Raw genomic sequence first — 108,767 nt, 5'->3', positions numbered from 1 at the left:
TCGCCCGCGCCACGCGGTCGCCGCCGTAGGCGTCGGTGCGGCGGTTGGTGCCCGCCCACAGGAACTGGTCGAGGAGGTAGCCGTGGGCGCCGTGCAGCTCCACGCCGTCGAAGCCGATGCGCTCGGCGGCGGCCGCGGCCTCGGCGAACGCGCCGATGACGGCGTCGATGTCGGCCTGCGTCATGGGCGTGGCGTCCTCGACGCCGGTGACGCGCAGACCGGAGGGGCCGTGCGAGGGGGCGTCCGGGTAGGGGGCGTCGCCCTGGTTGCGGACCGTGCCGATGTGCCACAGCTGCGGAACGATCGTGCCGCCCGCCGCATGCACCGCCTCGGCGACCCTCTGCCATCCCGCGAGCTGGTCCTCGCCGTGGAAGCGGGGGACGCGGTCGCTCTGGCCGGCCGACTCGTGGCCGACGTAGGTGCCCTCGGTGACGATCAGCCCGACGCCCGCGGCGGCCCGGCGGGCGTAGTACGACACGACGTCCTCGCCGGGGATGCCGCCCGGGGAGAACATGCGCGTCATCGGCGCCATGACGATGCGGTTGGGGACGGTGAGGCCGTTGATCGTGGTGGGCCGGGAGAGGATCTCGGCGGCGCGGGAGGTGGCGGGGGCGGTCACGTGGGGTACTCCTCGGGGGCTGAGTTAACCGGTCGGTATGTGCGCACGCATTGTTGCACCACCTTAAGCAATCACCTATGCGCTGCTTCACATTCCCGGACGGCCCGAAGCATCCGCGTGACGCCCGACACACGACGTCGGGCACACGAAAGGGCGGCACCCCCTGCCGGAGCAGGAGGTGCCGCCCTCCGTAAGGACGTTGATCAGCCGGGGCCGGAACCCCGTGGCCGATCAGAAGTCCATGTCACCGCCCGGCATGCCGCCACCGGCGGGCGCGGCGGCCTTCTCCGGCTTGTCGGCGATGACGGCCTCGGTGGTCAGGAAGAGCGCGGCGATGGAGGCGGCGTTCTGCAGGGCAGAGCGGGTCACCTTCGCCGGGTCGATGATGCCTTCCTTGACCAGGTCGACGTACTCGCCGGTCGCGGCGTTCAGGCCGTGGCCCGGGGTCAGGTTGCGCACCTTCTCCACCACGACACCGCCCTCGAGGCCGGCGTTGACGGCGATCTGCTTCAGCGGGGCCTCGAGCGCGATGCGCACGGCGTTGGCGCCGGTCGCCTCGTCACCCTCGAGGTCCAGCTTCTCGAAGACGGTGGACGCCTGGATGAGCGCGACGCCACCACCGGCGACGATGCCCTCCTCGACGGCCGCCTTCGCGTTGCGCACGGCGTCCTCGATGCGGTGCTTGCGCTCCTTGAGCTCCACCTCGGTGGCGGCACCGGCCTTGATGACCGCGACACCGCCGGCGAGCTTCGCCAGGCGCTCCTGCAGCTTCTCGCGGTCGTAGTCCGAGTCGCTGTTCTCGATCTCGGCGCGGATCTGGTTCACGCGGCCCTGCACCTGCTCCGTGGAGCCGGCGCCGTCGACGATGGTGGTCTCGTCCTTGGTGATGACCACCTTGCGGGCGCGGCCCAGCAGGTCGAGGGAGGTGTTCTCGAGCTTGAGACCGACCTCCTCGGAGATGACCTCGCCGCCGGTGAGGATGGCGATGTCGTTCAGCATCGCCTTGCGGCGGTCGCCGAAGCCCGGGGCCTTGACGGCGACGGACTTGAAGGTGCCGCGGATCTTGTTGACGACCAGGGTCGACAGGGCCTCGCCCTCGACGTCCTCGGCGATGATCAGCAGCGGCTTGCCCGACTGCATGACCTTCTCCAGGAGCGGGAGCAGGTCCTTGACGGAGCCGATCTTGGAGTTGGCGATCAGGATGTACGGGTCGTCGAGCGACGCCTCCATCCGCTCCATGTCGGTGGCGAAGTACGCCGAGATGTAGCCCTTGTCGAAGCGCATACCCTCGGTGAGCTCCAGCTCCAGACCGAAGGTCTGGGACTCCTCGACGGTGATGACGCCTTCCTTGCCGACCTTGTCCATCGCCTCGGCGATGAGCTCGCCGATCTGGGTGTCGGCGGCGGAGATGGAGGCCGTCGAAGCGATCTGCTCCTTGGTCTCGACATCCTTGGCCTGCTCGAGCAGGGCACCGGAGACGGCCTCGACGGCCTTCTCGATACCGCGCTTGAGGGCCATCGGGTTGGCGCCGGCGGCTACGTTGCGCAGGCCCTCCTTGACCAGGGCCTGGGCGAGAACGGTCGCCGTGGTCGTACCGTCACCGGCGACGTCGTCCGTCTTCTTGGCGACTTCCTTGACCAGCTCGGCGCCGATCTTCTCGTACGGGTCCTCGAGCTCGATCTCCTTGGCGATGGAGACACCATCGTTGGTGATCGTGGGGGCGCCCCACTTCTTCTCGAGGACGACGTTGCGGCCCTTGGGGCCGAGCGTCACCTTGACGGCGTCCGCGAGCTGGTTCATGCCGCGCTCGAGGCCGCGCCGCGCCTCCTCGTCGAACGCGATGATCTTGGCCATGTGAAGTGGTCCCTCCAGGACTGGGGGTGATTCCTTCGGACCGCGCCCGCGCCCGCGACGGACGGCACGCATGCCTCGTGGTTCCTTGCCCCACCCGGCCTGCGGGCCTCACCGACCCGGTCCTTCTTTGTCACTCTCACCTTCAGAGTGCTAACGCCAATGATTAGCACTCGGCCCATGAGAGTGCAAGCGCCTCCCAGGGTCCGGGCAGGCGCCCCATGGGCCGGCGCGACCTCCGGCCCGACCCGCCCGGGCATGCCGAAGGGTCCGCACCCAGGGTGCGGACCCTTCGATCAAGAACGGAAGAACGTCGCTGCAGTTGATCCGGCGCGTGCTTCAGCTGGTCGCCAGTCGGACCATGTCCGCCTGCGGCCCCTTCTGGCCCTGCGAGATCTCGAAATCGACCCGCTGACCCTCTTCCAGGGTGCGGTAGCCGTCCATCTGAATCGCGCTGTAGTGGACGAAAACATCCGCACCACCGTCGACCGCGATGAAGCCGTACCCCTTCTCCGCGTTGAACCACTTGACGGTGCCCTGAGCCATGCCTAACTCCCCTATTACTGGCCCTTGCACGGATCCGCACTTCGCGAATCCGGGTCAGACCTCACCCCCCACGGTTGGGGGCGTGCGCCGGAACGCGTCGACCGCGGCTGAATGTATCTGTCCAACTGCCGTCTGCAACAGGTCAATCGGACGAGAAATCCGGGCACGACCGGTCGGGAATTTACTGAGAATTCACCAGAATTCAGGGCAAGTCGGGCCCCACAAAAGGAGCATAAGACGCAAAAAACCTGCACACTTTGGCGACTTCTCGTTGCCCGAGAAGTCAGAAGCCATATGCATCCGGCATGCAGATCCGAGCCGGTTCCCCAACTGTACCGTGCTCAACCATGCAGAATTGCCCCCTCCGCTTCTCTCACGGAGGGGGCAATTCGATGAACTCTTCGTAACCGACCTTACCGACGGTAATAATCGGGGCGCTCGACCTGTTCGTCAGCCGCCGGCGACGGCCGGGATGATCGAGACGCCGGCGCCGTCCGGGGTCGCCGTCTCCAGGCCCTGCTCGAAACGCACGTCGTCGTCGTTCACGTACACGTTGACGAAGCGGCGCAGCTTGCCCTGGTCGTCCAGCACACGGGCGGCGATACCCGTGTGGTTCTTCTCCAGGTCGGCGATGACCTCGGCGAGGGTCGCACCCTCGGCGGCGACCTCGGCCTGCCCGCCGGTGTAGGTGCGCAGGATGGTGGGGATACGAACGTTGACGCTCACGTGAAACCTCCGGTCAGCTACAACACCCCGTCAGGGGCGCGGGGAACTGCGCGACCGGCCCCCACCGGCCCGCAGACGAACAACTACCTGCTTACGCCAGCCCAGCCTCACGGAACGACTCAAGGTTGGGACGAATGGTCGCGGTCAGCCCCGTACCGGCAACCGCGTCCAGCGTCTTCAGCCCGTCACCCGTGTTGAGGACGACCGTGGTCAGCGAAGGATCCAGCACACCGTTCTCGATCAGCTTCTTCGTCACGCCGACGGTCACACCGCCCGCCGTCTCCGCGAAGATCCCCTCGGTCCGCGCGAGCAGCTTGATCGCGTCGACGACCTGCTCGTCGTTCACGTCCTCCACCGCGCCGCCGGTACGCCGCGCGATGTCCAGCACGTACGGGCCGTCGGCGGGGTTGCCGATCGCCAGCGACTTGGCGATGGTGTTCGGCTTCTGCGGGCGGACCACGTCGTGCCCGGCCTTGTACGCCGTCGACACCGGCGAGCAGCCCTCGGCCTGAGCGCCGAAGATCTTGTACGGCTTGTCCTCGACGAGCCCGAGCTTGATCAGCTCCTGCAGGCCCTTGTCGATCTTCGTGAGCTGCGAACCGGAGGCGATCGGGATCACCAGCTGGTCCGGCAGCCGCCAGCCGAGCTGCTCGCAGATCTCGTACGCCAGGGTCTTGGAGCCCTCCGCGTAGTACGGCCGCAGGTTGACGTTGACGAAGCCCCAGCCCTCGCCGGCCGGATCGCCGATCAGCTCGGAGCAGAAACGGTTCACGTCGTCGTAGTTGCCCTCGATGCCCACGAGCTCGCCGCCGTAGACCGCGGCCATGACGACCTTGCCCTGCTCCAGGTCGTGCGGGATGAACACGCAGGAGCGGAAGCCGGCGCGGGCCGCCGCGGCGCCCACGGCGCCGGCCAGGTTGCCCGTGGAGGAGCAGGACAGGGTGGTGAAGCCGAAGACGCGCGCCGCCTCCAGGGCCTGCGCGACGACGCGGTCCTTGAAGGAGTGCGTCGGGTTGCCGGAGTCGTCCTTGACGTACAGGCCGCCGGTCACGCCCAGCTCGCGGGCGAGGTTGTCGGCCTTGACGAGCTTGGTCCAGCCGGGGTTGATGTTCGGCTTGTCCGCCACGTCCGCGGGGACCGGCAGCAGCGGCGCGTAGCGCCAGATGTTCGCGGGGCCCGCCTCGATGCGCTTGCGGAGCTCCTCGGCGTCGTAGGCCGAGAAGTCGTACGCGATCTCGAGCGGGCCGAAACACTCCTCGCAGGCGAAGACCGGTCCGAGCGGCACCCGGTGCCCGCACTCGCGGCAGCTCAGGGCGGCGGCGGGGCCGAGGTCGACGGTCGTGGAGTCGGTGGTGCTTGCAGCAGTCTGCGCAGCCATGGAGGCGAGGCCCTTTCTCCTCATCTTCCTCACGACGCATCTCGCCGTGAGACGGATTTGGCACCTTCCCTAGCCGGGGAGCCTCGCGGAACGATCAGCACTGATCTACGAGTACCGGCTGGAGGGTTGCCGGGGCTTCATCGGGCCGTATCCCTCTGCCCCTCTGGATGAGCGGTATGCGGTTGTGAACGGCGGTGACCCCGGACATGCGATGGTCATCGGCGTTGTTCAAGACTGTAACCGACGCCCAGGACAGTTGAGAGAGCCGTCCGTAACGCGAGACAACAGTGAGGAGCCGCCGACCGTGCTGGAAGAAGTCGAGCGCTGGCTGCACACCCGCTCCTGGTCCGTGACCGACCGCCCTCTGCACGCCCTGCTGGCCGCCAAGCAGCGCACGGGCCAGTCGGTCTCCGTCGTCCTGCCCGCGCTCAACGAGGAGGAGACGGTCGGCGACATCGTCGCCGTCATCCGCCACGACCTCATGCAGCAGGTCCCGCTGGTCGACGAGATCGTCGTCGTCGACTCGGGGTCCACCGACCGCACCTCCGAGGTGGCCGCCGCGGCGGGCGCGCGAGTGGTGCACCGGGACGAGATCCTGCCGCGCATCCCGGCCGCGCCCGGCAAGGGCGAGGTCCTGTGGCGCTCCCTGCTCGTCACCACGGGCGACGTCGTCTGCTTCGTCGACGCCGACCTGCGGGAGTTCTCCTCCGACTTCGTCTCCGGGATCGTGGGCCCGCTGCTCACCGATCCGGAGGTCGATCTGGTCAAGGGCATGTACGACCGCCCGCTCGCCGGGGCCGCGGGCCAGGGCGGCCGGGTCACCGAGCTCATGGCGCGCCCCCTGCTGAACATGCACTGGCCGCAGCTGGCCGGCTTCGTGCAGCCGCTCGGCGGCGAGTACGCGGCCCGCCGCAGCCTGCTGGAGCAGCTGCCCTTCCCGGTCGGCTACGGCGTGGAGCTGGGCATGCTCGTCGACGCCCTGCACCTGGTGGGCCTCGACGCGCTCGCCCAGGTCGACGTCGGGGTGCGCAAGCACCGGCACCAGGACGGGCAGGCGCTGGGCCGGATGGCCGCCGCGATCTACCGCACGGCGCAGCTGCGGCTGGCCCGCGGGCATCTCGTCCGGCCGTCGCTGACCCAGTTCGAGCGCGGCGAGGACGGCTTCGAGCCGCGGACCTACTCCGTGGACACCGAGGAACGTCCGCCGATGGCGGAGATCGCCGAGTACGCCGAGCGCCGGGTGGCCTGAGAGCGCCAGGTGGCCTGAGAGCGCCGGTCACACGCCGTATACGGTCCACCCGCGAGGGGCAACCAAACGTTTGAGCGTTTACGGGCCTGGCTAGGTTGAGGCGTATGGCTTCCGTGCACGCCGCTGCTCATCAGGTGCTGGTCGCGTCCAACCGCGGACCGGTCTCGTACGAGGTGCGGGACGACGGCTCGCTGTCCCCCAGGCGGGGCGGCGGCGGGCTCGTCTCCGGCCTGTCGGCGATCGGCCCCGACGCGGGCGCCCTGTGGGTGTGCTCGGCGCTGTCCGACGGCGACCGCGAGGCGGTGCGGCGCGGGGCCGGCGAGGACGGCGTGCGGATGCTGGACATCCCGGCCGACGTGCACGCGGACGCCTACAACGGCATCGCGAACTCGGTGCTCTGGTTCGTCCACCACCTGCTGTACCAGACCCCGCTGGAGCCGGTCTTCGACGCGGAGTTCCGGCGGCAGTGGGCCTCGTACGAGACCTACAACCGGGCCTTCGCCGAGGCACTCGCCGAGGAGGCCGCCGAGGGCGCGGCCGTGCTGGTGCAGGACTACCACCTGTGCCTGGTGCCGGGGATGCTGCGCGAGCTGCGCCCGGACCTCAGGATCGGCCACTTCTCGCACACCCCGTGGGCGCCGGCGGAGTACTTCCGGCTGCTGCCGGACGACATCGCCGGGCAGGTGCTGCGCGGCATGCTGGGCGCGGACCGGCTCGGCTTCCTCACCCGGCGCTGGGCGGACGCGTTCACGGCCTGCTGCACGGAGCTGGTGGGCGGCCTCGGGGGCACCGAGATCGGTGTGCACGGGCTCGGCGCGGACGCGGACTTCCTGCGGCAGCGCGCGCACGAGGCCGACGTGGCCGAGCGGATGCACGCGCTCCGGGCCGAGATCGGGGAGGGGCGCAGGACGGTCGTGCGGGTCGACCGCACCGAGTTGTCGAAGAACATCGTGCGCGGGCTGCTGGCGTTCCGGCAGCTGCTCGACGACCGGCCCGAGTGGCGCGAGCGCGTCGTGCACGTGGCGTTCGCCTACCCCTCGCGCCAGGACCTCGCCGTGTACCGGGACTACACGGCCGAGGTGCAGCGGCTGGCCGAGGAGATCAACTCCCGGTACGGGACGCCCGGCTGGACGCCGGTCGTGCTGCACGTCAAGGACGACTTCGCGCGCTCGCTGGCCGCCTACCGGCTGGCCGACGTCGCCCTCGTCAACCCGATCCGGGACGGCATGAACCTCGTCGCCAAGGAGATGCCGGTGGTCTCCGACGACGGGTGCGCGCTGGTGCTCTCCCGGGAGGCGGGCGCCCACGCGGAGCTGGGCGAGGACGCGATCACCGTGAATCCGTACGACGTCGTGGAGACGGCGAACGCCCTGCACGAGGCGCTGACCATGTCCCCCGGTGAGCGGGCCGAGCGGACCAAGCGGCTGGCGGCAGCGGCGACCGCGCTGCCGCCCGCGCAGTGGTTCCTGGAGCAGCTCAACGCCCTGACGGGTCAGGCGAGCTGAGCCGCCAGACCGCGTAGCAGCCGGACGACCCCCGCGGGCCCGTCCACCACGAGATCCGCACGCTCCCGCAACTCGACCACCTCGTCACTGCCGCTGCACACCAGCAGGCCCGGGACACCATCGGCGCGCAGCCGGTCGACGGCCGAGAAGGCGGGGAGGTCGCCCAGGTCGTCGCCGGCGTAGAGGACCGCCGAGGCGCCGGTCTGGCGGACGTGCTCCAGCAGGGCCACGCCCTTGTCCATGCCCGGCGGGCGCAGTTCCAGGACCAGGCGGCCGGGTTCGACGATCAGGCCGTGGCGCGTGGCGAGGTCGGTGAGGGGGACGCGCAGCGCATCGAAGGCGGCCTGCGGGTCGGCGGCGCGGCGGGTGTGGACCGCGACGGCGCGGCCCTTCTCCTCGATCCAGGTGCCCTGCCAGGCGCCCTCGCGGTCGAGGACCCCGGGCAGTTCGGCCCGGACGGCGGCGACGCCGGGGTGCGGGGCGGGGGCGCTGACCTCGCCGCTGACGGCGTCCCAGCGCTCGGCGCCGTAGTGGCCGAGGACGATCAGGTGCTCCAGGCCGGCGACGCCCGCGAAGCCGCCGTGCCGGACGGCGACGCCGGCCGGGCGGCCGGTGACGACCGCCACGGAGGCGACCTTCGGGGCGAGGGCGGCGAGCGCCGGCACCGCCTCCGGGTGCGCGCGGGCCTGCTCGGGGTCCGCCACGATCGGGGCGAGGGTGCCGTCGAAGTCGAGTCCGACCACCGTCTTGCCGGGATCGGCGAGGATCGCGGCGAGTCCGTCGCGGCCGGCCGGGGTGGCAGGCGTCGGCAGGGGGTCCATGGAGTGCGTCGAGTCCGTGTCCGCGGGGATGCCCATACGGCGACCTTAGCCGGGGGCGCCCCGCTCAGCGTTCCGTCCGTCGTTGTTCCCGCACCCGCCGCAGCCTGTTCACCGTCACCGGGTCGTGGGCGAGCGCCCTCCTGTCGTCCAGGAGGGCGTTCAGCAGCTGGTAGTAGCGCACGGGAGCCAGGCCCAGCTCCTCGCGGATGGCGCGCTCCTTCGCGCCCGGCCCCGAAAAACCCCTGCGCTCCAGGGCGAGGACGGCCCGTTCGCGGTCGTCGAGCTGGTCCTGATCCATGTCCTGAACCGTAGCCCCCGGCACCGACAGCGCCCTGCCGTGCGGCCTACTGCGCGCTCTCCGCCAGTGAGGCCGTGGACTGCAGCTGCGCCAGGGTTGCCTCGGGGCTGCCGCTCGGGGCGACCGCCTTGCCTATGTTCTTCTTCACCGCCGCGGCGACCTGCGCCCACGAGGTGTTGCCGACCGGGTACAGCTCGGACAGCGGCAGCTGGTCGAGGAACGGCTTGAGGTCGGCGTCCCGCTTGTCCGAACTCATGGCCTCGGACGCGGAGGTGGTGACCGGCAGCAGGTCGTACTCGCGGGAGAACGCGAGCACGTTCTTGGTGCTGTAGACGAAGTCGAGGAAGTCACCGACCTGCTCGGCGTGGCCGTTCTTCTTGAAGGCCATCATCCAGTCCGCGACACCCATCGCGTTCTTGCTCGCGCCGTCGGGCCCGGGCATCGGCACCATGCCGAACTTCACGCCCTTCTTCGCGGCGATCTTCATCAGCGAGGGGTGGCCGTTGAGCATGCCGACGTCGCCGTCGGCGAAGGCCGAGAAGGCGGCGGCGCGGTTGAGCTTGCCGGGCGGGACGGGACCGGTCAGGCCCTTGTCGACCAGGTCGTCCTTGAGCCAGTCGAAGGTGTCGACGTTCTGCGCGGAGTCGATGCCGTAGGTGCCGACGGCGTCGGTGTAGCCACCGCCGCCGCTCAGCAGCCACTGCATCGTCTCGGCCTGCGCCTCCTCGGGTCCGAGCGGCAGCGCGTACGGGTACTTCACACCCTGCTGCTTCAGCACCCTCGCGTCGGAGGCGAGCTCGCTCCAGGTCTTCGGCGGGGTGAGGCCGGCGCGCTTGAAGAGGGTCTTGTTGTAGAAGAGCAGCCGGGTGGAGGCCGCGAACGGCATCCCGTACTGCACACCCTTGACCTGGCCCGCGGTGGCGAGCTGGGAGGCGAGGTCGGCCTGCGCGGTGATGGAGAGCAGGTCGTCCGCCGTGTAGAGCAGGTCCTTGTCGGCGTAGTCGGCGTACGCGCCGATCTGCGCCATGTCGGGCTGCTTGCCGGCGTCGACCATCTCCTTGACCTTGCGGTCGACGTCGTTCCAGGAGTAGACGCTGACCTCGACCTTCACGTCGGGGTGCTTGCTCTCGTACTCCTTGACCAGGCCGTCCCAGTACTTCTTGGAGCTGTTGGCGGCGGAGTCGCCGTAGTCCGCGGCGACCAGTCTCAGGGTGACGTCCCCCGATCCGCCGCCGAGGCCGCAGCCACCGAGGACCGCCGTCATGCCCAGAGCGGACACCGCCGCGATCGTTCCTGTCCTACGCCGCTGCACTGCTTGTGACCCCAACCCTGCTGTCTCGCCGTTCAATATGTGGACACGACAGGTCTACACCACGTGAGTGGACTAGACCTCTCGCGGGTCCTGGGGCCACACTGTCCCCCGTGAGACATGTCATCGCCCTCGACGTGGGCGGCACCGGGATGAAGGCCGCACTGGCGGCGGCCGACGGCGAGCTGCTGCACCAGGCCCGCCGGGCGACCGGGCGCGAACGCGGGCCGGAGGCGGTCGTCGAGGGCATCCTCGACTTCGCCGCCGAGCTCAGCGCGTACGGCGCGGGGCGGTTCGGCGAGCCCGCGGCCGCGGCCGGCGTCGCCGTCCCCGGCATCGTCGACTCCGACCGGGGCATCGCCTCCTACTCGGCCAACCTCGGCTGGCGCGACGTCCCGCTGCGCGACCGGCTGTCCGCACTGCTCGGCGTGCCGGTGGCCCTCGGCCACGACGTGCGCACCGGCGGCCTCGCGGAGGGCCGCATCGGCGCGGGCAAGGGCGCCGACCGCTTCCTGTTCGTCCCCCTCGGCACCGGCATCGCGGGCGCCATCGGGATCTCCGGCCGGGTGGAGGCGGGCGCGCACGGCTTCGCCGGCGAGATCGGCCACATCGTCGTACGGCCCGGCGGCAGCCCCTGTCCGTGCGGGCAGACCGGCTGTCTGGAGCGGTACGCCTCCGCGGCGGCCGTCAGCGAGGCGTGGGCGGCGGCCTGCGGGGACCCCGACGCGGACGCCGCGGACTGCGCGAAGGCCGTCGCGTCCGGTGACCCGAACGCCGTCCGGGTCTGGCAGGAGGCGATCGACGCCCTGGCCGACGGCCTGGTCACCGCCCTCACCCTGCTGGACCCGCGCACCCTCATCATCGGTGGCGGCCTCGCGGAGGCGGGGGAAACCTTGTTCACGCCCCTGCGGGACGCCGTCCGCCGGCGGGTCACCTTCCAGAAACTGCCGTCGATCGTCCCCGCGGCGCTGGGGGACGGCGCCGGATGCCTCGGTGCCGGGCTGCTGGCCTGGGATCTCCTCGCAACAACGGACCGTACGGAGGTAACAACCTGATGGCCACTCCCCTAGGGGCGCGGGGAACTGCGCGACCAGCCACACCCGACCCGCAGCCCGCGACCGGCACAGCGCCCCTCGTCCTGTCCGGTGCCGACGTGGTCCTGCCCACCGGGACCGTCAAGGACGGCCGCGTGGCCGTCGACGGCACCCGCATCGCCGCCGGCGTCCCGGAGCACGCCCGGGTCGTCGACGCGACCGGCCACTGGGTGGTGCCCGGCTTCATCGACATCCACAACCACGGCGGCGGCGGAGCCGCGTTCTCCGGGCCGGCCGACGACGTGCTGAAGGCCGTCCGCGCGCACCGCGCCCACGGCACCACCACCCTCGTCACCTCGACCGTCACCGACGACATGGACTTCCTGGTCAAGCAGGCCGGCCTGCTGTCGGAGCTGGCCGAGCAGGGGGAGATCGCCGGGATCCACTTCGAGGGCCCGTTCATCTCGCCGTGCCGCAAGGGCGCGCACTCCGAGGCGCTGCTGCGCGACCCGGACCCGGCGGAGGTGCGCAAGCTGATCGACGCGGCGCGCGGCAGGGCCAGGATGGTCACGCTCGCCACCGAACTGCCGGGCGGCATCGACTCGGTGCGGCTGCTGGCCGAGCACGGCGTGATCGCGGCGGTCGGGCACACGGACGCGACGTACGAGCAGACGGTGGCGGCGATCGAGGCCGGCGCCACGGTCGCCACGCACCTGTTCAACGCGATGCCGCAGATCGGCCACCGGGCACCCGGCCCGATCACGGCCCTCCTGGAGGACGAGCGCGTCACGGTCGAGCTGATCAACGACGGCACGCATCTGCACCCCGCCTCCCTCCAGCTGGCGTTCCATCACGCGGGCGCGCGGCGGGTGGCGTTCATCACCGACGCGATGGACGCGGCCGGTGCGGGCGACGGGCGCTATCTGCTCGGGCCGCTGGAGGTCGAGGTCAGCGAGGGGGTGGCGCGGCTGGTGGAGGGCGGTTCGATCGCGGGCTCGACGCTCACCATGGACCGGGCGTTCAAGCGGGCGGTGACCGTGGACCGGCTGCCGGTCGAGGACGTGGTCGCGGCGGTCTCGGCCAACCCCGCGAAGCTCCTGGGCATGTACGACACCGTCGGCTCGCTGGAGCCCGGGAAGGACGCCGACCTGGTGGTCCTCGACGAGCACTTCGACCTCAAGGGCGTGATGCGCCGGGGCGAATGGGTGGTCGATCCCCAACTGGGGTGATCTGTCCCGCTGTTGAGGGCGGCGGTTGTCCTGGGAGACTGGGACGGCCGCCGTCCGTTTGGCATGATCACCCTGCCGGACGGACAGATCCATCATCGGGGGAGGTCGCACAGGTGATCCTCACGGTCACGCTGAACACCGCTCTCGACATCACGTACCGCGTGCCGGCGCTCAAGCCGCACGCCACCCACCGGGTCACCGAGGTGATCGAACGGCCCGGCGGCAAGGGCGTGAACGTGGCGCGGGTGCTCGCGGCGCTGGGACACGAGGTGACGGTCACCGGCTTCACGGGCGGTGCCACGGGCCGCATGGTCCAGGACGGCCTGACCGCGGTCGCGGGGCTGGTGGACGCGCTCGTGCCGGTCGAGGGCCGGACGCGGCGCACGATCGCGCTGGTGGACGAGCGGACCGGCGACACCACCCAGCTCAACGAACCCGGCCCCACCGTCACGCCCGCCGAGTGGGCCGCCTTCCAGGAGGCCTACGAGGGACTGCTCGCGACGGCGTCCGCGGTGGCGCTGTGCGGCAGTCTGCCGCCGGGGGTGCCGGTGGGTGCGTACGCGGGCCTGGTGCGGGCCGCCAAGGCGGCCGCCGTCCCCGTCCTCCTGGACACCAGCGGCGAGCCGCTGCGCCGGGGTGTCGCGGCGCGCCCCGATCTGATCAAGCCCAACGCCGACGAACTGGCCGAACTCACCGGCTCCCACGATCCGTTGCGCGCCACCCAGGACGCCCGCCGGCGGGGCGCCCGCGCGGTGGTGGCCTCCCTCGGCACGCAGGGCCTGCTGGCGGCGACCCCCGAGGGCCGCTGGCGCGCTGCACCCCCCGCCCGCCTCCACGGCAACCCCACGGGAGCCGGCGACTCGGCGACGGCGGGCCTCCTGTCGGGCCTGGTGGAACACCTCCCCTGGCCCGCCCGCCTCACCCGCGCGGTGGCCCTCTCGGCGGCGACGGTCCTGTCGACGACGGCGGGCGAATTCGACCGCACGACGTACGAGGACCTGACGGACCGGATCGTGGTGACGCACGAGGTCAGCGCGGCCTGATCGCACACGGCCGCAACGACCGGTTTTTGCAACACACGTTCGCAAATCCCCTATATGATCATTCGCGACCACGGATCTCCCTGACCAGAGATCCGGCGCTATTCATGTGGGGGAAGTCATGCACAAGGCAAGGAAGTTCGCCCGTCTCGCCGCCGTCGGCGTGGCCTCGGTGGGCCTCGTCGCGTCCATGAACGCCGTGGCGACGGCGGACGCCGGGACCGTGAAGCCGACGGCCGCCGCGGCCCAGGAGTGGGGCGGCGGCTGGAACAACGACCGGGACGTCAGCATCCGGGAGAAGCCCAGCACCACCGCTCGCAAGGTCGGAACCCTGAAGAAGGGGAAGATCGTCAAGTGCTGGGTGTCCGGCTGCAGCGCGGTGGACGGCGGCAACTACAAGTGCACCAGCAGCTCGCCGACCGAGCACCGCTGGCACGAGGTCCGCTGGAACGGCAAGAAGGCCTACGCCGCGACGAGCTGCCTGGAATGGGGTCGCGTCGAGTGACCTGAGCGGCACCGCTCCATGCGTCGGTGGCCGTCCCTGCGGCCACCGACCCGTGCCACTCCGCCCGGCTAGTCCTTGACCTGCCCGGCCTTGAGCCACAGCTGGTCCAGCAGGACGTTGCACTTGTCGCCGGCCTGGCAGGAGATCGAGATCGTGTTGGTGCCCTTGTTGAGGGTCGGCCACGCGTAGGTCTTCGTCCAGCCCTTCGCGAAGTCACCGTCGGCGGCATGTGCGAAGTTGCCCAGATTCAGCTTGCTGCCGAACGGCTTGCCGTTGACGGTCAGCGTCATCGACTGGTCCTCACCGGCCGCACTGAAGCCCGCGAAGAGGGTGTAGACGCCGTCCTTGGGAATGCCGTTGACGTTCCAGGTGACCGAGGCACCCGTCGCGTTGAAGCCGGTCACGTAGATGCCGCCGTCGGCACTCGCACCCTTGATGTCGGACGCGGTGCTCGTGCCGCCGTCCAGGCGCAGGGCCTTGGCGTCGATCTTCGGCAGGTCCGCCGCCTGCGCACTGCTGCTCGCCGACGAGCTCGGCTGCGAGCTCTGCTGTGACGACGGGGCGCTCGAGTTGTCGCCGCTCGCCTTGTCCTTCTGGTCGTCGCCGCCCATCATCGCGATGCCGATGCCGATCACGACCGCGGCGACCACCGCGATCGCGCCGATCAGCAGGCCCTTGGTGTTGGGGCCGCCGCCGCGGCCGCCGCCCGTGGGCGAGGGCTGCTGCACGGGGGCCGTGGGGGCGCCGCCGCCCGGCAGGGTCTCCGGCGCGGCGTAGTGGGCGTTCGGCGAGCCGTAGGCGGCCTGCTGCTGCGGTATCTGTCCGTAGGCGGCCGTCTGCTGCGCCGGCTGGCCGTACTGCCGCTGGCCGACCGCGCGGACCCGGTTGACGGAGTTCGGGTAGCCGTAACCGCCGGAGGGCGGCTGGGCTCCGTTGGCCTGCCCGTCGGCGTAGAGGTAGCCGAACGGGTCGTCGTCCTCGGGCGTACTGGCGCCGTTGTTGCCGGACGTCATCCCTTGGTACTCCTCAGCAGGTGCGGGTCGCGTGCGATCGATGGGGTCAGAATGGCGAGCCTACCCGCTCCGGGTGACCCAAACGGGTGACTCGGATCGCATCAGCTCGCTGACCTGGTGATCAACCCGCGCGTCTGTGCTGTTTGGGACGAGATCGTTTCTCTACGTACATCCGCTCGTCGGCAGACTTCAACACTTCGTCCGCAGTCATTCCACAGTGCGCCCATCCGATGCCGAAACTGGCACCCACGCGCATGGCCCGCCCGTCGACCCGGATCGGCTGGATGATCTCGTTGCGCAGCCGGACCGCGAGGTCCTGCGCGTCGGCCCGCCCCAGCCCGTCGGCCAGCACCACGAACTCGTCACCGCCGAGCCGCGCCACCGTGTCGCCGTCTCGCACGCCGCGCGACAGCCGCCGGGCGACCTCGATGAGCACCGCGTCACCCGCGTTGTGCCCGAACCGGTCGTTGATCGACTTGAAGCCGTCGAGGTCGCAGAAGAGGACCGCGAGCCCCTTGGTGCCGTCGTCATGGTCGTTCGCCGGCGCGGCGGTGTGCACGTGGTGGTCGAAGCCGTCGAACACCTCGACGCCGCCGCCCGGCCGGAAGTCGAAGCCGTGGCCGTTCGCGTCGAAGGCCGGGTGGCCGTAGGCCGCGTCCAGGGACTCCAGCGCGCCGGGGTGGGTGGGGCGGTGGCACAGGCGCGAGGACAGCCGCGACCGCAGCTCGGCCGAGTTCGGCAGGCCGGTGAGCGAGTCGTGCGAGGCGCGGTGGGCGAGCTGCAGCTCGCGGCGCTTGCGCTCCTCGATGTCCTCGACGTGCGTGAGCAGGAAACGGGGGCCGTCCGCGGCGTCGGCGACGACGCTGTTGCGCAGCGACACCCACACGTACGTGCCGTCGCGGCGCCCGAGCCGGAGCTCCGCCCGTCCTCCCTCGGCGGACGTCCGCAGCAGCGTGCCGATGTCCTCGGGGTGGACCAGGTCGGAGAAGGAGTAGCGGCGCATCGCGGAGGCGGGGCGGCCGAGCAGCCGGCACAGCGCGTCGTTGGTGCGCAGGATCCGGCCGTGCTGGTCGCCGCCCATCTCGGCGATGGCCATGCCGGAAGGGGCGTACTCGAACGCCTGGCGGAAGCTCTCCTCGCTGGCGCGCAGCGCCTGCTGCTCGCGCTCGAGCCTGACCAGCGCGCGCTGCATGTTGGCGCGCAGGCGGGCGTTGCTGATCGCGATGGCCGCCTGGAACGCGTACATCTGGAGCGCTTCGCGGCCCCATGCGCCCGGCTTGCGGCCGTTGCGCGGCCGGTCCACGGACAGGACGCCGATCAGCTCGCCGCAGGAGCCGCCCGGACCACCGGGCGTGTACATGGGCGCGAACAGCCGGTCGGAGGGGTGCCACTCGTCCTCGAAGCGGGGCGCGGGCCCGTCGGTGTACCACTGCGGGACGTCGTCGTCGTCGAGGACCCAGCCCTCGGTGTGCGGTATGAAGACCAGGTCGCCCCAGTGCTCGCCCATGCCCAGCCGGCGCTCCCAGGACTCGCGGGAGCCGACACGGCCCGTGATGAGAGCCTCCGCCGCCGCGTTGCCCGCGAAGGCGGCGACCACGAGGTCGCTGTCGGGGCGGACGAGGTTGACGCACGCCAGCTCGTAGCCGAGGCCTTTGACCACGCCTTCCGCGACCGTCTGCAGGGTGTCCGCCAGGCTTCGGGCCGTGTTCATGTCAGCCATGACCTGGTGCAGTTGTCGCAGGGTCGCAAGACGGACGTAGGGCTCCGACTCGGTCTCCATGCTCGCCCTCCCCCCGAGACCTCGCAGTGAATCAAGGGTTCTCATCGGCGTATCGTTCCTGGCAGCTTCCCAGCCACTGAATCACAGCGCGCTGCCCACTCGGTACACAGGGTCAACAATTAGTGGCCCTTGTGACTCAAGTCACAGCCAAAGATGAACAATTGAGTGGTGTTTCTGCGTTTTCCCTGTGCGTTTACCGAACGCAAACTTTGTGACTATGTAGGGATGACGCACAAGAGTACGCGCTCCGTCACAACTCCTTCCCGGACTCGGTCGGTGGACCTAGGTCCGTTCTGGGACCGGGGCCCGATGCGGCCCGCGCAGAGCGGAGATTAGCGTTTTCCGCGTGCCGAACACTCCCCTTGCCGCATTCCCGATCACTGCTCAGTCCGCCTCCGGGCATGCTGAGGGGGTGAGCAACGACGAGTTCCGCGCGGCGATGTCCCGCCTGGCCGCGGGCGTGGTCCTGGTGACCGCACAGGAGCCGCCGCTGGACCCCGACGACCCGTCGGCGCCGGGCGGCGAGGACGTCGGCATGACGGCGACGGCCTTCATGTCGGTCTCCCTGGACCCGCCCCTGGTGATGGTCAGCCTGCGCACGGGCGCCCGCATGGACGACCTGCTCGACGAACAGCCCCTGTGGGCGGTCTCGGTGCTCTCCGAGAGCCAGCGCCACATCGCCGGCCGCTTCGCCATGAAGGGCCGCATCAGCGACCGCCTGCTCTTCGAGGACATCCCCTACGCCCGCGGCGAGGTGACCGGCGCGCCCCTGGTGCGCGGCGCCCTGGCCACCCTGGAGTGCCGGACCGAGCAGCGGGTCGTGGCCGGCGACCACACCCTGGTGATCGGCCGCGTCCTGACGGCGTCCGTACCGAGCGCGGACGGCGGCCCGCTGGCCTACTTCCGCGGCCGCTACCGGCAGTTGGGCTGACCGGGACTCCGCCGGCCCCGGCCTGCGACTTCCGCCGGCCTGCGCCCCCCGCCGGCCCGCCACTTCCACCGGCCCGCGACATCCACCGGCCCGCGACATCCGCTGACCTGCGGCCCCCCGCCGGCCTGCCACCTCCGCCCGCCTGCGACCCCACCGCCCCGTAACTCCCGCCGACCTGCGACCCCTGCCGGCCTGCCACCTCCGCCCGCCCGCGACCCCGGCCCGCCTGCCACTCCCACCGACCTGCCACTCCAACCGCCTGCGACCCCGCCGGCCAGCCACTCCGCCCGCCTGCGACCCCGCCGCCCCGTAACTCCCGCTGACCTGCGAATTCCGTGGCACGCGTGCGTGGCGGCCGCCTAGGGTGCGGTCATGACGACGACCGGGCCCCGCCTCGAAGAGATCACGCCGCGCAATCTCGAGGCCGCACTGGGCATCCGCATCCGTCCCGATCAGGAGCACGCGGTGGAGCCGGTGGCGCACTCTCTCGCCGAGGCGTACGTCCGCCCGCCGGGGGTCGCCTGGCCCCGCCTGATCGTCGACGGCGACCGCCCGGTCGGCTTCCTGATGGCCTTCCTCGACATCGACTGGCACGGCGACGGCACCGTCCACCGCTCCGGCCTGTGGCGGCTCAACATCGCCGCCGCCGAACAGGGGCGCGGCTACGGCCGGTACGCCGTCGAGTCCGTCGCCGCCGAGATCCGCCGGCGCGGCGGCAGGCAGTGCCACGTCACCTGGCACCCCGGTCCGGACGGCCCCGAGGGCTTCTACCTGGGACTGGGCTTCCGGGTCACCGGAGAGCAGAGCGGCGGCCAGAGGGTCGGCGTCCTGGAGCTGGCGTAGCGCGGCCCCGCTAGACGAGCTCGATGTCCAGCGCGGCGACCCGCTCGGGGTCCGTCACGATCTCGATCACGGCGATCCGGTCCCGTACGAAGGTGAAGGCGAGGGCCCGGTCGAGACGGTCCTCCAGGAAGATCGCGAGTCCGGTGGCGCCGCCCACCAGCGCGGGACGCGCCACGTACGCGAAGTGGGCGAAGCTCGACGCGCCCCTGGCCACGCCCTGCGCCCCCGAGGTGACGCCGACGTCGGTACGCGCGACGACGTCCGGGTCGAGCAGCTCGACCAGCGCCTCGAAGTCGCCCTCCCGCGCCGCCGCCAGGAACGCGTTCACGACCTCCCGCTGGCGCACCAGGTCCCGGTCGGGCAGGTCGGCGCCCTGCACCCGGCGCCGCGCCCGGCTGGCCAGCTGCCGCGCCGCCACCGGGCTGCGCCCCACGATGTCCCCGACCTCCTCGTAGGGCACCGCGAACAGGTCGTGCAGGACGAACGCCAGCCGCTCGGCGGGCGACAGCGTCTCCAGCACGACGAGCAGCGCGACGCCCACGGAGTCGGCGAGCAGCGCGTCCTGCTCGGGACCGGCCACGGACGCGTCCGCCACCGGCGCCGTGGTCTCCAGCGGCTCCTCCGCGCGGGACTTGCGGGAGCGAAGCATGTCCAGGCAGACCCGGCCGACCACCGTGGTCAGCCAGCCACCGAGGTTCTCGACCTGCCGGGTGTCGGAACGGCTCAGCCGGAACCAGGCCTCCTGCACCGCGTCGTCGGCCTCCGCGCCCGAGCCGAGCATGCGGTAGGCGACGGCGCGCAAATGAGATCGGTGCGATTCGAAACGCCGCGCAAGGAATTCGTCGTCCGCCGGAAATACGTTCTCGTTCATCGCCACAGCTCCTCGCAGCCGGCCCCTTGTCGACGACTTGACGAACGGGACGCCGCGGATGTGACAAAGGACGTTCTACGACGACGTATTGAGCGTTTGCTTTCTCAGCCCCAGTCCCGCCCCGACCGCCCACGCTTCGTGTCGGAGCGCTGCTTCTTCTCGCGCAGCCGGCGCTCATTGATCCCGCGGGGAATCCGGGTCGCCCGGCGCGGCTTGGGCGGCGGTGCCGTCGCCTCGGCCAGGAGCGCCGCGAGGCGGACCGCGGCGGTCTCGCGGTTACGCCACTGCGAACGGTGCTCGGAGGCGCGCACGGAGACGACGCCGTCGACGAGCCGGCCGGACAGCCGCTCCAGCGCCCGCCGCTTCCACATCTCGGGCAGCGCCTGCGTGGCCGCCAGGTCGAAGCGCAGCTCCACCTGCGAGTCGCTGGTGTTGACGTGCTGCCCGCCGGGCCCCGACGACCGCGAGAAACGCCACATGAGCTCGGCCTCGGGGAGCGAGACCGAGCCGCGGATGACATAGGGACCGGACATGCCCCCATCGTCGCGCGGCTGACCGGCACACGTCACGCGAATATCGTTCACCGCAAGTTCGGTAAAGAAAGTAAAGAGACGCGGAACCTTCCGTACCCCTGCTGGCGTTCATACAGGTAGCTGTAGCTTCGTGCCGTACTGCCCGTGCGGCACGCACTGCCGTACACATACGAGGGAAAGGACTCCCAACCATGGCTGTAAGCCTGTCCAAGGGTGGCAACGTCTCGCTCACCAAGGAGGCTCCGGGCCTGACCGCCGTCACCGTGGGCCTCGGCTGGGACGTCCGCACCACCACCGGCACGGACTTCGACCTCGACGCGTCCGCCATCGCGGTCAACACGCAGGGCAAGGTCTTCTCGGACGCGCACTTCGTGTTCTTCAACAACAAGCAGACCCCGGACAACACCATCGTCCACACCGGCGACAACCGCACCGGTGAGGGCGAGGGCGACGACGAGGCGATCAACGTCAACCTGGCGGGCCTCCCGGCCGACATCGACAAGATCGTCTTCCCGGTCTCGATCTACGACGCGGAGAACCGCTCGCAGAACTTCGGCCAGGTGCGCAACGCCTACATCCGCATCATCAACCAGGCCGGCGGCACCGAGATCGCCCGCTACGACCTCTCGGAGGACGCGGCGACGGAGACGGCCATGGTCTTCGGCGAGCTCTACCGCAACGGCGCGGAGTGGAAGTTCCGCGCAGTCGGCCAGGGCTACGCCTCGGGCCTGGTGGGCATCGCCCAGGACTTCGGCGTGAACGTCTGACGTACCCAGCACCGAGCGGGAGCCCCCGGCCGTGTGGCCGGGGGCTCCGGCGTTTCGGTCCGGGCCGCATCCGGCCTCCCACCGGCTCCCGGAATTCCGCGCTCCGGTGCCGCGGACGGCTCACCGACATCCACCCCACGCCCCATGGTCCCCGGTATGCCACCCGCAAGGACTTCGTCCACGGCGAGGACGTCACCATCGCCGTCTGGACGATCTCCACGGCCGACCTGCCGCGCTATCCGGAGTAAGTGAGCTCGCGATCGTCCCCCGGGCGTATACGGTCCCGCCATGTTCCTCGAACGGCTCGCGCCGGCAGACGGCGCCCTCCCCGGTGAACTGCTCACCGAGCTGACCGCCCTGTACGCCTCCAACCGCGAGTTCCACGCGCTGAGCGGGGACTTCCCCGACCCGGACGACATCCGGCCCGAGCAGGTCGCGACCGCGCTGGCCGACGAGTTCGTGAACCCGGACGTCGAGGTGCTGCTCGCCCGCAGCGAGGGGCAGCTCGTCGGGATCGCGATCACCCTCGCCCATCACCCCGACCCGTCCGACCCGGACCCGTGGATCGGCCTGCTGATGGTGGACGCGGGGCTGCACGGCCAGGGCCACGGCCGCCGTCTGGCCGCACTCGTCGAGGACCGCTTCCGCGAGACGGGCCGCGACGCCGTCCGCCTGGCCGTACTCGACAACAACCCCAAGGCCCTCGCCTTCTGGACCACCCTCGGCTACCACCCGATCGACCGCCGCACGGACCTCCAACTGGGCCGCCCCTGCACAGTGCTACGCAAGGAACTGACGACCCCGGCCGAGTGAGCCGCACCGGCGCCGGTGCAGTATGCGGGCGTGGAGTGGACGACTTTGGCCGCAACGGGTCTCGGCGCACTGATCGGCGTGGGCTCGACCCTGCTCGCCGACCGCGCTCGCCGGCGACGCGACGCGGCCGCACGCGACCACCAGGAGCGCAAGGACATCTACGTCACCTGCCTGACGAAGTACCGCCTGGCCTACGAGTCCATGTACCCGGCGGCCGGTGCCCACAGCGGCCGGGACACGCTGAACGCGGCCGTGCGGGAGGCGTTCCGGGCATCAGGCTGCGACGAGGTTCGCGAGTCGGCACTGATCTGCGCGCCCCAGGAACTGTCCGACGTGCTGGAGGACGTCTACGCCACCCTCCGCGAGCTGCAGGACATACTCGCCGCCGCGGAACCTCCCCTGGACTCACCGGAGTTCCACGAGCACCGGCTCCGCCACGGACAGGCGGTCTGGGCGGCGCGGGCCGCGATGCGACGGGACCTCGACCGCCAGGTGTGACGTTGCACGCCCCAACTCCGCTTACAGAACATGGAGTTGACCCGGCCCGCACCGTCCGTATAGCGGATCGTCGGTAACGACTTTCGGACACGATCACGTAAAGTTTTTTGATGGTGACCTGCCAAAGAGGCCGGTCCGGGTGTCACCCTCTCCTCGCTCGCCGCAACTCTGTGCCCCACCTGTGCCCCAACCATGAGGCCAGCCCTAAGGAGACCGAGTGAGTCAGCATCGCCACGCCCTGCGCACCGCCGCCCTGATCGGCTCGGCGGCCATGGTCGTGCTCGCCCTGCAGAACGGCGCCACCGCGGCCCCCGCCCACCCGAGCGGCGCCACCGCAGTCCCCCTCACAGCTTCCGCCCGCGCAGCGGCGCTCAAGTCGGCCCAGGAGAGCTCCGGTTCCACGGCGCGTGAACTCGGGCTCGGCGCCCAGGAGAAGCTCATCGCCCAGGACGTCGTCAAGGACGCCGACGGCACCGTCCACACCCGTTACGAGCGCACGTACGCCGGCCTGCCCGTCCTCGGCGGCGACCTGGTCACCCACGTGACGAAGTCCGGCGCCCTCAAGGGCGTCAGCAAGGCGACGAAGGCCCGGATATCCGTGGCTTCCACCGACGCCACCGTCTCCACCGCGAGCGCGAAGAAGACCGCGCTGAAGACCGCCGCGGGTTCCACCAAGGCGACCTCCGCCACCGCCCGCAAGGTCGTCTGGGCCGCCGGCGCCAAGCCCGTCCTCGCCTACGAGTCCGTCGTCAAGGGCCTCCAGGACGACGGCACCCCGAGCGAACTGCACGTCGTCACGGACGCCCGCACCGGCAAGAAGATCTACTCCTACGAGGCCGTCGACACCGGCACGGGCACCAGCGAGTACAGCGGCACGGTGACCATCGGCACCACCGCCTCCGCCTCCGGCGGCTACGACCTCGTCGACGCCGGCCGCGGCGGCCACAAGACGTACGACCTGAACGGCGGCACGAACGGCACCGGCACCCTCTTCCACGACGCCGACGACAAGTGGGGCGACGGCACCCCCGCCAACCGCCAGACCGCCGCCGTCGACGCCGCCTACGGCGCCGCCGTCACCTGGGACTTCTACAAGTCCGCCTTCAACCGCAACGGCATCGCGGGCGACGGCAAGGCCGCCTACTCCCGCGTCCACTACGGCAACGCGTACGTCAACGCCTTCTGGGACGACAACTGCTTCTGCATGACGTACGGCGACGGCTCGGGCAACAACCACCCGCTCACCGCGCTGGACGTGGCCGGACACGAGATGAGCCACGGCCTGACCGCCGCGACGGCCGGCCTGAAGTACAGCCGTGAGTCGGGCGGCCTGAACGAGGCCACCTCCGACATCTTCGGCACCTCGGTGGAGTTCTTCGCCAACAACTCCTCCGACCCCGGTGACTACCTCATCGGCGAGAAGATCGACATCAACGGCGACGGCACCCCGCTGCGCTACATGGACAAGCCCAGCAAGGACGGCGGCTCGGCCGACTACTGGTCGCGCAACGTCGGCCGCCTCGACGTCCACTACTCCTCCGGCGTCGCGAACCACTTCTTCTACCTGCTGAGCGAGGGCAGCGGCGCGAAGACCGTCAACGGGGTCTCGTACAACTCCCCGACCTACGACGGCTCGACGGTCACCGGCATCGGCCGCGACAAGGCCGACCAGATCTGGTACCGGGCGCTGAGCACGTACTTCACCTCGTCGACGAACTACGCGGGCGCCCGCACCGGCACCCTGCAGGCCGCGAGCGACCTGTACGGCGCGGGCAGCGCCGAGTACAACGCGGTGGCCGCCGCCTGGAAGGCGGTCAACGTCAACTGACCTGACGAGAAAGGGCGGTACGGCCGGACCGTTCGTCGCGACGGCCTCCTCACGGACGGTCCGGCTTCCCCTCCCCGTACAGCCAGGTCTTCCAGATCGGGCCGAAGTCCTTGTCGGGCGCCATCTTCTCCACGTACGCCGTGAAGTCCGCCGTGCCGGCGTTGCCGTGGCGGTGGGCGGCGGCCCAGCCCTGGATGATGTCGTAGAAGGTGTCGTCGCCGACCGTCTGCCGGATCTTGTGCAGGACCATCGCGCCGCGGGCGTAGACCGGGTCGTCGGAGATGTGGCCGGCGCCGCTCGGCCTGCCGGGCGGGAAGGCCCAGATGTCCGGGTAGTCGTCCTCGCCGTGGGCGTAGAGCTCGTCGAAGGTCTTCTGCGCGCTGTCGCCGCCGTGGTCCTCGTCCCACAGCCACTCCGCGTAGGTCGCGAAGCCCTCGTTGAGCCACATGTCCCGCCAGGTCTTCGGCGTGACGGAGTCGCCGTACCACTGGTGGGCGAGCTCGTGGACGAGCGTCTCGGTGTCGGGGGCGCCGGGGAAGACGGGCCGGGTCTGGGTCTCCAGGGCGTACTCGGCGTCCTGCGGGCGGTCGACGATCGCGCCGGTGGAGGAGAAGGGGTACGGCCCGAAGTTGTACTCCTCCCACCGCACGATCTCGGGGATCTTCGCGAGCACCTTCCGGCTCGCCTTCGCCTGGGACGGATCGACCGCGACGTACGCCGGCAGCCGGTCCTTGCCGATGGTGTACCGGCTGATGTCGTAGTGGCCGACGGCGACCGTGGCCACGTAGCTCGCCATCGGCTCGGCGGTGTGCCACCTGAAGGTCGTGCCTCCCGTGCCGTTCGTCTCGCCCGTCAACTCCCCGTTGGACACGGCCTGGAGGCCCTTCGGCACGGTGACCGCGATGTCGTACGCCGCCTTGTCGGAGGGGTGGTGGTTGCCGGGGAACCAGGTCATGGAGCCGACCGGCTCGCCGAGCGCGAGCGCGCCGTCGGCCGTGCGCAGCCAGCCCTCGTGGGAGCCGTCGGCGTCGGTGAGGGTCTGCGGGGTACCGGAGTAGCGCACGGTGACGCGGAAGGTCTCGTGGTCGGCGAGGTCGTCGTGGGGGCGGACGGTGAGCTCCTGCCCGGCGCGGTTCCAGCGGGCGGGCCGGCCCTCGACGGTGACGTCGTCGACGTGCAGCCCCTCCAGGTCGAGATCGAAGGCGGAGAGGTCCTTCGTGGCGCGGGCGGTGAGGGTCGCGGTGCCGGTGAGGCGGTGGCCGGAGGGGTCGTAGGCGAGTCTCAGGTCGTAGTGGCCGACGTCGTACCCGCCGTTGCCGGCCTTCGGAAAGTACGGATCGTGCACACCGGAGCCGCCCGGGGTGCCGTGCACACCGCCGTCGCACGCGGTGAGGGCGAGGGCGAGCAGGACGGCGGCCGGGACAACCGGTACGGATCGGGACACGGCTGCGATCCTAGGACGGCTCGTACGCCGCTTCGACCGCGCGGGGCCGGGCCGGCTTCACCCCTCCGGCCCGCATGACACCATCTCGTACGTGCTCGACATCGGCTACGCCCTCTCCAACCGCTTCCCGGACCCCCCGCAGACCGACTACCGCCGCGCTGACGTCCACGCGCTGCGGCACGACCTGTTCTGCGGCGACGTCTATCTCGCCGACGTCAAGGCGGACCGGGAACTGTCCACAGCCTGGGGATGGGTGCCGGTGCTCGACTTCGCGTGGGCGCTGTGCGACATCGTGGAACGGCTGGACCGGGACCCGGCGGGGTCGCGCGCCGCACGCCCCCAGCACGCCGAGATCGACTTCACCGAGTCGACCGACCGGATGCTCTTCGAGCGCCGCTTCGGATGGGTGGACGTGGAGGCGGACTGGATGCCGGGCGACGAACCGCCCCTCACCTTCTCGCATGCAGAACTCCGCCGCGAGGCGCGGGACTTCCTGCACGACCTGATCGCCGACCTGGTGGACATGCACGACGACCTCGGCGAGAACCCGGCGATCTGGACACTGCAGGCCCGCTTCCCCCGGGTCGGGTGACGTCCACGGGCGCAGGCACAGTCCGCCCACCGGCGCCTGCAAAGTCAGCCCACCGGCGTCGCCCCCCTCAGGCGCCGGCGCAGTTCACACCGGCACCGGCACGTTCCGCCTCCGGCGCCCGCGCCGGCACAGTCCGCCACCGGCGCCCGCACCCCCGCCGCTGACCCCCCTCAGCCCTCCACCCTGATCCCCATCTCCCCCGCCAGCACCAGCGCCAGATCCATCAGCTGCGCCGGGCTGATCACCGCCCCCGCCAGCCGGTCCACGCCCCGCGCGATCCCCAGCTCCACCACGCCCCGCAGATCCACGTCCTTGAGCACCGCCGCGGTGAGGTCCGCCTCCTTCAGGACGCAGTCCACGAACTCAACGCGCTCCAGCACGGCACCGCCGAGATCGGGCTCGACCAGGACGCAGCTCTCGAAGACGACGTCCTTCAGCCGGGCCGTACGCAGGTTCAGGTAGTCGATCTTGCCGCCGCGGACGACGACGCGCTCCAGCACGGCGCCGTGCAGCTGCACACCGCCGAGACGGGCGTCGACCAGCTCGACGTCGCGCAGGGTGGCCTCGGCGAGGTCCGTGCCGACGCCTCTCAGCCCCGTCAGGGACGAGTCGAGGATGCGGGCCTTGTGCAGCCTCGTCTCGTCCACCGCGCACCCCGTCAGCGCGCAGTCCATGAACCGGGCGCCCCCGCCGTCCTGCCCGGCGAGATCCACCTCACGGAACTCCAGCCCGTCGTAGTCCCCGTCGGGCTCCAGCTCCCCGCCCCCGAACGGCTCCAGCGGAGGCAGCCGCACCTCGGGCCGCCGCGCCCCCTTCACCGGCCCGCGGGAACCTCCCCCACCGCTCGCCGCACCCGGACCGCCCGCCGCTCTCCTCGCCATGGCCCCATCCTGCACCCCGCCTCTGACAATCCCTCTGACCAGGCAGAACACGGCCGTTGTCACATTCCGGGTGCCGGAAACCGTCGTATCAACGAAAAGCGAAGGTCCGACACCGAGGGGGAGCCCACCCATGCACCGCATCACCGTCATCGGCGGCGGTTTCGCCGGACTCACCGCGGCCGTCACCGCTGCCGAGGCGGGCGCCAAAGTGACCGTGTACGAGGCCCATCACACACTCGGCGGACGAGCCCGCACGGCCGAGGGCCCGTACCGGACGAACGACGGACCGCACGCCCTCTACAGCGGCGGCCCGCACTGGACCTGGCTCAGACAGCGCGACCTGCTCGGCACGCTCGCCCCGCTCCCGCCCCTGGAGGCGGCCCGGCTACGGCTGCGCCACCACGGCGTGCTGCGCCGCACCCCGCCCTTCGCGATGCTCAAACTGCTGCGCCATGGACTCCAGCAGGCGCCCGTAGACGCCGACTTCATGAGCTGGGCCACCCGGATCGCGGGCGAGGAGGGCGCCCGTGCCGCCGCCCACTACTCCGCCGTCGCCCTCTTCCACCACGACCCGGGCGCCCTGTCCGCCGCCTTCGTGCAGGAGCGGCTGCGCCGCGCCACCAAGCTGCCGCCCGAGGCGCACTATCCGCGCGGCGGCTGGGCGAGCGTCATCGACCGGATGGCCGCGCGGGCCTGGAACCTCGGCGTACGGATGGAGACGCTGTCCCGCGTCGACACCCTGCCGGACGACGGTCCCGTGATCGTCGCCACCTCCCTCGACGCGGCCCGGCGGCTGCTCCGCGACGACTCCCTGACCTGGACCGGCGGCCGTACGACACTCGTCGATCTCGCCGTGCGGACCCGGCGCGGGGACGCCTTCGCGGTGTCCGACCTCGACGCCCCGGGCTGGCTGGAGCGGTTCACCGCGCAGGACCGTTCCCTCGCACCGGCCGGCGAGCAGCTGATCCAGGGGCAGATCCCCATCGCCCCGCACGAGTCGAAGGCCGACGGCACGGCCCGCGCCGAGCAGCTTCTCGACCTCGGCTTCGAGGGCTGGCGCGAGCGCGTCACCTGGCGGCGCGACTCCGTCGCGAACGGCCGGACCGGCGCCGTCGACCTGCCCGGCACCAGCTGGCGCGACCGGCCCGCCATCGACCGCGGGGGCGGCGTCTACCTCGCCGGCGACCAGGTCGCGGCCCCGGGTGTCCTGTCGGAGGTCTCCTTCAACAGCGCCCTCACCGCGGTCTCCCTGGCCCTCGGCCGCCACTCCCTTGACCTCAAGCAAGCTTGAGGTTGAAGAGTGGGGCTCTCACGAACAGTTGGGGGATTCACCATGCACGCCATCCGCCTGCACGCCTTCGGTCCGGCCGAGAACCTCCGGCTCGAGGAGGTCGCCGACCCCGTGCCCGGCCCCGGCCAGATCCGCGTCGCCGTCGAGGCCGCGGGGGTGCACCTGCTCGACACCGCCCTCCGCGAGGGCCTGCGGGGGCCGCTGCCCGAGCCGCCCCGGCTGCCCACCGTCCCGGGCCGCGAGGTCGCCGGCGTCGTCGACTCGCTCGGCGAGGGCGTCGCCGAACTCTGGCTCGGCAGGCGCGTCGTGGCCCATCTCGGATTCGCGCCCGGCGGCTACGCAGAGCTGGCCGTCGTCGACGTCGACCGGGCGCACGAGATCCCCGCGAACCTGGACGCCGCCGAGGCGGTCGCCATGATCGGAACGGGCCGTACGGCGATGGGCATCGTGCAGTTCGCCGAGCTGGGCCCGGGCTCCGTGGCCGTGATCCCGGCGGCCGCGGGCGGCATCGGCACCCTGCTCGTGCAGTACGCGAAGAACACCGGCGCGGTGGTCGTCGGTCTCGCGGGCGGCTCCGGGAAGGTCGCGCGCGTGCAGGCCAACGGCGCCGACATCGCCGCCGACTACACCGACCCCGCCTGGCCCGAAAAGGTCCGCGCCCATCTCGGCGGCCGGCCCGCCACCGTGGTCCTCGACGGCGTCGGCGGCGAGGTCGCCCGCCACGCCACCGGCCTCCTCGGCCCCGGCGGCAGGCATCTCGTCTTCGGCTGGTCGGCCGAGGGCATCCGCGACGGGGAGCCCTACCTCGTCGACGGCGTCTCCGAACAGGTCCTCGGCCCCGTGATGATGCGCAGGGCCGGCGGCCCCGACCCCCTGCAGACCCTGGAGCTGCGCGCGCTGGCCGAGGCCGCCGCGGGGCGACTGCGCCCCGCCGTGCAGCGCTTCCCGCTCGCCGACGCGGCCGCCGCACACAGGGCACTCGAAACGCGCGCAACGACAGGAAAGGTGGTACTGGAGCCATGACCAGGCACGAAGCCTCCGCGGATGCGATACGTACCGATCCATGGTCTTCTGACCGGATGAGTGACACCCGGACAGGTGAAGCTCCCGCGGACACCGACCCCCGCCGCTGGTGGGGTCTGGTGATCATCGCCCTCGCACAGCTCATGGTCGTGCTCGACGCGACGATCGTGAACATCGCCCTCCCCTCCGCACAGCGCGACCTCGGCATGTCCGACGGCAACCGGCAGTGGGTCATCACCGCGTACACCCTGGCCTTCGGCGGACTGCTCCTGCTCGGCGGGCGCATCGCCGACCTGGTGGGCCGCAAGCGGACGTTCGTCATCGGCCTGATCGGCTTCGCCGGCGCCTCCGCGCTCGGCGGTGCCGCCACCTCCTCGGGCATGCTCTTCGGCGCCCGCGCCCTCCAGGGCGCCTTCGCCGCCGTCCTGGCCCCCTCCGCCCTGTCGCTGCTGACGACGACGTTCACCGACCCCAAGGAGCGCGGCAAGGCGTTCGGCATCTACGGCGCCCTGGCCGGCAGCGGATCGGCGATCGGCTTCATCGTCGGCGGCCTGCTGACGGAGTACCTGAACTGGCGCTGGTGCCTCTACGTCAACATCCCCATCGCGATCGTCGCCGTCTTCGGCGCCTTCGCCCTCCTGCACGACCGCCCCGGCCACGCGGGTTCCCGCCTCGACGTCCCCGGCGCCGTGCTGGGCTGCGGCGGACTGGTCGCGATCGTCTACGGCGTCAGCGAGGCCGAGTCGCGGGGCTGGACGGACGGTCTCGTGCTCGGCCTGTTCGCGGCAGGCGTCGTACTCCTCGCGACCTTCGTGTGGTGGCAGACCCGGGCCCCCATGCCCCTGCTCCCGCTGCACATCGTCAAGGACCGCAACCGCGCCGGCTGCTTCCTGACCATGGCGCTCGCCACCATCGGCATGTTCGGCCTGTTCCTGTTCATGACCTACTACCTCCAGGTCGTCCTCGCGTACTCGCCGGTGAAGACGGGCCTGGCCTTCCTGCCGCTGACCGTCGCGATCATCATCGGCTCGACCCAGATCTCCGCCCGGCTGCTGAACCGTGTGGCGCCGCGGATGCTGATGGTCCCGGGCATGATCCTCGCGGCGGGCGGCATGGCCCTGTTCACGCGGATGACGGTCCACTCGTCGTACGCCACCGAGATCCTGCCCGCGCTGCTCCTGATGGGCCTGGGCATGGGCCTGACCTTCATGCCGGTCTTCGCCACCGCCACCGCGGGCGTCGCCCCGCAGGACTCCGGCGTGACCTCTGCGACCGTCAACACCTCGCAGCAGGTGGGCGGTTCGATCGGTACGGCGCTGCTCAACACGATCGCCACCAGCAGCAGCGCGGCCTACATCACCGCCCATCTCCACAACCCCGCCCAGAAGGCGCTGATCCTCAAGGAGGGCGTCGTCCACGGCTACACGGTCGCCATCTGGTGGGCCGCCGGCATCATGCTCCTGGCCGCCCTGGTGGCGGGGCTGATGGTCACGGCGAAGGCCCCCCGGCACGGTGCCCCTGCGGAGGACCCGGTGCCCGAGCCGGCGCTCTGACCGGCACCACCACCGGCCGGGGAGGGGCCCACCGGACCGCGGACCCCTCCCCTTCCACCGCACATTCTCAGTGCCGCACGGTCTCAGTGCCGCCCGGCCACCCGGTCCGCGAATCGCGCCAGCTTCGACGACTCTGCGCTGTGCGTGCGCCGCTCGCGCTGGTCCGCCGCCCGGTAGGTGGCGTACATGCCGTGCACGCCGAGCCAGCGCAGCGGCTCCGGCTCCCACTTGCGCACCTTGTGCCCGACCCACGGCAGCGCGGTCAGGTCGGTGCGCCCGCCCTGCCCCGAGTCGAGCTGCACCAGGTCGGTGAGCGTGCGCGCGGCGAGATTCGTCGTGGCCACGCCCGAGCCGACATAGCCGCCGGCCCAGCCGAGGCCGGTCGTCCGGTCCAGCGTCACCGTCGCGCACCAGTCCCGGGGCACCCCGAGCACACCGGACCAGGCGTGCGCGATCCCCACGCCGGCCAGCGACGGGAAGAGGCGCACCAGGATCTCCCGCAGCGCCTCGACGGTCGCCTCCTGCGTGCGCCCGTCGTTGTCGGTCCGCGACCCGAAGCGGTACGGCGCCCCGCGCCCGCCGAGCGCGATCCGCCCGTCGGCGGTGCGCTGCGCGTACATATAGGCGTGCGCCATGTCGCCCAGCGTCTCGCGGCCCTCCCAGCCGACCGACTCCCACTGCTCGTCGGTGAGCGGCTCGGTGGCGATCATCGAGGAGTTCATCGGCAGCCAGGTGCGCCGGAGCCCCTTGAGACCGGCGGTGAACCCCTCGGTGCAGCGCAGCACATAGGGCGCCCGCACCGTCCCGTACGGCGTCACCGCGTGCTTCGGCCGGATCTCCGTCACCGGCGTCGACTCGTGGATGGTCACCCCGAGGGCCTCGACGGCGGCCGCCAGCCCCTTCACCAGCTTCACCGGGTGCAGCCGCGCCCCGTGCGGGGTCCAGCTCGCGCCGACCGCGTCCGCGACCCGGATCCGCTCGGCCGCCTCCCCCGCGCCGTAGAGCTCACGGTCCTTCTCGCCGTACGAGAGCTCGTGCTCGTGGAAGGCCTTCAGCCGGGCCAACTGGGCGGGTGTGGTGGCGACTTCGAGCACCCCGCCCTTGTGGACGTCCGCCTCGATGCCCTCCTCGGCGGCGATCCGGACGACCTCGTCGACGGTGTCGTTCATGGCCTGCTGCAGCCGTACGGCGGCCTCGTGGCCGTGCAGCTTGGCGTACCGGTCGCGCCCCGCGATCCCGTTGTACAGCCAGCCCCCGTTGCGCCCCGAGGCGCCGTATCCGCAGAACTTCTGCTCGAGGACGGTGATCCTGAGGAAGGGCGTGGCCTTCTTCAGGTAGTACGCGGTCCACAGGCCCGTGTACCCGCCGCCCACGATCACGACGTCCGCGGCGGCGTCACCGGCGAGCGGCTGCCGCACCGCCGGGAGCCCGTCGTCCGCGTACCAGAAGGAGATCCCGCCGTTCACGACACTCTTCGCCGAGCTGCTCATGGCCGGAAAGCTAACCCTTCAGGGCAGCCCATGTCTCCTTCGGATTCCATGCTTCTCCGCGCCCTCTGACCAGCGGATAGCAGGCGAGTCCGATCACCACGGAGAGGAAGTGCCCGAAGTCGGTGAAAGTGGGCGACGAGGCGAGCGGCCCCCCGTACACGACGAGCACGACCGCGAGATACGGATACCGCCAGGGCAGGGCGATCCGGTACGTCAGCACCGCCACCACCCCCGCGAGCGCGTAACTCACCCCGATGTCCAGGGTGTTGACCGCCGAGTACGGCGCCATCCCGTCCCGCACGGCCTTCAGCAGCGCCCCCTCGCTGATCAGCGTGGCGAGCACGTGCGCGGCCACGCACACCATCAGCCACCTCAGCGTCCCCAGCCAGCGCTCGGCCTGTGCGTGGAAGACGGTGTAGAGGACGGCGTACGGCACCCAGTCGCCGCCGTCGATCCACATCGCGCTCTGCACCAGCACCCGGGTGGGATCGTTCGACAGCTCATGGATGTTGGTGGACCGCTGCCGCAGGAAGTCCTGCTCGAACTCCGGCGACATGTGGTGCAGCGCGACCGTGGTGACGAACAGGATCGCCAGCCAGATGTACGTGCCGGGGGCGCTGCGGACGTACGCCCACACCTTCTCTCCGAGCCCCCGGTCACAGCGCATGAGGCGATTCACCCACGTCGGTATCGTCGCCCGTGTGATCGACATCCCGAGCGGGCTGGCGGCCGCACTGGAGAGGTACAACGGTGAGGCGGGCCGCGCCTTCGTCGCCGGTCTGCCCGCCCTCGCGGCGGAGTTCCTGCGGCGCTGGGACCTGCGGCCGGACGGCCGCCCCCTGCACGGCATGACCGCCCTCGTCCTGCCGGTGGTCCGCGCCGACGGCACCCCGGCGGCGCTGAAGCTTCAGCTGCGGGACGAGGAAAGCGCGGGCGAGCCCGTCGCCCTGCGCCGGTGGGACGGCGACTGCGCGGTCCGCCTGCTCGACCACGACAGCACGACCCACACCATGCTCCTGGAACGACTCGACCACACCCGCATGCTCTCGCAGCTCCCCGGCACGCGCGAGGCGGTGCTGGTCATCGCGGGCCTGCTCGCCCGCCTCACCGCTGCCGCGGCCCCGCCGGGGATGCGGCGCCTCGGCGACATCGCGCGCACCATGCTGGAACGGACCCCGCGGGCGCTGGAGAGCATCCCGGACACCGCGACCCGGCGCCTGGTCGCGGACTGCGCCGCCGCCGTACGCGAGGTCGCGGACGAGCCCGGCGACCGCCTGCTGCACTGGGACCTGCACGACGAGAACGTCCTCTCCTCCGGCCGCGCCCCCTGGCTCGCCATCGACCCCAAGCCGCTGGCCGGCGACCCGGGCTTCGAGCTGTGGCCGGCGCTCCGCAACCGCTTCGAGGCGGGCGAGGTCCGCTGGCGCTTCGACGCCATGACGGACGTCCTCGGCCTGGACCGCGCCCGCGCGTACGCCTGGACCCTCGGCCGCCTCCTCCAGAACACCCTCTGGGACATCGAGGACGGCCGCACCCCGGACTCCCGCCAACTCGAGATCGCCCGCCGCCTGCGCGGCCACGCCAGCTAGCCTCGGCGGCATGATCCGCACAGCGACCCCCGCCGACATCCCCGTCATCCACGCCCTGATCCGCGAACTGGCCGAGTACGAGAAGCTCCCGCACGAGGCGAGGGCCACCGAGGCCCAGCTCCACGAGGCGCTGTTCGGTGAACGCCCCGCCGCCTTCGCGCACATCGCGGCCGACGACACCACCGGCGACCCGGTCGGCTTCGCGCTGTGGTTCCTGAACTTCTCCACCTGGCGCGGCGTCCACGGCATCTACCTCGAGGACCTCTACGTCCGCCCCACCGCCCGCGGCGCCGGCCACGGCAAGGCCCTCCTCACCGAACTGGCCCGCATCTGCGTCACCCGCGGCTACGAACGCCTCGAATGGTCCGTCCTGGACTGGAACGCCCCGAGCATCGCCTTCTACGAGTCCCTCGGCGCCCGCCCGCAGGACGAGTGGACGGTGTACCGCCTGACGGACGACGCGCTCGCGGCGCTCGGCGAGGGCGTGCGAAAGCCCAGGCAGGATTGCTCCTGACCTGGGCATTTGCACCCCCTTGCGGGGGAGCCGGGGAGGGTCGTGCGGAGAAGCAGCTGAGGCGGCCGCTCAGAGGGCCTTGCTGTTGCAGCCCATGTCGGAGCCGAGGTGGTGGTCCTGCGCACCCGGGTTGCCCTCGCCGTTGAGCGCGTTGCCCAGCACGCCGTTCAGGGCGCCGACGCTGCCGAGAACGTCGATGTTCATGTCGTGCGAGCGGCACTCGATGCCCTGGGAGATGTCGAAGCCGCCGTCGTGCGCCCCCGCCTCACCATGAGCGAAGGCGGGACCGGCACCGAGGGAACCGAGGCTGCCGAGGACGGCGGCCCCCACGAGAGCCGCCTTCTGAAGCTTGCGCATTTCTTCTCCATTGATCGAGCGGAAGTGATCTGCAGCAGATCGAGTGGAACGGTGAAAACCTGCGGGAAGCCGTCAGCCGAGACGCGGCAGACCCAGCTGGCCCACCGGCGGCGCGGCGACCTGGCCGAGTCCGAGCCCGGGCACCTGCGGCGCGCTGGCCGGCGAGATCAGCGGGTTGATGAGCGGGTTCACCTCGGGGTTCACCTGCGGGTTCACCTGGGGCGCGACGTGCGGCGCCGGCTCGGGGTTGAAGACCTGCGGCATCTCGACCTGGGGGGCGACCTTCGGCACGACCTGCGGCGAGGTCTGCGGGGCGACCTGCGGCACGACCTGCGGCGCCTGCTGCTGGGGAGCGGCCTGCTGCGGCGCGGGCTGCGGGGCGGCCTGCTGCGGCGCGCTGTACGACGGCTGACCGGCCTGCGCGGCACCGCCGGACGAGGCGAACGCGGAGGCCTGGCCCACCTGCGGCGGGGCCGGCGGGGCGTACTGCATCGACGCCGGCTGCGCGTACTGCGGACCGGCCTGCGCGCTGCCGGCGGCGGACGTCGCGGCCGTGGCCTGCGGGGCACTCTGCTGGGGAGCCGGGTAGTACTGCGGAGCCGGCGCCTGCGGCGCGTAGTACTGCGGAGGCGGCGCCTGGTACTGGGGCGCCTGCGGCGCGTAGTACTGGGGAGCGGGCGCCGGGGCGGCCTGGGGTGCCGGATAGTAGGGAGCCGGCGCAGGGGCGGAACCGGGGTAGTACCCGCCCATAGTGTCGGCCTGGCTGACGCCGGCGCCGATGGCGGACAGACCGCCGGCCGCCGCTACGACGAGTGCGGCCTTGTGAAGCTTTCGCATGGAACCCTCGGCCCTTCAATACCAGTGCAGGGAAATCCGTTGTATTAAGTGCAGTCGCGCCGGAGCCGACAGCGGAACCGATGTCCCTCTCCGGTAGACGCCCAACTGCCCTCTCCCCGCTGGCAACGACCTTTCCGCCGACCCGGTCACGGGGTCGAAAACCCCGTCACCCGTTTGGCATTGATCGGATTACCGGACCGACAATTCACCGTCCTCGGCAAATGGGTGACCACTCCCCGACTCCCGTGACGGAGGCCGGAGTTATGTCGTTGCCACAGGACCAGAGCAATGGTCCATCCAGCATTTCCGCACGTTCCATGCACAGGTCAATGAAGGGCCGAGGGTTCCATGCGCAAGTTCCAGCACGTCGCGCTCGTCGCAGCAGCCGCCGGGGGCCTGTCCGCCATCGGCGTCGCCCCCAGCTTCGCCGACGCCCCCGCCGGGTACACCGCTCCGCCGCCCGCCCCGCAGCAGGGCAGTCAGGCCGCGTCGTGGACCAGTTCGCAGGCCACCGCGCACACCACCGGTTCGCCCGCGCCGCAACGCCTGGCCGCCCCGACGGGTGGCGCCGACGTCAGCCCGCAGCTCAACCCGCAGGTGAACCCGAAGCTCAGCCCCCAGCTCACCCCGCAGCCGGCGGCCCAGGCTCCGGCCGGCCCGGTGGAGCAGAACAACCTCTTCCGCCCCTACCAGGAGTGCAGCCCGCAGAACCTGCTCAACGCGAACCTCCCCGTCGCGCTGCTCGCCGCCGCCGAGACCAAGGGCGTCAGCTGCGGTCAGGGCAACAGCCAGGCGAACGCCCTCGCCAAGTCCCACTAGCTCCGCCGCGCCCCGGCGGTGCTTCAACGGCAAGATCACAAAACACGGCGCGTCGTTGCCCGGTTTGCTCATATTTCCTATTAATCTCCGTGACTGTACGAAGTCGATCCACCACGGATCGCATTCACTTCACTCCACCGGAGATGACATGCACAAGCTTCGCAAGGCTGCCGTCCTGGTCGCCGCCATCAGCACCGTCGGGCTCGTCGGCGCCGGCACCGCCCAGGCCGGAGAGGGTGGCCACGGCGGCCAGGGCGGCGACCAGCGCACCAGCGTCCTGCAGAGCTCCAACTGCAAGTCGCACGACCTGAACCTGGACGTCCTCGGCCAGGTCGGCCTGCTCAACGGCCTGCTGGGCAACGCGCTCAACGGCGAGGGCAACCCGGGCGCGCAGGACACGCACATCGGCTCGACCATGGGCTGCAACAACAGCGCCTTCTAATTCACGTGGGCGGCCGCACGCGGCCGTGAACGGGAATCAGGTCCCGGCACCGAGGTCGACTCGGAGCCGGGACCCCTTGTTTGCACGCCGGTTGCCCGCCGCCATCGACCAAGGCGGTGAGCCTTCCTTCCATTCGGCGCGCCGCACGGTTTTGCCCGGATATTTCGTATTAGCCTCCGTAACTGCACGAAGTCGATCTGTCACGGATCGCAACCACTTCACTCCATCGGAGATGACATGCACAAGCTTCGCAAGGCTGCCGTCCTGGTCGCTGCCATCAGCAGCGTCGGACTCCTGGGTGCCGGCGCCGCCCACGCCGATCAGGGCGGCTGGGGTTCGGGCGAAGACGGGCACCGCGGCTCTTCCAGCTTCAGCGTCCTGCAGAGCACCACCTGCCGGTCGCACGACGCCAACGTCGACGTCCTCGGCCAGGTCGGCATCCTCAACGGCCTGGGCGGCAACCTGCTCAACGGCGAGGGCAACGCCGGAGCGCAGCAGACCTCGCTGGGCTCGAGCATGGGCTGCAACAACAGCGTCGGCAAGTAAGGCCGACAACCTTCCTCGGTGCCCCGGCCGTTCGGCCGGGGCACCGAGGCTTTGCCGTCTCCAGGACACCGAAATGCCGGATCGGGAATCGTCCCCGATCCGGCATTGTCGACGGTGCGTCAGAACTCGATGTGCGGACGCACGATGTGCGGGCGGTCGACGTGGACGCGCTTGAGACCCTTGGGCAGGGGCGCGGTGTTGGAGCAGTCCACCTTCGGGCCGACCTCCGTGGTCCCCGCGCTCATCGTCTCCTCGTCGGGCAGCACCAGCCGCGGCCTGGCCGCGGTGGAGCATGCCTGGTCCTGCTTGACGATGAACGTGCCGTGCTTGCCCTTGCGGACGACCTCGCTCTTGTGCACGCAGGTCGTCTCCCCCTCGGCGCTGGTCCTGCAGTCGCCGGGCGGCTGGTCGGCATGCGCCTGCGCGCCGCCGACGTAGATCACGGCGAGGCTTCCCAGGAGCCCCGAGACGGTGGCGATGGTCCTTCGACTGAGCATGGTGTCTTCCTTTGCAATCGCCGCAGCCCGGCCGCGCTCCCCGAGGGGATTTTGCGCGTCCGGGCTGCCGGTGGTGTGTGAGGGTGTGCGGCGCTGCCTTACTGACCGCCGTACGGGGCCGCGTAGCCGTAGCCGGCCTGCGGTGCCGCCTGCGGGGCCATCTGCGGGGCGGCCTGCGGGGCCACCTGGGGAGCCGCCTGCGGGGCCACCTGCGGAGCGGCGAAGTAGCCCATCTGCGGCGCGTAGTTGAAACCGTTGGTCGGCGCGAAGTACGGAGCGGCCTGCGGAGCGGCCTGCGGGGCGGCCTGCGAGCCGTACGGGGCACCGCTGGTGGCCACGGCGTTGGCCTGCGAGGAGGCCACCGCGGTGACCCCGCCGAAGCCGTCGGCGAAGCTGGCGCCGGCGCCGAGGGCGGACAGCCCCGCGACCGCTGCGACTACGACCGCGGCCCGCTGAAACTTGCGCATAGTGAGACCCTTCCCTGACTGGGCGTGAAGCCCTGGTTTGACTACTTAATGTGAGCATATACAGACGAAACGTAGTCATTTGGGATCTTTGGGGCCTTCGCTATGCCGTGTCGGTTTATGGCGATAAACATTTTTTTCATTTATCACCATGCAGAACGGCCGGTCCGGGTCACCCCGAATACCGGCCGTCCGTCACACGAAAAGGGGATCAGCCCAGCAGGCCACCGGGCAATTCGAAACCGTCGTCACTCTTGTCGTTCGTGGCGGGCGCCGGAACATTGTCCGGAATACAGGTCACCTCGGGACCGATCCGCGTGGACCCGTTGTTCACCAGGGGAATGACCGGCAGCTTCATCGGCTGGATCGGCTCGCACGTCGTCGACCTGGGGATGGCGAACCGCTCCCCCTCGGCCATCTGACCGGTGATCTTCTGCACGCAGGTGACGTTGCCCTGGAGGTCGACACTGCAGGTACCCGGACCCGCGGCGGCATGCGCCTGGGTGACGCCGAGACCGGTCACAGCGAGGCCGCAGATGAGCCCCGAGACGGCCGCGATCTTCTTCCTACTGAACATGTGATCCGTTTCCTTTGTGAGGGACGCCCGTTGGGGGCCGATTCGCTGGCGAAGTGAAGGGCTGACCTGGGGTTGAGCGGCCTCGCACGCCGGGCCGCCACACACGGGCGGGCCCCTTCGGGGGGTGACCCCGAGGGGCCCGCGGAAAGCGTCGCGCAGGACCTGGCGGTCGTCGTCAGCCGGTGAAGGCGTTGTTGAACTGGCCGCAGGTGGTGTCGAAGGTCTCGGACAGACCCAGCACGCTGATCGGAAGGTCGCCCTCGGCCGCCGTCTGCGGGCTGCACTCCTGGTAGGGGCGGTAGTGCTCGGCCGCAGCCTTCGGCGCGTCGTCGTAGCCGTAGCCGTGGGCGGAGGCCGTACCGGCGCCGGCACCGATTGCGGACAGCCCGCCGGCCGCCACTGCCGCTGCGATCATGGCCTTCTGAAGCTTGCGCATGGAACCCTCGGTCCTTGATTGCCTGTAAGTCGAGGCTGATTGCCTACTGTGACTGGACGAACACTATCAGTTACAAAAGGCTATTCCCGCACCGCCGAAATGCCCGTGTCCGAACGAGGGCCGGGGATATGCGCCTTGATTGGCGCCGCGGGATGCCCGGCAGACCGATTGGCTCACAACCGCCGATCACTCAATCCACTCAAAAGTGGGAACACATCATGTTCCGGGCATCTCCTTTCACGGTCGCGGCATTCCCTTGATCGGGTCCGCCCCATTCGGGCTCCAACTGCGAACGGAGACGCCCGTGCGAATGACCGACATCCAGCGTTGCGAGGTCCGGCCCGGACGGCTCGTCGAGTGGGCGCTCAGTCCGGCGACAGTCGCCGCGGCGGCGGACCTTCCGGCCGACCCCCGGCCGCCGGCGTACGTCCAGGAGGGACACATCAGGACCGCGCGGTCCGTGCGCGAGGACGGCCTGTTCGTGCCGACCTGGCTCGGCACCGCCTTCGACATCCCGGGCCGGGTCGACCTCGACGCGCTCGAGGAGGCGCTGCGCGGCTGGACGCTGCGGCACGAGACGCTGCGCAGCGGCTTCCGCTGGGAGGGCGACGAGATGCACCGCTTCACCCTCGACCGCGAAGCCGTCTCGCTGCACCGCGAGGAGGTCGGCGACTTCACCGACGCGGACCGTCTCGTCCAGCACCTCCAGGACCGCTTCGACGACGGCGCCAATGCGCTGAGCTGGCCCAACTTCCTCTACGCGGCGGTGATCAGGGACGACTGCACCAGCGTGTACATTGGCTTCGACCACAGCAATGTCGACGCCTACTCCATCCAGCGCATCCCCGCCGAGATCCACGAGCTCTACGCGGCCGCCCTGGAGGGCCGCCCCGTCGAGGGGGCGGCGCCGGTCGGCAGCTACGTCGACTTCTGCGAGATCGAGCGCGCGGACGCGGACCGCATCGACGGCACCCACGTGATCGTCAGCCGCTGGCGGGAGTTCATCCAGCGGTGCGACGGCAAACTCCCCAACTTCCCCGTGGACCTGGGACTTGAGCCCGGCGGCACGCTGCCCACGCAGAAGCTCATGCGGGAGATGCTCGTCGACGCGGACGCCGCCGCGGCCTTCGAGGCGTACTGCCGGCCCTTCGGCGGCAGCCTCGTCGGCATCCTGGCCGCCACGAGCCTCATCGTCCACGAGATCGGCGGCCAGCCCGTCTACCGCGCCGTCGTGCCGTTCCACACGCGGGTGAAGTCCAAGTGGAGCAACTCCGTGGGCTGGTACGTCGGCGGAGCGCCCATCGAGGTCGCCGTCGACGAGGCGCCCGACTTCCTCACCGCCCTCAAGACGGTGCGCACCGAGCTGCAGTCCAACCGGTCGCTGGCGCGCATGCCGCTGGCCCGGGTGCTGCGCCTGCTCGGCGCGGACTTCCGCCCGACCTCGCCCGACCTGTACTCGATCGTGTCGTACGTCGACGCCCGGGGCATCCCCGGTTCGGAGCGCTGGGCCGAGCTGACGGCCTACGGGCTGGTCCGGGTGTCGTACGGCGACCAGGTGTGCGTCTGGCTGAACCGGCTCCACGAAGGTCTCTGGTTCACCTGCCGCTACCCCGACACCGACGCCGCGTACAAGAACATGCGGCTGTACGTCGAGCGGCTGCGGGACGTCATCGTCACCGTGGCCCGCGAGCAGCGGGCCGGCGAGCTGGCGCCGCAGGATCTCGCGGGATGACCGCGACGCACGGCAGGCTCGCTCCCGTGCGGGGGCGAGCCTGCCGTCTGCCGAGCCCCCTGTCGGATTCGAACCGACGACCTTCGCTTTACAAGAGCGGCGCTCTGACCAGCTGAGCTAAGGAGGCCTGCACGTCCGCTCCGCGTACGTGCCCGTGCAGTGTACCCAGGTCCCACAGGCCCCCTGTCGAAAATTTCCGCGAAGTTCACTGCCCCGCAGGTACTGACAGATCAGGCGAACGCCAGGTACCGTCCTGTGCCAGTTCACCCTCGTGGACTACACCACCACCTTCCTACAACGGATCGTCCGGCACGTTCCTGCCGGTAGAAGGGGGCCCATTCACCATGGCCACTGTTTCGTTCGACAAGGCGACCCGGATCTACCCGGGCACCGAGAAGCCCGCCGTAGACGGTCTGGAGATCGAGGTCGGGGACGGCGAGTTCCTCGTCCTCGTCGGTCCGTCCGGCTGTGGCAAGTCCACCTCGCTCCGGATGCTCGCGGGGCTCGAGGACGTCAACGCCGGCGCCATCCGCATCGGTGACCGCGACGTCACCCACCTGCCGCCGAAGGACCGGGACATCGCCATGGTGTTCCAGAACTACGCGCTGTACCCGCACATGACCGTCGCCGACAACATGGGCTTCGCGCTCAAGATCGCCGGCGTCAACAAGGCGGACATCCGCAAGAAGGTCGAAGAGGCCGCGAAGATCCTCGACCTGACCGAGTACCTGGACCGCAAGCCGAAGGCCCTGTCCGGTGGTCAGCGCCAGCGTGTCGCGATGGGCCGCGCCATCGTGCGTGAGCCGCAGGTCTTCCTCATGGACGAGCCGCTGTCCAACCTGGACGCCAAGCTCCGCGTCTCCACCCGTACGCAGATCGCCTCGCTGCAGCGCCGTCTCGGCATCACCACCGTCTACGTCACCCACGACCAGGTCGAGGCCATGACGATGGGCGACCGCGTGGCCGTGCTCAAGGACGGTCTGCTCCAGCAGGTCGACTCGCCGCGCAACATGTACGACCGCCCGGCCAACCTCTTCGTCGCCGGCTTCATCGGCTCCCCCGCCATGAACCTGGTCGAGGTGCCGATCACCGACGGCGGCGTGAAGTTCGGCAACAGCGTCGTCCCGGTCAACCGCGACGCCCTGAAGGCCGCCGCCGACAAGGGCGACCGCACGGTCACCGTCGGCGTCCGCCCCGAGCACTTCGACATCGTCGAGGAGAACGGCGCCGCCGCCTCCCTGTCGAAGGACACCGAGGACGCCCCGGCCGGTCTCGCGGTCTCCGTCAACGTCGTCGAGGAGCTCGGCGCCGACGGCTACGTGTACGGCGCCGCCCAGGTCGGTGGCGAGAGCAAGGACCTCGTCGTCCGCGTCGAGGGCCGCCGGGTGCCGGAGAAGGGCGCCACGCTGCACGTCGTGCCGCGTCCGGGCGAGACCCACGTGTTCTCGACCTCCACCGGCGAGCGCCTCTCCGACTGAGGCGGCGGGGCGGGACGGCAACCGCCGAACCGCCCATCCCGGAAAATTCACCCAGGTTGACGAAGAGGGCCCCGCAAACGCCTGCGGGGCCCTCTTTCTTGTCGACAAATACCCCGGCAGACCGGTCATTTCGAGCAGCGTGCGTCAACCCCGTACCCCGTGCGGGGCGGTTCTTCATCCCCCGAAACGGTGACTAAATGTCGCCAAATCATCACCTGGCGCTACTCTCACTCGCGTGAAGCACTCCACTAACCGACAGACGCGATGCGGCCGGGGCCCCGCCCGCCGTATCGGCCGCACGCTCGCCCTCGTCCTGCCCGTCGTCCTGGTGCTTTCCGGGACCCTCGCGGTCACCCGAGTCAACTGGACGGGAAGCCAGTCCACCTCGGTCCTCACCGCCTCGGACGCGACCGACATCACCAAGGACGCCAAGGCGGCCCACCGCGCCCCCCAGGACGTGCTGCGCGACAAGCTCCTGGCCGAGCTCCAGGACGACGATCCGGGCGTGGTGCTCACGCACCTCCAGCAGGCCGTGGCGGAGCGCCCGTCGCTCGCCCGGCACTGCGCGTCCATCGCCCGCGCCGTGGGCCGCGCCGCGGTCCGCGTCTACGGCCCCGCCCGCGCCCAGTCCTACGCCCGCCCCGTCTGCGACACCTCGTTCGCCTCCGGCGTCGCGGCCGCGCACCTGTGAACCCGGCCCTCCTCCCCCGCGGCCGGTTCGGAGGAGGGTAACGGCTGATTAAGGAAGGGCTTCCGGCTCCGGACCCGGGCGGGACGCGCCGTACAGTTCGGTCATGACCGATCCGAACGCCGCCTCCCGCCCCGTTCAAGCCGTCGTCCTGGCCGGTGGCCAGGGCTCCCGGCTGCGCCCCTACACCGACGACCGGCCCAAGCCGATGGTCGAGATACCCGGCACCGGGACTCCGATCATCGGCCATCAGCTTGCCTGGCTGGCCGACGAGGGCGTGACCGACGTGGTGATCAGCTGCGGCCATCTCGCCGAGGTGCTGCAGGACTGGCTGGACGCCACCGACCTGCCGGTGAGGGTGACGACGGTCGTGGAGAAGGAGCCCCTCGGGCGCGGTGGCGGCCTGAAGTACGCCGCCGCCCACCTTCCGCACCCGGACCGGCCCTGGTACGCCACCAACGGCGACATCTGGACCCGCTTCTCGCTGCGCGACATGGCGGACTTCCACACCGAGCGCGACGCGGTCGCCACGCTCGCCCTGGCCCGCCCGCGCCTGCCCTGGGGAGCCGTGCAGACGGACGGCTTCGGGCACATCACCGACTTCATCGAGGCACCGCCGTCGACGTTCGAGATCAACGCCGGTGTCTACGTCTTCTCCCCCGAGTTCTCCGGGCTGCTCCCGGAGCGGGGCGATCACGAGCGGACGACCTTCCCGCATCTGGCGCGCGAGCTCCGGCTGGCCGGCTTCCCGATCCCGCAGGGCGCGTACTGGCGGGCCATCGACACGGCGAAGGATCTGACGGAGGCGGCGAAGGAGCTTGCCGCTCTGGGGCGGTGACGTCGCGCCGTCGGGGGGCGGTCGTTCTTCGGCCGCGGGTCGTGTGCGGCTGGTCGTGCAGTTCCCCGCGCCCCTGAGGGGGCGCTCGAAAGGGGCCCCGCACTTCGTGTGCGGGGCCCCTTCGTATGGACCCGGTGAGTCAGCCGGTGGGGGTGCCCAGGATGCCGCCCACCGGCTCGGCTACCCCAACAGGCCGCCCACCAGGCCCGGCTCGCCGGAGGAGGAGCCTCCGGAGCCGGTGCCGCCGGTCGAGCCGTTGCCGCCCGCACCGCCGCCGGAGGTGGGTCCGGCGCTGGTGCTGGGAGCGCCGCCGCTCGGCGAGGACTGCTGCGGCGGGGCCTGGCCGGCCGTGCTCTGGCTCTGGCTGGGCCTGCCGCCGGTCGCCGTGGCGCCCGGCGTGGCCGCCGCGCCCGACGGGGTGGAGCCGGCCGTGGCGCCCTGGGTGGGCGAGTTCGAGGCCGACGGCGAGTGGCTGTGCCGCGCACCCGGCGTGTGCGGGAGCGGGGAGCCCGGCAGCTCGTTGCGCGGGGCCTCGCCGGGTCCCGGGACGGTCACACGGTCGGCGTCGCGGACCGCGCCGCCGAGGAGCGAGCCGACGAGCAGCGTGATGCCGGTCACGACCGCCGTGACGAGGGCGCCGCGGCGCAGGACGTAGCGGCGCAGCTCCCAGATGTCGGAGCCCGGGCCGAGGCGCCGCCAGGCGTTGCCCGCGAGGCGGCCGTCGATGGAGTAGACCGGGGCGCCGGCGATGATCAGCGGGGACCAGGCGGCGAGGTAGATGATGTCGGGGGCGTCGTAGGCGGGGACGGTCTTCCAGCTGACCGTGACGATCAGCGCGGCGGAGAGCAGGGCGCCGAAGACGGCGGCCACGCGCTGCCAGCAGCCCAGGACCGTCAGGACGCCGACGACGACCTGCGCGAAGGCGATGACCAGGCCCGAGCCCACGGGGTGGTGCAGGGCGAACTGGCGCAGCGGCTCGGCGACTTCCCACGGATGCAGGGTGTTGAGCCACTTGACCATGGAGCCGCGCTTGCCGCCGTCGAAGTAGACGGGGTCGCACAGCTTTCCCATGCCGGCGTAGATGGAGATGAAGCCGAGGAAGATGCGCAGCGGGAGCAGGACGACGCCGAGGTTCATCCGGCGGCCGGGGTAGTAGGCGTGCCGGGCCGGGTCGTCGCCGTGGCGTCTGGCCGGCTGGTCGGTGCCGTCGGCCTCGCCGGAGTCGTCGAAGTCCTCGGCGCGGTAGGCCTGTTCCTCGTCGTAGGCGCTGCCGACGGTGCGCATCGCGGGCAGCAGGCGGGTGCCGCTGGGGTCGTCGTCCCGGTGCCTGCGCTGGGCGCCGACGACCGGCGTCTCCACCGTGGCGTCGAGCTCGTCGTAGACCTCGTCGTAGCCGCCGGCGCCGACGCGCGGGATGACCTGGGTGGCGCCCGCGTCGGCGGACGGCTCCTCGCCGTGCCGGACGCTGCCGCCGCGTACGGCCTGGAGCAGGCGGTGCGCGCCGGTGTCGTCGGGGGCGGACCTGCCGCTCCACACGACGGGCCGGCGCCGGGCGCCCGCGGCGGCCCCCGCTCTGCCCACCGAGGTGCCGACGACCGGCTGGCGGGCGCCTTGCTGGGTGGCGCTCAAGTGCCGTGCGATACGCGGCGACTGGGCGCGCGTCGAGGCGCCCAGCATCACGCGGAAGCTCGCATGGTTGACGATCACCTGCGCCGGATCGCTCGGCACCTTCACCATTGTCAGCGCGGGAGCGTCATCGAATCCCGACGGGCCGTCCCCCGAGGGCGTGCGGGGTGTTCTGGTGTCCACACTCATCTAACCGAGTGACGGTCGTTTAGGACACTGCTTTGACTCGTGCCGGATGTGTCCGGACCGCGTCAATCTTGTGCCCTGACGCCCAGATCGACCCGCACGGGTGAGGGTGCGGACGCGTGTTCAGTCGCGCCGGCGTGCTGCTTCGTACAGGACGATGCCCGCGGCCACACCGGCGTTGAGCGATTCCGCGCCGCCCGGCATCGGGATGCGGACGCGGAAGTCGCAGGTCTCGCCGACGAGACGGGACAGGCCCTTGCCCTCGCTGCCGACGACGATGACGACCGGACCGCCCAGCGCTTCCAGGTCGCCGATCTCGGCCTCCCCGTCGGCGGCGAGGCCGACGACCACGATGCCCTGCTTCTTGTACGCCTCCAGCGCGCGCGTCAGGTTGGTGGCGCGGGCGACGGGCGTACGGGCGGCGGTGCCGGCGGACGTCTTCCAGGCGCCGGCGGTCATGCCGGCCGCGCGCCGCTCGGGCACGACCACGCCGTGGCCGCCGAAGGCGGAGACGGAGCGGACGACGGCGCCGAGATTGCGCGGGTCGGTCACGCCGTCGAGGGCGACGATCAGCGGGTCGGCGCCCTCGTCGTAGGCCGCGTTCGCCAGGTCCTCGGGGTGGGCGTACTCGTACGGCGGGACCTGGAGCACGAGCCCCTGGTGGTTGAGGCCGTTGGTCATGCGGTCGAGCTCGGGGCGGGGCGCCTCCATGAGGTTGATGCCGCCGCGGTCCGCCGCGAGCTGCAGCGCCTCGCGCACCCGCTCGTCGTTGTCGATGAACTGCTGGACGTAGAGCGTCGAGGCGGGCACGCCCTCGCGCAGCGCCTCGACGACCGGGTTGCGGCCGACGACCAGTTCGGAGGAGGACCGGCCGCCGCGGCCGCGCGGTGCGGGACGCCGGGCGGTCTGCTTCGCCTTGGCGTTGGCGACGCGGTTCTTCTTGTGGCCCTTGCGCATCTCGGCGGGCGGGGTCGGGCCCTTGCCCTCCAGGCCCTTGCGCCGCTGGCCGCCACTGCCGACCTGCGCGCCCTTCTTGCCGGACATGCGGCGGTTGTTGGTGGCCATGACCTACCTGTCTGTCGTGAAGCGGGTGTGCGTACGTCTATGAAGTGTGCCGCCCGGAAGGCCGGGCGGCACAATCGATCTTCTGCTCGGCGGCCGGGGCTCAGCGCGGGCCGAGGCTCCAGCGCGGACCCTGCGGGCTGTCCTCGATGGTGAGACCCGACTGGTTGAGCTGGTCGCGGATGGCGTCCGCGGTCGCCCAGTCCTTGCGGCCGCGGGCCGCCTCGCGCTGGTCCAGGACCAGGCGTACGAGGCTGTCGACGACGCCGTGCAGATCCTCGCCGCGGTCGGCCTCGCCGGCCCAGTGCGGGTCCAGCGGGTCGAGTCCGAGGACGCCGAGCATGGCGCGCACCTCGGCGAGGCGGGCCACGGCGGCTTCCTTGTCGTCGGCCGCGAGGGCGGAGTTGCCCTGCCGGACCGTGCCGTGCACGATCGCGAGGGCCTGGGGCACGCCCAGGTCGTCGTCCATCGCCTCGGCGAAGGCGAGCGGCACCTCGGGGGACGGCTCGACGACGCCGGCCTTCTCCACCACGCGCTGCACGAAGCCCTCGATGCGCGCGAACGCCGACTCGGCCTCGCGCAGCGACTCCTCGCTGTACTCGATCATCGAGCGGTAGTGCGGGGTGCCGAGGTAGTAGCGCAGCACGATCGGGCGCCACTGCTTGACCATCTCGCTGACCAGGACGCTGTTGCCCAGCGACTTGGACATCTTGTCGCCGGCCATGGTGACCCAGGCGTTGTGCACCCAGTACTTGGCGAACTCGTCGCCGTAGGCCTTGGCCTGGGCGATCTCGTTCTCGTGGTGCGGGAAGATCAGGTCCAGGCCGCCGCCGTGGATGTCGAAGGCGGTGCCGAGGTACTTGTGCGCCATCGCCGAGCACTCCAGGTGCCAGCCCGGACGGCCGCGGCCCCACGGGGTCGCCCAGGTCGGCTCGCCGGGCTTGGCGGCCTTCCACATGGCGAAGTCGCGCGGGTCGCGCTTGCCGGACTCGCCGGCGCCGGCCGGCTGCTGGAGGTTGTCGAGCTCCTGGCGCGACAGCTCCAGGTAGCCCGGGAAGGAGCGCACGTCGAAGTAGACGTTGCCCTCCGCCTCGTAGGCGTGGCCGCGCTCGATCAGGCCCTGCATCATCTCGACCATCTCGGTCACGTGGCCGGTGGCCCGCGGCTCGTACGTCGGCGGGAGGCAGCCGAGCGCGGTGTAGCCCTCGTCGAAGGCGCGCTCGTTGTCGTAACCGATCGACCACCAGGGGCGGTTCTGCTCGGCCGCCTTGGCGATGATCTTGTCGTCGATGTCCGTGACGTTCCTGATGAACGTCACGTCGTAGCCGCGGTAGGCGAACCAGCGGCGCATGATGTCGAAGTTGAGCCCGGAGCGGACGTGTCCGATGTGCGGGGCCGCCTGCACGGTGGCACCACACAGGTAGATCGAGACGCAACCCGGCTTGAGCGGGGTGAAGTCACGGATCTGCCGGGCGCTGGTGTCGTACAGGCGAATAGTCACGTGTCCAAGGGTAGTGGGCGCGGGGTAGTGCGTTGCGCCTTCCGCCGGTTTGGCCGTTGTCAGGTACGGGCACGGCGGGCCGGTCGCTCAGCCCACGCGCACGACCAGCGCCGTGGCCACCGCCATCAGGCCTTCCTCCCGGCCGGGGAACCCCAGCCCGTCCGTCGTGGCGCCGGAGACGGAGACCGGCGCCCCGGCCGCCTCGGACAGCAGCTTCTGCGCCTCGTCCCGGCGCTTGCCGATCTTCGGGCGCGGGCCTACGACCTGCACGGCGACGTTGCCGATCCGGAAGCCGGCCTCGCGCACGATCCGGGCGGCCTCGGTGAGCAGCGTGACGCCGGAGGCGCCGGACCACTCGGGGCGCCCGGTGCCGAAGTGCTGCCCCAGGTCGCCGAGCCCGGCGGCCGAGAACAGCGCGTTGCACGCGGCGTGCGCGACGACGTCCGCGTCGGAGTGGCCGGCCAGCCCCGTCCCCTCGCCCTCCCACTTCAGGCCAGCGCACCACAGCTCGCGGCCCTCCTCGAAGGCGTGGATGTCGGTGCCGATGCCGACCTGGGGCAGCGGCACGTCCGCCGGTGGCCGGGAACCGGGCGCTTCAGAACCCATCGTTCAGCCTCCTGCGGGCCAGGACCGCCTCGGCCAGGACCAGGTCCAGCGGGCGCGTGACCTTGAAGGCCTCCTCGTGCCCGGGTACGAGCAGGACCGTGCTGCCGAGCCTCTCGACCATGCTCGCGTCGTCGGTGACGTCCTCGGTGACCTCGTCATGGGCGCGGACCAGCGTGGCCCGGTCGAAGCCCTGGGGCGTCTGCACGGCACGCAGCCGGGCCCGCACCGGGGTGGCCACCACCGGCTCGGGGGCGCCCGGGACCGCCGTCGGCTCGACCTCCTTCACCGTGTCGGCGAGCGGCAGCGCGGGCACGACGGCCGGCGCTCCCGCCCGGACCGCCTCGATCACGCCGTCGACCGTGTCCACCGGCACCAGGGGCCGCGCGGCGTCGTGCACCAGCACGATGTCGTAGTCGGGCGGCAGCGCGTCGAGGCCGAGCTTCACGGATTCCTGGCGGCTCTCGCCGCCGGGGACGACGAGGAAGTCGGTCCGGTCGGGCAGCGCGTGTGCGTCGAGGAGCGACTTGACCTCGGCGGCTCCCTCGGGCGGCGCCACGACGACGACCAGGGAGACGGCGCGGGACGCGGCCATCGCGCGCACCGCGTGAATGAGCATGGGGGTGCCGCCCAGCGCGCGGAGCGCCTTGGGGGCGCCCGGGCCGAGGCGTACGCCTCGTCCGGCGGCCGGAATCACGGCTGCCGTGCGGGCTCCCGCGGGCGAAGGGCGCGAATCGTCAGACATCGGTTCCTGTCAGGTTTGTGTGCCGTCCAGGCGTGGGTATGGCCTGGGAAGTGCCGGGCGCGACGCCTTGACCGGACCCTTCCGTGACCCTGGTCAGCCTGCAGCCCGGGCCCGGCACGCCAGTAAAGGGCACCGCCCTGTTCCGAACGTAGCTGTAGGCACGGCGTCCGAGTGCGAACATGCCGCAGCGCCCGGCGACAAAAATACGTCATCGGGCACCGCGGCATTTCGATGTACTGAGTGCTGAAGCGGGCTTGCGCCTGCATCAGGTTCAGGACGCGAGAACCTCGTCGAGCAGGGCCTCGGCCTTGTCCTCGTTCGTGTTCTCCGCGAGGGCGAGTTCGCTCACCAGGATCTGGCGGGCCTTGGCGAGCATCCGCTTCTCACCGGCGGACAGTCCGCGCTCGCGCTCACGACGCCACAGGTCACGCACCACTTCCGCGACCTTGATGACATCGCCCGAGGCGAGCTTCTCCAGGTTTGCCTTGTATCGACGCGACCAGTTCGTGGGCTCCTCGGCGTACGGCGCGCGCAGCACCTCGAAGACCCGGTCCAGCCCGTCCTGACCGACCACATCACGTACGCCGACGAACTCCGCATTGTCCGCTGGCACACGTACCGTCAGGTCACCCTGGGCGACCTTCAGCACCAAGTAGGTCTTGTCCACGCCTTTGATCTGGCGAGTTTCGATGGCCTCGATCAGCGCGGCCCCGTGATGGGGATAGACCACGGTGTCGCCAACCTTGAACGTCATGTGACAGGTACCCCTTCCGTGGCTATCCAGGGTAACACGGAAACGGCGGGTTCTGAATGGCGTTTTCGCAGGTCAGGGCATATCTCGGGGCTTGACAACAGCAACAGGAACGTGCTTCGCGGGGTCGGCGGAAGAAGGTATTCGCAGGTCGGAGGTGCTCTCCGGGGGAGGAGAAACGCGTACGTTACACACATCCGGAGGCCCTTCCAAGGGGACGAACGTCCGCATATGTCTGGTTCCAGATGTGCGACTTCCGCTACTCCGTTCGGTGCCGGGAGTCGCTTCCGCGCCGATTCCGGAATTGATCACGGGACCCCGTCGACGTCACCTGTTGTTCCCGGCGTGATCAATTCCGGGATGATCGCGCATTCCCGCGGAGAAATTTCGCGCCCCCGGCGTGCGCGGTATGCCGAAGCGGCTTATGTGAATGGCGGACGGGTGAGTGCGCCGCGCCCGCGTGAGCGATCCCGGCGCCCCGAGGGAGGGTCGGGTGCGGTGAGCCGGGAACGGCTCGGTAGCCTAAGGGCCACTGACAGACACTTGGGGCGGCTTCACCGGTCGCCACGCTCGAGTCAAGGAGTTGCCGCCGCCGTGAGCAGCAGCCTTCGACGCGGCGCTCTCGCCGCCGCCGCCATCGCGTTCTCGATCGCCTCGCTCGCCGCGTGCGGTGCCGGCAGTGACGCCCAGACCCTGGAGGTCAAGCCGGACAACGCGGCCGTGAAGGTCGGTGACATCAAGGTGCAGAACGCGCTGATCGTCACCCAGCCCGACATCAACGCGACCGGCCCGGCCGTGGTCTCGGCGACCCTCTTCAACAACGGCGACACCGCGCAGACCGTGGACTCGATCGCCCTGCCGAACGTCAACGCGACCGCCCAGGTCAAGCCGGCCAAGGGCGGCGGCAAGCTCGTCGTCCCGGCGCACGGCTCCGTGGTGATCGGCGGCAAGGGCAACGCCAGCGCCGTCCTGCCCAACGGGCGCGAGGCGGTCCAGGACGGCAGCGTCCGCAAGGTCACCTTCACGTTCAGCAAGACCGGCGACGTGAGCCTGCAGGCCTTCGTGGTGCCGGCCAAGAGCTACTTCGAGAAGTGGGGACCGAGCGAGATCCCGTCGGCTCCCGCCACCCCCACCGCCAAGCCGGGCAAGACCGCGACGGGCTCCCCCACCCCGACCGGCACGGCGGGCTCCGCCGCGAACACCCCGAACTCCTCGGCCACCCCGACGGACGCGGCCTCCGCGAGCGCGACGCCCTCCGGCCAGTAGCGCATCGCGGGGCGGCCGTGTCGTCGTAGGACGATGCGGCGGGCGCCGTAGCCGAAGAAGGGCGGGACCTCCTGGGAGGTCCCGCCCTTCGGCGTTCGTGCGGGGCGCGCGGGGCGCCCGGGGTGGTCTACGGCTCGAACTTGTAGCCGAGGCCGCGGACCGTGACCAGGTAGCGCGGGGCGCCCGGGTCCGGCTCGATCTTGGCGCGCAGGCGCTTGACGTGGACGTCGAGGGTCTTGGTGTCGCCCACGTAGTCGGCACCCCAGACGCGGTCGATGAGCTGCATACGGGTCAGTACCCGGCCCGCGTTGCGCAGGAGCATCTCCAGCAGGTCGAACTCCTTGAGGGGCAGGTCGACCTTGGAGCCGGAGACCGTGACCACATGGCGGTCCACGTCCATGCGGACCGGGCCGGCCTCCAGCGCCGCCGGGGTGACCTCCTCGGGCTCGCCGCGACGGCGCAGGACGGCCCGGATACGGGCGACCAGCTCGCGCGAGGAGAACGGCTTGGTGACATAGTCATCGGCTCCTATTTCCAGGCCGACGACCTTGTCGATCTCGCTGTCCTTGGCCGTCACCATGATGACGGGGACGTTGGAGCGGCCGCGCAGCTGGCGGCACACCTCCGTGCCGGGCAGCCCCGGCAGCATCAGGTCGAGGAGGACGAGGTCGGCGCCGTTGCGCTCGAACTCGTCGAGTCCGTCGGGGCCCGTGGTCGCCACGGCGACCTCGAAGCCCTCCTTGCGGAGCATGTACGACAGGGCGTCGGAGAAGGACTCCTCGTCCTCGACGACAAGCACTCGGGTCACGGAAGGACCTCCGGGGCGGGAAGCGGTTCGTACGGGGATGACTGGGGGGTGGTGCGGCCGGCCTCGTCGTCGAGATCGTCCAGGTCGGGATGTTGGTGCGCGCGGTCGCGGGCAACCCCCGCCTCCGGCAGCCTCAGGGTGAACGTGGAGCCCTGACCCTCCGAGCTCCACACCGTGACCTCCCCGCCGTGCGAGGCGGCCACGTGCTTGACGATCGCCAGCCCCAGTCCCGTACCGCCGGTGGCACGGGAGCGAGCGGGGTCGACGCGGTAGAAGCGCTCGAAGATGCGCTCCTTGTCCTTCTCCGAGATGCCGATCCCCTGATCGGTCACGGCCACCTCGATGTGCTCGCCGCCGGGCGCGGTCACCCGGCGGGCGGCTATGCCCACGCGGGTGCGGGCCGGGCTGTAGTTCACGGCGTTCTCGACCAGGTTGCCGAGGGCGGCGGCCAGCTGGCCCCGGTTGCCCCAGACGTGCAGGTCGGCCGTGCCTCCGGCGGCCATGGTGATCTGCTTGGCGCCGGCCTGGTGGCGGCAGCGGTCGATCGCCTCGGCGACCAGCTCGTCCACGCGGACGGGCTCGGCGTCCTCCAGCGGGTCGTCGTTCTGCACGCGGGAGAGGTCGATCAGCTCCTGCACCAGGTTGGTCAGGCGCGTGGCCTCGATCTGCATACGGCCGGCGAAGCGCTCGACCGCCTCCGGGTCGTCGGAGGCGTCCATGACGGCCTCGGACAGCAGGGAGAGGGCTCCGACCGGTGTCTTCAGCTCATGGCTCACGTTCGCGACGAAGTCCCGCCGCACCGCCTCGATGCGGCGGGCCTCCGTGAGGTCCTCGACCAGCAGGAGCACCAGCCGGGAGCCGAGGGGGGCGACGCGGGCGGAGACGGCGAGAGCCTCGCCCCGCCCGGTCCCCCGCCGGGGCAGGTCCAGCTCGACCTGGCGTATCTCCCCGTCCCGCCGGGTGTCCCGGGCCATCTGCAGCATCGGCTCGACCGAGAGCCGGCCGCCGCGGACCAGGCCCAGGGCGTACGCCGCGGAGCTGGCCTTCACGACGGCGTCGGCCTCGTCCAGGACGACGGCCGACGACCGGAGCACGGACAGGACGGTGTCCACACCCGGTGGCAGCACCGGGTCGGTGTGGAGGGAGGTACGCGTGGGGCGCTTCTGCTCCCGCTCGCTCCAGCGGAACGCCAGCATGGCGATCACGCCGGTGAGAACCCCGGCGATCGCTGCCGCTGCGGCGACCGCCGCGTTCACGTCCATGCCACCAGGTTAGGCATGCTGTCCGACATCCCCACAGCCGTCCGGGTGCGACCTCGAACACTCGTCGCCCAGAGTTCACCTTGGCGCCAGTATTGGTTCATTTGGGATGGCGGAAAACGACGCGTACAAGCCGGAACGTGGGAGCGTGGGGTGCGAAGCGCCGGTCGGACGACGGTCACGGGCCCCCGCCCCTGCCCCGGCAGCCCCGAAGAACACGTAAGAGAGGGATCCCTGATGCGGGACGCGTACCACGAGGAACTTGACTCGATCGGCGACGGTCTGGTGGACATGGCCCGGCTCGTCGGGTCGGCGATCGGACGCGCCACGACCGCCATCCTCGACTCCGACCTCAAGCTCGCCGAGAGCGTCATCGAGGGCGACAAGAAGGTCGACGAGCTCCAGCACGACCTGGAGGCGCGTGCGATAGCCCTGCTCGCCCGGCAGCAGCCGGTCGCCACCGACCTGCGCATCGTCGTCACCTCCCTGCGTATGTCCGCCGACCTGGAGCGCTCCGGCGACCTGGCCCAGCACGTCGCGAAGCTCGCCCGCCTCCGCTTCCCGGAGCGCGCGATCCCGCACGACCTGCACGCCACCATCCTGGAGATGGGCCAGCTCGCGCAGCGCCTGATGGCGAAGGCGGCCGAGGTGATCGTCACCAAGGACGTCGACCTGGCGATGCAGCTGGAGCAGGACGACGACGAGATGGACCTGCTGCACCGCACCCTCTTCCAGCACCTGCTGGACGACCGCTGGAAGCACGGCATCGAGACGGCGGTGGACGTCACCCTCCTCGGCCGCTACTACGAGCGGTACGCCGACCACGCGGTGGCCGTCGCCAAGCGCGTGGTGTTCCTGGTGACCGGTGAGCACGCGGACGACCTCCAGGGCGACATCCAGCCGGAGATCCAGCCGGTGGCGGGCGCCGAGGGGGCGTAGGGCGGAGGGGCAGGGCGTGCGGGCGCCACAGTGCGCCGTTGATGCGCCCGGTGAAGCGGGCATGCAATGGGCAGAGGCATCAGCCTCTAGGTCTCCAGGAGGACGCATGGCCGAAGCCCCCACCCCGCCCGACCCGACGCAGGAGCGCGAGACGGAACAGCCCGCCGAGATCAAGAGCCTCCCGCTCTTCGGCGCGTGCGGCTGCGGCTCGGGCTGCGGCTGCGGGTGCCAGTCGGGCAATCCCTGTCAGTGCGGTTGACCGCCTGACGACTCCGTACGCCGACGAAGGGCCCCGGTGCGTGCCGGGGCCCTTTTTCGTGGGGTGCGGCCGGTGCGCGCAGGTGATGAGCGGTCGCGCATGAATTCGACCGTGCACCCCCGTGTGACAAGGGCTTTCCAAGATCGTCCGGCTGCTAGCTTCCGCTCGTGACGCATTCGGAAACCACCGCGGAATCGCACGTACGGTCCTGCCCTGAGCCGGTCCACGACACACGGAACGCTTTCAGGCCAGTCCTGCTCGACCCCTCGGACAAGGACGGCCAGGCGGCGCTGACGGCGCTGCGGGAGTCGGGGGCGGTACGGGAGGTCCACGACCGCATCGACGACCAGCTGGAGGAACTGGTCCGCTGCCTGTGGCCGGGAGCGTCGCTGGAGGGGCCCGCCCTCACGGCCGCCGTCACCGCTGTGTGCGCCGGGGTTCCCCGCCGCCGCTACGGCACCTGGGTCTGGTATCCGTGGTCGGGACGGCTGGTGCACGTACTGCCGGCCGAGGAGTTCCGGCTGGTGCGCACCGACCGTAACCGCGACAAGATCACGCGCGCGGAACAGCAGGCGCTGCTCGGCCGCAGGATCGGCGTCCTGGGCCTGTCCGTCGGCAACAGCGCGGCGCTCACCTGTGTGATGGAGGGCGTGGGCGGATCGTTCCGTCTCGCGGACTTCGACCGGCTGGGCCTGTCCAACCTCAACCGGCTGCGCGCCGGTGTCCACGACCTCGGCGTGGAGAAGACGGTCCTGTGCGCGCGCCAGATGTACGAGATCGACCCGTACCTCGACGTCGAGATCCACCCTCGGGGCGTCACGGAGGAGACGATCGGCGACTTCTTCGGTACGGCCCCCGGTTCCGGGCTCGACCTGCTCGTCGAGGAGTGCGACACCCTGTGGGCGAAGGTCGCGGCCCGGGAGTACGCCCGCGCCCGGCGGATCCCGGTCCTGATGGACGCGAACGACCGCGGCCTGCTCGACGTGGAACGCTTCGACGAGGAGCCCGGCCGTCCCCTCTTCCACGGCCGCGCGGACGGCATCACGGCACGCGACGTCCACGATCTCGACCGCGCCGGTGCGCTCGAGGTGCTGCTGCGGATCGTCGACGAGAGCCGTCTCAGCCCCGCCATGACGGACGCCCTCGGGCGGATCGGCGACACGCTGTCGAGCTGGCCGCAGCTGGCCAGCGGGGTGATGCTCGGCGGAGCCCTGGTCACCGACACCGCGCGCCGCATCCTGCTGGGCGCCCCGGTCCCCTCCGGCCGCTACTACGTGGACCTCGAGGCCCTCGTCGCCGCCGAGCGCGCCGTACCCGCCGGGACCGCGCCATGAACCACGTCCCCGAACTGCACGGCGACCACCTGTGGTTGCGCGAACTGCGCGCCACCGACCTGGCGCCCTTCGAACGCATCCACACCCACCGCGTCCTGACCCGCTATCTCGGGATCGACCGCATGGACGCGCGCCAGGCGCAGGACGCCTTCGCGCAGTGCCTCGCCCAGCCGTACACCCATCCCCGGCGTAGGCACACCCTCGCCATCTGCGCGCCGGGCGACGACACCATGATCGGCACCATGGGCCTGCTGGTCGAGGACTACGGGCGCAACGCCATGCTCACCGGGCTGGTCCTGCTGCCCGACGCCTCCGTACGCGGCCACGGCCACGAGGCCGGACGCCTGCTGATGGCCTACGGCTTCGGCCGGCTGGGCCTGCACCGCATCTGGGCCGGCCACCGGGCCGACCACACCCGCATGCACGAGGTCATGCTCGCCGCCGGCCTGCACCCCGAGGCCACCCTGCGCGAGCTGTTCCACACCCAGGGCCGCTGGCACGACGTCACCACGTACGCCGCCCGCGCCCCGGAATGGCGCCGCACCGCCACCCGAACAGAACAGACGATCCTCGGGGGCTTGCCCCACCTCCGGCAACCGGCCTCGGGCCGCTGAGGGCCCAGGGCGCGCCCTGGTCGTGCAAAGCCCCCGATCCGCGCCGTAAGAGCGCAGGTCGGGGGCTCGATGACAAGAACTACTTCTTCTTGCCCTGGTTCTTGACCGCCTCGATTGCCGCTGCCGCCGCCTCGGGGTCGAGGTACCTGCCGCCCGGGGTGAGGGGCTTGAAGTCGGCGTCGAGTTCGTAGACGAGGGGGATGCCCGTCGGGATGTTCAGGCCCGCGATGTCCGCGTCCGAGATGCCGTCCAGGTGCTTGACCAGGGCGCGCAGGCTGTTGCCGTGGGCCGCGACCAGGACCGTGCGGCCCGTCAGCAGGTCCGGGACGATGCCGTCGTACCAGTACGGGAGCATCCGGCCGACTACGTCCTTGAGGCACTCCGTGCGCGGGCGCAGCTCCGGCGGGATGGAGGCGTAGCGCGGGTCGTCCGACTGGGAGAACTCGGTGCCGTCCTCGAGCGGGGGCGGCGGGGTGTCGTAGGAGCGGCGCCACAGCATGAACTGCTCCTCGCCGAACTCCGCGAGGGTCTGCGCCTTGTCCTTGCCCTGGAGGGCGCCGTAGTGGCGCTCGTTCAGGCGCCAGCTGCGGTGGACCGGGATCCAGTGGCGGTCCGCGGATTCGAGGGCCAGCTGGGCCGTGCGGATCGCGCGCTTCTGGAGGGACGTGTGGACCACGTCGGGGAGAAGGTCGGCGTCCTTCAGGAGCTCGCCACCGCGGACTGCCTCCTTCTCGCCCTTCTCGTTCAGGTTCACGTCCACCCAGCCGGTGAACAGGTTCTTCGCGTTCCACTCGCTCTCGCCGTGGCGGAGGAGGATCAGCTTGTACGGTGCGTCGGCCATGCCCCAGAGCGTAATCCACGCATTCGGGCCCCAGCAGGCCCGCCCATCAGCCGGACAGTTGACGGGATCCGTTAATTGACTGGCCGGTGCGGACGGCGGCTCAGTAAGTTGTGCCTGCCCCTTGGGGCACTTACACATCTTCTTGCCGTGCCGTGGGGGATCCTGATGTCCGTCGCCAGTCTGAGACGTGCCGCCCGGGAGAGCGTCTCGGGGCTCCCCCGGGAGTTCTGGTGGCTGTGGACGAGCACCCTCGTCAACCGCCTCGGGGCGTTCGTCGCCACCTTCATGGCGCTGTACCTGACGATCGACCGCGGCTACTCCGCCTCCTACGCCGGCCTCGTCGCCTCCCTGCACGGGCTCGGCGGGGTCGTCTCCTCGCTCGGTGCCGGCGTGATGACCGACCGGCTCGGCCGCCGCCCCACCCTGCTGATCGCCCAGTCCGCCACCGCCGGCTCCGTCGCCCTGCTCGGCTTCATGCACGACCCGGTCGCCATCGCCTCGGTCGCGTTCCTGGTGGGCATGGCGTCGAACGCCTCCCGGCCCGCCGTCCAGGCGATGATGGCCGACATCGTCCGGCCCGAGGACCGCGTCCGCGCGTTCTCCCTCAACTACTGGGCCATCAACCTCGGCTTCGCCGTCTCCTCCATGTCCGCCGGATTCATCGCCGAGTTCAGCTATCTCGCCGGGTTCCTGATCGAGGCCGGGATGACGGCCGTCTGCGCGGTCCTGGTCTTCCTGAAGCTGCCCGAATCCCGGCCGCAGCGGACGGCGGCCGGGAAGGCCGCGGAGGAGGTCGGGCTCGGGACCGTGCTGCGCGACGGGCGCTACATGGGCGTCGTCGGCCTGTCCTTCCTCGTCGCCGTCGTCTTCCAGCAGGGCTCGATCGGCCTGCCGGTCGCGATGGGCCAGGCCGGGTTCACACCCGCCGACTACGGCATGGCGATCGCGCTCAACGGCGTCATCATCGTCGCGCTCCAGATCCCCGTCACGCGGTTCATCGAACGCCGGGACCCGCGCCGGCTGCTCGTGATCTCGTCGCTGCTCGCCGGCTACGGCTTCGGGCTCACCGCCTTCGCCGGCTCCGTCGGCGTCTTCGCGCTCACCGTCTGCGTGTGGACCCTCGCCGAGATCGTCAACGCGCCGACGCAGACCAGCCTGGTCGTCCGGCTCTCACCGGTGCACGGCCGCGGCCGCTACCAGGGCATGTACACCCTGTCCTGGTCCCTCGCCGCGCTCGTTGCCCCGCTGATGTCCGGCCTGGTCATCGACCGGTTCGGGGCCGAGTGGCTGTGGGGGCTGTGCGCCGTCGTCGGCATGGTGGCGGCCGTCGGGTACGGGGCCCTGATGCGGCGCCTTCCGGCGGCGGGGACGGCGGCGGCGGTACCGGCCGCCGCCACCGGCGCGGCGGAGGTCCCCGCGAGCTGAGGCCCGCGGCGCTCACGTCAGCGGCCCCGGCCTCACGGATGCATCCGCGCTCGCGTCGGCGCCCTCGCCTCGCGGGTGCATCCGCGCTCACTTCTCACCTCTCACCGCCCGCGCCTCACGGATGCATCCGCGCACCCTTGATCACCTTGTCCACCGCGTTCTTCGGTCCGTAGACCGCGAGGCCCACCAGGTCCAGCCCGTCCGTGCCCACGGCCCGCACCGCCGCCCGGTTGTCGCGGTCGTTGCCGGTGCTGAACAGGTCGGAGGTGAAGACCGAGCGCGGCAGCGCGCGGGAGAGGGCCTTCGCGTGGGCCGACCGCAGCGTCTCCTTCGCGCCCTCGAAGACCAGGACCGGCTGGCGGAACATGGGGAGGTAACGGACGCCGTCCGCGTCCTCGTAGGGCTCGCCGATCACCTCGGGGACCTGGCTGCCCAGGCCGCTGACCAGGAACGCGGTGACGTTCAGACGCTGCCAGGGCTCCAGGTCCTCGCGCAGCAGGACGGCGATCTTGGTGTCGAAACGGATGGGTGCGTCGTCGCTCATACTCCGAGACTGCCGACCGGCCCGCGGCCTCGTCTTGTACGTTCTTTGCATGGCCCCGCAGCCGGAAGTGTCCGCCTGGCGGCCCCGTGTACCCGGCGTCGTCGAGGTCTTCCACGCCCACTTCACCGAGTACGCGTATCCGATGCACGTCCACGAGGCGTGGACGCTGCTCATCGTGGACGACGGTGCCGTGCGCTACGACCTGGAGCGGAACGAGCACGGCACGCCGCACGACACGGTCACCCTGCTGCCGCCGCACGTCCCGCACAACGGCTCCCCCGCAACGCCCTACGGCTTCCGCAAGCGGGTCCTGTATCTCGACGCCACGCGCCTGCCCGACGAGCTCATCGGGGCCGCGGTCGACCAGCCCGACCTGCGCGATCCCGTGCTGCGCACCCGGGTCGGGCAGCTGCACGCGGCCCTAGCGCACGCCGGGGACGAGCTGGAGGCCGAGAGCAGGCTGACGCTCATCGGCGAGCGGCTGCGCGGCCATCTGCGGCCGCGAGAGGTCGCCGACGGGTCCCGGTCCGACCCCGCGCTCGCGCGCCGGCTGCGCGAACTCCTCGACGAGCACGTCGTCGACGGGCTCACCCTCGACGAGGCCGCGGCGCTCGTCCACGCCCATCCGACGCATCTGGTACGGGCGTTCAGCACGGCCTACGGCATCGCCCCGCACCAGTACCTGAACTCGCGGCGGGTGGACCGGGCGCGCCGGCTGCTGCTCGACGGGCGCCCGGCGGGCGAGGTCGCGTCCGCCACGGGGTTCTTCGACCAGTCCCATCTCACCCGGCACTTCCGGAAGTTGGTGGGGGTCACGCCCGGGCGGTACGCGCGGACGGTACGCGGCTGACGCCGCCCGGTCCCGGCCACCGTCTACAACTCCCGTTGCGCCTCGTACAGGTTGCGCGGGCGCACCGCGTCCGTCGAGGGATACAGCTCCAGCCGGGAGTGCAGGTCGCCCGTGAAGTCCGGGACGTCGATCTGGTCGAACTCCGTCACCTCGTCGACGCCCACCGTCGCGGAGTACGGCGCCAGTCGGTCGATCTTCACCAGGCCCGCCCTGCCGTTGGTGACGCGGACGTTCCAGTGGGTGAAGCGGGCCCCGAAGAGCGGGCCGGCGCTGGCGTCGCCGCCGTGGCGGCCGTTGTTGTCGACCGTGATGTCGGTGCGGACGTTGGCGAAGGGCAGGCCGCGGTGGCTGTCGAAGGTGCCCATCCGCATGTCGCCGCGGGACCAGACGTTGTAGGAGGACAGGCCCTCGACGTTGATGCCGTGGAGCTGGGTGTTGGCCGGGGCGGGCACCGTGCGCTCCTCGATGGTGAAGTCCTCGACCAGGTTGTCGTGCGAGCCCTCGCGGCAGAAGTAGGGGTGGTGCTCGCCGCGGCCGCCCACCCGGGTGCGGCGCAGGGTGCAGGAGGAGGCGGCGACCAGGCCGAAGCCGTTGTCCACGTCGCGCACAGTGACGTCGTCCACCCAGCAGTCGTACGTGCACTGCAGCACGACCCCGTTGTAGCCCTTGTCCAGCAGGTGCTCGGACTGCGGCGTCGGGATCATCCGCAGGGTCAGGCCCTCGACGCCCGCACCCGTCAACTCCCGTACGTGGGTGGTGAACTGGGGCGTCCACTCGGGGCGCAGGTCCAGCGGGAGCGGGCGCTCCAGCGTGACGGTGCGGCCGCGGACGCGGGCGATGCGGACGGGCCATTCGTAGGGGACGTAGCTGAGGAGCTTGGTCTTGTCCTCCCAGTAGTACGCCGCCGGGCCGGGGCCGCCGCCCGCCATGTGCTGGAGGAGGGTGTGGGCCGGGTCGTCGGCGAGGCGGAGCAGGACCAGGGCGCCGGGGCGCAGGCGGGCGGGGTCGGCCACCCGCACGGTCCAGGAGCCCTGCCGCGCGGGCTCGATCGGCGTCAGGGCCCGCCACTCGTCCCGCTTGTTGCCGGTCCAGCCCTCGAAGGGCCACGCCTGCTCCTCGATGGCGGCGACAAGGGAGTCCCAACGGGCCTTCGGCGCCATCCAGATGAGGCCGCCCGCCCAGGACCACGACGACTTGGTGCCGCCGTAGCGGGAGCCGTAGACGCCGATCAGTTCGGTGAGGCTCCGGGTGGCGTACAGCGTCGTACGGCCGCTTCCGGCGCCGCGCAGCACCACGTTGTCGTGACCGATCCGGATCAGGTCGTCGATGCGGAAGGTGCCGGGCGGGATGGTGACCGTGCCACCGCCGGCCCGTCCGGCGGCGGCGATGGCACGGTTGATCGCGGGGGCGGAGTCGGTGGTGCCGTCCGCCACGGCTCCGTAGTCGCGTACGTCGGCGACGACGGGGCGGCGGGGGAAGCGCGCCGCCCCGCCGCCGTAGCCGGCCCGGCCGACGTACGGGATCTGCGGATGGGTGAAGGGGGTGCGGGTGAACTCCCGCCAGAGGGTCGGCACTTGGCCGCCGCGCGCCGGAGCGGCGAGGGCGGGTGTGCCGGTCGCCGCGGCGGCGGCCACCGCAGTGGCGGTGACGAGAACGCTGCGTCTGGTCATGCCGTGGTGCGCCGTGCTCATTCCGTACGTCCTTCCCATGCGACGTTTTCATGGTTGTGAACGACGTTCATATCTGCGTTGGGCGTGAGCATGGCATGGCGTACGGGGAGCGGGAAAGGGTCCTGCAGGGGTCAATCAGCTGCGGGGGTTCATTCAGTCGGCGGGGCGCTGGGTCAGGTGCGTGAATGCGTCCAGGTTGCGCGTCGACTCGCCGCGCGACACCCGCCACGCGTACTCCTTGCGGATCGCGGTGGCGAAGCCCAGTTCCAGGAGGGTGTTGAAGCTGTCGTCCGCCGCCTCCAGCACCTGGCCGAGGAGGCGGTCGATCTCGTCCGGGGTGACCGAGGAGAGCGGGAGGCGGGCGGTGACGTAGATGTCGCCGAGGCGGTCGACCGCGTAACTCACGCCGTACAGCTTGAGGTTGCGCTCCAGGAGCCAGCGGTGGACACCCGGCTCGTTCTCGTCGGGGTGGCGGATGACGAAGGCGTTCAGCGAGAGGGAGTGGCGGCCCACCAGGAGCGAGACGGTCGTCTTCAGCTTGCGGGTGCCGGGGAGCTGCACGACGTAGTTGCCGGCTTCCGGGCTCTCCCATTCGAGCTCGGCGTCCTTCAGGACGTCCTCGATCACCTGGGCCGCGTTCTGTGCATCAGCCATGGTGGGAGCGTACGCGACGGCGGTGCGCCTGCATCGCGGCCGTGTAGACGTCCGCCGTCGCGGCGGCCGCGGTGTCCCAGCCGAACGACTGCGCGTGCCGGGCCGCTTCCGCCCCCATACGGGTGGGCAGGGCCGGGTCGTCGGCGAAGTCACTCAGGACGCGCGCGTAGTCGGCGGGGTTGTGGCCCCGCACGAGGAAGCCGGTCTCTCCGTCGCGGACGGCGACCGGGAGGCCGCCGACGGACGCGGCGAGCACGGGGGTGCCGGCCGCCTGCGCCTCTATGGCGACCAGGCCGAACGACTCGCTGTAGGACGGCATCACGAGCACGGAGGCCGCCCGGAACCAGTCCGCGAGCTGCTCCTGGCCGACCGGCGGGCGGAAGCGTACGACGTCGGCGATGCCGAGGCGGGCGGCGAGCTTCTGCAGGCCCTCGGGCTTGGCGAGGCCGCTGCCGCTGGGGCCGCCGACGACGGGGACCAGGATGCGTGAGCGCAGCTCGGGGCGGCGGTCGAGGAGGGCGGCGACCGCGCGCAGCAGGATGTCCGGGGCCTTGAGGGGCTGGATGCGGCCCGCGAAGAGCGGGATCAGGGCGTCCTGCGGGAGGTCGAGGCGGGCGCGGGCTGCCGCGCGGCCGTCGGCGGGGCGGAAGCGGTCGAGGTTCACGCCGGGGTGGACGACCGCGACCTTGGCGGGGTCGGCGCAGTAGTGGCGTACGAGTTCGTCGGCCTCTTCGGAGGTGTTGGCGATGAGGCGGTCGGCGGCGGAGACGATCTGGGTCTCGCCGATGACGCGGGCGGCGGGCTCGGGGGTGTCGCCGTCGGCGAGGTTGGCGTTCTTGACCTTGGCCATGGTGTGCATGGCGTGGACGAGCGGGACGCCCCAGCGCTGGGCCGCGAGCCAGCCGACGTGGCCGGAGAGCCAGTAGTGGGAGTGGACCAGGTCGTAGTGGCCGGGGCGATGGCCGGCCCAGGCCTGCATCACGCCGTGGGTGAAGGCGCAGAGCTGGGCGGGGAGCTCCTCCTTGGCCAGGCCCTCGTAGGGGCCGGCGTCGACGTGGCGGACGAGGACGCCGGGGGCGAGTTCCACGGTCGGGGGGAGGGCGGCGGCGGTGGCGCGCGTGAAGATCTCCACCTCGATGTTGATCGCGGCGAGGCGCTGCGCAAGCTCGACGATGTAGACGTTCATGCCGCCCGCGTCGCCCGTGCCGGGCTGGTGCAGGGGGGAGGTGTGTACGGAGAGCATGGCCACGCGGCGGGGGCGGCGGTGGAGCCGGAGCCGCGGGGGCGTTGCCTGCGAGCGACGCCCGAGCCTGCTGACGTACTGGCTCACGTGGCGTTCCTCCTTGTGCGGGCATGCCTGGAGGAGGGTGTGGGGCTCCCTCCAAGGTGGGCAACAGCGGAGGGGTGTGTTCCCATTCCGGGCGGCGTTAATTTTGCCTAGGCATTACCGGGTGTCGCTCAACTGTTCGGGGGTGTGGTGCGTAGGGGTGCGGGCAGGATGCCCGCGACGCCCTCTGGCACGTTCGGGGGTGCGCGTTGCGCACGTCGCGTTGGTGGGGGTCGGGGGCTCGTCGCTGCGGCGCATACCCTCGTACGTATGACTTCCCGCGCCGTCCGCCGTCCCGTGGGCACGGTGACGCGCGGGACCACCAATCCCAATCGGCTGCGGCGGATGGATCGGTGGATCGCCGCCGCGCATGGGGCCGCCCTGCGGCGGGTCGACGATCCTGTTGCTGTTGATCTCGGGTATGGGGCCGCGCCCTGGACCGCTGTGGAGTTGCTCGTGCGCCTTCGGGCGGTTGCCCCGCGTGTGCGGGTGGTGGGGGTGGAGATCGAGCCCGAGCGGGTGGCTGCGGCCAAGTCCTGTGAGCGGGACGGGCTTGTCTTTGTGCACGGGGGATTTGAGATTCCTGTTGCCGGGCGGCCGATGCTCGTGCGTGCCGCCAATGTGCTGCGGCAGTACGAGGAAGCGGACGTTGCGGGGGTGTGGGAGCGGCTGTGCGGACGGCTTGCACCCGGAGGGCTGCTGGTCGAGGGGACGTGTGACGAGATCGGGCGGCGGCATGTGTGGGTCGCGCTCGGGCCGGAGGGGCCTCGGACGGTCACCTTCGCCGCCCGGCTGGGGTCTCTTGAACGGCCGTCCGATCTCGCGGAGCGGCTGCCCAAGGCGCTCATTCACCGCAATGTGCCCGGGGAAGCCGTGCACGCGTTTCTGCGTGACTTCGACCGGGCCTGGGCGGCGGCCGCTCCTTACGCCTCCTACGGCGCCCGGCAGCGGTGGGTGCGGGCCGTGGGGGATCTTGCGGGTGACTGGCCGCTGGCCGACGGGCCCGTGCGGTGGCGGCAAGGTGAAGTGACGGTGGAGTGGAGCGCGTTGACCCCTCGCGGGTGACCGCCGGAGGCGGGTTGACCTGCGGGGAACGATCACGTTGAGCCGTTCGTCCCAAAGGCGGGGAGCGACGCGGTCTGTCGTTTTGCGCGTCGCCGTGGCACGATCCCCCAGGCATCCGTAAGTTACTGACGGTAAATCAGTTTGGGGTGGCGGTATGGGTACGGGCACGCGCGGCCTGATCGCGACGGCCGTGACCGTGGTCTGCGCGGTCACCGTGCTGGCCGTGCCGGGTACGGCGTTCGCCGTCCCTGAGCCGACCGCGTCTCCGTCTGCCCCCTCTACCCCCGCTGCCGACAAGGACCTTGAGGCCGTTCGGGCGAAACTGGACAAGCTGTACCACGACGCCGCCGTGGCCACGGACTCGTACAACGCCGCCCAGGAGAAGGCCGACAAGCAGTCCGCCGCGATCGTCGAGCTGGCCAGGAAGATCGTCAAGGGACAGCAGAAGCTGGACCGGCTGAAGGAGCGGGCGGGTGCCGCGGCCGCCGCCCAGTACCGCACCGGCGGCCTGCCCGACGAGGCCCGACTGCTGCTCAGCGACGACCCGCAGGAGTTCCTCGACGGCGCGGACCGGACCATGCAGGGCGAGCGCGCCGCCAAGGGCCTGATCGGGGAACTGACCCGGACGCAGCAGGACTTGGCGCAGTACGCCAAGGACGCCTCCGCCCAGTGGAAGGAGCTGGAGGCCAACCGCAAGGCGAAGGACGCCGCCCGCAAGAAGATCAAGAAGCAGATCTCGGAGGCCGAGAAGCTCGAGGCCCGGCTGGCGAAGAAGGAGAAGGAGCGCCTCGCCAAGCTGGAGGAGGACGCCGCCCTCAAGGCCCAGACCGCCTGGCTCGACTCCGGCGTCCTCGACGAGATCAAGGGCAAGGCGTCCGCCGAGGGCAAGAAGGCCGTCGCGTACGCCACCGCCCAGATCGGCAAGCCGTACGAGTGGGGCGCCGAGGGGCCGGACACCTACGACTGCTCGGGGCTCACCTCACAGGCGTGGGCCGACGCCGGCCACGCCATTCCGCGCACCTCGCAGGAGCAGTGGAAGCAGCTGAAGCACATCGACGTGAAGGACATGCGACCGGGCGACCTGGTCATCTACTTCCACGACGCCACCCATGTCGGGATGTACATCGGTGACGGTGCCATCGTCCACGCCCCACGGCCCGGGCGGACGGTGACGATCACGGGCGCGGGCTCGATGCCGATCCTCGGGGTGGTCAGGCCCGACGCCTGAGAGGCAGGTCACGTGACCCAGGGCACGCCGAACACCCCTGTAAACGCATGGCGGACGTGACGTTCGTCATTCCGGTCCGCCGGCTCTCCTGTCCAACTGCGGTACGGATCGCGGCATATGACGCTGGCGCCTCGCCAAGCGGCGTGTCTCACACCATTCCTTTACGGCACCACCACCCGCTATGGTCCCCGTCGGTGGATCGAGATCTCTCGCCCACCACGCCCTCGGGGGGAGGGAAGGAACTCAAGACGATGCCCGTACCCATACCGCGGCAGAGAGCGATCCCGGCCGCGGAGAGTGGTCAGGCTCCGGCCGCACAACCAGGCGGCACCTCCAAGGACGAGATTTCGCGCAAGGAAGCAACGGTCGACAACAACGCCGCCACCACGAACCTGACGCTGCTGCTGATCGAGGACGATCCCGGCGGCTCAGCGGTCGTGCCCGAACTGCAGGACGCGGCCGGCCGGCCGATCCGCGTCCGCACGGCCCGCAACCTCACCGAGGCCGAGCGGCTGCTGACCGACGACGTGCACTGCATTCTGCTGGACCTCGCACTGCCGGCCCCGGGCCGCGGTGCCGACGAGGACGAGCTGGCCGTGCTCCGGCACGTGCTGGAGCTCGCGCCCCGGCACGCCGTCCTCGCCCTCACCGCGTCCGGCGACGCCGAGCGCGGCGCGGAGGCGGTGCGGGTCGGCGCCCAGGACTACCTCTTCCGCGACGAACTCGACACCCAGCTGCTGAGCCGCGCCATCCGCTACGCCGTGGAGAGGAAACGTTCCGACACGGCCGAGCGGCGCCTGGCCGAGGGCCGGGTGCGCGCCCAGGAGAACCGCCGCCTGGAGCGCGGGCTGCTGCCGACGCCGCTGCTGGAGGGCTCCTCCCTGCGGTTCGCCGCCCGCTACCGCCCGGGACGCTCGCGCGCCCTGCTCGGCGGTGACTTCTACGACGTCGTACGCACCCCGGACGGGACCGTGCACGCCATGATCGGCGACGTCTGCGGGCACGGCCCGGACGAGGCCGCGCTCGGCGTGGAGCTGCGCATCGCCTGGCGCGCGCTGACCCTGGCGGGTCTGTGCGGCGACCAGTTGCTGGGGACCCTGCAGCAGGTGCTGGAGCACGAGCGCGCCGACGAGGAGATCTTCGCGACGCTGTGCACGGTGGACATCTCGCCGGACGGCCGCAGCGCCGGGCTGTGCCTGGCCGGGCACCCGTCCCCGCTGATCGCCCGCCCGGGCCGGCCGGCCCGGCTGCTGCCGTACGACAACAACGGCCCCGCCCTCGGCATGCTGCCGGGCGCGCGGTGGCCGCGGATGCAGGTGGATCTCGGCCGTGAGTGGAGCCTGATGCTCTACACCGACGGTCTGATCGAGGGCCGGATCGGCGTGGGCCGGGAACGGCTCGGCCAGGACGGCATGGTGGAGATGGTGCGCCGCCAGCTCGCCGACGGCCTGCGCGGCGAGGAGCTGCTGCGGGCGGCGGTGAACGAGGTGCGCGAGCTCAACGGCGGCGAGCTGACCGACGACGTCGCCGTGCTGCTGCTGGACCGGGAAGCCTGACGGCCCGGACTGCGGGGGGCCGGCCCTGCTCGGCCGCCATGGGGCGGCTGACTCAGCGGCCGCCGTTGTACGGGCCGTACGGGCCGTCGCTGCTCGAACCCCGGCGGCCGTTGCGGCCGCCGCCCGGCAGGCCGCGCAGGGCCGGGCGCACGTCGACCATGTACACGATGGTCGCGATGAGGCCGATCACCGGCAGGAACGACAGGATGTTGAAGATCAGGTTCACCACGAAGGCGATCGCCAGGATGATCAGCCAGAACGGCTTGCTCTGCTTGCTGGCCGCGCGATAGGCGTCCTCGCGGCGCGTGGCGGCGTCGATCAGCGCGAAGCCGCTGAACACGATCAGGGCCATGCTCAGCAGCCACATGAAGCCTGCGAACCCCTGCATCAGCACTACGTCCACCACCAGACTCGGCTTGTTCCTGTGCGGTCACCGTACCCGTTCGCACACTGCCGCTGTACGGGGAACGGGTCGGGCACTCCAGGAGTGCCCGACCCGTTACCGATCACCCGTCCGTGTCACTTCGCGGGCGGCGTGGTCTTCTTCGCGGTGGTCTTGCGGGCCGCCGGCGCCTTCTTGGGGGCGACCGGCTTCTTCGCGGCGGCGGGCTCGGCCTTCGCCTCGGCGGGCTTGGCGGCACCCTTCACCTCGACCGGCTCGGCCTTGGGCTCGACGGCGACGGCGAGGTCCTCGACCTCCTCGGCGACCGTCTCGATGCCCTCGGCGGCCTCGCCGCGCCAGGTGCGCACGGCCTGCTCGCCGTGCTCGGCGACCTTCTCGTAGGTCTCACGGGCCTTGACGGCGTACTCGGCGGCGACGCCGACACCGCGCAGCGCGATGTCCTGGGCGGACTCGCCCCACTTCTTCAGGTCGGCGTCGATGGTGGAGCCGAGCTTCTTCAGGTCGCCGTCGAGGGTCGCGATGAACTCGCTGACCTTGGTCTGCAGGGACTCCTGCGTCTCCTTGACCCGCGCCTGCGTCTCCTTGACGCGGGCCTGGGCCTTCTCCTGGACGGCCTTGGTGTCGGTGTTGCGGACGGCCTCGAACCGGGCCGGGGCCTCGGTGCGCAGCTGCTCCACCAGGCCGGGCACCTTCTTGGCCTGCTGGAAGGCCAGGTCGGCGGTGCCGGCGGCGAAGTACAGCGGCGTCGGGTCGCTGAGGGTCTTGCGCAGATCGTCGGTGATGGCCATGGCGATGGACCTCCCGGTCACTTTCAGCTGAGGGTTTTGGTCCCGCGGGCAACCTGGGCCGGTGGTCAGCCGGCGGGCCGCTGCGGGTCGTGCGGTTCGGCGTCACTGCCGTCGGACGTGCGGGTGCGGCGCGTGGCGGACTTCCGTCCGCCGGCCGCAGGGGTCTTGCGGGTGCGGCCTATGGCGGTGTCGTCCTCCGCGTCCGGGACCGCCGCCGGGCCCGGCCCGGGCTCGGTGGTCAGGACCACCTCGCCGTCCGCCGGGGCCTGATCGGTCTCCTTGTCGTCCGCGCCGCTCCCGAATCCGTTCTCCTTGCGGAAGGACTCGTAGATCTGGAGCAGCACCTGTTTCTGCCGCTCGTTCAGCGTGGGATCGGCGAGGATGACGGCGCGCGTCTCCACCTCGTCCCGGTCCCGCTCGGCGTCGAGGATGCCGGCGCGCACGTACAGCGTCTCGGCGGAGATCCGCAGCGCCTTGGCGACCTGCTGCAGCACCTCCGCACTCGGCTTGCGCAGCCCGCGCTCGATCTGGCTCAGATACGGATTCGACACCCCGGCGGCGTCGGCGAGCTGCCTGAGCGACAGCTGCGCGGAGCGCCGCTGTTCGCGCAGGTACTCGCCGAGATTGCCGACGTTGAGCGATGCCATGCCTCTACCTTGCACCACCCTCGCTAACTATTGCAAGCACGTGCTTGCAAAAGTGCGCCACGCCACGTCCGGTCTCCTACCTCGCGAGCTCCGTCGGCTCGTCGAGGCGCGTCAGCTTGCGCGGGTTGGCGACCGCGTGGATGCGGGTGACCTTGCCGTTCTCCACCACGAGGCTCACCGCGGCCACCCGGCCGTCGATCTCCACCCGGCCGGCGGGCTCACCGTTGAGCCAGACGACCGAGACCGACCGGTCCGGGCGGGCGAGCAGCTTCGCCACGAGTTCGGCGCCGTGCACCGGTTCCGCGGCGGCCGCCGCCAGTCCCCCGCCGTCGGCGATCATGACCACGTCCGGAGCCATCACGTCCAGCAGGTCCTGGAGCCGGCCGGTGCGCAGTGCGGCCAGGAACCGTTCGACCACGGCCTCCTGCTCCGACCTGCTCACCCGCACCCGCGGCCGGCGGGCCGCCACGTGCTCGCGGGCCCGCCGCCCGATCTGCCGCACCGCCGCCGGCGTCTTCCCGACGGCCTCGGCGATCTCCCCGTACGGCATCTCGAAGACCTCGCGCAGGACGAACACCGCCCGTTCCGTGGGCCCGAGCGTTTCGAGCACGGTCAGCATCGCGATCGACACGCTCTCCGCGAGCTCCACGTCCTCGGCCACGTCGGGGCTGGTCAGCAGCGGTTCGGGCAACCACTCGCCGACGTACTCCTCACGGCTGCGCGCCATCGTGCGCAGCCGGTTGAGCGCCTGGCGGGTGACCGTACGGACGAGGTAGGCCCGCGGGTCGCGCACCTGCGCACGGTCGACGCCGGACCACCGCAGCCACGACTCCTGCAGCACGTCCTCCGCGTCGGCGGCGGAGCCGAGCATTTCGTAGGCGACGGTGAAGAGGAGGTTGCGGTGGGTGAGGAAGGGGTCGTGGGGCATGACGGGCGGGTCCTCGGTCATGACGGGCGGGTCCTCGGTCATGCCGTCGACGCGGCGCCGGTGGCGGCGGGGCGCGCGGCGAGCGGGATCTCGCAGGCGTCGGAGTAGCCCTGGGAGGTGATCCCGTGGGCGGTGTTGCACCTGGCCGCCATGTTGGCGTAGCCGATGTAGGCGTTGAGCTCGACCAGCGCCGGTGCGCCGAGCTGCTCCAGCAGGCTCGCGGCCAGTTCGTCCGTGACGGTCGTCGGGGTGTTCGTCATGGCCTCGGCGTACTCCAGCACCTCCCGCTCCAGCGGCGTGAACACGTCCGCGTCGCGCCAGCGCGGCACCTGGCTCGCCTTGGCCGGGTCCAGCCGCTGGTCGAGCGCGAGGAAGTAGTTGATGTCGAGGCACCAGCTGCAGCCGATCTGGGCGGCCACGGCCATGTGCGCGAAGCTCTTGAGGCTCGCGTCGACCGCGTCCCACCGGGCCACCTGCGCGGAGTGGTACTGGCTGGCCTCGGCGAGCTTCGGGTTGTTCCACAGCACTTCCACGGGCTCGGGCACGGTGCCGAGCTGCTCGGTCAGGGCGGTGCGGAGTTCGGCGGGAAGCTCGGCCTTCGGGACTCGTAGCGTCATGGTTCTCTCCCGGTACGTCTGCGTCTGCGTCGTCCGCAGACGGGCGTTCGTGCCTTGTCGGCATGAAGACACCGCCTGCCGCGGGGATGTGACATCCGGGGTGGCCGGTGGGTCACCGCCCGGCCCGACGCGCGCCGAGCCACTCCTCCACCACGGCGAAGTCCCGCTCGGTGAGCCCGTACCGGTGGTCGACCTGATGCAGCAGCGCGGGCGCCGGATGATGTACGGCGACCCAGTCGCGGTCGGCGGCGGTGATCTCGTCGTCGACCCAGACGAAGGCGCGGCCGTCCGCCCAGTCCACCAGCGGCCGGGTCTTCCAGTGCAGCGGCGCCGGCAGCTCGTCCTCGTCCGGCCAGTCCACCAGCGGCAGCGGCGGCAGACCGAGCCAGGGCGCGAGGCAGACGTTCGCGTCGTCCATCCAGGTCGTCGCCCACACCAGCTCGCAGTCCAGCGCGGTCAGCCGCGCGCCGAGCGCGGGATCGACCCGGCCGAGCAGCGGATGCTCCACGGCCTCGGCGGGCACGTCGAAGCGCGCCTCGTACGACGGGTACGCGCACGCCGACCCGAAGGGGAGCAGCGTGCCGTCGACATCGAGGAAGAGAAGCATCACCGACAGGATCGGCGAAGGGCGCCCGGCGCGAAACCCGATCGGTGCGCGCAGCTCTACGAGCCCTCGAACCCCTGCTCCGCCAGGATCTTGTCGATACGCGCCCGGTGCGCCGCCTCCCACGCGTCCAGCGACTCGCCCGCCTCCTTCGCGAGCCGGGCCCGGGCCGCCGCGAGCACCTCGTCCCGCCGGCCGCCGGGCACGACGACCACGCCCTCCTCGTCCGCCATGACCACGTCCCCGGCCGTCACCCGTACGCCACCGCAGGTCACGGGCTCGCCCAGCGGTCGTACGGCCGACTTGGCACCCGGGATCGGGATGACACCCCGGGCGAACACCGGGAAGCGCATCTCCCGCACCTCGGTCAGGTCGCGGATCAGCCCGTCGAGGACGAAGCCCGCGATGCCGCGGCGCTGGGCGACCGCGCAGACGTTGCCGCCCGCGAGCGCCCAGTCCAGGTCCCCGGACTCCACCACGACGACCGTTCCGGGCCCGGCGCGATGGATCGCCGCGTGCAGCATCAGGTTGTCCCCGGGCGGGCAGCTGACGGTGAAGGCGGGCCCGGCCAGCCGCGCGCCCGGCCCCCACAACGGACGGATGCCGATGTCCATGACCTGCGCGCGGCCGAGGAGGTCGGCGAGGGTGGTGGTGGGCACGGCCTGGAAGTCGGTGGCGTCAGTCATGTCCCGGACGCTACCGTCCCTTTCCATGACTGCCGGGTCGGCCATGTGCCGCGAGCGAGTTGGGTGCCCGGCCTCTGAGTGAGGCCAGGGCGGGCCAGGAGCCCGCCCTTTTCTCTGCGTTGCCTTCGGGTTCGAGATCGAGATCGACATCGACGGAAGACACCAGCGACAGAGAAAGAAGAGAATGCCCAACGACTTCAACCAGAAGATCGTCGACGAGTTCCGGGCCAACAAGGGCCGCCTGACCGGCTACTTCGCGGAAGCCCGCCTGCTCCTGCTCACCACCACCGGCGCCCGCACCGGCACCCGGCACACCACCCCCGTCGGCTACCTCCCCGACGGCGGCGACCGCGTCCTGGTCATCGCCTCGGCGGGCGGCTCCCCCAAGCACCCCGACTGGTACCGCAATCTCCTCGCCCATCCCCAAGTCACCGTGGAAAGCGGCTCGTTCACGTACGAGGCGCAGGCCGACGTCCTCACGGGCGACGAGCGGGACCGGGCCTGGGCCCGGGCGGTGGAGACGGACCCGGGCTGGGCGGCGTACCAGGACAAGACCACACGTCTCATCCCGGTGGTCGCCCTGTCCGCGATCGCCCAGGGCGGCCCGCCGCGCGTCAACGCGTCCTCGCTCGCCGAGGGAATCAAGGTCGTACACGACGCCTTTCGCCGCGAACTCGCCCTGATACGAGAGGAGATGGCGAAGGTCCTCGACAACGGAAATGACGGTGGCGGTGGCGGTGGCGGTGGCGGTGGCGGTGGCGGTGGCGGTGGCGGTGGCGGTGGCGGTGGCGGTGGCAACGTCTCCCTTGGCGCCCAGCTCCGCATCAACTGCCTGACCTTCTGCCAGGGCCTGCACAACCACCACACCGGCGAGGACACGATGCTGTTCCCGCACATCGGCACCCAGCACCCGTCGGCGGAACCGACGCTGAAGCGCCTGCGCGAGGAGCACGAGCGGATCGCCGAGCTGGTGGCGGAGTTGCGGCGGGCCGTGGGCGCGGACGCCACGGATCCGGCGGAGGCGCGCGCGGAGGTGGAACGTCTGACGCTCGACCTGGAAGCGCATCTCACGTACGAGGAGCAGGAGTTGCTGCCACTCCTCGGCGCGTGACCTAGCGGGAACGGGCGGCCGGGGCCTTCTGGAGCGCGTCCTAGAAGGGCAACGGCCGCCCGTGCACCACCTCCAGCCGCGACACGGCCCGGGTCAGCACGACGTACAGCCGGTGCAGCCCGCGCGCCTCCGCCTCGGCGATGGCGGCGGGCTCCACGGCGACGACGTTGTCGTACTCAAGCCCTTTGACCAGCGAGGCCGGCACGACGGACACCCGGGCCCGGAGATCATCGGGCCCGGAGGTGACAATCCCAGCAGCGGCGAGTACTTCGTCGATATCTCCCACTTGCCCGTCGGCGGCGACGACCCCGACCGACCCCTCACGCTCGAGCGCATGCCGTACGGCGTCCACGACGGCACCGGTCACGTCGCCCACCGGGACCTCGCGCACCCTCAACTCCCCATCCCTCCGCAGGGATCGACCGGCGGGAACGTCCACATCGAGACGCGCCAACAGCCGATTGGCGAGCGAGACGACGGCCTCCGGAACCCGGAATCCGATGGTCAGCGGCACGACGGCGGCGTCCGGCTTGCCCAGGTGCCGCAGGACCGTGTCCCACGACCGTGCCGCCCAGGGCGTGGTCGCCTGCGCCAGATCACCCAGGACGGTGAGCGAACCGAAGGACGCCCGGCGGGCGATGGCCCGGCACTCCATCGGGGAGAGGTCCTGCGCCTCGTCGACGACGACATGGCCGTAGCCCTCCGGATGCTCGATGAGCCCGGCGACCTCGTCGAGCAGGACGAGATCGGCGGCCGACCAACGGGCCGACTTCCACGACCGGGGCGGCTTGGCCCAGAGCAGCGCCTTCTGCTCGTCGGCGTCCAGCAACCCGTCGGCGGCGGCAGCCAACGCATCGCTGTCGGTGAGGAGGTCGGCCAGGACCTCCTCGGGACGAACGCGCGGCCAAACCGCATCCACGTACTCCTTGACGGCCCGGGCCCTCGACACCTTCTGCACCCAGGCCGCGCTCTGCGCCCCGGCCCGCCGTTCGGCCTGCAGTTGCAGGCACCGCACCACCCGCCCGCGCACCCTCTCCCGGCCGATGCCGTACGGCGGCCGCTCGGCCAGCACGTCCTGGACGATGCGCACGAGCTCGCCTGCCCGCACGCGCCACCAGTACGAACCGTCCTTGACGGCAAGGGAGTCGACGTTCCGGGTGGACACGCGGGCGTAGAGCGCCCGGCGCAACACCTCGGCCATCCGGGCGTCATGCTTGACGACGGCGGTCCCCTCGCCGTCCGTCCCCCGGACCGGGCACCGGGCGATCTCCTCCTGAAGCGTCGACTGCCGCACACCGGTCTCCCCGAGCGCGGGCAGCACCTCGGAGATGTACGACAGGAACGTCCGGTTGGGCCCGAGGATGAGCAGACCGCCGCGGCGGATGCGCTGGGGGTGGGTGTAGAGGAGATAGGCGGCGCGATGCAGCCCGACGGCGGTCTTGCCGGTGCCGGGAGCGCCCTGGACACACACGGACAGGCCGAGATCCCCTCGTACGAGATCGTCCTGCTCGGGCTGGATGGTGGCGGCGATGTCCCGCATGGGCCCGACGCGGGGCCGCTCGATCTCCCGGGCGACGATACCGCTGACCTGCGGCCGTCCACTCCTGGGTTGATCTGCGAGTGGCTCATCCTCGAGCCCGGTGAGATCGGCGGAGTCACCGCGGCTCCCGGGGGCCCACCCGAACCGCCGCCGCACGGCGACGCCCTGCGGATCGCCGGCGCCGGCCTGATAGAAGGCGCGGGAGACGGGGGCACGCCAGTCGACGACGAGGGGCGGAACGGTGGGCTCCTCACTGATCCGCAGCCGCCCGACGTGATAGCTCTCCCCGGCGTGCGGTCCCGTGCCGTCGGCGAAGTCCAACCGCCCGAAGAACAAAGGCCCTTGAGGCAACTCCCCCATCGCCTTGGCCCGGCTGCGCAGCTCGTACCCGAGCACCTCGGCGTCGGCCCCGGAGGCGGAGACGTCCTGGCCGGTGAAGACGTGCTCCCGAGCGCCGTCGACCATGGCGGCGAGGGCGGTGCGGCAGCGGTCGTGGTGGGCGCGTTCGCGACGGAGGGCGTCTTGGAGGGCAGGGTCGGGTGACGTCATTCCACTGAGCCTACTGGAATAACGTAACCGAGTTAAATTTTTTACCAGGTATCACCTAGGTGAGATCAGGCAACCCGGCCGCTAGCTGCGCGAACGCCCGCTCGGCGGCGGCAACGGCATCGGGCTTCACACCCGCCACGGACTCGCCGGCTGAGATCCGCCGCCAGTTCTCCATGGCAAGAATCCGCTGCACGGCAACGATCTGCCCGGCGGCGAGGCGGCCGTCCAGCCCACCCCCGAGAGCACCGGCGAGGGCGACCTCGGACCGCTCGAGATGGGCGTGCGCCCGTGCGACGAGGGAGGGAGACCCGTAGAGCAGCCGATGAAAGGCGAGCACCTGGGGATGGTCACTCAGCCCGGTGACGGGATCCCCCTTCTCCAGCCCCTCAAGAAAATGCCGGCGCAAGGCGTCGATGGGATGCGCCTGACCAGCAACGACACGCGCAGCCTCGTCCTCATGATCGACAATCCGATAGAGAACCAGGTCCTCCTTGGCCGGGAAATACCGAAAGAGGGTCGGCTTGGAGATCTCAGCAGCCGCAGCGACCTCGGCAACGGAGACAGCGTCGAACCCCTTCTCCAGGAAGAGCGCGATAGCAACCTCGGAGACGTGCTCGTACATCCGCTGCTTCTTACGTTCACGCAGGCCGGGCTGGGTCATGGGGTGAGCCTACGCGTGGTGCGGCGGCAGGGATTCAGGCCGCCGTCTGACGCCGCCACTGCGGCGCCGGCGCCAGGTCCCACAGGTCGTCGAAGTGCTTGTTCCACGTGGCTACGGCTGCTTCCGCGGCGGCGGTGCCTTCCTGGGACCACACATTGAGTTCGGTCCTGTAGCCCTTGGGGTCGAAGTACTCGTTGCCCATGTAGTGCATCCGCGCGGACAGGTCGTACAAGCCGTGGAGGACCCGCTTGCGGTTGAAGATGCAGATCTTGTCGCGCGGGATGCCGGGGTAGAGACGGTATTCGCAGTGAACGACCACCCGGCCGGCAGCGGTGAGCCGTGCGGCCAGATCCGAGAGCATGTCGTCGTACTCGCTGCACCGCTGCTCTATCCGCCTGCGCAAGGCTCCGTTGTCCTCCGGCCGATCATTGGCGTCGACCTTGGAGGGCACAAGCATCGGTAGTCCGAAGTCCGGTACAAGCATGCGTATCGAGACTCGTCGGGTTGAGCCTTGGTTGTCGAAAAGGTTCTCAAGACGGTGGTACAGGGCGTTGTACAACGTCTCACCGGTATAGCCGAGGAAGCTGATCTCAACTTTCCGGGCCTCAAACGCCTCGCTGACGAAGCTACCGAGCTCACTGGAGTTCACCAGGGCGCGACCTGGCGCTTTCACCGACGAACTCAGCTCCTTCACCTGGTCGTACAGCATGTATCCGACCAGGCTGAGTAGCGCGCCGCCGAGATACACCTTGCCCGACAGAGCAGCACCGATCGGTTTGACGAACTGTGCAATCAAGCCGGTGGCGAACATCCCCAGCAGCAAGATGCGCGTCACCACAGGCTTGAGCCGCTCCTGGTAGCGCTTCAATTGCTGCGCCATGCCAGGCTCACCCCGCCCATTCCCCCGTTCAGCCATGCCCCCGCCCCTCCCGTCGGCATGTCCGATCAGCGTCACATGTACCTGTACATGCCCGCCTATGGTGCAGTCATGGTGCCCCTAGGCCAAGGCCCGGGCAAGGTAGGGGTTTGCCGTTGGACGAACGCGTAGGCCTAGGGAAGCTGTGGCTGCTGCCAAAGTCATGGCGTAGGAGTCAACGGCTCGCCGCACGTTAGGAGCGTCCAGGCTCTCGCCTGTCACAAGGCGATCCAAGTCCACGTAGGCAGACCGTACGATCTCGATCCACCGGTAAACACTCCAGTCCTGCTGCCAATTCGCGGTGTGCCGGTCTGGTAGCAACCGAGCCCAACGGCGGAACATCCGGTCGCGGATCTCCGGCCGGGTAGGCGTCAGGTGCATGTGCCGGACCAGGTCGTAGAGCGGATCACCGACGATCGCCATCTCCCAGTCGATGATGGTCAGTGCCAAACGGTCGTCGCGGCGAACGAGATTCCATGGGTTGAGGTCGCCGTGCAGCAAGCTCGGTTCACGATGACTTACCTCGTGCCTGGAAAGGATCTGCTCCAGACGTTCAGCATCTGGCAGACCCAGGAGTTTGGCCAACTGCTTGGAATCTTCAGGCAACTCAGCGACGATGGAGACGAGTTGAGCTCTCAGCCATGGGAAGAAGCCCCCCTCGCCAGCCGCAGGATCGACTCGCTTGTAATCGACCCGCGTCAGGGCGCACAGCTGATCCACGAGACCGTCTGCTTCATGCGGCAGTAGACCGTGCACCGGATGGTTGGGAGGACGGGCGATGTCACGCGATCCGACGTAGGTGTGGATGGCGAAGCTGTCTTTCGGATAGCTCTCACCGAGCGCCAGCACCTTCGGAGCAGCAACCTCGCCGGCCGCTTCTTCAATAGCCTGGAGCACGGCGTGCTCACTGAGAAAGCTGCGCTCTCTGCGGCACAGCTCGGGAAGTCTTCGACGCACGACCACCGGGAAGTCCACGCTTGGCACCCACACGACCGAATTAAGGTGTGCGGTCCCTTTGAACACCTGGCCCGCTTGAGCGGCGCCTTCCGCCAGCAATGCCTCCCGCACGGCGGAGTCCCGAAACTCTGAACGCTCCGGAACACGTCGGTCGGGTTCCCAGTCGAAAGCTCGCGCGATCCAATCCCGACCACTGATGTCACCGTTACTGCGCGATGCCAGCCAGCGAAAGAGTGCCCGCTCGATCTCACGCTCACTCGGTACGTTCGCAAGGCGGAGTGGCGCTGCAGCCGCCTCCAACGCCCTGCGGACCACAGCCGTCGCCTCGTTCAGCCTCTTCTGGGTGAGCGACTCCTCCAACGACCGCGCAGCCCTCATGATGTCGGGGTAGACGGATTGAGCTCGCTCGAAGTCCACGTAGCGGTGCAAGTCCTTACCCAAGCCGTTGACGGCGGCAGGTCGGATCTCCTGCATGGCGTGCGCCCACGCATCGATGACCTCGGCCCACTGATAGGTCGGATACTGCATGCGCACCAGGTGTGTCGCGAGATCATGAAGGGGGTCGCCGTACGTCGCCAGTTCCCAATCGACGCAGATCAGCGGAGGGTCGGCTACTCCGTACGACATGATCACGTTGTCACGGTGCAGGTCTGCATGCAGCAGGCTGAACGGCCTGCGGGCCATGGCGGACACTCTCTCGGCCATCCCGACCAGAGCGTTCTCGGGAATGCCCAATGCCGCGAACAGCCCACCGAAGGCGCGCCAATTGGGCTGCCGAATCTGTTTGTCAGCGAGGTGGGCGAGTGTCTTCAGGAACCCTTGACTGTCCGTCAGGTTGGCCGGCCATGTGTGGGGCAGCGCCGGGAGTGCCGCACGGCGAACCTGCGCCATCTGCGCGAGTAACCCCGTCAGCCCCTTGATCAGCAGCGTGTCGACAGGTTTACCGTTCCCGCAGACGCTCGAGAGCGGCACTCCCTCGACGTAGCTGTGGATGGCGAACCCATCCCCCTTGACGAGGCACTCTGGTACGTGCGGCAGGACGCCGCGGATCGTATGGAGGATCTCAGCCTCGTCCTGCCAGGTTCTGATCACCACGGGTAGCGCGTCAGATCGGCGGATCCGCACGGTCACGCGCGTACCAGGCTCACGCTCCAGCAGACGGGCCATATCCTCCGACAGCCGCACCGTGTAGTTCCGGTTGTGGTGACCGCTGGCAGGTTTTCCTTCTTCAGCGGCTTTCACGAAGGACCGGTAGGCGCTGCTGCGCATGTCGCTGGCGGCATGTCCCATCAGAAGGCGCGGGGGAACAGGAGGTGCACCCACGGGCCGCTCCGAGAAGAGATGGGACATAAAAAGGGGACGAACGATGTATGTCACGACACGCCAGAGGCAGGCTTGAGCGAGAGGTTTGCCACTCGTCTGCAGCACTCTGTAAGAGACGGTTGACGACTCGGCGTGTTCGTCATCTCATACGCGCGAAAGCCCGCAACCGTTCATTGCGGGGTTTAATCCATGCTCGGTGCGGGGATCCTACAGGATTAGGGCTTGGGCGCCACTGAGGACTGGTAACGTCCGTGTAACCACTGTGTGTGCTCATTTCCTGCTATTCGGACAACAGGTTCCAGACCGAGTCGAACCACTTCTGCATGCTTTCAACGAAGACCGTCCCCGGTGCGTTGGGGTCGGAGACGTCCTTGACGTGATGAGTCAGCGTGGCACCAAGCCCGAGGACGTCGAGAGCCGAGACGACATCGCCGGCCTCCAGCTCCATCTGGCGCTGAATCACCTCGTACATGCCGTGCAAGGCTTCGGTCTTGTTGAGCAGATAGAGCTTGAAGGTTGGGATCAGCGGTGCATGCCGGATCTGCAGGTCGGCGTCCTCAACAAGCCTCTCCGTCCTCAAGTCGTTCAGCAAGCCGCGCAGAGAGTCCGTGTGCCGCGTTGTGATGGCATGCAGGCGCCGCCAGGGGCGAGGGTCATCCTTGTCGTCACTGAGTCGCGGATAGGGAAGAGCCAACGACTCGTCAGGCAGCAGCATGCGCAGTGCAATCCGCTGGGGAGTGATCACACCCCCGTGGATGCGCTCCGCCTGCAGACGGATGTGCGCGTCCAGCGACTCGGACGTCAACGTGTAGACGTCCAGGGTGACTTCAGGCTGCTCGAAGGCCTCGCTTATGAGCGGACCGAGCGTCATGCCGCGGGGCGTCCTGCTGGCCTTGGGTGTCGATGACTGGATGCGCTGCGTCTTGATGACGCGGGACCCACTGCCCTGCCTCGACTCGATCCAGCCTTCGCTGACCAGTTCCCGCATCGCTCGCTGCACCGTATCGCGGGACACGTCGAACTCCTCGGCGAGATCTCGCTGCGAAGGGAGGAAGGAGCCACGCACATACGTGCCATCGGTCATCCGGGCTCGCAACTCGTCGGAGACCCGCTGGAACTCCCTGCCACCGCTGTCGGCACTTTGGTGTCCGTCCACGCCTTGAAACTACCTCCGCCAGTCCACTGCCACACCACTTCCAGTCAAGTGAACGACACAGATTGGACGGGCTAGTTAAGGGATCAAACGGACCGGGCAGACCAACCTCAGGCCATGCAGTCCAATTGGAAGGCTAGTTGATCGGTCGGCCGTAAGTGGAAGGGGTGGTGGGGGACATGCTCCTGATCCAGGTGTGCTGGGGGCTCGCCCAATTGGTGGTGGGGTTACAGGCTCAGGCGCGGCTAGGCATCGTCGGTGTACTGCTCCTGGTGGTGATCGGCGCAGGCGTCCGGGCTCGACAAGTGGGGTTGGCCATCGCAGGCGCAGTCCTCTTCGCGCTGCTGATGACTCAAGCCTGATCCTTGAGCAGTCGCAGGACCTGTTCGAGCGAGGACACGATGGCCGTGGCGCCGGCGTCGCGCAACCGTTTCTCCTTGTCCTCGTTACGCGCGTAGCCCAGAAACGCGACATGGGCGTTCTGCGCGGCCTCGTAGTCCGAGGGGGTGTCGCCGATCATCAGGGCGGCCGACGGGGACGCGCCCATGGCGTTCAGGGCGCGGTTGAGGCAGTACGGGTCCGGCTTGAGGCGGTGGAGGTCCTGGGTGCGGCCGTAGATGTGGGGGGTGAAGCAGGACATGAGGTCGCGGTTGGCCAGGTAAGTGCGCACCACCCGCGGGGAGTTGTTGGTGGTGATCGCGAGGCGCGAGCCCACTGCCGTCCAGGTGCGGATCAGGGGATCGGCGTAGGCCGTGGGCAACGCCGTTGCCGTTGCCCGGAGTTCCTCCTGGGTGAGGCGTTCCTCCAGTTCCGCCACCAGGTCGCTGCGGGGGTGCCGGCGGTCCACCGCGCGCAGCACGACGTGCGGGTCCAGTGTCTTCAGTTCGGACTTCGTCAGCAGGCCGTGGAGGCCGCGGCTCTCGAGCCAGCCCGCGAGGTCGGCAGCCACCGTCTCCGCCGAATGACCGGCGAACAGGCGGCAGATGGGGCCGTCGAAGTCCCACAGCACGACGCGCGCGCGTGTGATCAGTTCTCGAAGCTTCTCCGTGTCGTTCTCTGTCTCTTCTGTCACCGGCTCAGTCTGCGTCGTTTCAGAAGTCACTAGGAGAGTGTCAGGTCCGTCGTGATGGTTTCCCAGAGGGCGTTGAACCACTTCTCGGATTCCTCCACAAACGCCTCGTCGCGCTGGCTCGCCCGCTTCTCGAACGAGAACAGGAGCGATTCGGTGCCCAGGACGTCGTACATGTCCATCGTGCCGGAGTCCGTGGGCTCCTCGCGGCGCGTGATCATGTAGTACGCGACCAAGGCCTCCGCGCCGTTGAGCAGGTACAGCTTCACGGGCGGGGTGAAGGGCAGCGCGCGGAAGGTGACGTTCACGTCGATGTTGTGGGAGAAGCGCAGGGAGCGCAGGTTGTGGCGCAGTACGTGACCCTGTGAGTTGCGCTGCGCCAGCCACCGTTCGTGGACCGGATCGTCGTCGGACCGCCCTTGGACCGGGACGGGAAAGGCGAGGGAGATGTCGCGTGAGGGGAGGAGGATGCGGACGTCGATCGACTTCGGGCGGATACGGCCCTCGTGGATCAAGCGAATCGGTTCTCCCAGGGCCAGCATCAGGGTCTCGGCGGTGAGGCACGCGGCGTCGATCCGCACGTGCTCGGCAGCGAACGCCTCCGTCAGCCGCGGTGCCAACCCCACCATCGTCGGCTGAGGTTCCTCCGCCGACCGTGCCGGGGGCTCCGCGATGCGTGGCGGGCTGCCCTTGCTCACGTTGCTCAGCAAGCCGTCTTCCTGGAGGGCGCGGAGGGCTTGGCGGACGGTGCCTCGTTCCACTCCGAACTCGTCGGCGAGTTCGGCCTGGGTGGGCAGGCGGTCTCCTGCCTTGAGGTCGCCGGTGCGGATGCGTTCCCGCAGGATGTCGGCGATCTCCTGGGGGGAGAGCCTTCTGCTGCCGTTCACTGCCACGTTCTCCTGGGTCACAACCAAACGCTACAACTTCGATCCATCTACAGGGAGTTGTTTGAAGCTTGGTTTATGAGTGGGTGCCAAGTGGGGACAACTACATCAGAGTTGGCTGCCAACTTCCAGGAGTTGGCGGAAGGTTTGCTTCCTGTCTGAGTCCGCCTCTGCTCCCCTCGCACAACCCCCCACCGCCCGTCCCGCCCACGCAGCCTGAAGGGGGAACCACCGTGCCTGCTCTCGCCCTCCTCTCCGCCGTGTTCGTCGTCGGCATCGAGCAGATGATCAGCTGGCGATACGGCGCCACCGGCATCATCGGCCTGCTCCTGCTCACCATCGGCATCAAGGCCAAGAACCCCGCCGTCAGCTCGATGGGAGCCGTCGTGCTCGCCCTGCTGGTCGCGGGGCCCGCTCTATGAGCGTGAACCCGGCCTGGTCAGACACCGTGGGAGACATCAGCTCGTGAGCACAAGCTCCGAACTGATCGTCTCCCACAGTGCGTTGAACCACAGGTGGGACTGCTCGACGAAGGTGGTGTCGCGCAGGCCGGCGCCCTGCGCGAAGGCGAAGAGCATCGACTGGGTGCCCTCGGCGTCGTACATCTCCAGGTGTTCGTGGTCGACCTCCTCCTCGCGCCGCGTGAGGGTGTAGTAGGCGAACAGCGCCTCCATGCCGTTGAGCAGGTACAACTTCACGGGCGGGGTGAAGGGCAGCGCGCGGAAGGTGACGTTGACGTCGATGCCGTGCGTGGCGCGCAGCGCCTGCAGGTTGTGCCGCAGCACCTGGCCCTGGGCGTTGCGCTGGGCCAGCCAGCGGCGCTGCAGCCTGCCGTCGGCCGACGGGTCGACCGGCGTCGGAAAGGCGAGCTCGATGTCGCGGCTGGGCAGCAGCACGCGGACGTCGACCTTGGCCGGTTTCAGTCGCCCCTCGTGGATGCGGCGCAGCGGCTCGCCGATGGCGAGCGTCAGGGAGACCGAGGTCAGGCAGAGGGCATCTATCTCGACGTGCGGGGCCGCGAAGGCGTCCGCTATGCGCGGGGCGAGGGCCACCATCGTCGGCTGCGGCGGCGCCCCGGGACCGCTCAGCGCCCTGCCCAGGCCCAGGTCAGCGGCCACGGTCGCCGGGCTTCCCTTGGATACGTTGGTCAGCAGGTGCTCCGACTGCAGAATGCGCAGGGCCTGCCGTACGGCGCCGCGCTCGACGCCGAACTCGTCCGCCAAAGTGGCCTGCGTCGGCATGCGTTGACCCGCTCGCAGCTGTCCCGACCTGATGCGGGCGCGCAGTTCGTCGGCCACATCGTGATGAGACGTCGGTGACGTCTGTGACCGCTGTGACCTCTTCCGCCCATTGACGGCGGCATGTTTCGGGTCCACGACCAAACCCTACAACTTCCCGCCATCTTTGGGCAGTTCCCGAGGAGGTGGTTATAAGACGTCTCCAAGCGGAGATAACTACTCTGAAGTTGGTCACCAACTTCAGGAACATGGTCAAACTTCAGGAGGGTTGGCCGCACCCACACGGTCCGCCTCACGTCCCGAAGGAGGGACCGTCATGCCGCTCATCGCCCTTGCCGCCGCCGCCCTCGCCATTGGATTCGAGCAGCTCATCCAGTGGAAGTACGGACCCCTCGGCATCATCGCGTTCGTCGCACTGTCCGTGGGCCTCAAGGCCAAGAACACGGCGATCAGCGGTCTCGGTGCGGTCATCCTCGTGATGCTGCTCGCCCAGTCCGGCTGAACCGGCCGGTTCGCCGGCCCCAGGATCCGGCTGGCCGGGCTCCCTTCCGGAGGGGAGCCGGGAGCCTGGTCAGCTGTACCAGCACAGCCACAACCGAACAGCGACAACTGAAGAGCTCCACCGGCACAGCCACAACTCAAGAGCACCGTCACAACTGAACAGCACCACTGAACAGCACCACTGAACGGCCACAACTGAACAGCTACGGATGAGTCAACCGTCGTCCACGGAAAGGGGGTTCAGAACATGTCCGGGCACCACGGGCGCCTGGACGTACGCAGCAGGGCGTCGCCCACCAGGGCGGCGCCCGCTCGTTCTTCCTGGACCCGGCCGAGCGCCACCAGCCGCGTGACCGACTCGTCGCCCAGCCACAGCCGCGCCAGATCGCCCACGTCCAGGGTGAGTTCGGCGGACTCGGTGGTCGGCGTGCAGGACGCACCCTGCGCCGACGCCTCCAGCCGGTAGCGGCCGCCCGTCAGACCGGCGCGGTCGGCGACCTCCAGCACCAGGGAGCCCGCACCCTCGTACGTCCGCGACTCCAGCGCCCGTACGACATCCAGGATCCGCACCCACAGCCAGTCCCCGACCGAGGTGATGCGGGCGGCCCGCGCGTCCGGCAGGAAGAGTGGGAGAAGGTCGTCAGGGGCTCGCGGGCCGCTCTTGACGTAGGTGACCCAGTCGATGGAGCAGAGGTAGTGCCACAGGGCGCGCTGGGCGGCCGGCGTCGCCGCGATCAGCTCCCGTACGGTCGCCGTGTCCTGGGGCTGCATGGCGTCGCCCCACTTGTCGTCGACCACGTACGCGGCAAGGCCCTCGACCTCGCCGTTCGCCGCGCGGTACACGGCGTAGAACGGCTCCGTCCACTTCGGGTCCAGGCCCAGGACGCCGGTGTTGAGCCGCCACCACCAGTCGCTGCGGCTGACCACGCCGGGGGTGGCGGCGCGGACGCGGTCGTGCAGTTCGGGGCCGATCTTGCGGACCTCTTCGCCGCTGACCAGGTCGATGCGGCCGCCGTCCTCCGGGCCGGACCAGCGGGCGTCGAGGCCCGCGCGCGGGACGTCGACGGTCCACTCGGCGACCGAGGTGGCCGGGCCGAAGCCGTAGCGGCCGTAGATCGGGTACTCGGCGGCGATCAGGGTGGCCACGCAGTCGCCGCGCTCCTTGGCGGCCGCGAGGTCCTGGCTCATCATCCGGGTCAGCAGGCCGCGGCGGCGGTGGGTGGCGGTGACCGTGACGCCGGAGATGGCGTCGGCGGTCACCGGGTTGCCGCCGACCGCCGTGACCTCCTGCTCGAACGAACGGAACGTCGCCACGCAGCGGCCGCCGTCGAACGCGCCGAGGTAGCGGCTCTCCTCGAAGCGCTCGCGGCGGGCCTCGAGTTCCTTGTCGGAGACGGTCGGCGTCTGCAGGAACCCCGTCTTCACTGCGCGGAGCCACTCCGGCAGTTCGGCCTCGGTGATCGGACGGACGTCTATGTCGGAGTGCGCGCGGGTCATGGGATCACCGTAGATCTACGGCGGTGGGGTGTCGCCCGGATTTCCCCACCGCCCGCCGTCACCCCCGCGTCACTCCCCCCTCGCCCCACCGCGTCCCCCTGAAGCGCCGGCCGGCCGGGCGTCACGTCAGCAGGTCGTCGACCTGTGCCTCCCCTTCCCGGTACCGGCGCGCGATCTCCGCGCTGCAGTCGTCCGCCGTCCGCTGGAGGCGGTGTCGCCGCTGGGACACCTGCTGCTCGTAGCGGACCAGACGGGCCATCGCCGTGGTCAGTTCGAGGTCGGTCCGGGCGGTCAGGTCCGAGAGTTCGACCTCGGCGAGCATGTCGGCGGCCAGCCGCCGGTACTCCTCGTTGTGCGGCGTGCCCAGTGTGACGTGGCGGGCGGAGGAACGCTGGCGGGCCGGGGCGTCCGTGAGGATCTCCGGGAGGCGGTCGACCACGCTGCCCGCGCCCGCCGGCGACCGCCGCGCCTGCTCCGCGCGCAGGATGTCGATACGGCCCTGCAGCAGCCGCCGTACGTAGCTGAGGTCGGCCTCGTCGCGCTGGGCGTCGCGGCGCAGGGTGCGCAGCTCGGTCAGGCTCAGCGTGGTGAGGTCGCGCTCCGGCGGGCCGGCGGGCAGGTGCGGGCCCGGGCTGTCGGTGCGCTGCACGGGCGGCCGCAGGGCCACCCGCTCGCCCGTTCTGATCAACGAGACAGCTCCAGGCGGCTGCCCCGTACTCGATGTGCTCATGTGCCTCTACCGTCCCCTCGACCGGCGTGTGGAAGCATCGTGCCACCCCAAGTGGCCGCTATGTGACCGAGTGCCCCCGATCGGCCCCAGATGGGGGGGTAAGCGTCAAAAAGAATGCCGGTGCAGTCTCCTGCGAACGGCCCGGCATGATGGTCGTATGCGTGCAGTGGTGCAGAGAGTGGACGGCGCGGACGTCGTCGTGGACGGCGAGACCGTGGGCGAGATCACCGGTGAGGGGCTGTGTGTCCTGGTCGGGGTGACGCATGAGGACACCAAGGAGAAGGCGGCCCAACTCGCCCGCAAGCTCTGGTCGATCCGCATGCTCCAGGACGAGAGGTCGTGCAGCGACATCGACGCCCCGCTGCTCGTCATCAGCCAGTTCACGCTGTACGGGGACGCCCGCAAGGGGCGCCGACCCACCTGGAACGCGGCGGCCCCGGGCGATGTCGCCGAGCCCCTCGTCGAGGAGGTCGTGGCGCAGCTGCGCGCGCTCGGCGCGACGGTGGCGACGGGCCGCTTCGGCGCGAAGATGCGTGTCTCGCTCACGAACGACGGCCCGTTCACCGTGCTCCTGGAAATGTGAGCTCCCGGAACTCCCGGAACTCCCGCGACTCCCGTCGCTTCTGGCACTCCCGGCGCCGCTACGGCTCGACGACCACTTCCTGCGCCGCCGCCGTCTCTCCGGCCAGGAGCCGCGCGTCCACCGGCACGTTCCGCTTCACCAGGGCGAGGGCGACCGGGCCCAGCTCGTGGTGGCGTACGGACGTCGTGACGGTGCCGATCTTGCGGCCGTCGGGCTCGTCGTCGGCGAGGCGGATCTCCGTGCCGGGGGCGGGCAGATGCACGTCGCTGCCGTCCAGGTGCAGGAAGACCAGGCGGCGCGGGGGCTTGCCCAGGTTCTGGACGCGGGCGACGGTCTCCTGGCCGCGGTAGCAGCCCTTCTGCAGATGTACCGCGCTGCCGATCCAGCCCAGCTCGTGCGGGATGGTGCGGTGGTCGGTCTCGAAGCCGAGGCGCGGGCGGTGCTGCTCGACGCGGAGCGCCTCGTAGGCCAGGATGCCGACGGGCGGGCCCGCCTTCTCGGCGTAGGACTCCAGGTCCGCGCGCGGCAGGAAGAGGTCGCGGCCGTACGGCGTCTCGCGTACGACGACGCCCTCCGGGACCTCGGCGATCGAACCGGCCGGCAGGTGCACCACGGCGAACTCGGCCGTGCGGTCGGCGACTTCGACCTGGTAGAAGAACTTCATCGACTCCAGGTACGCGATGAGCGCGTCCTGCGAGCCGGGCTCGACGTGGATCCAGACCGTCCCGCCGTCGTCGACCAGGTAGAGCGCGTGCTCGATGTGGCCGTGCGCGGAGAGGATCAGCGCCTCGGTGGCCAGGCCCGGCGGGAGGTCGCTGACGTGCTGGGTGAGCAGCAGGTGCAGCCAGCTCAGCCGGTCAGGGCCGGTGACGGTGACGACACCGCGGTGCGAGAGGTCGACGAAGCCGGACCCGTCGGCGAGGGCACGCTGCTCGCGGAACAGGTCGCCGTAATGGGCGGCTACGCCTTCGTCCGCACCCTCGGCGGGGACGGCGCCGGGCAGGGACAGCAGGGGGCTCTTCATGGGCACAAGCCTACGACTCGGTAGTTGAAACCTGCAGGGAACAGTCGCGGCATCTGCCGAAGATCGCGAAGTGCTTCATGTCCGTCTCGAAGCCGAACTCCCGGCGCAGCTTCGCGGTGAACTCCGCGGCCACCGACACATCGGCCTCGATCACGTTCTGGCAGTCCCGGCAGACCAGGTGGATGTGGTGGTGGCGGTCCGCGAGGTGGTACGTCGGCGCACCGTGCCCCAGGTGGGCGTGGCTGACCAGGCCGAGCTCCTCTAGGAGCTCCAGGGTGCGGTAGACGGTGGAAATGTTGACCCCCGACGCCGTCTTCCTCACTTCCACGAGGATGGCGTCGGGGGTCGCGTGCTCAAGGGTGTCCACGGCTTCGAGGACAAGCTGCCGCTGCGGCGTCAGCCGGTAGCCGCGCTGCCTGAGGTCGCTCTTCCAGTCGGTGCTCACCACACCGACGAGTCTAGAGCTACTTGAAGAAGGCGATCCCGTCGTCGGGCATGTCGTCGGGAAGGGCCTTGGCCCAGCGCTCGACGTCCTCGGGGGTGACGACCTTCTTCAGGTGCGCCGACATGTAGGGGCGCAGCTCGACCTCGGGGGTCTGCTTCTCGCCGACCCACATCAGGTCGCTCTTCACGTAGCCGTACAGGCGCTTGCCGCCGGAGTACGGGGCGGAGGCGGCCGTGCGGGCCACGGCGTCGGTGACCAGGTCGATCTGCGGCTTCTGGGAGGCGAGCTCGCCGTACCAGATCTCGATGACGCCGTCGTCGCGGGTCATCGTGACCTCGACCTTGCGGTCGGCGTCGATGCGCCAGAAGCCGGACTCGGACTCCAGCGGCCGGACCTTGTTCCCGTCGTTGTCCAGGACCCAGGTGTGGGAGTGGTACTCCAGGAAGTCGCGGCCGTCGTGGGTGAAGGTGACCTCCTGCCCGAAGTTGCACTTCTCGGCGCCGGGGAAGTCGTGCACGCCCGCGCCGGCCCAGTTGCCGAGCAGGAAGGCGAGCGGGACGAGGTCCTTGTGGAGGTCGGACGGGATCTCGATCATGGGGTCGGCAGTTCCTTGATGGGGGTCAGCGCTGGCCCTGGTACAGCTTCTTCACGGTCAGACCGGCGAAGACGAGGACGCCGACGCAGACCAGGACCAGCAGGGCTTCGAAGAATGCCTCAAGCACGGGGTGCTCCTTGGTTGAGGGACGAGCGGTACAAAGGCGGCCCCCAGCTTACGCGGCCGGGGGCGGCCTCTCCGTGCGAGGTACGCCGATGCGGGAGTCAGCCGAGCAGCTCGCTCTGCAGGGCCACCGTCTGCCGGAACGGTACGGCCTTCGCCGCGCCCTTCCTCGACTGCACGATCACGGCGAGGACGTCGCCGGCGGACAGGTAGCCCTGCCGGACCTGTTCGGCGCCGTAGGGCTTGGACTCCACGTACACGGAGTACGGGATGTTGTAGTCGTGGGCCTGGGTCGGGAAGTCGTCGTCGAAGGCGGAGGTGCCGGCGCCGCGCAGCTGCTCGCTCGGGCCGGAGACCGGGGCCATGTCCTTCTGGAACAGCTCGTCCACGACGGCCGCGGTGCCGAACTGCAGCAGGTAGACCCGGGTGCGGGTGCCGTCCGGGGTACGCCAGCCGCGCGCCGCGACGTGCCGCAGGCCGTCGTCGACGAACTTCTGGGCGAGTTCGTCCCGGGCGTCCTTCTCCGCGTACTCGGCCAGGAAGTCCTTCGTCGCCAGCCAGCCGTCCTTGCCGCGCAGCTTCTTGTCCTCCACCGCGCCCGCGGGCGCGGGCAGGACGAGTGCGCGCAGGTCGGCGTAGTGGGCGCCGGCCAGGTTGCGCTCGTCGAAGGGGGCCGGGCTGCCGGAGGGCAGGGGCGGCTTGACGAGCGTGGGGTAGTCCCAGCGCCCGTCGGACTGCGTCGCAAGGCCCGGTACGTCGGTGCGGTCCATGCCCGTGATGCCGTACGCCGTCCCGGCACCGACCGCCGCGAACACGACGACGGCGGCGGTCCAGCGCAGGGCGGCCCGCAGGACGCGCCGGTCCTTCTTCACGGGGGCGGGGTCCGGGAGCGGCGGCGCGGACTCCGCCGGCTCGGCCGGCATGCTGGGCTCGGTCCGGACGGTGGGCTCGGTCTGCTCGGTCATACGGCCTCTCCCGGCTCGGCGATGCGGTCGAGCTGGCTCTTGAGGAGCTCCGCGACCCCCTTGGCGTCGAACGGCTTGACCCCGTCCGAGGTGACGGTGACCAGGACGTCTCCCCGGTAGGCCGAGCAGAGCATCGAGTCGAGCTTCTCGTGGGAGTCCGAGGTCTTGGGCGGCAGGAAGCACGCGGCGTCCTTGTAGCCCTTGATCTTCGGACCCTTGCGGAAGAGGCTGATACCGCCGAGGAACTCGTTCTGGGACGTCGAGATGTTGCGTACGGCGGCCCGGTTCTGCATCTGGGACAGCTCGATGGTCACGGCGGCGGCGGTGTCCGTGAAGAAGGAGCTGCCGGCCTCCCTGACGTAGCTGCGCATGGCCATGCCCTGGATGTGCTGCTTGTCGATCAGCTTCTCCAACTGCCTGCGCTGGGTGCGCGGCAGGTTCCGCAGCGCCTCCTTGCGCAGGGCGGTGGCCTGGGCACCGCTGAGCTGGGCGTCCGCGGAGAACTCGCCGAGGTCGGGGCCGCGCTTCCAGCCGTCGGCGTACTTCACGAGCATCCCGGCGAGCCCGCGCGCGGGCGGCTCCTTCTCGTCACCGGCGCTCTTCGCCTCCGGGAACTTCCAGACGGCCGCACCGGCGTCGCGGTCGGCACCGTTCACGGTGACGACGGTGTACCCGACCCCGGCGACGACGGCAGCGGCGAGCAGGGCGGACCCGGCGACGGCGACGATACGGCGAACGGAGCGACGCTTCGGGGCCGGCTGGGGAAGCGGCTCACCGGCGACCTCGGACACCGGCCCGACGACGAACTCGGGGAGGGGCCCGGCGGTGGGCTCCGCGGCGGACTCGGGCGTGGGTCCAGCCGCCGGCGCGGGCCCGGGGGCGGGCGCGGGCCCGGCCGTGGGCGTGGGCGCGGAATCAGCCGTCGGCGCGGTGGTGGGCTCGGGTGTGGGGCCGGTCGGTTCCGGGGTTGTCTCGGTCACAGCCGCTCCATCTGCCGCTTGGCCAGGTCCATGACCCGGGCCTTGGTGATCGGCTTGGTGTCGTAGATCCAGATCTCCATGGCGACGTCACCGCGGTAGGCGTGCGCCTCCGCGCTGTACATCGGCAGGTAGCCCGCCTTGGTGTCCGGCCGGTGGTGCACGTACGCCGTGCCGGTGCCCGTGCCCGGGATGGACCAGCTGTCGCTGTCGGGCTTGCGGTCCGCCCAGTACTGGTTGTTGTCGCTGGAGTCGGCGGCCTCGAGGGACTCGTCCTGGCGGAACTGGACCAGCCGGATCTCCACCGTCTGGTTGCCGCCGGCCTGCCAGCCCGTGACGGCCGCGCGGCGGAACTCGTCGGTGATCAGGCTGTCGAACATGGTGCCGGACTTCTCGTAGGTGTCGGCGAAGTCGGCCAGGTTCATCCAGCCGTCGCCGGGGATCCAGTCCGCCGTCTTCGTGCCGGCCGGCTTCTTCAGCAGCAGCTTGCGCAGGTCGCCGTCGGCCCGCACCTGGCGGTCCTGGGCGGCGGACAGCGGCTCGGGTGCCTTGCCCTTGGCCTGCGCCAGCTTCGGCTGGGACAGCGGCGGCAGCTTCGTCGGCCCGCGGTCGGCCTGGATCAGGTAACCGGTGCAGGTGCCGGCGACGACGCCGAGGAGTGCGGCGCCGGCGACGAGCAGGGTGGTGCGGCCGCGGCGTGCGGCCGGGGCGGGCATATCCGGCGCTATCTGCGCAACCGGTGCGTCGACCACCTCTTCGGGTTCTTCCAACACGTCCCCCCACAAACATGAGGCACGCATTCCGTATGCGCGCTCACAGGAGACTCATGGCCGGAGGCCGTAGTTGTAGATGCGTTGATTACGATTCGGCCATGGCCAAGAACCTGGTGATCAAGGTGACGGCGGGCGCCGACGCGCCCGAGCGGTGCTCGCAGGCGTTCACGGTGGCGGCGGTGGCCGTGGCCAGCGGGGTCGACGTCTCCCTGTGGCTGACCGGCGAGTCCGCGTGGTTCGCGCTGCCGGGGCGCGCGGCCGAGTTCGAGCTGCCGCACGCCGCTCCGCTGCCGGACCTGCTGGACTCGCTGCTCGCGGGCGGGCGCGTCACCCTGTGCACGCAGTGCGCCGCGCGGCGGGACATCACGGAGAAGGACGTCCTCGAGGGCGTACGGATCGCGGGTGCGCAGGTCTTCGTGCAGGAGGCTCTCGGCGACGAGACGCAGGCGCTCGTCTACTGAGGGCGTTTCTTGCCGTCCAGCTCGTCCCACCACTCGTCGGACTTCGGGTCGCCGGACGGGTCGTCCCACCAACGGTCCTCGGGACCGCGGCGGTTGGCGACCATGGCGGCGACGGGCGGAATCAGCATCGCCACGACACACATGCCCACGGCCGCCGGGATCGACCAGATGCGTACGACCCCCCACGCCAGGACGAACAACCCGATGCAGGTGCCCATCATGGCGAAGTACATGCGCCGTCGCCGTGCGTACATGACTCCAGGGTAGGCCCGAGGGCGCGTACACGTCGTGGCGCCGGGCGGCCGATCATCGCCGCAACCCCGGGACCACTGCCGCAGGCCGGCGGACGGAGTCCGACGCAGCGGCCCGCAGCCTGCGAAGCAGCGCAAGGGGCGCGTCAGGGAGAGGTCATGCGCCGTCGCCGTGCGTACAGGGTTCCAAGGTAGGCCCGAGGGCGCGTACACGTCGTGGGCACCACGAGGGGCGGACGGCGAAGGGCCGCACCCTGAGGGGGTGCGGCCCTTTTTGTGCTCAGGGGCGGTTCAGACCGCGATCGCGACCTCCGCCAGGCCGCCCTGCTGGGCGACGACCGTGCGGTCCGCGGTGCCGCCGGGGACCAGGGCGCGGAGCGTCCAGGTGCCCTCGGCCGCGTAGAAGCGGAACTGTCCGGTGGCGGAGGTGGGGACCTCCGCGGTGAACTCGCCGGTCGAGTCCAGGAGACGGACGTAGCCCGTCACCGGCTCGCCGTCGCGGGTCACCTGGCCCTGGATCGTGGTCTCACCGGGCTTGATCGTCGAGGCGTCCGGGCCGCCGGCCTTCGCTCCACACATGTCTTTCTCCAAGAGGGGTCTGACCGGAGGGAAGGCCGGTCGGTTTACGGGCTGGTCGGGTGACGTGCTGGTCGGGTTACTTGTTGGCGCCGAGCTCGATCGGAACGCCGACGAGGCTGCCGTACTCGGTCCAGGAGCCGTCGTAGTTCTTGACGTTCTCGACACCGAGCAGCTCGTGCAGCACGAACCAGGTCAGCGCGGAGCGCTCACCGATGCGGCAGTAGGCGATGGTGTCCTTGGCGAGGTCGACCTGCTCGTCGGCGTAGAGCTCCTTGAGCTCCTCGTCCGACTTGAAGGTGCCGTCGTCGTTGGCGTTCTTCGACCAGGGGATGTTGCGGGCGGTGGGGACGTGGCCCGGGCGCTGGGACTGCTCCTGCGGCAGGTGCGCCGGGGCGAGCAGCTTGCCCGAGAACTCGTCGGGCGACCGGACGTCGACCAGGTTCTGCGAGCCGATCGCGGCGACGACGTCGTCGCGGAAGGCACGGATCGAGGTGTTCTGCGCCTTGGCCTTGTAGTCGGTGGCGGCCCGCTCCGGGACCTCCTCGACCAGCTCGCGGGCGTCCAGCTCCCACTTCTTGCGGCCACCGTCGAGCAGCTTGACGTTCTCGTGGCCGTAGAGCTTGAAGTACCAGTAGGCGTAGGACGCGAACCAGTTGTTGTTGCCGCCGTAGAGGATCACCAGCGTGTCGTTGGCGATGCCCTTCGCCGACAGGAGCTTCTCGAAGCCCTCCTGGTCGATGAAGTCGCGGCGGACCGGGTCCTGCAGGTCCTTGGTCCAGTCGATGCGGATCGCGTTCTTGATGTGGTTCTTCTCGTAGGCGGACGTGTCTTCGTCCACCTCCACGATCGCGATGTTCGGGGAGTCCAGGTTCTCCTGGACCCAGTCGGCGTCGACGAGGACGTCGCTGCGGCTCATCTTCTTCTCTCCTCCGGGGCAGTTGCGGCGGGGCGTGCGAGTGCGAGATTGCGCGCGCGCAGGCGGCGGCGCGCAGAAGTGCCCTGGTCAGGGCGGCGGGGATACGGAAGTCGAGCTTCCGCTCAGAAGGTGCGACAGAGCATGGCGGCGACGCGGCACAGGTCGACTGCCCGCCGCTTCGTGAGATCCGCCTGTCGCTTCATGCCGTCGATCGTAGGGACGGACAGGCTGGCATGTCACCGGTGTGTCGTATGGTGAGACGCGATCGTCCGGGATGTGGGAAACGATCTCGGCCCGCGCCGCCGCCGCACGGCTCACGGGCGGATGTATCGGTCATCACCGCTACGGCGCGGACGGCGACGTCTCGCGTTTCGGACACCCGGCGGTCACTCCGGCGCCGCCCGGCGTCCTACCCCGCGAGCTTGACGTTCGAACCCCTCACCGTGATCTCCACACCGTTCTGCGCGGCCTGCACACTGTCCAGCTTCACGTCACCGGGCAGCTGGTCGATGGTCTGCTTGAAGTCGGTGATCGCGCGGACGCGGGAGTCGGCGAGGTCGACGACCAGCTTGGGCAGGTTGTCGGCGTGCACCTGCACGTCGTCGCCGTGGACGGCCACCGTGCTGAGCACGGGGTAGGTCCGGGTGCCGAGCGGGGTCCGGAACTTGACGTCGACCCGGATCTTGCCGTTGCCGCCGTCGGAGAGGCCGACGACCTGGGCGGTGACCCCGCTGATGATCGGCGTCGGCTGCGACTTGGCCGCCTTGAGCAGCTCGCCGTAGGCGATGGTCGCGGTGCCCGTGGCGGTCGAGGCGGTGGCGGAGCTGTAGTCGCCGGAGAAGGAGACGCCCTTCATGTGCGCCTTGAGGTCGTCGATACGGATCGTCGCCGGTCCGCCCTTGCCGCCGTTGCCGGTGTCGGCCTCGTAGTTCTTGATGCCGACCTCGACGTCGTCCAGCTTCCCGGAGGCGACCTGGGTGAGGAAGGGGAAGCCGTTGATGGACACGTCCGGGGTGGAGGCGAGGTTCTCGGTGGTCTTCAGTTTGGAGGCCGCCTCGTCCTCGGCGAAGTACACCGCGACCCGGTCCGCCACCACGAACAGGCCGCCGAGGATCACGACGACGATCAGAAGTATTCGCAGCGCGCGCATGCGATGTTCCCCCACCTGGCCGGACGTTCACGAGTGGTCCCGACGACCGGGTGGCCGCCCAGCGCGAGCGTAACCCTGGGGCGGGCGACCGCCCGGGAATTGTCGATCACCTGTGACAGGAGCCGCCGCGGCACGGCCGGTCCTATCCGAGGGCCCGCCCCAGCACGTACACCACCGGTGCCGCGGCCGTCAGCGGCAGGGCGACGCCCGCCGTGAAGTGCACGAACCTCGACGGGTAGTCGTAGCTCGCCACCCGGTGGCCGATCAGCGCGCACACCGCGGCGCCCGCACCGAGCAGCGCGCCCTTCGTGCCGAAGCCGGTCATCGAGCCGACCGCGATGCCCGCGCCCGCGGCGGCGAGCAGCGCGACGACGACCGACGCCGAGGTGGGCAGCGGCAGGGCGCGGGCCAGCACGGCCACGGCCACCGCGGCCGCGCCGACGGTCACCGCGGCCGCGCCGACGGTCGCCGCGTCGGCCGAGGCCGCGAGGTACCCGGCCGCGACGATGGACAGCGCCGCCGAGGCGACGCCCGCCATCAGGCCGTACATCCGCTCGTCCGGGTCCGCGTGCGAGCGCAGCTGGAGGACGAGGGAGAGCAGGACCCAGACGCCGAGGGTGCCGAGGATCGCCGCCGGGCCGTTGCCCCGGCCCGCCACCAGCAGCGCGACGTCCGCGACCAGTGCGCCGAGGAACGCCAGCGCGATGCCCTGCCGGGCCGGCCACATGCCGTTGAGCCGGAACCAGCCCGCGGCGGTGACCGCCTGGAGCACGACGAGCGGGACGAGCAGCGCGTACGGGCCGACCGCCGCCGTGCCCGCGAGCAGCAGCCCGAGCAGGGCCGTCAGCCCGGCCGGCTGCATGCCCGGCTCGATGATCGGGGAACGCCCTTCGAGGCGGGCCCGCTGGGCGTCGGTGACGCGGGCGTTGCCGGCGAGGGTGGCGGGGCCGTAGCCCGCGTCCGGGGACGCGGCGGCGCCGGGGGCGGCGGGTGCGGGCGCGGGGGCGGCCGGCGCGGGTGTCTGCGGCGGCTGCTGCCACTGCTGCTGCGGGGCCGGCTGATGCGCCTGGTGCGGCTGGGGCGGCTGCGCCGGCATGTACGCGGTCTCCGCCGCGGACATCGCCGAGGGCGGCGGCTGGGCGTCCCACGTCTGCCCCTGCCACTGCTGCGTGTACTGCTGGGCGGCGTACGGGTCGTCGTACCCCTCGTAGCCCTCGTAGCCCTGCTGCGGCTGCTGCTGCCCGGGCCAGGCCTGCTGCTGCGGCTGCTGGTACGGGTCGTACGGCTGATCGGTCATCCTCACCCTCCTGCGAACGGCGGGAGCACCTCGACCGTGCCGCCGTCGGCCAGCCGTACCGTCTCATGTCCGCGGGTGCCCACGGGGTCACCGTCGACGAGGAACGAGCATCGCTGCAGGACGCGCGTCAGTTCACCGGGGTGTCGCTCGCGCACGGCGTCGAGGGCCTCGGCGAGGGTGGCCGCGGCGTACGGCTCCTCGGCGACCCCGGCCGCGGCCTTCGCGGCGGCCCAGAAGCGCACCGTGACCTTTGGCATCCGGTTCCTCAACTAACGGTCAATGGGCAGCCGGTCGGCTGTGTACCCCGTCAGGCTAGCCCGCCCGTGCGACGGCCCAGTCCCCGATCCGGTCCAGCAGGTCGTCCGTGGCCGCGTGCTCGGCGTGCCCCATGCCGCCCTCGATCCACAGTTCGCCGTGGTCACCGGCCGCGGCCGCGAGCGTGCGGGGGTGGTCGAGCGGGAAGTATCCGTCGCGGTCGCCGTGCACGACCAGCAGCGGCGTGGGAGCGATCCGCGGGACGGCCTCCACCGGCGACAGCGGCACCGGGTCCCACTCGCGGTGGTGGATGCGCGTACCGAATCCGTAGCGGCCCACCAGCCGGCCCTCGGGACGCGTTACCAGCCAGTGGAGCTTCCGCATAGGGGCGGTGCCGCGGTAGTACCAGCGGGCCGGTGCACTCACCGAAACCACCGCGTCCGTGGACGCTTCCGTGCGCCCCTCGCGCCCCGGCCCGTACAGCGCCGCGTGCCGCAGCACCACCGAGCCGCCCATGGAGAAGCCGACGGTCACCACGCGCGCGTGCCCGAGCCCGCGGGCCCAGCGCACCGCGGCCGCCAGGTCGAGCACCTCCCGGTCGCCGACCGTGGAGCGCCCGCCGGACGCGCCGTGGCCCCGGAAGGAGAAGGAGACGACCGCCCCGTACTGCGCGAACGCCTCGACCACGCGGCGCACGTGCGGCTTGTCCGCGTCGCCCGTGAAGCCGTGCGCGATCACGAACACGAGGCCAAGGGCGGGTGTCGCGGGAGCATCGGATGCAATCGCCGGCGGATCGTATACGGCATCGATCGGCACACCGTCGTCCGTGGTCAGAAACGTCCGCAAAGGCGTGCGAGTGCCCGTCTCGGGATGCGGACGAACGGTGGAACGCGCCACACGACCTGCCGGAGTGATGCTCATGTGGGCTATTCTGCTGGGCAGAGGACTCGGGCAGCGTAGCCCCCGGGTCCTTTTGTGCTTTCGGAAGCGTTGTATACGAAGCGGGAATCGCCGGGAAATTCCAGGTGACCGCAGGTGTACGGGCCCCGGGATCGCAGCACGCAGGTGACGCACCGCACACGTCCTCGCAGGGACCGAGGAGGAACCAGACGTATGAGTTCTCTGCTGCTCCTGACCAACGCCCTCCAGCCGTCGACGGAGGTGCTTCCCGCCCTCGGCCTCCTGCTGCACAACGTGCGCGTGGCCCCGGCCGAGGGGCCCGCCCTGGTCGACACCCCCGGCGCCGACGTCATCCTCGTCGACGGCCGCCGCGATCTGCCCCAGGTGCGCAGCCTGTGCCAGCTGCTGCGCTCCACCGGGCCCGGCTGTCCGCTCGTCCTGGTCGTGACCGAGGGCGGCCTCGCCGCCGTCACCGCCGACTGGGGCATCGACGACGTACTGCTGGACACCGCCGGCCCCGCGGAGGTGGAGGCGCGACTGCGGCTGGCCATGGGGCGGCAGCAGATCGTCAACGACGACTCCCCGATGGAGATCCGCAACGGCGATCTGTCGGTGGACGAGGCGACGTACTCCGCCAAGCTCAAGGGCCGGGTCCTCGACCTCACCTTCAAGGAGTTCGAGCTCCTGAAGTACCTCGCGCAGCACCCGGGCCGCGTCTTCACCCGCGCCCAGCTGCTCCAGGAGGTCTGGGGCTACGACTACTTCGGCGGCACCCGCACGGTCGACGTCCACGTACGGCGGCTGCGCGCCAAGCTCGGACCCGAGCACGAGTCGCTGATCGGGACCGTCCGGAACGTCGGTTATCGATTCGTTACGCCCGAGAAGGGCGATCGCTCCTCCGAGGACGCCAAGGCCAAGACGGAACGGGCAAAGGCGGACAGTGCGGACGAGGCCGCCGACCGCGACGGTGCCGAGGTGGCGGCGGAGGCATGACGGACCTCTGACGGGGGCATCGGTTCCGCACAGGCGGTCCCGAGGGATGCTTCTCCCGCCCTGCCCGGAGCGGGTATATCCGCGTAGACTCCGCGCGTGGCCAAGGTGACTCGGGATGATGTGGCACGGCTGGCGGGGACCTCCACCGCCGTCGTCAGCTATGTCATCAACAACGGACCCCGGCCGGTCGCCCCGGCCACGCGCGAGCGTGTCCTCGCCGCCATCAAGGAGCTGGGGTACCGGCCCGACCGCGTCGCCCAGGCGATGGCGTCGCGGCGCACGGATCTCATAGGCCTGATCATCCCGGACGCCCGCCAGCCCTTCTTCGGGGAGATGGCGCACGCGGTCGAACAGGCCGCCTCCGAGCGCGGGAAGATGGTGCTCGTCGGCAACACCGACTACGTGGCCGAGCGCGAGGTCCACTACCTGCGGGCCTTCCTCGGCATGCGGGTGTCCGGACTGATCCTCGTCAGCCACGCCCTCAACGACCTGGCGGCCGCCGAGATAGAGGCCTGGGACGCCCGTGTGGTGCTGCTGCACGAGCGGCCCGAGGCCATCGACGACGTCGCCGTGGTGATCGACGACCTCGACGGCGCCCAGCAGGCCGTCCGCCATCTGCTCGGACACGGCTACGACTACGTCGCCTGCATGGGCGGCACCGCCGAGACCCCCGTCGTCGGAGACCCGGTCTCCGACCACGTCGAGGGCTGGCGGCGCGCGATGGAGGAGGCCGGCATCCCGACCGAGGGCCGGCTCTTCGAGGCGCCGTACAACCGCTACGACGCCTACAAGGTGGCCCTGGAGATCTTCGCCGGGCCGCGGCGCCCGCCCGCGATCTTCTGCTCCACCGACGACCAGGCGATCGGCGTGCTGCGGGCGGCGCGCGAGCTGCGCATCGACGTGCCGGGCGAGCTGGCGGTGGCCGGCTTCGACGACATCAAGGAGGCGGGTCTCGCCGACCCGCCCCTGACCACGGTCGCCTCGGACCGCTCCGCTATGGCCAGGGCGGCCGTGGACCTCGTGCTCGACGACGGGCTGCGGGTGGCGGGCTCACGGCGGGAGCGGCTCAAGCAGTTCCCGTCCAGCCTGGTGGTACGGCGGTCCTGCGGCTGCGAGGGCTGAGCAGCACCGCCGTACACCGTCGGGCCGGGTGGTTCAGAACAGCAGGTTGTACTGGGTGAACCCGGTCCCCAGCTTCACGCGCGAGCCGAACAGGCTGCTCGACGCCTTGCCCGTGCCGGGGTACAGCCACAGCGTGCCGCCCGAGTCGCGGGTCATTACGTCGGCGACGCCGTCACCGGTCACGTCGCCGTTCGCCACGTAGGACGTGAAGTTCCAGCCGGTGCGGGCCTGGATGCGGGACGACCACGGGGTGTGCTCCTGCTGGGTGCCGCGGTACAGGTAGAGCACGCCCGAGCCGTTGCGGACCAGCAGGTCGGCCTTGCCGTCGCCGGACAGGTCGCCGTGGCCGAAGATCTTCACGCCCTTCCAGGCCCTGTCGACGACCTTGACGCGGCCGTAGAACTCGCCGGTGCCCTTGCCCGGGTAGAGGTAGACCGAGCCGTCCTTGTCCACCGCGACCAGATCGGGGCGGGCGTCGCCGGTGAGGTCGCCGGGGATGGCGTACGAGGCGTAGCCGCCCCACACCGAGGTGATCCGCATCCAGGTGAACTCGCCCGTGGCGTGGTCGAAGTAGCTGCGGTGCAGCGTGCCGTCGGCCTTGTCGCGGACGATCAGGTCCTGGTAGAAGTCCCGGTCCAGGTCGGCCTGCAGGCCCCAGCTGATGCCCTCCCAGCCGTTGCCGGTGTAGGCCCGCTGCGCGAGGGACGTGCCCTTGCTGTCCTGCTCGAAGAGGTTGCCCGACGGGGTGCGGGCGAGCAGGTCGGCCCGGCCGTCGTAGGACAGGTCGGTGTCGTCGATGCGCGGCTGGGCGGCCCAGGTGTACGCCTTCACCTTGGTGAAGACGGGGTAGGCGCCCTGCGCGGTGCAGCCCTGGACGCCCCAGGACACGATACCGATGATCTTGCCGCCGGAGACCAGCGGGCCGCCGGAGTCGCCGTTGCAGGGCGTGGTGGTGCCGGCGTCGCCGCCGGTGGCCGGGGTGCCGGCGCACAGCATCGAGCCCTCGGCGAAGTCGTCCTCGCCCAGGACGCTCTGCATGGCGCTGTTGCAGGTCGAGTCGGCGACCAGGGACAGCGGCGCGGTCTTCAGCTTGGCCGACAGGTCCGCGCCGTCGGCGCCGGAGGTCAGGCCCCAGCCGTAGACCGCGGCGTCACGGCCCGCGGTGTAGAGCGCGTCGTCGTTCGAGGCGGCCAGCCGCAGCGTCGGCATGTCCAGCGGGCGGTCCAGGGTGAGGACCGCGACGTCGTTCTGGATGGTCGAGGCGCTGTACTTCGGGTGGTTCCACTGGCGCCACACACCCGCCACGGTGCCGCTCGTGGAGTCGTACAGGTCGGTCGTCCCGGCGAGGACGGCGCCGTTCTTCACCCAGTCCAGGCCGGCCACGCAGTGGGCGGCGGTGAGGACCTTGTTCGGGGCGACCAGGGTGCCGCCGCAGAAGTAGCCGTCGCCGGTGGTGTCGTCGTAGTAGGCGAGCTGGACCATCCACGGCGCACTGGAGATCGTCGTCTCGCTGCCGCCGATGATGAACGGGCTCGCCTTGGCCGTCCTCGGGGTGGCCGTCTTCTCCGCGGCCTTGAGCACTCGGGAGTGCAGCTCCTGGTCGGGCGCGGTGGGCCGCGGGGCGGACTGCTGCTGGGCCTTCACCCCAGGGTCGGGCAGTCCGTCCGACGCGTTCGCCGGCTGGGCGGCGAGGACGCCGGCACAGCTGAGGGCGAGCGCGAGGGCGGCCGCGGGAAACGCCGTGGCGGGACGTCTGAGGCGGCCGCGCAGGGCACGTATCACCTAGGTCTCCTGTGATGGTTGACGAGTAAAAGAGTGTGTACCGACCAAGATTGCGCCCCACCGGTCACGCTTTACACAGGGCTTACACAAACCCGAGAAGTATTCGCCCGCGGCCCGCCGTGATCTCATGTCACGGCCACTCCCCGTTTCCCTTCGGCCCCGGCGGTGCCGCGTCTTTATATCGGGCAAACGAGGTTCTGCCGGGCTTCTCAGCCGGCACTCAGGAAGCTCTCATGGTCACGGGACAGGCTTGGTTCCATGACCGAGAGCTTCCGCCGCAGCGGCGAGTACGAGAGTGATGAGAACCCGTACCAGGGCGCTCAGCAGCATGCCTCCTCCCCGGTGAACCCCGAGTGGCCGCCCCCGCCGGCGCAGCCGCCGGTGCAGCCCGCACAGCCGGTCACGGTCGAGGGTGCCGGTTACGGCGGCTACGGCGGTGACGGCAGCGGCGGCGGTACGGCTCTCCTGGCGGAGCCCGTGTCCGCCCCGGCGCCGAAGAAGCGGACCCGGGGCCCCGTCGCCCTGCTGGCCGCCGTGGCGATCGTCGCCGCGGCCGTCGGCGGCGGTACCGCGTACGCCTTCCAGCAGCTGACCGGCAGCGACACCGTCGCCTCCAGCAGCACCAGCACCAGCGTGGTGCCCTCCAGCAAGAAGGGCGACGTCGCCACCATCGCCGCGGCCGTGAGTCCCAGCGTGGTCGAGATCAAAGCCACCTCGAACGCCGGCCAGTCCACCGGCTCGGGCGTGATCATCACCAGTGACGGCGAGATCGTCACCAACAACCACGTCGTCTCCGGCGCCTCCTCGATCAAGGTGACGACCAACAGCGGCAAGAGCTACACCGCGAAGGTCGTGGGCACCGACAGCAAGAAGGACCTCGCCCTGATCAAGCTGGAGAACGCCTCCGGCCTCAAGGCCGCGAGCCTCGGCAACTCCAGCGGCGTGCTGGTCGGCGACACCGTCGTGGCGATCGGCTCCCCCGAGGGCCTGAGCGGCACCGTCACCAGCGGCATCGTCTCCGCGCTCGACCGCGACGTCACCGTCTCGACCGACGAGAACCAGGGACAGGGCCAGAACCAGGGCGGCGGCAACGGCCAGTGGCCGTTCTCCTTCGGCGGCCAGCAGTTCAACGGCGACACCGGCTCCTCCACGACGACGTACAAGGCGATCCAGACCGACGCCTCGCTCAACCCGGGCAACTCCGGCGGCGCGCTGATCGACGCGGCGGGCAACGTCATCGGCATCAACTCCGCGATGTACAGCGCCAGTTCGCAGTCGTCCTCGGGCTCCTCCGACGCCGGCAGCGTCGGCCTCGGCTTCGCCATCCCGATCAACACCGTCAAGGCCGACCTGGCAAGCCTCCGGGCGGGCGGCAGCGACAACTGATCCCCCACGCACCCACAGGGAGCACGTCATGATCAAGCAGGTGTCCCACCCGGTCTCCGGCCTCGACCCCGCCGGCCTCGCCCTGGCCCTGGAGGTGGCGTACGAACTGCACGCCCCCGTGGGCCGGGCGCCCGAGGTGGCGGCCGTTCCCCAGCTGATGGGCCTGCGCACCTCCGCGGCCCGCCCGCACCGGCGCAAGGTGCCGCTCAACCACCTGACGGCGCTGCGCGGCTGACCGCGCACCCCCGCTCCGTACGCGGCCACGGGGAACCGTGCGAGGCTGAAGGCGTTCAGCAGGTTCAAGCAGATACAGGTACTTTCAGCCCCTTGCCGTCCCACGCACCCGAGGAACCCGAAACCCATGAGCCCCGCCGCCGATGGCGACCGTGACCCCCAGCGCATCCTGATCGTCGACGACGAGCCGGCGGTGCGCGAAGCACTCCAGCGCAGCCTCGCCTTCGAGGGGTACGACACCGAGGTCGCCGTGGACGGTGCGGACGCCCTGGAGAAGACCACCGCCTACCAGCCCGACCTGGTCGTCCTCGACATCCAGATGCCGCGCATGGACGGCCTGACCGCCGCGCGCCGGATGCGCGGGGCCGGTACGACGACGCCGATCCTGATGCTCACGGCGCGGGACACCGTCGGGGACCGGGTGACCGGGCTGGACGCCGGTGCGGACGACTACCTGGTCAAGCCGTTCGAGCTGGACGAGCTCTTCGCCCGCGTCCGCGCGCTGCTGCGGCGCAGCTCCTACGCCGCGGCGGCGCTCGCCGGCACGGACCAGGAGGACGAGGCACTGGCCTTCGCGGACCTGCGGATGGATCTGGCGACGCGGGAGGTGACGCGGGGTGGGCGGCCGGTGGAGCTGACGCGCACCGAGTTCACGCTGCTGGAGATGTTCATGGCCCACCCGCGGCAGGTGCTCACGCGTGAGCAGATCCTGAAGGCCGTGTGGGGCTTCGACTTCGAGCCGTCCTCCAACTCGCTCGACGTCTACGTCATGTACCTGCGCCGCAAGACCGAGGCGGGCGGCGAGCCGCGCCTGGTGCACACGGTGCGCGGGGTGGGGTACGTGCTGCGCCAGGGCGGCGCGGAGTGAGGAAGGTCCTGCGACGCTTCCAGACGCTGCCGATCCGGTCGCGACTGGCGATGCTCGTCGCTGCCGCGGTGGCTTTCGCGGTGGCGGCGGTGTCGGTGACGTGCTGGTTCATCGTGCAGGGGAAGTTGTACGACCAGGTCGACGGCGACCTCAAGGACATGGCCCGGCGACCCGGTACGGTCCAGGCGCTGCTGGCGAGGTGCACGCAGACCCCGGGGGAGAACACCCAGCCGTTCCACGGCCGGAACGACTACGTGCAGGCGATCAAGGAGCAGGGCCGTCCCTGCGTCGACCCGACGTCCCCCGGCACGGTCAAGGTCACCGGCGCCGACAAGAAGGTCATCAGGGACGCCAAGCCCAACGCGGGCTTGTTCCGTGACGGCACCGACGAGGACGGCAACGCGGTGCGCGTGCTGACCCTGTACCTGGGCGTCGACACGAACGACTCGAAGGGTGTCGCCGTGCTCCTCGCGACCCCCCTCAACAGCACCCGGTCCACCCTCAACGAACTCGCCCTCATCCTGCTCCTCGTCTCCGGGGTCGGAGTTCTCGGCGCCGGTGCGGCCGGGCTTGCCGTGGCGCGGGCCGGGCTGCGACCCGTGGACAAGCTCACCGAGGCCGTGGAGACCGTGGCCCGGACCGAGGACCTCAGCGTGCGGATCCCCGTGGAGGACGACGCCGAGGACGAAGTCGCGCGGCTGTCGCGGTCGTTCAACTCCATGACGTCCGCCCTGGCCAGCTCCCGCGACCTGCAGCAGCAGCTCATCGCGGACGCCGGGCACGAGCTGCGCACCCCGCTCACCTCGCTGCGCACGAACATCGAGCTGCTCAGCCGCAGCGAGGAGACCGGCCGCCCCCTGCCGGAGGCGGACCGCAAGGCGCTGCTCGCGTCCGTGAAGGCGCAGATGACCGAACTGGCCGCGCTGATCGGCGACCTCCAGGAGCTGTCGCGCTCCGAGGGCCAGCGGGGCGAGCGCGTACAGGTCGTGTCGCTGGAGGACACCGTGGAGGCCGCGCTGCGCCGCGCCCGGCTGCGCGGCCCTGAGCTGACGATCACCGCGGACCTGCAGCCCTGGTACGTCCGGGCGGAGCCCGCCGCGCTGGAGCGGGCCATCGTCAACATCCTCGACAACGCGGTGAAGTTCAGCCCGGAGCACGGCACGATCGAGGTGGAGCTCGGGAGCGGCGTCCTCACCGTCCGCGACCACGGCCCCGGCATCGACGCCGACGAACTCCCGCACGTCTTCGACCGCTTCTGGCGCTCCCCCAGCGCCCGCGCCCTGCCCGGTTCGGGCCTCGGCCTGTCCATCGTGGCCCGCACCGTCCAGCAGGCCGGCGGCGAGGTCGCCCTGGAACGGGCCGAGGGCGGCGGCACCGCGGTGACGGTACGGCTGCCGGGGGCGCCGACGCCTCCGCCGGAGACGCCGGAAACGCCGTAACGGATCCTGCGGACCGCCACCGCGAGGGGTATCCCCCAGCTCAAGCGCACCCGTCTGCCAGTCCCGGCACAGCCCTTCGTCCCACCGTGTTCGGATGGCGCGGAAGACAACGGACGGCCGCACGGCCGTCGAGCTGGCCGGGGTGTCCGGGGTGTCCGGGGACCCGCCCGACTTCGTCCTCATGGACGTCACCATGCCCGGCCTCGACGGGCTGGCGGCGACGCGGCGGATCCGGGCCTCCGGGTCCACCGCGCCGATCCTGATGATCACCGGCCGGGACGCGGTGGGCGCCCGTATCGTCGCCCTCGACAACGGCGCCGACGGCTACCTGATGAAGCCGTTCGCCGCCGAGGAACTCCTCGCGCGCGTACGGGCGCTGCTGCGGCGCGTGCCGCGGCAGGCCATCGCGGCGGCACGGGCCGCCGACGGCCTCGCCTTCCAGGACCTCACGCTCGACCCGCGCACCCGCGCCGTCACCCGCGGCGGCCGCCGGCTGGAGCTGACCAGGACCGAGTACCTGCTGCTGGAGTACCTGATGCGCCACCCCGGCAGGGTGCTCGCCCGGCGGCAGATCCTCGAGGACGTCTGGGGCTTCGACTACGAGCCCGCCTCCAACACCCTCGACGTCTACGTCATGTACCTGCGCCCCAAGCTGGCGAGCCGCGGCGAACGGCGGATCGTCCGGACCGTGCGGGGCCTCGGCCACACCCTGCGGGCTACCACCTGAGGATCATCGTCTCGTCGTGCGCCGGCGGTGCGTCGGCCACGGCGTCCGGCAGGGGCTCGGCGAGCCGGGCGTACGCGCCCCGCCGCGCGAGGAGTTCCCGGTGGGTGCCCGCCTCCACCAGGCGTCCGCGGTCGACGACCAGGATCCGGTCCGCGTCCGGCGCGAGGCTCAGATCGTGCGTGATCATGATCGTCGTACGGCCCGCCGCCAGCCGGCGCAGCGGCTGCACCACCTGCCGTGCGGCGACCGCGTCCAGGCCCGCCGTCGGCTCGTCCAGGACGAGGACCGGGGCGGAGCGCAGCATCGCGCGGGCGATGGCGATGCGCTGGAGCTGGCCGCCGGACAGGGCGGCCGTGCCGGGCGCGAGGGGGGTGTCGTAGCCCTCGCGCAGGGCCTCGATGAAGTGGTGCGCCGCCGCGTCCCGGGCCGCCCGCTCGATCTCCGCGTCGCTCGCGCCGGGCCGGCCGCAGGCGATGTTCTCGCGGATCGTGCCGCTGAGGACGAGGGTCTCCTGGGGCAGCAGGGCCACGTTCTCGCGCAGGAACTCCAGGGGCAGGTCCGTGAGCGGGACGCCGTCGAGGGTGATCGTTCCCTGCGCGGGGTCGTAGAAGCGGGTGAGCAGCTTGGACAGGGTCGACTTGCCGGCGCCGCTGGCACCGGTGACCAGGACCAGCTCGCCGGGGCCCGCGGTGAAGGTCACGTCGCGCAGGGAGGCCCGGGGCGAGCCGGGGTAGCGGAAGGACACGTCGTGGAAGGCGACCCAGCCGCGCACCGGCCACGCGGCGACCGGCTCGGCGGGGTCGGTGACGGACGGCCGCGCGTCCAGGATCTCGTTCAGGCGCTGGGCCCCCGCGGTCGCGGCGGTGAGGGTGAGGCCGAGCCGGCCGAGGCTGCGCACCGGCGGGTAGAGATAGCCGATGAAGGCGGCGAAGGCCAGCAGCTGGCCGAGGGTCATCCGGCCGGCCGAGATCTCCCAGACGCCGAGGCCGATCACCGCGAGGACGCACAGCGTCTCGACGACCTCGACGAACTGCTCGTACATCTCGCCGAGCCGGGCGCCGCGCACGCTCGCCCGCATCCAGGCGCGGGCCTCGCGGTCCAGCCGCTGCTCCTCGTCCCGGCCGCGGTTGTAGGCCTGGGTGAGGACGATGTTGCCGAGCGACTCCTCGACCACGGAGGTGATCGCGCCGTCGGCGACCCGCTCGTCCTGGGAGGCGGTCCTGATGCGGCCGGAGAAGCGGCGGGCGGCGAGCAGGAACAGGGGTGCGAGGACGAAGGTGGCCAGGGCCAGGTCCCAGCGCAGGTAGAGGGCGGCCGCCGCGTAGAAGACGGCCGAGAAGGCGGCGGAGACCGTGCCGACGACGCCGGAGACGACCATCTGCTCGATGGCCTCGACGTCCCCGGTCAGCCGCTCCACCAGGTCGCCGTGGCGGTGGCGCTGGAAGAAGTGCGGCGGGAGCCGCTGGACGTGCCGGAACACGCCCGCCCGCAGCCGCAGCACGAATCTCTCGGCGGTCCAGGTGGCGAGCGAGTTGCCGAGGTAGCCGACGAGCGCGCCGAGCACGGCGACCCCCAGCCAGGCGCCGGCCGGCCCCCAGAAGGCGGCGAGCGAACCGGCCTTCAGGGCATGGTCCGTGAGCTCGGCGAACAGCAGGATCGAGGCGGTCTCGGCGAGCGCGGACACCACCACGCATCCGACGATCACCGCGAGCCACCGGCGGTCGCCGCGGGTCAGCGGCCAGAAGCGGCTGAAGGCCGCCCGGATCTCGCTCATGGTCAACTCCTCTCGGGCACGGGGCGGGGCGCGGCGCACCGGACCCCGGACATGGCCGAGGCGGGGCCACCGGCGCGAGCACACGCTCGCCGCGCCCCGTTGTCCCTCCCCCCCAGGGAAACCCGCGCCCGTGGCCCACGGGGCACTTCTAGGTGCGC

The 108,767-nt window shown here is 70.7% G+C and carries 116 protein-coding genes, 1 tRNA gene, 1 pseudogene and 1 riboswitch (1 of these 119 only partly in view); of the genes and pseudogenes, 49 read left to right on the top strand and 69 right to left on the bottom strand.

Annotation, left to right across the window (positions count from 1 at the left end; translation table 11 throughout):
- From ACFU97_RS06065 to thrC, 5 genes are all read right to left on the bottom strand, one after another.
- Window positions 1-619, bottom strand: partial view of an NADH:flavin oxidoreductase gene (locus ACFU97_RS06065; protein WP_384251505.1) — the 5' portion only. It extends 500 nt beyond the left edge of the window; only the first 619 of its 1,119 coding nucleotides appear in the window; it begins with the start codon at window positions 617-619; its stop codon lies off the left edge, out of view.
- Between the two features lie 231 nt (window positions 620-850).
- On the bottom strand, window positions 851-2,473 hold the full coding sequence (gene groL / locus ACFU97_RS06060) for a chaperonin GroEL (protein WP_384251502.1): 1,623 nt from the start codon (window positions 2,471-2,473) through the stop codon (window positions 851-853).
- A 336-nt stretch (window positions 2,474-2,809) separates the two neighbouring features.
- Complete coding sequence (locus ACFU97_RS06055) at window positions 2,810-3,016, bottom strand: cold-shock protein (RefSeq protein WP_019057200.1); 207 nt, start codon at window positions 3,014-3,016, stop codon at window positions 2,810-2,812.
- A gap of 450 nt (window positions 3,017-3,466) precedes the next feature.
- Window positions 3,467-3,742 carry a MoaD/ThiS family protein gene (locus ACFU97_RS06050; protein WP_119103018.1) on the bottom strand — a complete coding sequence of 92 codons (276 nt, stop codon included), beginning with the start codon at window positions 3,740-3,742 and terminating at the stop codon, window positions 3,467-3,469.
- Window positions 3,743-3,833: 91 nt separating this feature from the next.
- A complete protein-coding gene (gene thrC / locus ACFU97_RS06045) occupies window positions 3,834-5,120 on the bottom strand; it encodes a threonine synthase (protein ID WP_384251498.1) in 1,287 nt (428 codons plus the stop codon).
- A 17-nt stretch (window positions 5,121-5,137) separates the two neighbouring features.
- A riboswitch (SAM riboswitch) is annotated at window positions 5,138-5,294 on the bottom strand.
- A gap of 130 nt (window positions 5,295-5,424) precedes the next feature.
- Between thrC and ACFU97_RS06040 the strand changes: the two genes are divergently transcribed.
- Entirely contained in the window at window positions 5,425-6,369 is a 945-nt protein-coding gene (locus ACFU97_RS06040; RefSeq protein WP_384251496.1) for a glucosyl-3-phosphoglycerate synthase, read from the top strand.
- A gap of 104 nt (window positions 6,370-6,473) precedes the next feature.
- A complete protein-coding gene (locus ACFU97_RS06035) occupies window positions 6,474-7,874 on the top strand; it encodes a trehalose-6-phosphate synthase (RefSeq protein WP_384251494.1) in 1,401 nt (466 codons plus the stop codon).
- Here the strand turns inward: ACFU97_RS06035 and otsB are convergent.
- Genes otsB through ACFU97_RS06020 form a run of 3 tightly spaced genes read right to left on the bottom strand, consistent with a single transcriptional unit; the run spans window position 7,862 to window position 10,257 of the window.
- Window positions 7,862-8,731, bottom strand: a complete 870-nt coding sequence (gene otsB, locus ACFU97_RS06030) for a trehalose-phosphatase (RefSeq protein WP_384251492.1) — start codon at window positions 8,729-8,731, stop codon at window positions 7,862-7,864. The two genes, ACFU97_RS06035 and otsB, sit on opposite strands and share 13 nt — an antisense overlap.
- 28 nt (window positions 8,732-8,759) lie before the next feature.
- A complete protein-coding gene (locus tag ACFU97_RS06025) occupies window positions 8,760-8,993 on the bottom strand; it encodes a DUF3263 domain-containing protein (protein WP_384251489.1) in 234 nt (77 codons plus the stop codon).
- 46 nt (window positions 8,994-9,039) lie between these two features.
- Window positions 9,040-10,257: an extracellular solute-binding protein gene (locus tag ACFU97_RS06020; RefSeq protein WP_384251992.1), complete on the bottom strand. Its 1,218-nt coding sequence runs from the start codon at window positions 10,255-10,257 to the stop codon at window positions 9,040-9,042.
- A 158-nt stretch (window positions 10,258-10,415) separates the two neighbouring features.
- On the opposite strand from ACFU97_RS06020, the gene ACFU97_RS06015 reads away from it, so the two are divergent.
- The 4 genes from ACFU97_RS06015 (at window position 10,416) to ACFU97_RS06000 (ending at window position 14,110) form a co-directional block, all read left to right on the top strand.
- The gene (locus tag ACFU97_RS06015; RefSeq protein ID WP_384251487.1) at window positions 10,416-11,357 is read left to right on the top strand and encodes an ROK family protein; all 942 of its coding nucleotides are present in this window, start codon (window positions 10,416-10,418) and stop codon (window positions 11,355-11,357) included.
- Complete coding sequence (gene nagA / locus ACFU97_RS06010) at window positions 11,357-12,565, top strand: N-acetylglucosamine-6-phosphate deacetylase (protein ID WP_384251485.1); 1,209 nt, start codon at window positions 11,357-11,359, stop codon at window positions 12,563-12,565. The genes ACFU97_RS06015 and nagA overlap by 1 nt, the downstream gene beginning before the upstream one ends.
- A 113-nt stretch (window positions 12,566-12,678) precedes the next feature.
- Window positions 12,679-13,608: a 1-phosphofructokinase family hexose kinase gene (locus ACFU97_RS06005; protein WP_384251483.1), complete on the top strand. Its 930-nt coding sequence runs from the start codon at window positions 12,679-12,681 to the stop codon at window positions 13,606-13,608.
- A gap of 118 nt (window positions 13,609-13,726) precedes the next feature.
- Window positions 13,727-14,110, top strand: a complete 384-nt coding sequence (locus tag ACFU97_RS06000; RefSeq protein WP_384251480.1) for a hypothetical protein — start codon at window positions 13,727-13,729, stop codon at window positions 14,108-14,110.
- A gap of 68 nt (window positions 14,111-14,178) precedes the next feature.
- Here ACFU97_RS06000 and ACFU97_RS05995 read toward each other — a convergent pair whose 3' ends face one another.
- Window positions 14,179-15,123, bottom strand: coding sequence for a carbohydrate-binding protein (locus tag ACFU97_RS05995; RefSeq protein WP_384251478.1), 945 nt, complete (start codon window positions 15,121-15,123; stop codon window positions 14,179-14,181).
- 121 nt (window positions 15,124-15,244) lie between these two features.
- Entirely contained in the window at window positions 15,245-16,903 is a 1,659-nt protein-coding gene (cdgB, locus tag ACFU97_RS05990; protein WP_384251475.1) for a diguanylate cyclase CdgB, read from the bottom strand.
- A 346-nt stretch (window positions 16,904-17,249) separates the two neighbouring features.
- On the opposite strand from cdgB, the gene ACFU97_RS05985 reads away from it, so the two are divergent.
- On the top strand, window positions 17,250-17,834 hold the full coding sequence (locus tag ACFU97_RS05985) for a flavin reductase family protein (RefSeq protein WP_384251472.1): 585 nt from the start codon (window positions 17,250-17,252) through the stop codon (window positions 17,832-17,834).
- Window positions 17,835-18,206: 372 nt separating this feature from the next.
- Window positions 18,207-18,677: a GNAT family N-acetyltransferase gene (locus tag ACFU97_RS05980; protein ID WP_384251470.1), complete on the top strand. Its 471-nt coding sequence runs from the start codon at window positions 18,207-18,209 to the stop codon at window positions 18,675-18,677.
- 10 nt (window positions 18,678-18,687) lie between these two features.
- On the opposite strand, the gene ACFU97_RS05975 is transcribed toward ACFU97_RS05980, so the two are convergent.
- Together ACFU97_RS05975 and arfB are read right to left on the bottom strand one after the other, a co-directional pair.
- Window positions 18,688-19,548 carry a sigma-70 family RNA polymerase sigma factor gene (locus ACFU97_RS05975; RefSeq protein WP_384251467.1) on the bottom strand — a complete coding sequence of 287 codons (861 nt, stop codon included), beginning with the start codon at window positions 19,546-19,548 and terminating at the stop codon, window positions 18,688-18,690.
- Window positions 19,549-19,652: 104 nt separating this feature from the next.
- Window positions 19,653-20,081, bottom strand: coding sequence for an alternative ribosome rescue aminoacyl-tRNA hydrolase ArfB (arfB, locus tag ACFU97_RS05970; protein WP_384251464.1), 429 nt, complete (start codon window positions 20,079-20,081; stop codon window positions 19,653-19,655).
- A gap of 191 nt (window positions 20,082-20,272) precedes the next feature.
- On the opposite strand from arfB, the gene ACFU97_RS05965 reads away from it, so the two are divergent.
- The 5 genes and pseudogenes from ACFU97_RS05965 to ACFU97_RS05945 all read left to right on the top strand — a co-directional run bounded on the left by ACFU97_RS05965 (window position 20,273) and on the right by ACFU97_RS05945 (window position 23,987).
- Window positions 20,273-20,848, top strand: coding sequence for a TerD family protein (locus tag ACFU97_RS05965; RefSeq protein WP_384251462.1), 576 nt, complete (start codon window positions 20,273-20,275; stop codon window positions 20,846-20,848).
- A 119-nt stretch (window positions 20,849-20,967) separates the two neighbouring features.
- Window positions 20,968-21,096: pseudogene (locus ACFU97_RS05960) on the top strand (Uma2 family endonuclease); the annotation flags it as partial.
- 40 nt (window positions 21,097-21,136) lie between these two features.
- Window positions 21,137-21,661 (top strand): GNAT family N-acetyltransferase, encoded by a 525-nt coding sequence (locus ACFU97_RS05955; protein ID WP_384251460.1) that lies wholly within the window; start codon window positions 21,137-21,139, stop codon window positions 21,659-21,661.
- Between the two features lie 30 nt (window positions 21,662-21,691).
- On the top strand, window positions 21,692-22,159 hold the full coding sequence (locus tag ACFU97_RS05950; protein WP_384251457.1) for a hypothetical protein: 468 nt from the start codon (window positions 21,692-21,694) through the stop codon (window positions 22,157-22,159).
- 271 nt (window positions 22,160-22,430) lie between these two features.
- Window positions 22,431-23,987, top strand: a complete 1,557-nt coding sequence (locus tag ACFU97_RS05945; RefSeq protein WP_384251990.1) for a M4 family metallopeptidase — start codon at window positions 22,431-22,433, stop codon at window positions 23,985-23,987.
- A gap of 49 nt (window positions 23,988-24,036) precedes the next feature.
- On the opposite strand, the gene ACFU97_RS05940 is transcribed toward ACFU97_RS05945, so the two are convergent.
- Window positions 24,037-25,431 (bottom strand): M1 family metallopeptidase, encoded by a 1,395-nt coding sequence (locus tag ACFU97_RS05940; RefSeq protein WP_384251455.1) that lies wholly within the window; start codon window positions 25,429-25,431, stop codon window positions 24,037-24,039.
- A gap of 91 nt (window positions 25,432-25,522) precedes the next feature.
- Between ACFU97_RS05940 and ACFU97_RS05935 the strand changes: the two genes are divergently transcribed.
- Window positions 25,523-26,023, top strand: a complete 501-nt coding sequence (locus ACFU97_RS05935; protein ID WP_384251452.1) for a hypothetical protein — start codon at window positions 25,523-25,525, stop codon at window positions 26,021-26,023.
- A gap of 170 nt (window positions 26,024-26,193) precedes the next feature.
- Here the strand turns inward: ACFU97_RS05935 and ACFU97_RS05930 are convergent, their stop codons facing one another.
- Window positions 26,194-26,904, bottom strand: coding sequence for a pentapeptide repeat-containing protein (locus ACFU97_RS05930; protein WP_384251450.1), 711 nt, complete (start codon window positions 26,902-26,904; stop codon window positions 26,194-26,196).
- Window positions 26,905-27,034: 130 nt separating this feature from the next.
- Here ACFU97_RS05930 and ACFU97_RS05925 point away from each other — a divergent pair, with 130 nt between their 5' ends.
- From ACFU97_RS05925 to ACFU97_RS05915, 3 genes are read left to right on the top strand one after another with little or no spacing between them, the layout of a single operon-like run.
- Window positions 27,035-28,195, top strand: coding sequence for an FAD-dependent oxidoreductase (locus ACFU97_RS05925; RefSeq protein WP_384251448.1), 1,161 nt, complete (start codon window positions 27,035-27,037; stop codon window positions 28,193-28,195).
- Between the two features lie 42 nt (window positions 28,196-28,237).
- Window positions 28,238-29,218 carry a zinc-binding dehydrogenase gene (locus ACFU97_RS05920; protein ID WP_384251445.1) on the top strand — a complete coding sequence of 327 codons (981 nt, stop codon included), beginning with the start codon at window positions 28,238-28,240 and terminating at the stop codon, window positions 29,216-29,218.
- 56 nt (window positions 29,219-29,274) lie between these two features.
- On the top strand, window positions 29,275-30,771 hold the full coding sequence (locus ACFU97_RS05915; protein WP_384251443.1) for an MFS transporter: 1,497 nt from the start codon (window positions 29,275-29,277) through the stop codon (window positions 30,769-30,771).
- 83 nt (window positions 30,772-30,854) lie between these two features.
- Here ACFU97_RS05915 and ACFU97_RS05910 read toward each other — a convergent pair whose 3' ends face one another.
- Both ACFU97_RS05910 and ACFU97_RS05905 read right to left on the bottom strand, forming a co-directional pair.
- A complete protein-coding gene (locus ACFU97_RS05910; protein ID WP_384251441.1) occupies window positions 30,855-32,261 on the bottom strand; it encodes an NAD(P)/FAD-dependent oxidoreductase in 1,407 nt (468 codons plus the stop codon).
- Between the two features lie 10 nt (window positions 32,262-32,271).
- Window positions 32,272-32,928 carry a rhomboid-like protein gene (locus ACFU97_RS05905; protein ID WP_384251438.1) on the bottom strand — a complete coding sequence of 219 codons (657 nt, stop codon included), beginning with the start codon at window positions 32,926-32,928 and terminating at the stop codon, window positions 32,272-32,274.
- Here ACFU97_RS05905 and ACFU97_RS05900 point away from each other — a divergent pair.
- Both ACFU97_RS05900 and ACFU97_RS05895 read left to right on the top strand, forming a co-directional pair.
- Window positions 32,927-33,850 carry an aminoglycoside phosphotransferase family protein gene (locus ACFU97_RS05900; protein ID WP_384251436.1) on the top strand — a complete coding sequence of 308 codons (924 nt, stop codon included), beginning with the start codon at window positions 32,927-32,929 and terminating at the stop codon, window positions 33,848-33,850. The two genes, ACFU97_RS05905 and ACFU97_RS05900, sit on opposite strands and share 2 nt — an antisense overlap.
- Before the next feature lie 10 nt (window positions 33,851-33,860).
- Window positions 33,861-34,364 carry a GNAT family N-acetyltransferase gene (locus ACFU97_RS05895; protein ID WP_384251433.1) on the top strand — a complete coding sequence of 168 codons (504 nt, stop codon included), beginning with the start codon at window positions 33,861-33,863 and terminating at the stop codon, window positions 34,362-34,364.
- A gap of 69 nt (window positions 34,365-34,433) precedes the next feature.
- Here ACFU97_RS05895 and ACFU97_RS05890 read toward each other — a convergent pair whose 3' ends face one another.
- Together ACFU97_RS05890 and ACFU97_RS05885 are read right to left on the bottom strand one after the other, a co-directional pair.
- Window positions 34,434-34,721, bottom strand: a complete 288-nt coding sequence (locus ACFU97_RS05890; protein WP_384251430.1) for a hypothetical protein — start codon at window positions 34,719-34,721, stop codon at window positions 34,434-34,436.
- A 72-nt stretch (window positions 34,722-34,793) separates the two neighbouring features.
- Window positions 34,794-35,558 carry a hypothetical protein gene (locus ACFU97_RS05885; protein WP_384251427.1) on the bottom strand — a complete coding sequence of 255 codons (765 nt, stop codon included), beginning with the start codon at window positions 35,556-35,558 and terminating at the stop codon, window positions 34,794-34,796.
- Between the two features lie 348 nt (window positions 35,559-35,906).
- Here ACFU97_RS05885 and ACFU97_RS05880 point away from each other — a divergent pair, with 348 nt between their 5' ends.
- The 3 genes from ACFU97_RS05880 to ACFU97_RS05870 all read left to right on the top strand — a co-directional run bounded on the left by ACFU97_RS05880 (window position 35,907) and on the right by ACFU97_RS05870 (window position 37,365).
- On the top strand, window positions 35,907-36,377 hold the full coding sequence (locus ACFU97_RS05880; RefSeq protein WP_384251424.1) for a hypothetical protein: 471 nt from the start codon (window positions 35,907-35,909) through the stop codon (window positions 36,375-36,377).
- Between the two features lie 148 nt (window positions 36,378-36,525).
- Window positions 36,526-36,819: a hypothetical protein gene (locus ACFU97_RS05875; RefSeq protein WP_384251421.1), complete on the top strand. Its 294-nt coding sequence runs from the start codon at window positions 36,526-36,528 to the stop codon at window positions 36,817-36,819.
- Between the two features lie 237 nt (window positions 36,820-37,056).
- Complete coding sequence (locus ACFU97_RS05870; protein ID WP_384251418.1) at window positions 37,057-37,365, top strand: hypothetical protein; 309 nt, start codon at window positions 37,057-37,059, stop codon at window positions 37,363-37,365.
- 119 nt (window positions 37,366-37,484) lie between these two features.
- Here ACFU97_RS05870 and ACFU97_RS05865 read toward each other — a convergent pair whose 3' ends face one another.
- The 4 genes from ACFU97_RS05865 to ACFU97_RS05850 form a co-directional block, all read right to left on the bottom strand.
- A complete protein-coding gene (locus ACFU97_RS05865) occupies window positions 37,485-37,862 on the bottom strand; it encodes a hypothetical protein (RefSeq protein ID WP_384251415.1) in 378 nt (125 codons plus the stop codon).
- 98 nt (window positions 37,863-37,960) lie between these two features.
- Window positions 37,961-38,329 (bottom strand): hypothetical protein, encoded by a 369-nt coding sequence (locus ACFU97_RS05860; RefSeq protein ID WP_384251412.1) that lies wholly within the window; start codon window positions 38,327-38,329, stop codon window positions 37,961-37,963.
- A 208-nt stretch (window positions 38,330-38,537) separates the two neighbouring features.
- Window positions 38,538-38,903, bottom strand: coding sequence for a hypothetical protein (locus ACFU97_RS05855; protein ID WP_384251410.1), 366 nt, complete (start codon window positions 38,901-38,903; stop codon window positions 38,538-38,540).
- A 175-nt stretch (window positions 38,904-39,078) separates the two neighbouring features.
- A complete protein-coding gene (locus tag ACFU97_RS05850) occupies window positions 39,079-39,339 on the bottom strand; it encodes a hypothetical protein (protein ID WP_384251407.1) in 261 nt (86 codons plus the stop codon).
- A gap of 304 nt (window positions 39,340-39,643) precedes the next feature.
- On the opposite strand from ACFU97_RS05850, the gene ACFU97_RS05845 reads away from it, so the two are divergent.
- The gene (locus ACFU97_RS05845) at window positions 39,644-41,071 is read left to right on the top strand and encodes a condensation domain-containing protein (protein WP_384251405.1); all 1,428 of its coding nucleotides are present in this window, start codon (window positions 39,644-39,646) and stop codon (window positions 41,069-41,071) included.
- Window positions 41,072-41,124: 53 nt separating this feature from the next.
- On the opposite strand, the gene ACFU97_RS05840 is transcribed toward ACFU97_RS05845, so the two are convergent.
- Window positions 41,125-41,198 (bottom strand) — tRNA-Thr (locus ACFU97_RS05840).
- A gap of 217 nt (window positions 41,199-41,415) precedes the next feature.
- On the opposite strand from ACFU97_RS05840, the gene ACFU97_RS05835 reads away from it, so the two are divergent.
- From ACFU97_RS05835 to ACFU97_RS05825, 3 genes are all read left to right on the top strand, one after another.
- Complete coding sequence (locus ACFU97_RS05835; RefSeq protein WP_384251402.1) at window positions 41,416-42,549, top strand: ABC transporter ATP-binding protein; 1,134 nt, start codon at window positions 41,416-41,418, stop codon at window positions 42,547-42,549.
- 235 nt (window positions 42,550-42,784) lie between these two features.
- The gene (locus ACFU97_RS05830; protein ID WP_384251399.1) at window positions 42,785-43,240 is read left to right on the top strand and encodes a hypothetical protein; all 456 of its coding nucleotides are present in this window, start codon (window positions 42,785-42,787) and stop codon (window positions 43,238-43,240) included.
- 103 nt (window positions 43,241-43,343) lie between these two features.
- Window positions 43,344-44,075 (top strand): NDP-sugar synthase, encoded by a 732-nt coding sequence (locus ACFU97_RS05825; RefSeq protein WP_384251396.1) that lies wholly within the window; start codon window positions 43,344-43,346, stop codon window positions 44,073-44,075.
- Window positions 44,076-44,255: 180 nt separating this feature from the next.
- On the opposite strand, the gene ACFU97_RS05820 is transcribed toward ACFU97_RS05825, so the two are convergent.
- The 6 genes from ACFU97_RS05820 to ACFU97_RS05795 all read right to left on the bottom strand — a co-directional run bounded on the left by ACFU97_RS05820 (window position 44,256) and on the right by ACFU97_RS05795 (window position 50,552).
- Window positions 44,256-45,890 (bottom strand): DoxX family membrane protein, encoded by a 1,635-nt coding sequence (locus ACFU97_RS05820; RefSeq protein ID WP_384251393.1) that lies wholly within the window; start codon window positions 45,888-45,890, stop codon window positions 44,256-44,258.
- A gap of 120 nt (window positions 45,891-46,010) precedes the next feature.
- Window positions 46,011-46,952 (bottom strand): 23S rRNA (guanosine(2251)-2'-O)-methyltransferase RlmB, encoded by a 942-nt coding sequence (gene rlmB, locus ACFU97_RS05815; RefSeq protein WP_384251390.1) that lies wholly within the window; start codon window positions 46,950-46,952, stop codon window positions 46,011-46,013.
- 100 nt (window positions 46,953-47,052) lie between these two features.
- Window positions 47,053-48,450 carry a cysteine--tRNA ligase gene (cysS, locus tag ACFU97_RS05810; RefSeq protein ID WP_384251388.1) on the bottom strand — a complete coding sequence of 466 codons (1,398 nt, stop codon included), beginning with the start codon at window positions 48,448-48,450 and terminating at the stop codon, window positions 47,053-47,055.
- Window positions 48,451-48,537: 87 nt separating this feature from the next.
- A complete protein-coding gene (gene ispF / locus ACFU97_RS05805) occupies window positions 48,538-49,056 on the bottom strand; it encodes a 2-C-methyl-D-erythritol 2,4-cyclodiphosphate synthase (protein WP_384251385.1) in 519 nt (172 codons plus the stop codon).
- Window positions 49,046-49,798 (bottom strand): 2-C-methyl-D-erythritol 4-phosphate cytidylyltransferase, encoded by a 753-nt coding sequence (gene ispD / locus ACFU97_RS05800; RefSeq protein WP_384251382.1) that lies wholly within the window; start codon window positions 49,796-49,798, stop codon window positions 49,046-49,048. Before ispD ends, ispF begins: the two co-directional genes overlap by 11 nt.
- Before the next feature lie 271 nt (window positions 49,799-50,069).
- Window positions 50,070-50,552 (bottom strand): CarD family transcriptional regulator, encoded by a 483-nt coding sequence (locus ACFU97_RS05795; protein WP_003953493.1) that lies wholly within the window; start codon window positions 50,550-50,552, stop codon window positions 50,070-50,072.
- Between the two features lie 591 nt (window positions 50,553-51,143).
- On the opposite strand from ACFU97_RS05795, the gene ACFU97_RS05790 reads away from it, so the two are divergent.
- Window positions 51,144-51,815 (top strand): DUF461 domain-containing protein, encoded by a 672-nt coding sequence (locus ACFU97_RS05790; RefSeq protein WP_384251379.1) that lies wholly within the window; start codon window positions 51,144-51,146, stop codon window positions 51,813-51,815.
- A gap of 127 nt (window positions 51,816-51,942) precedes the next feature.
- Here the strand turns inward: ACFU97_RS05790 and ACFU97_RS05785 are convergent, their stop codons facing one another.
- A complete protein-coding gene (locus tag ACFU97_RS05785; protein ID WP_015659563.1) occupies window positions 51,943-52,623 on the bottom strand; it encodes a response regulator transcription factor in 681 nt (226 codons plus the stop codon).
- Window positions 52,620-53,885, bottom strand: a complete 1,266-nt coding sequence (locus ACFU97_RS05780; RefSeq protein ID WP_384251376.1) for a sensor histidine kinase — start codon at window positions 53,883-53,885, stop codon at window positions 52,620-52,622. Before ACFU97_RS05780 ends, ACFU97_RS05785 begins: the two co-directional genes overlap by 4 nt.
- A gap of 234 nt (window positions 53,886-54,119) precedes the next feature.
- Here ACFU97_RS05780 and phoU point away from each other — a divergent pair, with 234 nt between their 5' ends.
- The 4 genes from phoU (at window position 54,120) to ACFU97_RS05760 (ending at window position 57,028) form a co-directional block, all read left to right on the top strand.
- Entirely contained in the window at window positions 54,120-54,821 is a 702-nt protein-coding gene (phoU, locus tag ACFU97_RS05775; protein ID WP_384251373.1) for a phosphate signaling complex protein PhoU, read from the top strand.
- Window positions 54,822-54,927: 106 nt separating this feature from the next.
- Complete coding sequence (locus tag ACFU97_RS05770; RefSeq protein ID WP_384251370.1) at window positions 54,928-55,080, top strand: hypothetical protein; 153 nt, start codon at window positions 54,928-54,930, stop codon at window positions 55,078-55,080.
- A gap of 167 nt (window positions 55,081-55,247) precedes the next feature.
- Window positions 55,248-56,414: a ThiF family adenylyltransferase gene (locus tag ACFU97_RS05765; RefSeq protein WP_384251368.1), complete on the top strand. Its 1,167-nt coding sequence runs from the start codon at window positions 55,248-55,250 to the stop codon at window positions 56,412-56,414.
- Window positions 56,411-57,028 carry a GNAT family N-acetyltransferase gene (locus tag ACFU97_RS05760; RefSeq protein WP_384251365.1) on the top strand — a complete coding sequence of 206 codons (618 nt, stop codon included), beginning with the start codon at window positions 56,411-56,413 and terminating at the stop codon, window positions 57,026-57,028. Before ACFU97_RS05765 ends, ACFU97_RS05760 begins: the two co-directional genes overlap by 4 nt.
- 79 nt (window positions 57,029-57,107) lie before the next feature.
- Here the strand turns inward: ACFU97_RS05760 and ACFU97_RS05755 are convergent, their stop codons facing one another.
- The gene (locus tag ACFU97_RS05755) at window positions 57,108-57,869 is read right to left on the bottom strand and encodes a phosphoglyceromutase (protein WP_384251362.1); all 762 of its coding nucleotides are present in this window, start codon (window positions 57,867-57,869) and stop codon (window positions 57,108-57,110) included.
- Window positions 57,870-58,034: 165 nt separating this feature from the next.
- Between ACFU97_RS05755 and ACFU97_RS05750 the strand changes: the two genes are divergently transcribed.
- Complete coding sequence (locus ACFU97_RS05750) at window positions 58,035-59,294, top strand: MDR family MFS transporter (protein ID WP_384251360.1); 1,260 nt, start codon at window positions 58,035-58,037, stop codon at window positions 59,292-59,294.
- Between the two features lie 115 nt (window positions 59,295-59,409).
- On the opposite strand, the gene ACFU97_RS05745 is transcribed toward ACFU97_RS05750, so the two are convergent.
- A complete protein-coding gene (locus ACFU97_RS05745; protein ID WP_384251358.1) occupies window positions 59,410-59,889 on the bottom strand; it encodes a DUF2000 family protein in 480 nt (159 codons plus the stop codon).
- Here ACFU97_RS05745 and ACFU97_RS05740 point away from each other — a divergent pair.
- Window positions 59,888-60,688 carry an AraC family transcriptional regulator gene (locus ACFU97_RS05740; RefSeq protein ID WP_384251356.1) on the top strand — a complete coding sequence of 267 codons (801 nt, stop codon included), beginning with the start codon at window positions 59,888-59,890 and terminating at the stop codon, window positions 60,686-60,688. The two genes, ACFU97_RS05745 and ACFU97_RS05740, sit on opposite strands and share 2 nt — an antisense overlap.
- A gap of 23 nt (window positions 60,689-60,711) precedes the next feature.
- Here ACFU97_RS05740 and ACFU97_RS05735 read toward each other — a convergent pair whose 3' ends face one another.
- The 3 genes from ACFU97_RS05735 to mshA form a co-directional block, all read right to left on the bottom strand.
- A complete protein-coding gene (locus tag ACFU97_RS05735) occupies window positions 60,712-62,379 on the bottom strand; it encodes a glycosyl hydrolase family 28-related protein (RefSeq protein WP_384251353.1) in 1,668 nt (555 codons plus the stop codon).
- 132 nt (window positions 62,380-62,511) lie between these two features.
- Complete coding sequence (locus tag ACFU97_RS05730) at window positions 62,512-63,012, bottom strand: YbjN domain-containing protein (protein ID WP_384251351.1); 501 nt, start codon at window positions 63,010-63,012, stop codon at window positions 62,512-62,514.
- Window positions 63,005-64,342, bottom strand: coding sequence for a D-inositol-3-phosphate glycosyltransferase (gene mshA / locus ACFU97_RS05725; RefSeq protein ID WP_384251348.1), 1,338 nt, complete (start codon window positions 64,340-64,342; stop codon window positions 63,005-63,007). Before mshA ends, ACFU97_RS05730 begins: the two co-directional genes overlap by 8 nt.
- 267 nt (window positions 64,343-64,609) lie before the next feature.
- On the opposite strand from mshA, the gene ACFU97_RS05720 reads away from it, so the two are divergent.
- The 3 genes from ACFU97_RS05720 (at window position 64,610) to ACFU97_RS05710 (ending at window position 68,188) form a co-directional block, all read left to right on the top strand.
- Window positions 64,610-65,404 (top strand): class I SAM-dependent methyltransferase, encoded by a 795-nt coding sequence (locus tag ACFU97_RS05720; RefSeq protein ID WP_384251345.1) that lies wholly within the window; start codon window positions 64,610-64,612, stop codon window positions 65,402-65,404.
- A 154-nt stretch (window positions 65,405-65,558) separates the two neighbouring features.
- A complete protein-coding gene (locus tag ACFU97_RS05715) occupies window positions 65,559-66,632 on the top strand; it encodes an NlpC/P60 family protein (RefSeq protein WP_384251343.1) in 1,074 nt (357 codons plus the stop codon).
- Window positions 66,633-66,883: 251 nt separating this feature from the next.
- On the top strand, window positions 66,884-68,188 hold the full coding sequence (locus tag ACFU97_RS05710) for a PP2C family protein-serine/threonine phosphatase (RefSeq protein ID WP_384251340.1): 1,305 nt from the start codon (window positions 66,884-66,886) through the stop codon (window positions 68,186-68,188).
- Between the two features lie 52 nt (window positions 68,189-68,240).
- Here ACFU97_RS05710 and ACFU97_RS05705 read toward each other — a convergent pair whose 3' ends face one another.
- From ACFU97_RS05705 to ACFU97_RS05675, 7 genes are all read right to left on the bottom strand, one after another.
- Window positions 68,241-68,576 carry a DUF2516 family protein gene (locus ACFU97_RS05705; protein WP_384251338.1) on the bottom strand — a complete coding sequence of 112 codons (336 nt, stop codon included), beginning with the start codon at window positions 68,574-68,576 and terminating at the stop codon, window positions 68,241-68,243.
- 131 nt (window positions 68,577-68,707) lie between these two features.
- On the bottom strand, window positions 68,708-69,379 hold the full coding sequence (locus ACFU97_RS05700) for a hypothetical protein (RefSeq protein WP_384251336.1): 672 nt from the start codon (window positions 69,377-69,379) through the stop codon (window positions 68,708-68,710).
- 65 nt (window positions 69,380-69,444) lie between these two features.
- A complete protein-coding gene (locus ACFU97_RS05695; protein WP_384251333.1) occupies window positions 69,445-70,026 on the bottom strand; it encodes a helix-turn-helix domain-containing protein in 582 nt (193 codons plus the stop codon).
- 76 nt (window positions 70,027-70,102) lie between these two features.
- On the bottom strand, window positions 70,103-70,954 hold the full coding sequence (sigJ, locus tag ACFU97_RS05690; protein WP_384251987.1) for an RNA polymerase sigma factor SigJ: 852 nt from the start codon (window positions 70,952-70,954) through the stop codon (window positions 70,103-70,105).
- Between the two features lie 38 nt (window positions 70,955-70,992).
- Window positions 70,993-71,571 carry a carboxymuconolactone decarboxylase family protein gene (locus tag ACFU97_RS05685; protein ID WP_384251331.1) on the bottom strand — a complete coding sequence of 193 codons (579 nt, stop codon included), beginning with the start codon at window positions 71,569-71,571 and terminating at the stop codon, window positions 70,993-70,995.
- A gap of 112 nt (window positions 71,572-71,683) precedes the next feature.
- On the bottom strand, window positions 71,684-72,178 hold the full coding sequence (locus ACFU97_RS05680) for an HAD domain-containing protein (protein ID WP_384251329.1): 495 nt from the start codon (window positions 72,176-72,178) through the stop codon (window positions 71,684-71,686).
- Window positions 72,179-72,234: 56 nt separating this feature from the next.
- Window positions 72,235-72,861, bottom strand: a complete 627-nt coding sequence (locus ACFU97_RS05675; protein ID WP_384251326.1) for an RraA family protein — start codon at window positions 72,859-72,861, stop codon at window positions 72,235-72,237.
- A gap of 184 nt (window positions 72,862-73,045) precedes the next feature.
- On the opposite strand from ACFU97_RS05675, the gene ACFU97_RS05670 reads away from it, so the two are divergent.
- Window positions 73,046-73,972 carry a nitroreductase/quinone reductase family protein gene (locus ACFU97_RS05670; protein WP_384251324.1) on the top strand — a complete coding sequence of 309 codons (927 nt, stop codon included), beginning with the start codon at window positions 73,046-73,048 and terminating at the stop codon, window positions 73,970-73,972.
- 40 nt (window positions 73,973-74,012) lie between these two features.
- Here the strand turns inward: ACFU97_RS05670 and ACFU97_RS05665 are convergent, their stop codons facing one another.
- The 5 genes from ACFU97_RS05665 to ACFU97_RS05645 form a co-directional block, all read right to left on the bottom strand.
- Window positions 74,013-76,061 carry a HelD family protein gene (locus ACFU97_RS05665; protein WP_384251321.1) on the bottom strand — a complete coding sequence of 683 codons (2,049 nt, stop codon included), beginning with the start codon at window positions 76,059-76,061 and terminating at the stop codon, window positions 74,013-74,015.
- Window positions 76,062-76,116: 55 nt separating this feature from the next.
- Window positions 76,117-76,722: a TetR/AcrR family transcriptional regulator gene (locus ACFU97_RS05660; protein ID WP_384251319.1), complete on the bottom strand. Its 606-nt coding sequence runs from the start codon at window positions 76,720-76,722 to the stop codon at window positions 76,117-76,119.
- Between the two features lie 34 nt (window positions 76,723-76,756).
- Window positions 76,757-77,602, bottom strand: a complete 846-nt coding sequence (locus ACFU97_RS05655) for a hypothetical protein (RefSeq protein ID WP_384251316.1) — start codon at window positions 77,600-77,602, stop codon at window positions 76,757-76,759.
- 117 nt (window positions 77,603-77,719) lie between these two features.
- Complete coding sequence (locus ACFU97_RS05650) at window positions 77,720-79,864, bottom strand: phosphotransferase (protein ID WP_384251314.1); 2,145 nt, start codon at window positions 79,862-79,864, stop codon at window positions 77,720-77,722.
- Window positions 79,865-80,198: 334 nt separating this feature from the next.
- Window positions 80,199-81,074, bottom strand: a complete 876-nt coding sequence (locus ACFU97_RS05645; protein WP_384251311.1) for a winged helix-turn-helix domain-containing protein — start codon at window positions 81,072-81,074, stop codon at window positions 80,199-80,201.
- Window positions 81,075-81,250: 176 nt separating this feature from the next.
- Between ACFU97_RS05645 and ACFU97_RS05640 the strand changes: the two genes are divergently transcribed.
- Window positions 81,251-81,433, top strand: coding sequence for a hypothetical protein (locus tag ACFU97_RS05640; RefSeq protein WP_384251309.1), 183 nt, complete (start codon window positions 81,251-81,253; stop codon window positions 81,431-81,433).
- Here ACFU97_RS05640 and ACFU97_RS05635 read toward each other — a convergent pair.
- Both ACFU97_RS05635 and ACFU97_RS05630 read right to left on the bottom strand, forming a co-directional pair.
- Window positions 81,424-82,143, bottom strand: coding sequence for an HAD family hydrolase (locus tag ACFU97_RS05635; RefSeq protein ID WP_384251306.1), 720 nt, complete (start codon window positions 82,141-82,143; stop codon window positions 81,424-81,426). The two genes, ACFU97_RS05640 and ACFU97_RS05635, sit on opposite strands and share 10 nt — an antisense overlap.
- A 29-nt stretch (window positions 82,144-82,172) precedes the next feature.
- Window positions 82,173-83,054 carry a GntR family transcriptional regulator gene (locus ACFU97_RS05630; protein WP_384251303.1) on the bottom strand — a complete coding sequence of 294 codons (882 nt, stop codon included), beginning with the start codon at window positions 83,052-83,054 and terminating at the stop codon, window positions 82,173-82,175.
- A gap of 203 nt (window positions 83,055-83,257) precedes the next feature.
- Here ACFU97_RS05630 and ACFU97_RS05625 point away from each other — a divergent pair, with 203 nt between their 5' ends.
- On the top strand, window positions 83,258-83,446 hold the full coding sequence (locus ACFU97_RS05625; protein WP_384251301.1) for a hypothetical protein: 189 nt from the start codon (window positions 83,258-83,260) through the stop codon (window positions 83,444-83,446).
- Window positions 83,447-83,482: 36 nt separating this feature from the next.
- On the opposite strand, the gene ACFU97_RS05620 is transcribed toward ACFU97_RS05625, so the two are convergent.
- Window positions 83,483-84,406 carry a winged helix-turn-helix domain-containing protein gene (locus ACFU97_RS05620; RefSeq protein ID WP_384251298.1) on the bottom strand — a complete coding sequence of 308 codons (924 nt, stop codon included), beginning with the start codon at window positions 84,404-84,406 and terminating at the stop codon, window positions 83,483-83,485.
- 172 nt (window positions 84,407-84,578) lie between these two features.
- Between ACFU97_RS05620 and ACFU97_RS05615 the strand changes: the two genes are divergently transcribed.
- Complete coding sequence (locus ACFU97_RS05615; RefSeq protein WP_384251296.1) at window positions 84,579-84,764, top strand: hypothetical protein; 186 nt, start codon at window positions 84,579-84,581, stop codon at window positions 84,762-84,764.
- Window positions 84,765-85,003: 239 nt separating this feature from the next.
- Here ACFU97_RS05615 and ACFU97_RS05610 read toward each other — a convergent pair whose 3' ends face one another.
- Window positions 85,004-86,260, bottom strand: coding sequence for a GNAT family N-acetyltransferase (locus tag ACFU97_RS05610; RefSeq protein ID WP_384251294.1), 1,257 nt, complete (start codon window positions 86,258-86,260; stop codon window positions 85,004-85,006).
- Window positions 86,261-86,381: 121 nt separating this feature from the next.
- A complete protein-coding gene (locus tag ACFU97_RS05605; protein ID WP_384251291.1) occupies window positions 86,382-86,990 on the bottom strand; it encodes an aerial mycelium formation protein in 609 nt (202 codons plus the stop codon).
- 157 nt (window positions 86,991-87,147) lie between these two features.
- Here ACFU97_RS05605 and dtd point away from each other — a divergent pair, with 157 nt between their 5' ends.
- Entirely contained in the window at window positions 87,148-87,573 is a 426-nt protein-coding gene (gene dtd / locus ACFU97_RS05600; RefSeq protein ID WP_384251289.1) for a D-aminoacyl-tRNA deacylase, read from the top strand.
- 58 nt (window positions 87,574-87,631) lie between these two features.
- Here the strand turns inward: dtd and ACFU97_RS05595 are convergent, their stop codons facing one another.
- From ACFU97_RS05595 to ACFU97_RS05570, 6 genes are all read right to left on the bottom strand, one after another.
- Window positions 87,632-88,597 carry a YgfZ/GcvT domain-containing protein gene (locus tag ACFU97_RS05595; protein ID WP_384251286.1) on the bottom strand — a complete coding sequence of 322 codons (966 nt, stop codon included), beginning with the start codon at window positions 88,595-88,597 and terminating at the stop codon, window positions 87,632-87,634.
- A 10-nt stretch (window positions 88,598-88,607) separates the two neighbouring features.
- Window positions 88,608-89,045 (bottom strand): Fur family transcriptional regulator, encoded by a 438-nt coding sequence (locus tag ACFU97_RS05590; RefSeq protein ID WP_384251284.1) that lies wholly within the window; start codon window positions 89,043-89,045, stop codon window positions 88,608-88,610.
- 16 nt (window positions 89,046-89,061) lie between these two features.
- The gene (locus ACFU97_RS05585) at window positions 89,062-89,637 is read right to left on the bottom strand and encodes an FABP family protein (protein ID WP_384251281.1); all 576 of its coding nucleotides are present in this window, start codon (window positions 89,635-89,637) and stop codon (window positions 89,062-89,064) included.
- Between the two features lie 224 nt (window positions 89,638-89,861).
- Window positions 89,862-90,725, bottom strand: a complete 864-nt coding sequence (locus tag ACFU97_RS05580; RefSeq protein WP_384251279.1) for a hypothetical protein — start codon at window positions 90,723-90,725, stop codon at window positions 89,862-89,864.
- Window positions 90,722-91,705, bottom strand: a complete 984-nt coding sequence (locus tag ACFU97_RS05575) for a hypothetical protein (RefSeq protein WP_384251277.1) — start codon at window positions 91,703-91,705, stop codon at window positions 90,722-90,724. Before ACFU97_RS05575 ends, ACFU97_RS05580 begins: the two co-directional genes overlap by 4 nt.
- Window positions 91,702-92,418, bottom strand: a complete 717-nt coding sequence (locus tag ACFU97_RS05570; RefSeq protein ID WP_384251275.1) for a hypothetical protein — start codon at window positions 92,416-92,418, stop codon at window positions 91,702-91,704. The genes ACFU97_RS05575 and ACFU97_RS05570 overlap by 4 nt, the downstream gene beginning before the upstream one ends.
- Window positions 92,419-92,573: 155 nt before the next feature.
- On the opposite strand from ACFU97_RS05570, the gene ACFU97_RS05565 reads away from it, so the two are divergent.
- The gene (locus ACFU97_RS05565; RefSeq protein ID WP_384251272.1) at window positions 92,574-92,936 is read left to right on the top strand and encodes a DsrE family protein; all 363 of its coding nucleotides are present in this window, start codon (window positions 92,574-92,576) and stop codon (window positions 92,934-92,936) included.
- Here ACFU97_RS05565 and ACFU97_RS05560 read toward each other — a convergent pair.
- The 8 genes from ACFU97_RS05560 to ACFU97_RS05525 all read right to left on the bottom strand — a co-directional run bounded on the left by ACFU97_RS05560 (window position 92,930) and on the right by ACFU97_RS05525 (window position 98,305).
- Window positions 92,930-93,190, bottom strand: a complete 261-nt coding sequence (locus ACFU97_RS05560) for a DUF3099 domain-containing protein (RefSeq protein ID WP_384251270.1) — start codon at window positions 93,188-93,190, stop codon at window positions 92,930-92,932. The two genes, ACFU97_RS05565 and ACFU97_RS05560, sit on opposite strands and share 7 nt — an antisense overlap.
- Before the next feature lie 288 nt (window positions 93,191-93,478).
- Complete coding sequence (locus ACFU97_RS05555) at window positions 93,479-93,766, bottom strand: DUF1416 domain-containing protein (protein ID WP_006348354.1); 288 nt, start codon at window positions 93,764-93,766, stop codon at window positions 93,479-93,481.
- A 76-nt stretch (window positions 93,767-93,842) separates the two neighbouring features.
- Complete coding sequence (locus ACFU97_RS05550; RefSeq protein WP_384251267.1) at window positions 93,843-94,682, bottom strand: sulfurtransferase; 840 nt, start codon at window positions 94,680-94,682, stop codon at window positions 93,843-93,845.
- Window positions 94,683-94,804: 122 nt separating this feature from the next.
- Window positions 94,805-94,885 carry a putative leader peptide gene (locus tag ACFU97_RS05545; RefSeq protein WP_350310325.1) on the bottom strand — a complete coding sequence of 27 codons (81 nt, stop codon included), beginning with the start codon at window positions 94,883-94,885 and terminating at the stop codon, window positions 94,805-94,807.
- A 206-nt stretch (window positions 94,886-95,091) separates the two neighbouring features.
- Window positions 95,092-95,832 (bottom strand): DUF2993 domain-containing protein, encoded by a 741-nt coding sequence (locus ACFU97_RS05540; RefSeq protein WP_384251265.1) that lies wholly within the window; start codon window positions 95,830-95,832, stop codon window positions 95,092-95,094.
- Between the two features lie 142 nt (window positions 95,833-95,974).
- Entirely contained in the window at window positions 95,975-97,129 is a 1,155-nt protein-coding gene (locus ACFU97_RS05535) for a hypothetical protein (protein ID WP_384251263.1), read from the bottom strand.
- A gap of 2 nt (window positions 97,130-97,131) precedes the next feature.
- Window positions 97,132-97,386, bottom strand: a complete 255-nt coding sequence (locus ACFU97_RS05530) for a MoaD/ThiS family protein (RefSeq protein ID WP_384251261.1) — start codon at window positions 97,384-97,386, stop codon at window positions 97,132-97,134.
- A 55-nt stretch (window positions 97,387-97,441) separates the two neighbouring features.
- Window positions 97,442-98,305 carry an alpha/beta hydrolase gene (locus tag ACFU97_RS05525; protein WP_384251259.1) on the bottom strand — a complete coding sequence of 288 codons (864 nt, stop codon included), beginning with the start codon at window positions 98,303-98,305 and terminating at the stop codon, window positions 97,442-97,444.
- A gap of 192 nt (window positions 98,306-98,497) precedes the next feature.
- Here ACFU97_RS05525 and ACFU97_RS05520 point away from each other — a divergent pair, with 192 nt between their 5' ends.
- Window positions 98,498-99,277: a winged-helix domain-containing protein gene (locus ACFU97_RS05520; protein WP_384251257.1), complete on the top strand. Its 780-nt coding sequence runs from the start codon at window positions 98,498-98,500 to the stop codon at window positions 99,275-99,277.
- Between the two features lie 96 nt (window positions 99,278-99,373).
- Complete coding sequence (locus ACFU97_RS05515) at window positions 99,374-100,399, top strand: LacI family DNA-binding transcriptional regulator (protein ID WP_384251255.1); 1,026 nt, start codon at window positions 99,374-99,376, stop codon at window positions 100,397-100,399.
- A 33-nt stretch (window positions 100,400-100,432) separates the two neighbouring features.
- Here the strand turns inward: ACFU97_RS05515 and ACFU97_RS05510 are convergent, their stop codons facing one another.
- Window positions 100,433-102,181, bottom strand: a complete 1,749-nt coding sequence (locus tag ACFU97_RS05510) for a trypsin-like serine protease (RefSeq protein ID WP_384251253.1) — start codon at window positions 102,179-102,181, stop codon at window positions 100,433-100,435.
- A 258-nt stretch (window positions 102,182-102,439) separates the two neighbouring features.
- Between ACFU97_RS05510 and ACFU97_RS05505 the strand changes: the two genes are divergently transcribed.
- The 5 genes from ACFU97_RS05505 (at window position 102,440) to ACFU97_RS05485 (ending at window position 106,835) form a co-directional block, all read left to right on the top strand.
- Window positions 102,440-103,567, top strand: coding sequence for a S1C family serine protease (locus ACFU97_RS05505; protein WP_384251250.1), 1,128 nt, complete (start codon window positions 102,440-102,442; stop codon window positions 103,565-103,567).
- Window positions 103,568-103,595: 28 nt separating this feature from the next.
- Window positions 103,596-103,802: a hypothetical protein gene (locus tag ACFU97_RS05500; RefSeq protein WP_384251247.1), complete on the top strand. Its 207-nt coding sequence runs from the start codon at window positions 103,596-103,598 to the stop codon at window positions 103,800-103,802.
- 126 nt (window positions 103,803-103,928) lie between these two features.
- Window positions 103,929-104,669, top strand: coding sequence for a response regulator transcription factor (locus tag ACFU97_RS05495; RefSeq protein WP_384251245.1), 741 nt, complete (start codon window positions 103,929-103,931; stop codon window positions 104,667-104,669).
- Window positions 104,666-106,108, top strand: a complete 1,443-nt coding sequence (locus ACFU97_RS05490) for an ATP-binding protein (RefSeq protein WP_384251242.1) — start codon at window positions 104,666-104,668, stop codon at window positions 106,106-106,108. Before ACFU97_RS05495 ends, ACFU97_RS05490 begins: the two co-directional genes overlap by 4 nt.
- Before the next feature lie 94 nt (window positions 106,109-106,202).
- Window positions 106,203-106,835, top strand: coding sequence for a response regulator transcription factor (locus tag ACFU97_RS05485; RefSeq protein ID WP_384251240.1), 633 nt, complete (start codon window positions 106,203-106,205; stop codon window positions 106,833-106,835).
- Here ACFU97_RS05485 and ACFU97_RS05480 read toward each other — a convergent pair.
- Window positions 106,825-108,609, bottom strand: coding sequence for an ABC transporter ATP-binding protein (locus ACFU97_RS05480; protein ID WP_384251238.1), 1,785 nt, complete (start codon window positions 108,607-108,609; stop codon window positions 106,825-106,827). The genes ACFU97_RS05485 and ACFU97_RS05480 overlap by 11 nt on opposite strands.
- Window positions 108,610-108,767: the final 158 nt, after the last annotated feature.

Source organism: Streptomyces sp. NPDC057616, from assembly GCF_042800575.1.
GTDB lineage: Bacteria > Actinomycetota > Actinomycetes > Streptomycetales > Streptomycetaceae > Streptomyces.
The sequence above is the reverse complement of the archived record's forward strand: the minus strand, read 5'-3'. Positions and strand labels throughout refer to the sequence as shown.

Bases quoted from the DNA above. Each gene is read 5' to 3' on its own strand.
- groL (WP_384251502.1), bottom strand. From the start codon at position 2,473: ATGGCCAAGATCATCGCGTTCGACGAGGAGGCGCGGCGCGGCCTCGAG.
- ACFU97_RS06055 (WP_019057200.1), bottom strand. From the start codon at position 3,016: ATGGCTCAGGGCACCGTCAAGTGGTTCAACGCGGAGAAGGGGTACGGC.
- thrC (WP_384251498.1), bottom strand. From the start codon at position 5,120: ATGGCTGCGCAGACTGCTGCAAGCACCACCGACTCCACGACCGTCGAC.
- ACFU97_RS06035 (WP_384251494.1), top strand. From the start codon at position 6,474: ATGGCTTCCGTGCACGCCGCTGCTCATCAGGTGCTGGTCGCGTCCAAC.
- otsB (WP_384251492.1), bottom strand. From the start codon at position 8,731: ATGGGCATCCCCGCGGACACGGACTCGACGCACTCCATGGACCCCCTG.
- ACFU97_RS06025 (WP_384251489.1), bottom strand. From the start codon at position 8,993: ATGGATCAGGACCAGCTCGACGACCGCGAACGGGCCGTCCTCGCCCTG.
- ACFU97_RS06020 (WP_384251992.1), bottom strand. From the start codon at position 10,257: ATGACGGCGGTCCTCGGTGGCTGCGGCCTCGGCGGCGGATCGGGGGAC.
- nagA (WP_384251485.1), top strand. From the start codon at position 11,357: ATGGCCACTCCCCTAGGGGCGCGGGGAACTGCGCGACCAGCCACACCC.
- ACFU97_RS06000 (WP_384251480.1), top strand. From the start codon at position 13,727: ATGCACAAGGCAAGGAAGTTCGCCCGTCTCGCCGCCGTCGGCGTGGCC.
- ACFU97_RS05995 (WP_384251478.1), bottom strand. From the start codon at position 15,123: ATGACGTCCGGCAACAACGGCGCCAGTACGCCCGAGGACGACGACCCG.
- cdgB (WP_384251475.1), bottom strand. From the start codon at position 16,903: ATGGAGACCGAGTCGGAGCCCTACGTCCGTCTTGCGACCCTGCGACAA.
- ACFU97_RS05980 (WP_384251470.1), top strand. From the start codon at position 18,207: ATGACGACGACCGGGCCCCGCCTCGAAGAGATCACGCCGCGCAATCTC.
- ACFU97_RS05975 (WP_384251467.1), bottom strand. From the start codon at position 19,548: ATGAACGAGAACGTATTTCCGGCGGACGACGAATTCCTTGCGCGGCGT.
- arfB (WP_384251464.1), bottom strand. From the start codon at position 20,081: ATGTCCGGTCCCTATGTCATCCGCGGCTCGGTCTCGCTCCCCGAGGCC.
- ACFU97_RS05965 (WP_384251462.1), top strand. From the start codon at position 20,273: ATGGCTGTAAGCCTGTCCAAGGGTGGCAACGTCTCGCTCACCAAGGAG.
- ACFU97_RS05955 (WP_384251460.1), top strand. From the start codon at position 21,137: ATGTTCCTCGAACGGCTCGCGCCGGCAGACGGCGCCCTCCCCGGTGAA.
- ACFU97_RS05945 (WP_384251990.1), top strand. From the start codon at position 22,431: ATGGTCGTGCTCGCCCTGCAGAACGGCGCCACCGCGGCCCCCGCCCAC.
- ACFU97_RS05930 (WP_384251450.1), bottom strand. From the start codon at position 26,904: ATGGCGAGGAGAGCGGCGGGCGGTCCGGGTGCGGCGAGCGGTGGGGGA.
- ACFU97_RS05925 (WP_384251448.1), top strand. From the start codon at position 27,035: ATGCACCGCATCACCGTCATCGGCGGCGGTTTCGCCGGACTCACCGCG.
- ACFU97_RS05920 (WP_384251445.1), top strand. From the start codon at position 28,238: ATGCACGCCATCCGCCTGCACGCCTTCGGTCCGGCCGAGAACCTCCGG.
- ACFU97_RS05915 (WP_384251443.1), top strand. From the start codon at position 29,275: ATGAGTGACACCCGGACAGGTGAAGCTCCCGCGGACACCGACCCCCGC.
- ACFU97_RS05910 (WP_384251441.1), bottom strand. From the start codon at position 32,261: ATGAGCAGCTCGGCGAAGAGTGTCGTGAACGGCGGGATCTCCTTCTGG.
- ACFU97_RS05900 (WP_384251436.1), top strand. From the start codon at position 32,927: ATGAGGCGATTCACCCACGTCGGTATCGTCGCCCGTGTGATCGACATC.
- ACFU97_RS05905 (WP_384251438.1), bottom strand. From the start codon at position 32,928: ATGCGCTGTGACCGGGGGCTCGGAGAGAAGGTGTGGGCGTACGTCCGC.
- ACFU97_RS05895 (WP_384251433.1), top strand. From the start codon at position 33,861: ATGATCCGCACAGCGACCCCCGCCGACATCCCCGTCATCCACGCCCTG.
- ACFU97_RS05890 (WP_384251430.1), bottom strand. From the start codon at position 34,721: ATGCGCAAGCTTCAGAAGGCGGCTCTCGTGGGGGCCGCCGTCCTCGGC.
- ACFU97_RS05885 (WP_384251427.1), bottom strand. From the start codon at position 35,558: ATGCGAAAGCTTCACAAGGCCGCACTCGTCGTAGCGGCGGCCGGCGGT.
- ACFU97_RS05880 (WP_384251424.1), top strand. From the start codon at position 35,907: ATGCGCAAGTTCCAGCACGTCGCGCTCGTCGCAGCAGCCGCCGGGGGC.
- ACFU97_RS05875 (WP_384251421.1), top strand. From the start codon at position 36,526: ATGCACAAGCTTCGCAAGGCTGCCGTCCTGGTCGCCGCCATCAGCACC.
- ACFU97_RS05870 (WP_384251418.1), top strand. From the start codon at position 37,057: ATGCACAAGCTTCGCAAGGCTGCCGTCCTGGTCGCTGCCATCAGCAGC.
- ACFU97_RS05865 (WP_384251415.1), bottom strand. From the start codon at position 37,862: ATGCTCAGTCGAAGGACCATCGCCACCGTCTCGGGGCTCCTGGGAAGC.
- ACFU97_RS05860 (WP_384251412.1), bottom strand. From the start codon at position 38,329: ATGCGCAAGTTTCAGCGGGCCGCGGTCGTAGTCGCAGCGGTCGCGGGG.
- ACFU97_RS05855 (WP_384251410.1), bottom strand. From the start codon at position 38,903: ATGTTCAGTAGGAAGAAGATCGCGGCCGTCTCGGGGCTCATCTGCGGC.
- ACFU97_RS05850 (WP_384251407.1), bottom strand. From the start codon at position 39,339: ATGCGCAAGCTTCAGAAGGCCATGATCGCAGCGGCAGTGGCGGCCGGC.
- ACFU97_RS05835 (WP_384251402.1), top strand. From the start codon at position 41,416: ATGGCCACTGTTTCGTTCGACAAGGCGACCCGGATCTACCCGGGCACC.
- ACFU97_RS05825 (WP_384251396.1), top strand. From the start codon at position 43,344: ATGACCGATCCGAACGCCGCCTCCCGCCCCGTTCAAGCCGTCGTCCTG.
- ACFU97_RS05820 (WP_384251393.1), bottom strand. From the start codon at position 45,890: ATGAGTGTGGACACCAGAACACCCCGCACGCCCTCGGGGGACGGCCCG.
- rlmB (WP_384251390.1), bottom strand. From the start codon at position 46,952: ATGGCCACCAACAACCGCCGCATGTCCGGCAAGAAGGGCGCGCAGGTC.
- ispF (WP_384251385.1), bottom strand. From the start codon at position 49,056: ATGGGTTCTGAAGCGCCCGGTTCCCGGCCACCGGCGGACGTGCCGCTG.
- ispD (WP_384251382.1), bottom strand. From the start codon at position 49,798: ATGTCTGACGATTCGCGCCCTTCGCCCGCGGGAGCCCGCACGGCAGCC.
- ACFU97_RS05795 (WP_003953493.1), bottom strand. From the start codon at position 50,552: ATGACGTTCAAGGTTGGCGACACCGTGGTCTATCCCCATCACGGGGCC.
- ACFU97_RS05780 (WP_384251376.1), bottom strand. From the start codon at position 53,885: ATGGACGTGAACGCGGCGGTCGCCGCAGCGGCAGCGATCGCCGGGGTT.
- phoU (WP_384251373.1), top strand. From the start codon at position 54,120: ATGCGGGACGCGTACCACGAGGAACTTGACTCGATCGGCGACGGTCTG.
- ACFU97_RS05770 (WP_384251370.1), top strand. From the start codon at position 54,928: ATGGCCGAAGCCCCCACCCCGCCCGACCCGACGCAGGAGCGCGAGACG.
- ACFU97_RS05760 (WP_384251365.1), top strand. From the start codon at position 56,411: ATGAACCACGTCCCCGAACTGCACGGCGACCACCTGTGGTTGCGCGAA.
- ACFU97_RS05755 (WP_384251362.1), bottom strand. From the start codon at position 57,869: ATGGCCGACGCACCGTACAAGCTGATCCTCCTCCGCCACGGCGAGAGC.
- ACFU97_RS05750 (WP_384251360.1), top strand. From the start codon at position 58,035: ATGTCCGTCGCCAGTCTGAGACGTGCCGCCCGGGAGAGCGTCTCGGGG.
- ACFU97_RS05740 (WP_384251356.1), top strand. From the start codon at position 59,888: ATGGCCCCGCAGCCGGAAGTGTCCGCCTGGCGGCCCCGTGTACCCGGC.
- ACFU97_RS05745 (WP_384251358.1), bottom strand. From the start codon at position 59,889: ATGCAAAGAACGTACAAGACGAGGCCGCGGGCCGGTCGGCAGTCTCGG.
- ACFU97_RS05735 (WP_384251353.1), bottom strand. From the start codon at position 62,379: ATGAGCACGGCGCACCACGGCATGACCAGACGCAGCGTTCTCGTCACC.
- ACFU97_RS05730 (WP_384251351.1), bottom strand. From the start codon at position 63,012: ATGGCTGATGCACAGAACGCGGCCCAGGTGATCGAGGACGTCCTGAAG.
- ACFU97_RS05720 (WP_384251345.1), top strand. From the start codon at position 64,610: ATGACTTCCCGCGCCGTCCGCCGTCCCGTGGGCACGGTGACGCGCGGG.
- ACFU97_RS05715 (WP_384251343.1), top strand. From the start codon at position 65,559: ATGGGTACGGGCACGCGCGGCCTGATCGCGACGGCCGTGACCGTGGTC.
- ACFU97_RS05710 (WP_384251340.1), top strand. From the start codon at position 66,884: ATGCCCGTACCCATACCGCGGCAGAGAGCGATCCCGGCCGCGGAGAGT.
- ACFU97_RS05705 (WP_384251338.1), bottom strand. From the start codon at position 68,576: ATGCAGGGGTTCGCAGGCTTCATGTGGCTGCTGAGCATGGCCCTGATC.
- ACFU97_RS05700 (WP_384251336.1), bottom strand. From the start codon at position 69,379: ATGGCCATCACCGACGATCTGCGCAAGACCCTCAGCGACCCGACGCCG.
- ACFU97_RS05695 (WP_384251333.1), bottom strand. From the start codon at position 70,026: ATGGCATCGCTCAACGTCGGCAATCTCGGCGAGTACCTGCGCGAACAG.
- sigJ (WP_384251987.1), bottom strand. From the start codon at position 70,954: ATGCCCCACGACCCCTTCCTCACCCACCGCAACCTCCTCTTCACCGTC.
- ACFU97_RS05685 (WP_384251331.1), bottom strand. From the start codon at position 71,571: ATGACGCTACGAGTCCCGAAGGCCGAGCTTCCCGCCGAACTCCGCACC.
- ACFU97_RS05680 (WP_384251329.1), bottom strand. From the start codon at position 72,178: ATGCTTCTCTTCCTCGATGTCGACGGCACGCTGCTCCCCTTCGGGTCG.
- ACFU97_RS05675 (WP_384251326.1), bottom strand. From the start codon at position 72,861: ATGACTGACGCCACCGACTTCCAGGCCGTGCCCACCACCACCCTCGCC.
- ACFU97_RS05670 (WP_384251324.1), top strand. From the start codon at position 73,046: ATGCCCAACGACTTCAACCAGAAGATCGTCGACGAGTTCCGGGCCAAC.
- ACFU97_RS05665 (WP_384251321.1), bottom strand. From the start codon at position 76,061: ATGACGTCACCCGACCCTGCCCTCCAAGACGCCCTCCGTCGCGAACGC.
- ACFU97_RS05660 (WP_384251319.1), bottom strand. From the start codon at position 76,722: ATGACCCAGCCCGGCCTGCGTGAACGTAAGAAGCAGCGGATGTACGAG.
- ACFU97_RS05655 (WP_384251316.1), bottom strand. From the start codon at position 77,602: ATGGCGCAGCAATTGAAGCGCTACCAGGAGCGGCTCAAGCCTGTGGTG.
- ACFU97_RS05650 (WP_384251314.1), bottom strand. From the start codon at position 79,864: ATGCGCAGCAGCGCCTACCGGTCCTTCGTGAAAGCCGCTGAAGAAGGA.
- ACFU97_RS05640 (WP_384251309.1), top strand. From the start codon at position 81,251: ATGCTCCTGATCCAGGTGTGCTGGGGGCTCGCCCAATTGGTGGTGGGG.
- ACFU97_RS05615 (WP_384251296.1), top strand. From the start codon at position 84,579: ATGCCGCTCATCGCCCTTGCCGCCGCCGCCCTCGCCATTGGATTCGAG.
- ACFU97_RS05610 (WP_384251294.1), bottom strand. From the start codon at position 86,260: ATGACCCGCGCGCACTCCGACATAGACGTCCGTCCGATCACCGAGGCC.
- ACFU97_RS05605 (WP_384251291.1), bottom strand. From the start codon at position 86,990: ATGAGCACATCGAGTACGGGGCAGCCGCCTGGAGCTGTCTCGTTGATC.
- dtd (WP_384251289.1), top strand. From the start codon at position 87,148: ATGCGTGCAGTGGTGCAGAGAGTGGACGGCGCGGACGTCGTCGTGGAC.
- ACFU97_RS05595 (WP_384251286.1), bottom strand. From the start codon at position 88,597: ATGAAGAGCCCCCTGCTGTCCCTGCCCGGCGCCGTCCCCGCCGAGGGT.
- ACFU97_RS05585 (WP_384251281.1), bottom strand. From the start codon at position 89,637: ATGATCGAGATCCCGTCCGACCTCCACAAGGACCTCGTCCCGCTCGCC.
- ACFU97_RS05580 (WP_384251279.1), bottom strand. From the start codon at position 90,725: ATGACCGAGCAGACCGAGCCCACCGTCCGGACCGAGCCCAGCATGCCG.
- ACFU97_RS05570 (WP_384251275.1), bottom strand. From the start codon at position 92,418: ATGCCCGCCCCGGCCGCACGCCGCGGCCGCACCACCCTGCTCGTCGCC.
- ACFU97_RS05565 (WP_384251272.1), top strand. From the start codon at position 92,574: ATGGCCAAGAACCTGGTGATCAAGGTGACGGCGGGCGCCGACGCGCCC.
- ACFU97_RS05560 (WP_384251270.1), bottom strand. From the start codon at position 93,190: ATGTACGCACGGCGACGGCGCATGTACTTCGCCATGATGGGCACCTGC.
- ACFU97_RS05555 (WP_006348354.1), bottom strand. From the start codon at position 93,766: ATGTGTGGAGCGAAGGCCGGCGGCCCGGACGCCTCGACGATCAAGCCC.
- ACFU97_RS05550 (WP_384251267.1), bottom strand. From the start codon at position 94,682: ATGAGCCGCAGCGACGTCCTCGTCGACGCCGACTGGGTCCAGGAGAAC.
- ACFU97_RS05545 (WP_350310325.1), bottom strand. From the start codon at position 94,885: ATGAAGCGACAGGCGGATCTCACGAAGCGGCGGGCAGTCGACCTGTGC.
- ACFU97_RS05540 (WP_384251265.1), bottom strand. From the start codon at position 95,832: ATGCGCGCGCTGCGAATACTTCTGATCGTCGTCGTGATCCTCGGCGGC.
- ACFU97_RS05535 (WP_384251263.1), bottom strand. From the start codon at position 97,129: ATGACCGATCAGCCGTACGACCCGTACCAGCAGCCGCAGCAGCAGGCC.
- ACFU97_RS05530 (WP_384251261.1), bottom strand. From the start codon at position 97,386: ATGCCAAAGGTCACGGTGCGCTTCTGGGCCGCCGCGAAGGCCGCGGCC.
- ACFU97_RS05525 (WP_384251259.1), bottom strand. From the start codon at position 98,305: ATGAGCATCACTCCGGCAGGTCGTGTGGCGCGTTCCACCGTTCGTCCG.
- ACFU97_RS05520 (WP_384251257.1), top strand. From the start codon at position 98,498: ATGAGTTCTCTGCTGCTCCTGACCAACGCCCTCCAGCCGTCGACGGAG.
- ACFU97_RS05505 (WP_384251250.1), top strand. From the start codon at position 102,440: ATGACCGAGAGCTTCCGCCGCAGCGGCGAGTACGAGAGTGATGAGAAC.
- ACFU97_RS05500 (WP_384251247.1), top strand. From the start codon at position 103,596: ATGATCAAGCAGGTGTCCCACCCGGTCTCCGGCCTCGACCCCGCCGGC.
- ACFU97_RS05495 (WP_384251245.1), top strand. From the start codon at position 103,929: ATGAGCCCCGCCGCCGATGGCGACCGTGACCCCCAGCGCATCCTGATC.
- ACFU97_RS05485 (WP_384251240.1), top strand. From the start codon at position 106,203: ATGGCGCGGAAGACAACGGACGGCCGCACGGCCGTCGAGCTGGCCGGG.
- ACFU97_RS05480 (WP_384251238.1), bottom strand. From the start codon at position 108,609: ATGAGCGAGATCCGGGCGGCCTTCAGCCGCTTCTGGCCGCTGACCCGC.